Here is a 115,343-nt window from a genome sequence, read left to right on the forward strand (position 1 = left end):
TTCTGGCTGAAAGATTGGTCGCTCAGATCACGGCTTTACAACGTGAACTGGCCACCTTGGTGTTACGGCGTAAAAATCAGCCCAAAGTGATGGGTGAGGTGGATATCTATCATAAACTTGCAGAACATCAGGACTATGAACGCCGTCTGGTGAGTATGATCCAAGATCGCGAAAGTCTGTTAGGTGCCCAAACAACCCTCGCGGCACAGAAAAAATTGCAGCAGGAAGTGGCAGCGATAGAAGGCAGATTATTACGTTGCAGGCAGGCATTAACACGAATTGAGCGCAGTATTGCGCGTAAAGAAAACAATTTTTGAAGATTTATCACATTAATTTAATGATTCTCCCCCACTGCAACATAAGTTTATTATACTTTGCTACAGATTATTCTCAGTACTTCCTAACCTAAGGTTGGGAAGTACGACACTTTGACACATGAAAACGTTGGATATATGCCACTGGAAAATGCCTCGCCAGAACTGCAACTGGCGGTAGATTTGATTTATCTGCTCGAATGCAACGAGATAGACCCGGTCACAGCGCTGGCTGCACTGGACATTGTCAGAAAGGATTACCAGCAGAAGATACTGCAATCACGCCGGGCGAAACCGTATTTATCTGCCGACCCGTAGGCCTCTGCCAGACTACGAGGCGGTTTGAGTATCACTCTCTGGATCTGGTCTCAGCCCACGTTTCACTTCTTGCACTTCATTACCCTGGCGGTTATGTAAATAAACTTCCAATTGGTTAAACGCAATATTAATACCATTCTCTCGGCACAAACGATCAATGGCTCGGTTCAGCTCATCCACCGTGTAACTGCGGTCACGCAATTCCCGCACATACAGACGCAGCTCATGATCCAGAGTACTGGGGCCAAAACTCAGGAAGAATACGGCAGGCTCAGGATCCGTCATAACCAGTGGGTTTTCTTGCGCCGCTTGCAACAGCACCGCTTTAACCTTATCCAGGTCAGAACCATAAGCTACCCCGACCTTAATCAGTACTCGAGTAATCGTATCTGATAGAGACCAGTTGATCAGCCTCTCGGTGACAAACGCTTTATTGGGAATAATCACTTCCTTGCGATCAAAATCGACAATAGTCGTCGCACGGATGCGGATCTTGCTAACTGAGCCAGAGAAGGTACCGATGGTGATGGTGTCACCAATACGTACCGGGCGCTCAAACAGAATAATCAAGCCAGAAACAAAGTTGGCAAATATTTCCTGTAAACCAAAACCCAACCCCACCGAAAGTGCCGCCACCAGCCATTGTAACTTGTCCCATGATACACCTAACGACCCCAAAGCAGTGATGGTACCCACCGCCGTAATCAGATAGGTCAGCATCGTGGTAATCGCATAAGAGGTGCCGGTTCGTAGTTGTAGCCGTGATAGCACCAGCACTTCCAACAAACCGGGTAAATTGCGCGTCATGACATAAGCAACAATCACCGCAATGATAGCCACCATGAAATTCCCCAAGGTCACGGCTTTCGGTATCACGCTACCAGCGACACTACTGGTGTAATGCCACAGACTGATGCTATCGAGATAGGAAATAACGGTTACCAGGTCTGACCAAATCCCATAGAAGGCACTGGCGAAAATCAGAAATAACACCATGGTACTCAGGCGCAGAGATTGCTGGTTGATTTGCTCCAACGCTAAGGGCGTTTCTTCAACCGGTTCAATCCCTTCGGCACCCTCTTTCTCTTTCGCCAGATTCTGGCGGCGCGCGACAGCGCGACGATAAGCCAGACGACGGGCGGCGACGCTCAAACCACGGATCACAGCCTGATAGACGATATTCCACAAGAAGAATAGATACAGGCTGTCAATCCAACGCCCAGCTAATTGCAACGCGGTATAAAAATACCCCATAAACATCAACCCCAGCAGAATGAGTGGGGTCACCGCCAATGCAGTCACTACCAACAATCTTACTGCATGGTTATTTTTTTCACGCCAACTGTTACGGCAAATAGGATACATCAATACCGTTAGCAGGGATAAAGTCAGGATCACCACCACCTGGCCAATAACATCATCAACCAGTTTGGAGGGATTTTTTTCGCCCAGTATGGACCAGAAAATCAGCGGTAATAACGTCAAGCCAAGCTTGATACACTGGCGACGGTAGTGGTTACAAAGGTCAAGTTTGGCATTAAAATGGCGCTGATAAATACCTCCCGGGGCCAAGAGGCGAAAAATCAAGGCAAATACCAGCCATAGCAGCGCGAGCTGTCGTGACAGTGCCCAAATAAAGTCACTAATGCTAATCTCTGCACAATAGAACCAAAACCCGGTACCCAGTATCAAAAGTACCCCAGGCAACACTTGTAATAATGTCAGCGCAATGGCTTTTGGGGTATGGAGTTGGCTGTCACGTTTTAACTGCCCAATATCATTGGTCAGTTTTTTCAAATAGTTATTAATGGCACGATTACGCCAACGCAATAGGCCAATCACTATCACCATAGGGATCAGGAAAACGACTGACTTTTGGGCTCCCAATACCATTTGGTCGGTGTCGAACTTGAAATCCAACCGGGCAAACTGATCTTTTAGCGCCCCCGGCATCGCTTCCAGCCAGGCTAAATCAATCGGCTTATTGCTGTTAACCCAGAAAATCTGTTGGGTAAGGGTATGTTGCATCGCGGTATAGACACTGGTCAGTTGCTGTTGATTAACCTGCAAGGTGATAGCCAGCGACAACTGATTATTAAGTTGTTTATTGAGTTGATCCAGCAACTCACGGCGCATAACAATAATATCGTTTAGCGCATCACTCGCATCACTATCGGCTTTTTCTTTGCTGTTAGCCAACAGTTGGTTGACAAAGTCATCCCCTTTGAACAAAGCATCACGCTGCTGGTTGACTTCAAATTGTTCCAGGCGTAAATCTGCGATATGAGCACTCAAATCTGTCACCAAGGTTTTAGGGGGCAGATTTTGCTGCTGTTGATACAGGATGCGTGACAGTACCAAACTCCCCCGTAATACCTGGATCTGTTCCTTCAGGTTCTGTGCTGATTGCAAGCCGCGATCCAGCCAGTTTTTTACCTGAATATTTTGCTGAAACAGTGTATTACTCTCTTCCGTGGCGGTAATCAGCCGCTGACTGATTTTACGGTTGATATCCAGTTGATTACTAACCAGCTTAATGCTTTGTGTATCTGTGGCATCTTCTGGGGCTTGCGCTTCTTTCGCCGTTTTTTCTGACAGCGTCAACCGCTTGCTATTCACCACTTCCTGCAATATCTGGACCTGATGATCTAAAGCATCAATACGTAACGTGGTGTAATCACGCTGCTTCTGCAAAATATCCTGTAAAGTCGTATTCGCCTCCAACCTTCTGCGTTGTAACTCCAACTCCGCATTAATCAGCGATTGTTCGGTCATCAGCATCACTTGCTGACTGTTACGTAAAGGTTGCTGCCCTGGCGTTTGTGCACTGAGAAGATTGCGTATCTCCTGCAAGCGCTGAGAAGCCGTATACATACTGCTTTGTACACGTTCAGGCTGTGTCTGCAAAGAAACCAGTTGGCTGCTGTAGGTCGAGAGGTTTTGCTGCGCACCCTGGAGGTCATCCAGGGTTTTATACAGGCGTTGCTCCAACTGGCGTAATGAAAGAGGCACCAATTCTGCCCGCGTTGCCGCTTCATCATTGGTGGTACTTTTCAGTATGTCGAGATCTTTAAGTATCGACTGTAACTTTGCCGGCGCTTGCTGAAGTTGCTGCTTAAGCTGATTACCTTCCTGCTTGGTACGTTCCAGCGTATCGAGTATTTCTAGCGTGCGGATCAAATCCTGTTGGGAAAGTTTATCCACCTCAGTCAGGTTTTGTTGTTTGTTCAACGCATCAAGTTGGCTCTGGACTTCGCTGCGAGCAGGAATTTCACTCGTTTGCGCGAAAACACCTAGCGGCAAACACAGCGCTATCAGCAATAACAGAAAAGGAACCAGGCCAGGGAAAACAGGCCCCCGGGCGTAACGAAAAGCAACTTGGTAGTAATAGATGATTGGCCTGCGACTCATGGCTTAATGTCATTCAACAATGAAGTCTCAAGATTAGCATGATCACAGGCTGACAATGAATAATAAAAATGTAGCGGGGGATGACCGGTTAAAATTCCAACAGAAATCAGAAGGTCAATACCTTATCAGCAGCCAGGGTCCACTGCCCCAACTCCACCAATGTGCCAATCTCAACACCATCAACCAAGGATAACTGGCTAACCCCGCGCGCATCAGCACAAGTCTTACATAACTTCACCGGTACCTGTTGCGCGGTAAGTATTTCCAGCATTTGTTGCAAATTATACCCTTCACGCGGCTGTTGCCCAGCGATGCCGGCCACAACAGCATCGGACATTAAAAACAGTTTCAGGCACAGCTCAGGTTGCTGCTCTTTTAAGGTAATAGCCAAACGCAGTGCATTAAACAGTGATTCCTGACCGTAAGCTGCACCATTGGCAATCAGTAACAGGGATGACATAGAAGTTCTCCTTATTCAGTTTGTAGGTCTGCCGATAGAGACGATTTTACCCGCAAAGAGGGGCACAGTTGCACCATTTCAAGGAAAACATCCACAAAGGCGCTGGCATCAGCTTTCAGATCAAAACTTTCTGGCAGAAATAGCCAATTTTCCATCAGCCCTGTGATATAGGCACGTAGTACCACCGCAGCTCGGCGCGTATGCAGATCAGCAGGAAGCTGACCACGAGCGATGCTATTATGCAGGACCCGTTCGATACGTTCATAGCTTTCAAGGTAAAGCACCTTACGTGCATCATGCACTGGCACCATTTCACCAATAAACTCACATTTGTGAAAAATGATCTCCATTAAGGCGCGGCGACGACTGTCATCAACTGTCGCAATCAAAACGTAAATCAAAATTTCCTTTAAAATACGTAGTGGATTATCTGGAAACTTTGTTTGATACTCTAACTCTAAATCCCCTATTTTCGAATCTGATTGCTGCCAAATTTCGTTAAATAGGTCTACCTTATTTTTGAAGTGCCAATAAATTGCACCGCGAGTGACCCCTGCCGCAGTAGCAATATCAGTCAAAGAGGTGGCTGAAACGCCGCGCTCAGAAAACTCTCTCACAGCGGCATCCAGGATCTGTAGTCGCGTTTCTTGTGCTTGTTGTTTAGTTTTTCGTGCCATAGCATTGTTTTTTTAAGAGTGTGTGACTTACATACATTCGCGAATGTATGTATTATAGCACCCACAAAATATTAACGCAGCAATGGGTTTTTCAAGCTGTGATCCATTGATCATTTTGAAATCGAACACTTGAGGTTTTTCTATGAACAAAAACAGAGGGTTAATGCCTCTGGCGGCAATTATCATGCTTTCAGGCAGCTTAGTGCTTACAGGATGTGACAACAAAGACGCCCAATCCGCTGGTCAACGCCCAATGCCTTCTGTAGAGGTAGTGACACTGAAAGGAGAGCCGCTCAATATCACAACAGACCTACCTGGCCGTACTGCCGCCTATCGCATTGCCGAAGTTCGCCCTCAGGTCAATGGCATTATTCTGAAGCGCAACTTTGTTGAAGGCAGTGATATCAAAGCAGGTGTTTCACTGTATCAAATTGATCCCGCCACCTATCAGGCTGCCTATGACAGCACCAAGGGGGATCTGGCCAAAGCGCAAGCCGCTGCGGATATCGCCCGCCTGACAGTCAACCGTTATAAACCGTTGCTAGGCACCAATTACATCAGTAAACAGGACTACGATACCGCCATTTCTAACCAGTTACAGGCCAATGCTGCGGTAGTCGCGGCTAAAGCTGCGGTGGAAAGTGCGCGTATTAACCTGGCTTATACCAAGGTGAGCTCGCCGATTTCTGGGCGCATCGGGCTATCTACCGTGACTGAAGGGGCGCTGGTGACCAGTGGTCAGGCTACTGCACTGTCCACCGTACAACAGTTGGATCCCATGTATGTCGATGTCACCCAATCAAGTAACGATTACCTGCGTTTAAAGCAAGAGCTGGCCGACGGCAGCCTGCAACAAGAGAACGGTAAAGCCAAAGTAAGATTACTGTTTGAGAACGGGCAAGCGTATGCTCAAGAAGGCACGCTGGAATTCTCCGACGTCACTGTGGATGAAACCACCGGTTCTATCACCATCCGCGCTATCTTTCCTAACCCCGATAATACACTGTTACCCGGTATGTTTGTGCGAGCCCGCCTGGATGAAGGGGTGCGCAACGATGCCTTACTGGTACCACAACAGGGAGTTACCCGTAACCCACGGGGTGAAGCAACCGCACTGGTTGTTGGGGCGAATAATAAAGTGGAGCAGCGTATCTTGACCGCCGAGCAAGCTATTGGTGATAAATGGCTGGTCACCGCTGGCCTGAAGGCTGGTGACCGCGTGATTGTTACCGGGCTACAAAAGATCAAACCCGGGATTGAGGTGAAAGCACAAGAAGTTGATAGCCAGGCAGCCGCACAACCACAGGCACCCTCTGAACCCGCTAAGAAGTGATAAAAAGGAGCCGGTAACACATGGCTAAGTTCTTTATAGATCGCCCCATTTTTGCCTGGGTCATCGCCATCATTATTATGCTGGCGGGTCTCCTGTCAATCGTGAAGCTACCTATTGCTCAATACCCTACCATTGCGCCGCCCGCAGTGACGATAGCCGCAAACTATCCCGGTGCTGATGCTAAAACCGTGCAGGATAGCGTCACACAGGTTATTGAACAGAATATGAACGGTGTCGATAATCTGCTGTATATGTCCTCCAGCAGTGACTCGGCAGGCAACGTTCAGATTACCTTGACATTCGACTCAGGTGCCGATCCTGATATTGCTCAGGTACAAGTACAAAACAAACTACAACTGGCCATGCCATTGCTGCCACAAGAAGTTCAACAGCAAGGGGTTAGCGTAGAAAAGTCGAGCAGTAGTTTCTTGATGGTAGCGGGCTTTATTTCTGAAGACGGCAGTATGACTCAGGAAGATATCGCAGACTACGTCGGCTCCAATATCAAAGATCCTATCAGTCGTACACCGGGGGTGGGTACTGTTCAGCTCTTTGGTGCTCAGTACGCCATGCGTATCTGGCTAGACCCGAATAAACTGAACAAATTCCAACTGACGCCCAGTGATGTCATTGCGGCAATCAAAGTTCAGAACAACCAGATTGCTGGTGGCCAGCTTGGTGGTACACCTCCGGTAAAAGGCCAGCAGTTAAACGCCTCTATTATTGCCCAAACCCGCCTGAGTTCACCGGAAGAATTCAGCAGAATCCAACTGAAAGTCAATGCAGATGGCTCGCAAGTGCGTCTGAGCGATGTAGCCAAGGTTGAACTGGGGGGAGAAAGCTATAATGTTATTGCTCGTTACAATGGTAAACCTGCATCAGGTATCGGTATTAAGCTGGCCACGGGCGCCAATGCGCTCAATACTGCGGCGGCGGTTAAAGCAGAGCTGGGTAAACTGCAACCGTTCTTCCCTGCCAGCTTGCAGGTTGTTTACCCTTATGACACGACGCCTTTCGTTAAAATATCCATACACGAAGTAGTAAAAACCCTGGTGGAAGCGATCATCCTGGTATTCCTGGTGATGTATCTGTTCCTGCAAAACTTCCGGGCCACGCTGATCCCTACCATCGCCGTGCCCGTAGTGTTGTTGGGAACATTCGCGATTCTGGCTGTTTTTGGTTACTCGATAAACACCCTGACAATGTTTGGTATGGTGTTAGCAATCGGCCTGCTGGTGGATGACGCCATCGTGGTGGTGGAAAACGTTGAGCGGATTATGGCTGAAGAGGGGCTTTCGCCCAAAGAAGCCACCAAGAAATCAATGGAACAGATCCAAGGGGCATTGGTTGGCATCGCCTTGGTGTTGTCTGCGGTATTTATCCCCATGGCTTTCTTCGGTGGGTCAACGGGTGCCATTTATCGCCAATTCTCAATCACCATTGTTTCCGCCATGGTGCTATCGGTCTTGGTGGCATTAATCCTGACCCCGGCACTTTGCGCCACCATGCTTAAACCGATCCCCAAAGGGGATCATGGTATCAACACCGGCTTCTTTGGCTGGTTCAACCGCCTGTTTGAAAAGAGTACCCATCACTATACTGATAGTGTGGCGAATATCCTGCGCAGTACTGGCCGTTACCTGATGGTTTACCTGCTGATCGTCGTGGGTCTGGCTGTGCTGTTTATGCGCCTCCCCTCCTCCTTCCTGCCGGAAGAAGACCAGGGAATGTTGTTAACGATGGTGCAAATGCCTGCGGGAGCCACCCAGGAACGTACACAGAAAGTATTGGAGGAAGTGAACCATTACTTCCTGACCGCAGAAAAAGACAACGTTAACTCGGTATTTACCGTTAACGGTTTCGGTTTCAGCGGCCAGGGGCAGAATACTGGCTTGGCGTTTGTCAGTTTGAAAGATTGGTCTGAACGCAGCGGTGCCGCCAATAAAGTACCTGCTATTGTTGGCCGTGCTATGGGGTCATTTTCTCAGATCAAAGATGGCTTGGTGTTTGCCTTTAACCTGCCGGCGATCATCGAACTGGGTACCGCCAGCGGTTTTGACTTCCAACTGATCGATCAGGCTAACCTAGGTCATGAAAAGCTGACAGAGGCGCGTAACCAGTTACTGGGTATGGCAGCACAGCACCCAGACCTACTGACCGGGATGCGCCCGAATGGTCAGGAGGACACACCGCAATTCAAACTTGATATTGACCAGGAGAAAGCGCAGGCATTAGGGGTTTCCCTGAACGATATCAACAGTACCATCAGTGCGGCGCTGGGCGGCGCTTATGTTAACGATTTTCTCGATCGAGGTCGTGTAAAACGCGTTTATGTACAGGCTGATGCCCCATTCCGTATGTTGCCCGAAGACATTAATAAATGGTATGTCCGCGGTAGCAGTGGTCAGATGGTACCTTTCTCCGCCTTTGCTTCGGCCCATTGGTCATTCGGTTCGCCGCGTCTTGAACGCTATAACGGCCTGCCATCAATGGAAATTATCGGGCAGGCGGTACCTGGGCGAAGTACTGGTGAAGCAATGGATATGATGGAGCAACTCGCGTCCAAACTGCCAAGCGGTATCGGCTATGACTGGACAGGTATGTCCTATCAGGAACGCTTGTCCGGCAGTCAGTCCACCTCACTGTATGTTATCTCACTGATCGTGGTGTTCTTGTGTCTGGCGGCATTGTACGAAAGCTGGTCAATTCCATTCTCGGTGATGCTGGTTGTCCCTCTTGGGGTGATAGGTGCACTCTTGGCCACCAGCTTTCGTGGGCTGGAAAATGATGTCTATTTCAAGGTTGGCTTACTGACGACCATCGGGCTCTCCGCGAAGAACGCCATATTGATTGTAGAATTTGCTAAAGACCTCATGGATAAAGAAGGTAAGGGGCTAATTGAATCAACGTTGGAAGCGGTACGTATGCGTCTGCGCCCCATCCTGATGACATCATTGGCCTTTATCCTGGGTGTTATGCCACTGGTTGTTAGTAGTGGTGCTGGTTCCGGTGCCCAGAATGCGGTAGGTACCGGGGTAATGGGTGGGATGGTTACCGCAACAGTATTGGCCATCTTCTTTGTTCCGGTGTTCTTTGTGGTGGTTCGCCGCCGTTTCAGTAAAAAGAGCGAAGACCTGGATCATAGCCACCCTATTGACCGTCAATAATCATTTTTGTTGTTCATCCACTGAGGCCGCCCATGCGGTCTCAGTGGATGATAAGACGATGTCCGCGCAACGTTACTCGGCTCTTTCATCAGCTTCGCTCCTTTCGTAGCCGCTGCAAACCACTCTAGTTATTTCAGGTATAGATTAAAGTTCTATTCAAAAAATGTTCACCACATTGAAATAACATTAGTTTTTTTGATATTAGAAAGTTCTGCAATAAAAATCAGCTATGCGTTATAATTATGATTAAATCATTTTCAACACTGGCTTGGATATCTGTAGTCAGGGTTACATTAGCACACAATAACTCGCTACCTAACCAACAATGACCTCAGCACGAGACACATAAACAATAACGGCGAGTAAATTGTAAATTTCCGTAATATCAACAAACCAGATTGCAAGTAATGGTTTATATTTATGGTACCAAGCGATTATTGACCCAGTGTTAAATTTTGCAAAAAATGATGTAGCTTCATGTACTCACAGCGTGTTATCGGCACCGAAATTAAGGCTGACGGGAGGCGATATGGATGAGTATTCAACTAAGCAGCATGATATTGCTCAGCTTAAATTCCTGTGTGAGAGCTTGTATGATCAGGGCATTGCCACCTTGGGGGACAGTCAGCGTGGCTGGGTTAACGATCCAACATCTAGCGACAATCTTCAGCTTAATGACTTGATTGAGCATATTGCTTCTTTTGTAATAAGTTTTAAAATTAAATACATGGATGAAAATGATTTATCAGCATTGGTTGAAGAGTATCTGGATGATACCTATACCGTGTTCAGCAGCTTTAGTATTAATAATGCTGACCTGCATCGCTGGCAGGAAACCAAAATGCGAACTTTCAGAATGCTCTCAGGAGAAAGCATTTGTACCACGATAAAAACTTAGGGATAATTCACCTCGATTATTTGTGTTATTTTTAAGATTAAAGGTTACCATGACAAAAATTGACTATCTGATGCGCTTACGTAAATGCACGACCATTGACACTCTCGAACGTGTCATTGAAAAGAATAAATATGAACTCTCTAACAACGAGTTGGAACTGTTTTACTCTGCTGCAGACCACCGCCTTGCCGAACTGACCATGAACAAGTTGTACGATAAAATCCCCGTTGCCGTTTGGAAGTTCGTAAGATAATCATTTTAAAGCATAATAAACTGCTGGCTTTCTGATTGCAGGAACCGGAACAAACTCCGTGAATGGATTTCGATATACTCGTCATCCTTCAAGTAGCCTGGGTGTTGGCTGTGTTAGCTCGCACCAGTCACATAGTTGCCTATGCTCCTAGCAACTATTGAACTTGCCACCTAGATGCAACTCGAATTATTTCGAGCGTATATTGTTCCTGCAAATTGAATCGGCGCGAATTATTTTGGGGATAAGCTGGAAGTAGACAGTAGATATGATGCAGCCTGTCAAGGCTCAAATTGGTGGGGGCCCTGCCAGCTACATCCCGGCACACACGTCACTCGCTGCGGCTGCTTCCTTCCGGACCTGACCGAGTTCACAAGTTAGTGTTGCGGGAGAACCAACAGGGCCCCCATTGACGACTTCATTCACTATGACAGTTTCACTGCCATTGACTACGAAGCGGTGGGCATTATCGGTGATGGCCCATTAAATAGCAAGCCATCCACTGACCAACCGCTGTTTTCTTACCCATTCCGGTTATGGCACACTTGCCTCCTGGATACCTACGCCCGCTACCATGGGATTGACTGTAATCTCAATGAGCAGGGAGAGAACAGGAACAACAGCAATGACCACAGAACGTGCCTCTTTCAGTCAGCGAGTATTTCATATCGTCGCGGCTATTCCTTACGGTAAAGTCACCACCTATGGTGCAGTCGCGCAATTGGCTGGTTCACCACGTGCAGCTCGTCAGGTCGGTGGGGTGTTATGCCGTTTGCCTGAAGGCAGTACCCTACCCTGGCACCGGGTAGTGAACCGCTATGGGCAAATTTCATTACAGGATGACGACTTTCAACGCCAAAAACAGGCACTGCTTGCCGAGGGAGTCATTTTTGGTCCCAGCCATACTATTGATTTGCAGCACTATGGTTGGCGCTGGTAGGTATCTTTCAGTTCGACCATAATAGGACAGGTGACGGCGGTATCCCAATATTCAGTGCACTTACCAACCATCAAGAGGATCACTACATTATGAGCCAGGCGCTGCAAAATCTCCTTGCCCTGCTGGATCTGGAGAAAATTGAAGAAGGCTTATTTCGCGGCCAAAGTGAAGATCTGGGGTTGCGTCAGGTCTTTGGCGGTCAGGTAGTGGGTCAAGCCCTCTACGCCGCCAAGCAAACCGTTGCGGTAGAACGCAGCGTTCACTCCTTTCATAGTTACTTTCTGCGCCCGGGAGACAGCAGCAAGCCGATCATTTATGACGTGGAAAACCTGCGCGACGGTAACAGTTTTAGCGCACGCCGCATCAGTGCCATTCAACATGGCAAACCTATTTTCTATATGACCGCTTCTTTCCAAAGTGGCGAACAAGGCTTTGAGCACCAGAACGCTATGCCGGACGTGCCACCACCGGAAGGGTTAATGTCGGAATCGGACATCGCACAGAAGTTGGCCTATATGTTGCCAGAAAAAGTTCGTGAAAAATTTGTCGCCCCAAAACCGATTGAAATGCGCCCGGTAAAATTCCATAACCCACTCAAGGGCAGTATAGAAGAGCCCACCCGCCAGGTCTGGTTCCGTGCCAATGGCACAATGCCAGATGACTTGCGTATCCATCAATATCTGCTTGGCTATGCTTCTGACTTCAATTTTTTACCCACAGCACTGCAGCCCCATGGTATTGGCTTCCTTGAGCCAGGTATGCAGATTGCCACTATTGATCACTCAATGTGGTTCCACCGCCCATTCCGCATGGACGATTGGTTGCTCTATGTGGTGGATAGCCCTTCCGCCTCCGGTGCCCGTGGCTTTGTTCGTGGTCAATTCTATACTCGTGATGGTGTGCTGGTTGCCAGCACAGTACAAGAAGGTGTGCTGCGCCAGCATGATGCCTAAATAACGATGGGTGCCTCAGGCACCCATCGTCAATCCAACAGCGTAGTCCAATTTACTGGTTATAAGCATTTTCGCCATGGCTGTTAACATCTAATCCTTCACGCTCTTGTTCTTCTGGTACCCGCAGCCCAACAGCTATATCCGCGACTTTAAAAGCAATAAAGGCAGCAATACTTGACCACACTAACGTCACAATAACACTCAACAGCTGTATCCATATTTGGTGGCCCATGGTCACACCGGGTGCATAGCCGGTTCCCCCCAGTGATGAAGCGGTAAACACGCCAGTCAGCAAACACCCGACAATGCCACAAACGCCATGAACACCAAATACATCACAGGTATCGTCCACTTTCAGCCATTTCTTCAGCGTCACTACCCCCCACAAACCAGATACACCGGCTACCAGGCCAATAATCAATGCACCACCAATACCCACAGTCCCCGCTGCCGGGGTAACCGCAACCAAACCGGCAATACAGCCAGAACAGGCACCTAATAGTGAGGGCTTACCTCGCAGTATCCACTCGGCAAAGGTCCAAGAGAGAATCGCCCCTGCCGTTGCTATCATGGTGTTGAGAAATGCCAGCGCCGCAACACCGTTAGCCGCGCCAGCTGAACCTGCATTAAAACCAAACCAACCGATGTACAGAATAGAAGCGCCAGTAAATACCATGGGTAAGTTATGTGGCTTGAACGCCTCTTTGCCAAAACCAGCCCGTTTACCCAGCAGGTAAGCGCCCACCAACCCGGCACTGGCCGCATTGATATGCACCACCGTGCCGCCAGCAAAATCCAGTGCACCATCCGTTGCCAGTAATCCGCCCCCCCATACCATATGGGCTATTGGCAAGTAGGAAATCGTGAACCAGATGGCAGAGAAAATGATCACAGCGGAAAAGCGAATACGCTCAGCAAACCCACCAACCACCAGCGCCACCGTAATACAGGCAAAAGAAGCCTGAAAAGCAACGTGGATCAATTGGCTGAATGTACCGGTCACACTGTCCAAGCCAATACCTCTGAGCATCAGCGTCTGAAAACCACCAAAGAAGGCGTTACCTTCACTGAACGCCAGCGTGTAGCCAAAAATGACCCATAACACGCACACCAAAGCGAAAGTCACGGTAACTTGTGTCAACAGTGAAAGTACATTCTTGCCACGCAGTAAACCGCCATAAAACAGCGCAATACCGGGCAACGTCATAAATAGCACTAACGCGGTACAAATCATCATAAACGCGTTATCAGCCTTGTCTGCTATCGCCGGTGCTGCCAGAGCCCAGGAAGGGGTCAGCGTTATCGCACTTAGGCCTAACACGGATAAAAGTCTTTTCATAATCACCCCATCCCCATTCAATTGACTAACCCGGTCATTACAGTGCAGATTCGTCTGTCTCACCCGTGCGGATACGAATAACACGTTGCAATTCAGTAACAAAAATTTTGCCATCGCCAATTTTGCCGGTGTAGGCCGCTTGGCTAATCACATCCACCACTTCGTCGAGCTGGTCATCCGCAATGGCAATGTCAATTTTGACTTTAGGTAAGAAGTTGACGCTATATTCTGCTCCCCGATAAAGCTCAGCGTGACCTTTCTGGCGTCCAAACCCTTTAACTTCAGTCACAGTCATCCCCTGAACGCCTATAGATGATAAGGCTTCACGCACGTCCTCTAGTTTGAACGGTTTAATCACCACAGTAACCAGCTTCATATTGTCTCTCCACATGTCAGGTTCAGAAACAGCGCTTGGTACTCATCGGATAAAGCAAGGGGCATGCCATATCTTTAAGCGGCAGATAAAAGGGTGATTAGGGAAGCTTATTAATAGAAAAAGAAAACAAACAGACGTGCAGCGCGCAACAGCCTGAGTCATCGCTAACTGATTTGCACTCTATTGGTGCAGCACGCCTAGATAAAGTGCATATGCAAACCCACAATGGCTACCACAGATAGCCTCTCTTGGGGGAGCTCAATAGAGGAATCTATGCGGGTTGCGTCTCTTCACGAATCGCGGCTTCCAGCTCCTTACCCACCAACTGTAACTGATACATCTGGTAATAACGCCCCCGCTGCGCCAACAATTGTTGGTGATTCCCCTGCTCTACCTTATGACCTCGATGCAAGACCACAATAGAATCCGCTTCCACAATCGTTGAAAGACGATGGGCAATCACCACCAGTGTTGTCTTCTGGCGAATCAGGCGCAAGGCACGCTGGATCGCCTGTTCTGTTCCTGAGTCGATATTCGCCGTTGCTTCATCGAGGATCAGGATCTGAGGGGGATGTACCAACACGCGGGCGATAGCCAATAGTTGTTTTTGGCCAACAGACAAATTGTTACCCTGCTCCCCCAAACAGGTATGGATACCCTGAGGAAAAGTGCGTACCAGCTCGTCCAGTTGTACGGTTTCCAGTGCCTGCCAAACGGCTTCTTCACTGATATCACGACCCAATGTCACATTGGCCATCATCGTTTCCGCCATGACTACCGGATCTTGTTGTACCATCGCGATACCTTGCCGCAAGACAGGGTGTGAAAGATCAGATAAAAGTCGACCATCCAGACGGATTTCACCTTCATTTGGCGGGTAATAGCCCATCAGCAGATTTGCCAGAGTACTCTTACCACTGCCAGTATGCCCCACCAACGCAAGAAAACCGCGCGAGGGCACCTGCAGCGAGATATGGTGCAATACCTTCTCTTGATGATGGTAAGCGAAACTCAGGTCCTTGATGTCAATACTGCCATTTAATAAAGGACGATCATCGTTGCCATAACGTTGTTGGCTACCATCCATCAATTCAAAAATACGTTCTCCCGCCACCAGGGCTTGCTGTAACATCGATTGTTGGGTAGTCAGCTCAATTAAGGGTTCATTCAGACGACCAAGATAGTTGATAAAAGCATACAGCACCCCAACGCTAATCACCCCTTCACCACTAAAACCAAACAACATCAGTAAGCCGCAAAGTATCAGTGCAGAAAACAGGCTGAGCAAAGGGCGCAGTAAGAAACCATCCAACCGTAGCGTCTGCATACGCGCCATATAATGAGAGTGACTGGCAGCACTCATACGCTCACCAAAACGACGCTGCTGGCGGAACTGTTGGATCACCCCCATGCCACCAATGACTTCATTAAATCCATCATTAATATCCGCCAAATAGCTACGTACACGGCGGACAATCGGGGTGCTGTAATATTGGTAAATTACCATCACGACCATCACCGCTGGGAAGATGCAGACCGCCACTAACGCCATACGCCAATCAAGGCTGAACATTGCCACCAGCATGGCACCAATCAACGCAGCACTTTTCAACACTGTGGAGACCACCGTCACGTAGAGATCTTTAATCACTTCGGTATCATTGGTGACTCGCGAGATCAACTGCCCAACCGGTTGGGTATCAAAGGTGCTCAACGGCTGGCGCAGTGCCGCATCCATTACTTCGGTACGTAATCGTTGCACTACCCCCACCGCCGCCTGATTAAACAACAAAGACTGGAAATAATGTAATACTGCAGCCAATAGTTGCAGCAGAATATAAGCAAGCGCCAAACCACTGACCATCATCACCGGTAGCTGGTTCCTGGCAACATAGTTATCGATAAAATAGCTGACCAACACCGGGCCAGTGACCTCTGCCGCCGCCGCAATCCACAACATCAACACGGCCAGCCCCAGCGGTTTACGGTAAGGGGAACCGTAAGCCAGCAAGCGTTTGAGGGTTGGCCATAAATTTTGTCGCTTATTCATCGGCCAATGCCTCCCGCGCATTTTCTGGGACTTCATCCAATGCGGCTTCCAATTGCTGATAACGGAACATATCGCGATACCAGCCTGGCTCTGCCACTAAAGCACTGTGTTGCCCACGCTGCGCCACCGAGCCATGTTGCATGACTAGAATTTCCCCCGCCTCAGTCAGGGCTGAAAGGCGGTGCGCACTAATAACCAAGGTGCGATGTTGCCCCCACTGGCGGAGATTATGCAGAATTTGATGCTCTGTGCGCCCATCTACCGCCGACAGGGCATCATCCAGGATCAGGATTTCCGCATCCAGCAATAAGGCTCTGGCAATGGAGATACGCTGCTTCTGCCCCCCGGAAAGCATGACACCCCGCTCACCTACCTCGGTTTCGTATCCCTGTGGCAGGCGTAGAATATCGTCATGGACATAAGCCAATCGTGCGGCTTGTTCAATCTGCTCTCGAGTGGCTGAAGGGTTCCCCAAGGCGATGTTGTTCGCCACACTGTCAGAGAACAGAAAGGGCGTTTGGCTGACGATGGCCAAACGAGAACGCCAAGCATCAAGCTTGATCTCGGTCAGTGGCAAACCGTGGTAACTGATAAACCCATCATCAATATCAAATTGGCGTTGAATCAGTGCCAATAGGGTCGATTTACCGGAGCCCGTCGGTCCACACAACCCTAACATCTGCCCTGGTTGCAATTGAAGTACTACATTATGCAGTGCCAGCTTGCTGTTGCCCGGGTAATGAAACTCGTTGATATCCACCACCAAGCTACCGCGCCCGGCTGGCAAATCCTGGTCACCATCCGTTACTGCGGGCACTTCATCCAGTAAGCGACGAATGCGGCTATAGGCGGCACTACCGCGCTCAACAATATTGAACATCCAGGCGAGTGCCAGCATCGGCCAAATCATTAAGCCAAGATACATCACAAAGCTGGTCAATTGGCCTAATGTGAGTGTCCCATTCACCACCATCCAACTGCCACCACTGATCGCCAGCAGGTTAGCCGCAGCTATAGCGCCATAAATCGTCGGATCAAAACGAGCATCAATACGGGCAACATACATGTTCTTCGCCCCCGTTTGGGCTGCCACCTCAGCAAATTGATTGGATTGATGATCTTCCAGGCCAAATGCCTTGATCATGCGAATGCTGGTCATGTTTTCCTGCGCCTGATCATTCAGGCTGGAAAAGGCTTCCTGCGCAGACTTAAAGCGCTGGTGCAATTGTTCACCATAGTATTTGATGGCGACCGCCATGATAGGCATCGGTATTAATGACAGCAGGGTCAATTGCCAACTGATTTGAGTACTCATGACAATCAAAACCGCCAACCCCATCACCAATGAGTCCACCAGCGTCAACACCCCTTCCCCTGCGGCAAAGACCACACGGTCCACATCATTAGTGGCCAATGCCATCAAATCGCCGGTACGGTAGCGCAGATAAAATGCCGGATTTTGCTGACTGAGTTGACGATAAAAATTTCCGCGGAGTTCAATCGCCAGTTGGTAGGAGGCACCAAATAGCAGTACCCGCCACACATAGCGCAGTAGATAAACGATAATCGCGACCCCGCACATTAGTGCCAGCCAGGACATCAACGTGTGAGTAGACATCTGTTGATGGGTGACACCATCGACAATAATGCCGACCAACTTCGGTGGCAGCAGTTGCAATAAAGCAATGATCACCAGCAGCAGCACTGCCCCCAGGTAGCGACGCCACTCACGGCGGAAATACCAGCCGATTTGAGCAAATAATCTCACGCAGTTTTATCCAGATGGCTTTCCAGCAAATAATAAATACCGCCCGGTGGTTTTACCCTACAGGGCTATGCTCCTAGGGGCTCCAGCGTTTGCCGCCTATAAGCAACTCGAATTATTTTGGGTATAAGACGGCTTACTCCGGTACCGGTAGCGCTGTAGTATACTTGATTTTTTCCATAGCAAAGCTGGAAGTCACATCAATTAACCCAGGAACCCCCGTCACCAGGCGTTTATAGAAGTTGTCATAACTTTTCATATCCGCAACTTCAACCTGCATCAGGTAATCGTATTCCCCCGCCATACGGTAAAACGCCAGTACCTCGGGCATATCAGTGGTCAGTGCGACAAATTTTTGATACCACTCGCTGCTATGTTGCTGCGTTTTTATCTGTACAAATGCCGTTAACCCAAGCCCAAGCTTTTCATTATCCAACAAGGCTACCCGCCCACGAATATACCCTTCATCCTCCAACCTTTTCAGCCGTTTCCAGCAAGGTGTCGACGTCAGATTGACCGCCTCAGCTAAAACCTGCAACGGTTGGGTACAGTCTTGTTGCAACATGGATAACAACTTACGGTCTATTTTATCCAACATATCGTCATTCAGTAGAAAAAATTTCTCCCATTAGGCGATTTTAAAGGGAAAATAGCAACTTTTTTCCCTCTATAAACCGTTATGCTACGCCATAAATATGCCCCCATACTACGTACAGAGACCAGACGATGAAAAATAATTGGGTAAAATATGCTATCGGTGAAATTGAAGCGGATTTCCAGCGTTCTGCGGATACCCACTTGATACGCCTTAACCTGCCAGAATTTCCGGGTATCTACCTTTATCTAAAAGATGAAAGTACTCACCCCACAGGCAGTTTAAAGCATCGCCTGGCACGTTCACTGTTTCTCTATGGCCTGTGCAATGGCTGGATCACTGAAAACACCCCCATTATCGAAGCGTCTTCCGGCAGTACCGCAGTATCAGAGGCCTACTTTGCCCGCCTGCTTGGTCTACCATTTATTGCCGTGATGCCCTCCTGCACCGCTCGCCGTAAAGTAGAACAGATCACCTTTTACGGTGGCCGCTGCCATTTTGTTGATCACTCTGCGCAAATTTATGCCACCTCAGAAGCATTGGCTAAAGAGTTGAACGGCCATTATATGGATCAATTCACCTTTGCTGAACGTGCAACCGACTGGCGGGGAAACAACAATATTGCAGACAGTATCTTTCGCCAGATGGCGCGTGAACCGCATCCGATACCGAAACATATTGTGATGAGTGCTGGCACTGGCGGTACCTCCGCCACATTGGGTCGTTATCTGCGCTATCAAGGACATAATACACAACTAACGGTCGTCGACCCCGAGAACTCGGTATTTTATGACTGGTTCCAACAAGGGGATAACACGATTACTGGCCACTGTGGTAGCCGGATTGAAGGCATTGGTCGGCCACGCGCCGAACCGTCGTTTATCCCTTCGGTGATCGATAGGATGTTACGAGTGCCAGACGCCGCCAGTATCGCCACTATCCATTGGTTGGAAAATATACTGGGCCGTAAAGTAGGGGCCTCTACCGGAACCAACGTCTGGGGAGCCTTGCAGTTAGCCAAACAAATGCGCGAAGCCGGTGAGCAAGGCGCTATCGTCACCCTGTTATGTGACAGTGGTGAACGTTATCTGGATACTTATTACAACCCTGAATGGGTTAGCAGCAATATCGGTGATTTAACTCCCTGGCAGTTACAGTTAGCCCACCTTTAAGAACGGCATTGCCTATCAATCACCCTAGATATATCCCAGACTACAAAAAAGCCGGGTAACCTGCCCGGCTGGCTGTAAAAACCTCATTATTCGGGGGAATCAGTGAGGGGTGGTAAACCCAGCCAATGTTGTAAATAGTGGGCCACAGCCTGTTGCTCGCAGCGACCAATAACCGGAAGATGAGGCAATTGAGACTTCAACTGTGGCAACGCATTGCCCATCACCACACCATGCCCGACACTGTCCAACATCTCTTTGTCGTTCATCGCATCACCAAAGGCGATGCAATCAGCCAGGCTCACCCCTAGATGTTGACTCAGTTTCGCCAATGCAGCCCCTTTATTACAGCCTTTTGGCAATACTTCCAAGCTGTCGGCGGCGGAAAGGCAGAGATCAACCGATGAGCCAAAATGCCGTTGTAACTCCACTTGTAATTCGAACAATGATTCAGGTGAGGCACAGAAACACACTTTGCTATTGCCCTGTGTGGGTAGCTGTTGTAATTCAGTCAGTTGAAACTGGAAACCACTCAGGTGATGTGCCGCCAACATTTCCGGCACTGCATATTCAGTAAACCACCCTTCGTCGCGGAATACATGGATACTGGCAGGGGTTACCCAGGGGGTACGCAATACTTCTTCTGCGATTTCAGCCGATAAGTTGATCGCCTCCAGTTGTTGCCCCTGATGATTATAGATACGAGTACCGTTACCGCTGATCAAGTATCCTTGTAAACCCAGTTGCGCCATGATTGGCTGAACATCAAGATTGTGCCGCCCGGTAGCAAAGGTGACGACCATCTCCCTTTCAATCAATTGATTCAATACCGCTAGGGTTTCCGGACCAACCTGATGATCCGGGGTCAATAAAGTACCATCCATATCGAAAGCCGCCAGCCGATACATGAAAACCTCGTTAATGTGAGTATCACTACAATCGCTGTAGTATGAAGTGGTATTTACGGAAGTAATAGTGAACAATTTGAAAAAAGAGTTCCTGATTTATACCCAAAATAGTTCCAGAAGGTAGATTCTATGAAACGCGCTGTCGTCGTTTTTAGCGGTGGACAAGACTCCACGACCTGCTTAATTCAGGCATTGCAACAGTATGATGAAGTTCACTGCATTACATTTGATTATGGCCAGCGTCACCACGTTGAAATTGACATTGCCGCCACCTTATCTAAAACCTTGGGTGCCAAGGCTCACAAAGTATTAGATGCCACATTGCTCAACGAGTTAGCTATCAGTAGCCTGACTCGCGACAGTATTCCCGTCCCCAGCTATAACAGTTCGCTGCAAAGTCCCATACCCAACACCTTTGTTCCTGGGCGCAATATTTTATTCCTGACCTTGGCCGCTATTTACGCTTACCAAGTGGAAGCAGAAGCGGTGATCTGCGGGGTTTGTGAGACTGACTTTTCAGGCTACCCAGATTGCCGTGATGAGTTTATTAAAGCGCTGAATCAAGCCATCGTCTTGGGCATTGCCCGTAATATTCGCTTCGAAACCCCGCTGATGTGGCTAGACAAAGCTGAAACCTGGGCTCTGGCAGATTATTACCAACAGTTAGCACTTATTCGCCACCAAACGCTCACCTGTTATAACGGTATTCAGGGTGATGGTTGTGGTGAATGTGCTGCCTGCCATCTACGTGCCAAAGGTTTACAGCACTATCTGCAGGATAAAGCCGGGGTGATGGCCAGCATGAAACAAAAAACGGGTCTGCTTTAGCAGCATAAGTTATTAACAAAAGAAAAGATTAACAGAATAAAAGCGGCTGCAATGGCCCTCTACCATGCAGCCGCTGACGGCATCACATTTTCAGCCGATTACGATTTCTTTCCACTAATGAAGGGCCGATGCCCGGCACCTCTTGTAGTTGTTCAACCTGAGTAAAGGGCCCGTTCTGTTCCCGATAACGGATGATCGCTTCCGCCTTTTTCAAGCCGACGCCATTTAATGCGCGCGCCAACTCCTCGGCATCAGCCTGATTAATGCTGACCTTGAGTTCCTCTTCAACCGGTGCAGTGGTGCCACTGGTTGATTTCGGTGTTGTTGCTACCGAAGCTGAGGCGGGTTGCCCAGAGGCCGGTTTTTCTGCCGCGATAGCTGAAGTGCCCATCAGGCTAAACAGTGCCGCCACGACCAACTGTTTGATGAACAACTGTTTTACGGCCAAATTAAAACGGGTGATTATTTGATGCTTGCTTAATTGCATGCTGTATCCTCCTTGTGTTTAACAGCAAGGCTACCTTGCCGCAGCAGCAAATAATCAGCAAATAGCAAAAGTTAACTATGGAAAAGGCCGCGAAAGCGGCCTTAAAACATTACAGGTTGTTGCAAAGAAATGCGTTGCTTGTCGCCACTCGCACAATAGATGAGTACGTGGAGGGTGCCCTGCTATCGCGTCAATTTTTATGCGACAAAGGACACCGACCTGATTAGCAACAATGAGATTAAGGCTGCGACTGCTCAGCCGCCCCCAGCTCGATCGAGGCTTGCTTACGCAAACTCGCCAACAAGGAGTCGAAGACTACACTGCTAGTCCCTTGCTCCATCCGGCTGATAAACACTTTCATCTCATCCGCTGACAACGTACCTGGTCTTACTGCATCCAGAGCAATCAATACTACGTTATCCTGATGATCCTGTGACATACCGTAAACGGCTTTGCCATCCTGCGGATGAGGCAATGAGAATACCGTTTCTACCAGTTGGTTACCCTGCGATGCACGTACCATTTTCTGTACGCTGCCAAAGCTCAGACCAGCGGCTTTCATCGCCTCTTCGCCCTTACCCTGTTTCAGCTCAACCAGCAATTTTTCTGCCTGCAGTTTTGCCGCTTGCAACGCTTTATTGCGCTTGACCATGGCAACAATGTCATCTTTCACTTTCTCGAGCGGTTTAATCGATTCAGGCTGGTGGGCAGCAACCCGCACCACTACCGCGCGATCACCGTCTATGGTGATGACATCAGAGTTACTGCCCGGAGTGCCATTTTCACCAATCAACGAACCACCGAAGATAGCTTGCACCACTGACTTGGAATTCAACTCCGCAGGAGGATTGTCACGGGTAAACCAATCAGTATGTGTCGCTTTGATACCTGCCGCTTCTTCTGCAGAAGCCAAGGATTCGTTATCGTTGCTCGCCGCTTCGCTCACTTTCTGTTGCAATGCAAAGAAAGCATCCACCGCTTTTTCCAGCTTCACCTGTTTGGCAAGAGCATCGTGCACCTCGCTCAATGGTTTGACCTTTGAGGCTTTAATGTCATCCAAACGAACAATCAGGTAACCGACAGACGATTTTACCACGCCGGACAATTGCCCTTTCTCCGTCAGGTTTGCCTGTTTCAGCTCATCTGGCATCGAACCCGGTTCCATCCAATCCATCTGGCCACCGTTACGGCTAGAGACAATATCGGTCGATTTTTCCTTTGCCAGGGTGGCAAAATCAGCGCCTTTTTTCAGCTCGTCCAACACGGTATTCGCTTCCTCTGCCGTTTTCAGTTGGATAATGCTGAATTTTTTACGTTCTGGTTGGCCGAAGTTACTCTGGTGCTTGTCGTAATAAGCCGTGATATCGGCCTCAGTCACCGTTACTTTATCCTGCATGGCAGTGGCATCCAGCAAGATATAGCTCACTTTTACCTGCTCGGGGGCAGTAAAGCTGTTCTTGTTCTGCTCGTAGTAGGCTTTCAACTCCTCGTCGCTGACTGTCTGCTGAGCCTGAATGGCTTTCAGATCAATGGTCGCCAGGCGAACATCGCGCTCTTGCAGCATCAGCGCAACCATCGACTGAGCTTCACTTGGCAACACAATATCAGAACCGCCAAAGCCCTGGATCATCTGCTGATTGATTAACTGTTGGCGCATAGATTGTGCGTAATTTTCCGGGGTATAACCGGACTGGTTAATCAAAGCCAGGTACTTGCTGTTATCGAACTGACCATTGGTCTGGAAATAAGGCTCTTTACGAATGCCCTCTTTCACCTGTTCGTCACTGACAGTCAGACCTAATTTCTTGGCATACTGATCAAGCAGCGTTTTATCGACCAACTGCATCAATACCTGGTGACGTAGCTGACGCATATAACCCTCATTGCTCGCTAACTCAGAGAACTGATCCCCCAGTTGCTGTTGCATACGGTTACGTTCACTTTGGAAAGCTTGTTCCAGTTGGCCGCGTTCAATCACCTGGCTATTTACTTTTGCTGCATAATCGCTGGAACCGCCGATCAGGTAGTTACCCACCCCTGTCAAAACAAATGACAAAATGATCAGGCCCAGGATGATTTTTAGCACGACGTGATTAGCCGCCGCGCGTAAATTGTCCATCATAGTGTGACAACACTCCGCTGTGGTGTATACCCGTCGTCAATGAAACTGCAAAAGTGTTGGCTTTTCACCCAAGTCACTTGGTTAGCCAAGTTTCTGGGGCTCCGCCGCCTACCTGCAACTTCATTGAGTATGGATATAGATTAACAACCCTTGTGCAGGCGCGTTCCCTGCAACAAAAATAAAAAAGCGCATCAACTGATGCGCCTTATATCTTACCTTACCAATACCGCTACGTCAGGTGATTGTTTTACTGAACTCAATAGCCGGTGGACACGGTAATCAGTTTACTGCATCTTTCAGCGCTTTCCCTGCACGGAAAGCAGGAACTTTGGCTGCCGCAATTTTAATCTCTTTGCCAGTTTGCGGGTTACGGCCAGTACGAGCTGAACGCTCACGCACGGTGAAAGAACCGAATCCTACCAAAGCTACATCATCCCCTTCTTTCAAGGATTCAGTAACAGATACAATGATTGCATCTAAAGCACGGCCAGCGGCCGCTTTGGAAATATTTGCACCAGCAGCAATTTTGTCGATCAATTGTGACTTATTCACTCTATCATCCCCTCTAGAATTCAAACGTCGCACCGAAGAATCCCTACGGTTACGACAGCGCAGCTTTTATATCAATCCCATCGAACCTTGGCAAGCCATCAATACATCCACCCATCATCAATAAAACTGCGGCGGTGTTGGCGCAAACGCTGTTCAAAACGCGATGCGTTTTATCCGGCAACTTCATTGAACTTGAGTAGACTGGCAAAACACGGCCCAACGATGTTCTAACTTAGCGGCACATAAAAATGCTGGCAAGTGAGAAATGCCTTGCCAGCATAAGTTTTCTCAATGGTTTTTGCTATCCGTCACTATTTTGCCGCAACAGGTTGCATACCGAAAGCCGGATTCTGCAATGCAATGCTGAAAACCTCATCGATTTTCTGTACTGGATGGATCTCCAGATCAGCGATCACGTTATCTGGGATCTCTTCCAGATCACGCTTGTTCTCATAAGGGATCAGCACGATTTTAATCCCACCACGATGTGCCGCCAGCAGTTTCTCTTTCAGACCACCGATCGGCAACACCTGACCCCGCAACGTGATTTCGCCGGTCATTGCCACATCGGCACGAACTGGGTTACCCGTTAAACAAGACACCAGCGCGGTACACATGGCAATACCGGCACTCGGGCCATCTTTCGGCGTTGCCCCTTCCGGTACATGAACGTGAATATCGCGCTTTTCATAAAAGTCGGCATTAATACCCAACTTCTCTGCACGTGCGCGTACTACGGTCAATGCAGCCTGAATAGACTCTTGCATTACCTCCCCCAAGGAACCGGTATAAGTCAGTTTGCCTTTACCGGGGACACAGGCAGTTTCAATCGTCAGCAGATCACCACCGACCTCAGTCCACGCCAACCCCGTCACCTGACCAACACGGTTCTCGGTATCTGCACGGCCATAATCAACCCGCTGCACACCGAGATACTCCTTCAGGTTTTCACCATTAATTTCAATATGCTTAAGCTTTTTGTCCATCAACAGCGATTTCACTGCTTTACGACACAGCTTGGAGATTTCACGCTCCAGACTACGCACCCCAGCTTCGCGGGTGTAATAGCGGATAATGCCGATGATAGCGCTGTCATCAACCGTCAACTCCCCTTTCTTAAGCGCATTACGCTCAATCTGCTTGGGCAACAGATGCTGCTTGGCGATGTTCAGCTTTTCATCTTCGGTATAACCGGAAAGACGAATCACTTCCATGCGATCAAGCAGTGGTGCTGGGATATTCATCGAGTTTGACGTTGCAACAAACATCACATCAGACAAATCGTAATCCACTTCCAGATAGTGATCGTTAAACGCCACATTCTGTTCCGGATCCAACACCTCCAACAAGGCAGAGGCCGGATCGCCACGCATGTCCGATGACATTTTATCAATCTCATCAAGCAGGAATAGCGGGTTTTTCACCCCGACCTTGGCCATTTTCTGGATCAGTTTACCCGGCATGGAACCGATATAAGTCCGGCGGTGACCACGGATCTCCGCTTCATCACGTACCCCGCCCAGAGCCATACGCACATATTCACGCCCCGTGGCACGCGCTATAGATTGGCCCAGTGACGTTTTACCCACACCAGGAGGCCCAACCAGACAAAGGATCGGCCCCTTGATTTTGCTGACCCGGCTTTGAACCGCGAGATATTCAAGAATGCGATCTTTAACGCGCTCCAGACCATAATGGTCGGTATCCAGTATTTCCTGCGCTTTGACCAGATCTTTTTTCACTTTACTGCGCGCATTCCAGGGTACTTGCAACATCCAATCAATATAGCCACGGACGACAGTCGCTTCCGCAGACATCGGCGACATCATTTTCAGCTTCTGCAGTTCCGCTTCTGTTTTCTCACGCGCTTCTTTCGGCATTTTCGCCGCTTCTATCTTGCGCTTGAGTGCTTCGTGTTCATCTGGCGTATCATCCATCTCGCCCAGCTCTTTCTGAATGGCCTTCATTTGCTCATTCAGATAGTACTCCCGCTGGCTCTTTTCCATCTGTTTCTTGACGCGATTACGGATGCGTTTCTCGACCTGTAACAGATCAATTTCCGACTCCATCATCGCCATCAGATACTCTAGGCGCTCACTGATATCTGACATTTCCAGCACCGACTGTTTGTCATTCAGCTTCAGTGGCATATGCGCAGCAATAGTATCCGCCAGACGGTCAGCATCATCGATGCTGTTCAATGATGTCAGCACCTCCGGTGGAATTTTTTTGTTCAGCTTGATATAGCCTTCAAACTGATTAATTGCAGTACGCGTCAAAACTTCTTGTTCGCGCTCATCAATCGGCGGTGATACAAGATATTCTGCTTGTGCTGCAAAGTGTTCTCCGCTATCGGAAAGCGTGGTAATACGCGCACGCTGTAGGCCCTCCACCAGCACTTTAACTGTGCCATCCGGCAACTTCAGCATCTGTAAAATCGACGCTACTGTCCCCACAGAGAACAAATCATTAATGCCAGGTTCATCCGTCGAAGCCTCTTTCTGTGCCACCAGCATGATCTTTTTGTCGTGATCCATCGCGGCTTCGAGGCACCGAATCGATTTTTCCCTGCCAACAAATAACGGGATCACCATATGCGGATATACCACCACATCGCGCAATGGTAAAACGGGGATTTCAATGCGTTCGGAACGCTCAAGGTTCATAGAGCTCTCTCTTAGGTTATTTTCCGCCAGGATTAGGAATCTCATGAGACGCAAGCATCAAACGTGTCACAAAACCTGAATCAAGAGTATATGGGGATGATCTTCATACATTCAACGGCAGAATGCAGAGAAAAAAAATGGGGGACAGAATCCCCCATTTTACCATTAACTCGCTGACTTGGCTGAGCAATTATTCGCCAGAAGCTTGTGCTTCCGGTTTGCCATAAATCAACAACGGCTTGGATTGACCATCAATGACTGATTCGTCAATCACCACTTTATCCACGCTTTCCAACGAAGGAAGGTCATACATGGTATCCAGCAATGCCCCTTCAACGATGGAGCGCAGACCACGAGCACCGGTCTTACGCGTCATGGCTTTCTTGGCAATGGCCGTCAACGCCTCCTCACGGAATTCCAGCTCTACCCCTTCAAGGTTGAACAGCGCCTGATACTGCTTGGTCAGGGCGTTTTTCGGCTCTTTAAGGATCTGAATAAGGGCTTCTTCATTCAGCTCGCTGAGTGTCGCTACCACCGGTAAGCGACCAATAAATTCCGGAATCAGACCAAATTTGATCAAATCCTCCGGCTCAACCTGCAATAGCAGTTCACTTTCCGTGGCTTTTTCTGTCTCACCCTTCACGGTGGCACCGAAACCGATACCAGAACTGGTATTTACCCGCTGACCAATCACTTTGTCCAGACCCGCAAAGGCACCACCACAGATAAACAGGATCTTCGAGGTATCAACCTGTAAAAACTCCTGCTGCGGATGCTTACGCCCACCTTGCGGCGGTACTGCAGCAATGGTGCCCTCGATCAGTTTCAGCAATGCCTGCTGTACACCTTCCCCTGAAACGTCGCGGGTAATGGATGGGTTGTCTGATTTACGTGAAATTTTGTCGATTTCATCGATATAGACAATACCACGCTGGGCTTTCTGTACGTCGTAGTCACATTTCTGTAGCAGCTTCTGGATAATGTTCTCGACATCTTCCCCCACGTAGCCCGCTTCAGTCAGTGTCGTCGCATCAGCCATGGTGAAAGGGACATCCAGCAAACGAGCCAACGTTTCCGCCAATAAGGTTTTGCCGCTGCCCGTCGGGCCAATCAACAGAATATTACTTTTTCCCAATTCTATACCGTCACTGACATCGCTGTTACGCAGGCGTTTGTAGTGGTTATAAACGGCTACAGCCAATACTTTTTTTGCCGGTTCCTGGCCAATAACATAATCGTCCAGATGGTGACGGATTTCGTGCGGTGTTGGCAATGAGTTGCGCTCGCGATGCGGGGCAACCTCTTTAATCTCTTCGCGAATAATGTCGTTACACAAATCAACACATTCATCGCAGATATACACTGACGGGCCAGCAATCAACTTACGCACTTCGTGTTGGCTTTTGCCACAGAAAGAGCAGTACAGTAGTTTGCCTGAACCATCTTTGCGCTTATCTGTCATGAGTCAAACCTCTTCTTTTGTCTTTGCCCCGCAGGGTTCCACGGCGGCAGCATCCCCAAACATTATATTGGCAATGCCGATAATGCAATTTATAGCAAGCTATGCACACTATAGCTTATACCCATCGTCATTCAAGTTGGCTGCAACCGGAATAAACCAGTGTATATACCCTTCATAATTCAAGTTGCTTGGGTGTTAGCTGCAATTACTCGCCTCCGCCATGAGGCTCGCCCCTATCGGGGCCACTGTAAACAGCGTTCAAATCCGCTCCTGGCTGATTTGTCTGTCACCCCAGTCACATAGTTATCTATGCTCCTGGGGATGCAATCGCTAGCCGCCTACCAGCAAATCGAATTATTTTGGTATTACACTTAGGGGTTAACTGCGGTGGGTCAAAATATCGTCAACCAGGCCATAGTCTTTCGCCTCTTGTGCCGTCATAAAGCGATCACGTTCGGTGTCAGCTTCAATCTGCTCCAGTGTTTTTCCACTATGCTGGGCCAGCAGTGTATTCATCCGTTCTTTCACTTTCAGAATTTCACGCGCATGGATTTCAATATCTGTCGCTTGGCCCTGATAGCCGCCCAACGGCTGGTGGATCATGACCTTGGAATTTGGCAGGCAGAAACGCTTACCTTTGGTCCCCGCAGTCAGCAGGAATGACCCCATGGAACAAGCCTGCCCCATACAAATGGTGCTGACATCCGGCTTAATAAACTGCATGGTATCATAGATGGACATACCTGCCGTAATCACCCCGCCCGGCGAGTTGATGTACAGAAAAATGTCTTTCTCTGGGCTTTCTGCTTCAAGGAACAGCATCTGTGCCACGATCAGATTCGCCATATAGTCTTCAACCTGACCCGTCAGGAAAATAATGCGCTCTTTCAGCAGGCGGGAATAGATATCGTAAGAACGCTCGCCGCGGGAAGTCTGCTCTACCACCATTGGCACCAGTGCCATGTTAGGTACAAATTGATCTCGTTCGCCACTGTATGACATTACCGTCTCCTAATAGAAATTGCCTTGGCGCTATTGTCTGTCGATTCTACTTTAGAACAGCCTTCATGACTATGCTCAAGCTATACTCAAACTATTGACAAACTGCACACCTATTTTTCGATATCACAACCTGCTTATTGTCACTCTTGTTCTGAAATAAATCGTTCTGAGATAAATCGTGCTGCGATAAATAGCTCTGAGATATATTGTTCTAAGATAATCAGTTAGGCAGCAAAAAAAAAAGCCCGTAACCAAGGCTACAGGCTCTTTCAAGGAACCAACGATAACTCCCCGCCTTCATACTACACCTTCACACTACAGCATAGCTGGCGACAGTTGCTCGGTTGTTTGACCAGAATCAGTCACGGTGAACTCAAACAGTGTTTGAGCCACCTCTCTGGTCTGAAACCTGCATTAGCCCTGTTGAGGCTGGTTCATCAGTTCGGTGAACGTTGTCGCTTTTTCAGTGACTTTTGCTTTAGCCAGCAAGCATTCAACGGCTTGCTCTTCCAAAGCAACGTTACGCATATTATTCATCAGTTCTTTGTTCTGGCTATAGAACTCAATCACTTCACTTGGATCTTCGTAGGCGGAAGCCATTTCTTCGATCAAGGCTTTAACGCGGTCTTCGTCAGCTTTCAATTCGTGCTGGCTGATCACTTCACCCAACAGCAAACCGACAACCACACGGCGTTTAGCTTGCTCAGCAAACAGTTCACGTGGTAATTCCAACGCTTGCTTCTCATTGCCACCGAAACGCTGGGCAGCCTGGCGACGCAGAACGTCAACTTCACCATCAATCAGGGCTGCTGGCACGTCGATTTCATTAGCCTTCACCAGGCCATCAATCGCCTGAGACTTGATACGATTACGCACCGCACCTTTCAGTTCGCGCTCCATGTTTTTACGCACTTCAGCACGCAAACCCTCGAGAGAACCATCAGCAACACCAAAACGCTGGATAAACTCTTCAGTCAGTTCCGGTAGTTCACGAACTTCGACTTTCTTCAGCACAATGGCGAATTTAGCCGCTTTACCTTTCAGATTTTCAGCATGGTAATCTTCAGGGAAATTGACGTCGATGACAAACTCGTCACCCGCTTTGTGACCCACCAGACCTTCTTCAAAACCTGGGATCATGCGGCCCTGGCCCATCGCCAGAACGAAATCGGCGGCTTTGCCACCTTCAAACACTTCACCATCAATGGAACCAGTAAAGTCAACAGTCGCACGATCTTCCGCTGTCACTGCGGCATCCGTTGCTTTCCAGCTTGCTTGCTGCTTACGCAGGGTTTCCAGCATGGTATCAACATCTGCGTCGTTAACTTCAACAACAGGTTTTTCAACCTCGATGCTTTCCAGACCTTTCAACTCAACTTCTGGATAGACTTCAAACTCAACGGCGAAAGCGAAATCTACGCCTTCTTGATATTCACCGGGTACGTAGTTAGGTGCGCCAGCCGGGTTAATTTTTTCTTTGATGATCGCGTCAACAAAGTTACGTTGCATCAAATCGCCCAGCACATCCTGACGAACAGAAGCACCATAACGTTGTTCAACAATATTCAACGGCACTTTGCCTTTACGGAAACCGTCGATACGCACGTTTTTCGCCGCATTGATCAGCTCTTTCTTAACCGCCTGATTGATAACATCAGCGGGAACAGTAATAGAGAGACGGCGCCCAAGGCCTTGAGTGGTTTCTACTGAAACTTGCATCTTGTTACCTCAAAAAAATCAAAGTGCTCGGTCAACTCCGTTGCAAGAACCAGGACGGCTAGATTAAAAACCGAGTTCCCTGATATCAAGAGCGTCCCGAAACCATTCCGGAAAAATAAGACGCGACATTATAGCGGCGCAAACGTAGCTAGTCGAGGATAGCGAGCAGATACGCGCATGTTAATATTCATACGTCTTCAGGTTTTCACCTCGATAGCCCAAAAAATTCTCGTTGCCAGCCAAAACACCGCGCGGGTTGTCTCCCGATCGCCGCCTGACTGGCCTTGCTTGAACTTGGGGCTATTTTTATGCCAAACCGCCCCCACCACCACGGCAAGGAGGTGAAGTGAGTACCTTATCTTCTAAGGCTTCCCACTCTTTAGGGGTATAGGTATGGAGCGCCAGCGCATGGACGCCATTCGCCAACTCATCTGCCAACAAAGTATAAATGGCGCGATGGCGTGCCAATATACGCTCACCGGCAAAACGATCGCTGACTACCACTACATTGAAATGGCTTTCTGACCCCGGTAAGACATGGTGGCGATAACTTTCATCAACGACCTCCAGGTACTCCGGCGCCAATGCCGTGTTCAACTTAGTTTCTATTTGTTGCTTACGTAACATACAACCTCCACACCCTGGCAAGCCGCCCTAGCAACTCAATATACCTATCGTTATCCAAGCTGCAAAGAGGACGGCATCGTTCTAACAGAGGATTTACTTATCTCATCACGGTATAGCGTCAGCCTGAAGGCCAACATCAACTTGAATTAACTACACGATAAAAATTTACCTTACAACGACGTTCAATACTTCCCCCTGCTGTCGGCAATGTTATGATGGCGGCAATTTGTTGTTGGCTATACTCTTCATTTTTCAGGTTACAGGGGTATGGGCTACGCAAATTCCGCTGAGCTTATAGTGCCGCGGTTTGAACAATGACGAGTATAAAATTAGGATTGATGAGACAGTCAATATGTTAAAAAAACTTTATGTTCCTTTATTGGCCGTATTAATGCTCGCTGGATGCGCCACCAGTAACAATACGCTAAATATTACCCCAACCATGGTGCTGCCACAGCAGGATCCCACCCTGCAAGGCGTCACAGTCAGCATTAATGGTGCTGACCAACGCGCTGATCAAGCATTGGCTAAAGTCAATCGCGATGGTCAGTTGGTCACCCTCACGCCTTCTCGCGATCTGCGTTTCCTGCTGCAAGAAGTGCTGGAAAAACAGATGACCGCCCGTGGCTATATGGTTGGCCCAGATGGCGCGGTTGATCTGCAGATCATTGTGAATACGCTGTTTGCCGATGTTTCTGAAGGTAACTTGCGTTATAACATTACCGCCAAAGCGGATATCTCAATCATCGCCCAGGCGAAGAATGGCAGCAAACAGGTAAAAAACTACCGCGCGACTTATAATGTTCAGGGGGCTTTCGTCGCCTCCAACGACAAGATTACCAAGACGGTCAATACGGTATTGGGCGATGTCATTGCCGATATGGCAAAAGACACCAGTATCAATGATTTTATCAAGCAAAACGCACGTTAATCCGTTTTACCCTGGAGCATTCAGGTTGCAAACATGACCATGTGTCTGCAACCTGGTGTATAAGAGGCAAAACGCTTTGTGCTACCCAGGCAACTGGGTGGCACAACCAAGGACCTCATGGCAAAACAGTATCTCAATCTATTTACCCAGCGTAACTCCATCATTCTTCTGGTTCTGGGCTTTGCCTCTGGCCTGCCGTTGGCCCTCACCTCGGGGACACTGCAAGCCTGGATGACCGTCGAAAATATCGATCTGAAGACCATCGGTTTCTTCTCACTGGTGGGGCAAGCCTATGTATTCAAGTTTCTTTGGTCACCGTTTATGGACCGCTACACCCCGCCATTGTTTGGGCGGCGACGCGGCTGGTTGTTAATCAGCCAGATTTTGCTGGTAGTGGCCATTGTCAGCATGGGGTTTATGAACCCGACGCAACATTTGTGGTGGCTGGCGGCCTTAGCCGTATTAGTGGCTTTCTGTTCTGCATCACAGGATATTGTTTTTGATGCTTATAAGACTGACCTCTTACCAGCGAATGAACGAGGGTCTGGAGCCGCAATTTCTGTGCTGGGTTATCGCTTGGCGATGCTGGTTTCTGGTGGATTGGCCCTGTGGCTGGCAGACCGCTATTTAGGTTGGCAACACACATACTGGTTAATGGCCGCGCTGATGCTGTTCGGCATTGTGGCCACACTAATGGCACCCGAGCCGGACGACAGTATCCCGGCACCGCGCACCATGGAACAAGCGGTAGTCGCCCCCTTACGTGACTTCTTCGGCCGTAATAATGCCTGGCTGATCCTGCTGCTGATTGTGATGTATAAAATGGGGGATGCCTTTGCCGGTAGCCTGAGTACCACTTTTCTGATCCGTGGTGTCGGGTTTGATGCGGGTGAAGTCGGGCTGGTCAACAAAACCCTTGGCCTGTTCGCCACCATTGTTGGTGCCTTGCTCGGTGGGGTGTTAATGCAACGCCTGAGCCTGTTCCAGGCCTTGATGCTGTTTGGTATACTGCAAGCGGTTTCCAACATCGGCTATTGGTTGTTAGCCATCACCGATAAAAACATCCTCTCCATGGGCAGTGCTATTTTTCTTGAGAACCTGTGTGGTGGTATGGGTACCGCTGCGTTTGTCGCCCTACTGATGACATTGTGTAATAAATCGTTCTCTGCTACCCAATTTGCCCTGTTGTCAGCACTCTCGGCGGTTGGCCGCGTCTATGTCGGCCCCATTGCAGGTTGGTTTGTTGAACTTCATGGCTGGCCGCTATTCTACCTGTTCTCTATTGTGGCAGCGCTACCCGGTTTACTACTGTTGCTCATTTGCCGACAAACCCTGGAATACACTCAACGTACCGATGACTTTATGCCACGAACACTGTTCAATGGCACTTATCGCTGGGCGTTACGTCTGCTCGGTGTGGGCTGTTCGTTACTGGGTTTATGGCTAATATTGCTGATTTTCAATGCGCTGGGGTTAAGCCAGTGGCCTGATATAGCAACCGTATTCCTACGCAGTGGCGCGCTACTCAGCCTGGTGGGGATTATCATGGGTAGCCTGTTAGACTATCTGGCATTGCGTCGCACGCCATTGACTTGACTGTTTTTTGTTCAGTTAAAGCACATCAAAAAGAATAAATTTATTTTATGAGACGAAAAGTGTAGCAACTCGGAATATTTTTACCTGAGTTGTGCACTTGGGAATAAAATAAATACCACAATAAATAGTTACTTATTTAACATTAAATAAACATTTATTTTCTACTTAACCTCAAGCTCCTCCTCCAAGTTGTTCTCTATTCCCTTGGTTTTCCTTAAGATAGTGCCGTTTTTCGCTATTTGACTCGCCAATATATTGTTGCTATTGGCAAATTTCCACACAATGTAATAGATGTGACCCTCTTAACAGAAAGCGGCAGCAAAGCACTGACGATCCCTTAAGTATATTTACAGTACTGTAACCTTCCCGTAAAATGCCCGGCACACATGAAACGACAATTGAACCTTGGTAATTGGGGTCGTTAGATGAGACTTAAGAAATACAGCAAAAGTATTGGGATATTATCCTTAATCGCCACCACATTGATGTTGAGTGGTTGTGATACGGTTCTAATGGATCCCAAGGGAGCAATCGGTGTCGAACAACGGACACTGATCCTGACTGCGATTGGCTTAATGTTAATCGTGGTCGTTCCCGTGATTTTTATGACGATAATCTTCGCCTGGAAGTATCGCGCTTCCAACCAATCGGCTAAATACACGCCGAACTGGTCGCACTCCAACAAGATTGAAGCGGTCGTCTGGACTATTCCCATCATTATCATCCTGATTCTTGGGACCATTACCTGGAAAACCACTCACTCCCTGGACCCATACAAGCCGATTGTTACCGACAAGAAGCCAATGACCATTGAAGTGATATCGTTGGACTGGAAATGGTTGTTTATCTATCCAGAACAAGGGATTGCCACTGTTAATGAAATCGCTTTCCCGAAAGATGTCCCGGTGGAATTTAAAGTTTCCTCGGACTCGGTCATGAACTCGTTCTTCATTCCTCAGTTGGGCGGGCAGATTTATGCCATGCCTGGGATGCAAACCAAACTGCACTTGATTGGCAACACCGCGGGCAAATACGATGGTATTTCCAGCAGCTACAGCGGTCATGGTTTCTCCGGCATGAAGTTTACCGCCATTGTCACCCCTACCGAGGGCGAGTTTAACCAGTGGGTTGCCAAGGTGAAAGCCTCGCCTAAAAACCTCGATACCATCGGTGACTTCAATAAGCTGGCGGAACAAAGTGAAAACCATCCGGTGACGTATTTCTCCAGTGTCAAACCTAATTTGTTCCAAGAAACCATTGCCAAATTCATGGGCCATATGCATATGCCTGCAGGTAGCGCAAACAGTGAACATAAAGGGATGACTATGAGCCAGGACATGGGCGAGCATACTCATCACGCCGGAGCTGAGGAATAATCTGATGTTGGGAAAATTAACACTTAACGCACTACCGTTCCATGAACCCATTGTGATGGTTACCGTTGCGGCAATTGTCATTGGTGGGCTGGCACTGCTGGCACTGATCACCTATCTCGGCAAGTGGACCTGGCTATGGCGCGAATGGCTGACGTCAGTTGACCATAAAAAAATCGGTATCATGTACATCATCGTAGCACTGGTGATGCTGGTACGTGGTTTTGCTGATGCGGTGATGATGCGTGGCCAACAGGCGCTTGCTTCTGCGGGTGAAGCAGGTTTTCTACCGGCGCATCACTATGACCAGATTTTTACCGCCCACGGCGTGATCATGATCTTCTTCGTCGCGATGCCGCTGGTGATCGGGTTAATAAACCTGGTGGTGCCACTACAAATCGGTGCCCGTGATGTAGCCTATCCATTCCTCAACTCCCTGAGCTTCTGGTTGTTTCTTGTCGGGGTAGTATTGGTTGATATCTCTCTCGCCGTTGGGGAATTTGCACAAACCGGCTGGTTGGCTTACCCCCCTCTTTCCGGTATAGAGTACAGTCCCGGCGTCGGGGTTGATTACTGGATCTGGAGTTTGCAAATATCAGGCGTCGGTACCCTGCTGACTGGGGTGAACTTCTTCGCAACGATCATCAAAATGCGTGCCCCTGGTATGTCACTGATGAAGATGCCAGTGTTCACTTGGACTGCATTGTGCGCCAACATCCTGATTATTATCTCATTCCCGATCCTGACCGTCACTATCGCGCTGTTAACCCTGGACCGCTACCTGGGCACCCATTTCTTCACTAATGATATGGGTGGCAACATGATGATGTACATCAACCTGATTTGGGCCTGGGGCCATCCAGAGGTGTATATCCTGGTTCTGCCAGTGTTTGGTGTCTTCTCGGAAGTGACCGCCACCTTCTCAAGAAAACGGTTGTTCGGCTATACCTCTCTGGTCTGGGCAACAGTGGTGATTACACTACTGTCATTTATTGTCTGGCTGCACCACTTCTTTACCATGGGCAGTGGCGCCAACGTTAATGCCTTCTTTGGTATCGCCACGATGATCATTTCCATCCCGACCGGGGTGAAAATTTTCAACTGGCTGTTCACCATGTATCAGGGACGCATTCAGTACACCTCCCCCATGCTGTGGACCGTCGGTTTTATCGTCACCTTCTCCATTGGTGGGATGACCGGTGTACTGTTGGCGGTACCCGGTGCCAACTTTGTGCTGCACAACAGTCTGTTCCTGATTGCCCACTTCCATAATGTGATCATTGGTGGTGTGGTGTTTGGCTGCTTCGCCGGTCTGACCTACTGGTTCCCCAAAGCCTTCGGTTTCCGCTTGAATGAAACCTGGGGGATCCGCGCATTCTGGTTCTGGATCATCGGCTTCTTTATTGCGTTCATGCCACTTTATGTCTTGGGCTTTATGGGCATGACTCGCCGCCTGAGCCAGAATATCAACCCTGAGTTCCACTCAATGCTGCTGATTGCGGCATGTGGTGCAGTGTTGATTTTCTGTGGTGTGCTATGCCAAATCACGCAAGTGATCGTCAGTATCCGTGATCGTGAGAAGAACCGCGACCTCACTGGCGACCCATGGGATGCTCGTACCTTGGAGTGGTCAACCTCTTCACCGCCACCGTTCTATAACTTTGCCGTGGTACCAGAAATCCATGATCGCGATGCCTTCTGGGACATGAAAGAGAAAGGTGAGGCTTACAAGAAACCCGCCAAGTACGAACCGATTCATATGCCGAGAAATACCAGTGCAGGTGTCGTTATTGCCGCCTTTAGCCTGGTGTTTGGCTTCGCCATGATATGGCATATCTGGTGGATGGCGATTGTTGGCTTTGCAGGCATAATCATTACCTGGATTGCCAAGAGCTTCGATGAAGATGTTGATTACTATGTCCCGGTCGATGAAATCGAGCGCATTGAAAGCCAACACGATGAACAAATCAGCAAAGCAGGCGTAAACCATGTCAACTGATACTCTGACGAACCATCATAACGTTGCCCATGCTGCGCACGGGCACCACGATACAGGGGAAACCAAAGTCTTCGGATTTTGGATCTACCTGATGAGCGACTGTATTTTGTTTGCGAGTTTGTTCGCAACCTATGCAGTCTTGGTAAATGGGACCGCCGGTGGTCCCTCTGGTAAAGATATCTTCGACCTGAATTTTGTTCTGGTTGAAACTTTCTTGCTGCTGTTCAGCTCCATCACCTTTGGCATGGCCATGGTCGGCATGAATAAGGGCAAGGTTAGCAGTGTCAATATCTGGTTACTGCTCACCTTCCTGTTCGGCCTTGGCTTCATGGCAATGGAAATCTATGAATTCCACCATCTGATCTCCCAAGGGTATGGCCCAGACCGCAGTGCGTTCCTCTCCAGCTTCTTTGCACTTGTGGGTACTCATGGTCTGCACGTCACCATCGGTCTGGTGTGGATCATTACTATGATGCTCCACCTCAGCAGACGTGGCCTGACAGCTATCAATAAAACCCGTATGATGTGTCTGAGCCTGTTCTGGCACTTCCTCGATGTGGTCTGGATCTGTGTATTTACCGTTGTCTACCTACTGGGGGTTATGTCATGAGCCATTCATCCCATCAAACCTCACACGGTGGTGCAAGCCATGGCAGCGTGAAGTCATATATGATCGGCTTTATTCTGTCGATCATCCTGACGGTCATTCCATTTGCAATGGTGATGAGTGGCTCCGCTGCTCCGTCCACCATCTTGGCGGTGGTCGTCGGCACGGCGGTGATCCAGGTGATCGTTCACCTGGTTTACTTCCTACATATGAATACCTCTTCAGAAGAGCGTTGGAATCTGGTGGCGTTAGTGTTCACCGCTGTCATTATCGGTATCGTGGTTGTTGGTTCACTTTGGATTATGTACAACCTCAATATCAATATGATGGTCGATTAATAGCAGAGCGGTGTGTGATGATTAAGCAATACCTGCAAGTAACCAAGCCAGGAATTATTTTCGGCAATCTTATCTCGGTGATTGGGGGATTTCTGCTCGCTTCCAAAGGGAGTATCGACTACTCCCTGTTTTTCTCTACCCTGTTAGGGGTGTCATTGGTGGTGGCCTCGGGCTGTGTATTTAACAATTACATCGACCGTGACATCGACAAAAAGATGGAGAGAACCAAAAACCGGGTGTTGGTAAAAGGCCTGATTGCGCCGAATGTCAGCCTGATTTACGCGACCCTGTTGGGTATTGCTGGTTTCACCCTGCTGTATATTGCCGCCAACCCGCTGGCCATGTGGCTGGCGGTGATGGGTTTTGTGGTTTACGTGGGTGTTTATAGCCTCTATATGAAGCGCCATTCAGTCTACGGTACACTGATTGGCAGCCTATCGGGTGCTGCGCCCCCGGTGATTGGCTATTGTGCGGTCACCAACGAGTTTGATGCTGGTGCTTTGATCTTGTTGGCCATATTCAGCCTGTGGCAGATGCCCCACTCTTATGCCATTGCCATCTTCCGGCTGAAAGATTATCAGGCAGCCAATATCCCGGTACTGCCGGTGGTGAAGGGCATTTCCGTTGCCAAGAACCACATCACAGTCTATATCCTGGCGTTTATGGTTGCCACGCTGATGCTGACCTTGGTAGGTTATGCCGGTTACAGATATCTGATTGTGGCTGCGGCGGTGAGCGTATGGTGGTTGGGCATGGCCCTACGTGGTTATAAAGCGGAAAATGACAGTATCTGGGCACGCAAACTGTTTATCTTCTCGATTGTTGCCATTACCTCACTCAGTGTGATGATGTCTATTGACTTCAATGCCAATACTGCACCAGGCGCCTTGTTGACCTATATTGGGTAATGCAGATAGTTGGCAATAATTTCTATCACCATCCATGTCACCAGCCCTTTTAACCCTTATGAAGCTAACGGTTGCCAGTCAGTTGAACCGTTAGCGTCAAGGGTAAGGTATATACCCAATGACCATCAGCCCTGATCGAAAATAATCTGGGGATAACATTAACATCTGTTAAACAACATTCACTTCCCCCTCCCCCGCTACACGCTCTAGAATACACGCATCTAGAATGATGCCACTTTGACCAATTATTCCATCAGGCTTGCTGCTTTAGCTGATCAGATGTGTGAGTTTTATTGAGGTCCCAATGAACGACAATATCATGACCCCCAAAGAACGGCGGGCTACCTGGGGATTAGGAGCGGTGTTTTCACTGCGCATGTTAGGCATGTTTATGGTGCTGCCGGTGCTCACCACCTATGGTATGGCACTGCAGGGTGCCAGTGAGACGTTAATTGGCATCGCCATTGGCATCTATGGCTTGGCACAAGCCCTGTTCCAGATCCCTTTCGGACTGGTTTCTGATCGTATTGGCCGTAAACCGTTGATCGTCGGTGGTCTGCTGATTTTTGCCCTGGGGAGTGTCATCGCGGCGCTCAGTGACTCCATCTGGGGAATTATTCTTGGCCGTGCTTTGCAAGGTTCTGGGGCAATAGCCGCTGCAGTAATGGCGCTGCTATCCGATTTAACCCGCGAACAGAACCGTACCAAAGCAATGGCGTTTATCGGGGTTAGTTTCGGGCTCACCTTTGCTTGCGCGATGGTGGTTGGCCCTATCGTGACTCATGCTTTCGGTTTACAAGCTCTATTCTGGATGATTGCGCTCTTAGCCTTAGCCGGGATCGTCATTACGCTGGCGGTGGTGCCATCCACCCGTGATCACGTATTAAACCGTGAATCCAGCATGGTACGGGGCAGCTTCAGCAAAGTACTGAACAATCCGCGCCTGTTAAAACTCAACTTCGGCATCATGTGCCTGCATATTTTGTTGATGTCGAGCTTTGTCGCCCTGCCGCTGGCGATGCAACAAGCGGGATTAGCGGCCAGTAATCACTGGAAGGTTTACCTGGTGACGATGCTGGTCTCATTTGCCACCATCGTGCCTTTTATCATCTATGCCGAAAAATACCGCCGTATGAAACAGGTATTTATGGGCTGTGTGGCGGTATTATTTTGCGCCGAAGTGGTGCTCTGGCGCTCTGGCCTGCATTTGTGGGCCATCATCGCTGGCATACAGTTATTCTTTATCGCTTTCAATGTGATGGAAGCTATTCTACCTTCGCTGATCAGTAAAGAAGCTCCAGCCGGTTATAAAGGCACTGCAATGGGGGTTTACTCCACCAGTCAATTTATTGGTGTGGCGATTGGCGGCAGTGTCGGGGGGTGGCTATATAGCCTGCAAGGTACCGGGTTGGTGTTTATTGCTGGAGCCGGGCTTGCCGCCATCTGGTTTGTCGTCAGTAGCACCATGAAAGAGCCGCCTTATGTCAGCAGTTTGCGCATTACGCTCTGTGAACTGGCAGTGAAAGATTCGGCCTTGCAACACCGTTTAATGGCGCAACCTGGGGTCACTGAAGCCATCGTGGTACCCGAAGAACGCAGTGCCTATATCAAGGTTGATACCAAACAGACCAACCGGGGCCAATTAGAAGCATTGGTCAATGCATATTGATATCCACCGAAGATAAATTTGGGCCGACCATCCATCGGCCCGATATAACTCAATCGCGGAAGTTTTTAAACTGGAAGGGTTGACCAAGGTCGGCACCACGCACCAGTGCCATCACGCCTTGCAGGTCGTCACGGGATTTACCGGTCACCCGCACTTCGTCACCCTGAATTTGCACCTGCACCTTCAGCTTGCTGTCTTTGATTAGCTTGACGATTTTTTTCGCCAGGCTGGTTTCAATACCTTGCTTAAGCTTGGCTTCAACGCTGTAGGTTTTGCCGCTATGCGTCAGCTCGTCCGGGATCTCCAGCGCACCTCCATCAATACTGCGCTTACTCAGTTTCTCACGCAAAATATCCAGCAATTGTTGCACCTGAAAATCGGACTCGCTGGCCACTTTAATGCTTTCATTCTTTTCATTCAGCTCAAAACTGGCTGGTACGTTACGAAAATCCCAACGGGTGCTGAGATCGCGGCTGGCGTTCTCAACCGCATTACGCACTTCCTGCATATCTATTTCGGAAACGATGTCGAAAGATGGCATATATCCTCCACCAAAATGGGTAACCTATGATTTTGATGCCCTGAATCATACCTGCTTTGTTACAGTAGATAAAATGTTACAGTAGGCAAAATTTCGATGTCAGTACTGAGCCTGAGGTTTATAATCGCACTCATTCAAGCTGCAGCCAGAAAACAGTTTAAACTCATTTGACGCCAAGGAGATAGAATGAAAATAACCATTCTTGGTTGCGGTGCCCTCGGGCAACTCTGGCTCGCCAGACTCTATCAACAAGGTCACGATGTACAGGGGTGGTTACGGGTACCCTCGCCATTTTGTGCAGTCAATATTATTGAGCCAGGCGGTACTTCATTTAACCATAATTTACCCACTAACGATCCTGAACATTTATCGCAAAGTGAGCTGCTGCTGGTCACGCTTAAAGCTTGGCAGATTTCTGGCGCGTTAACCCTGCTACTCCCCAAGCTCAACCCACATTGTGCTATTTTACTGTTACATAATGGCTTGGGTACTGTTGATGAATTACCGCCGCACAGCCAACCGGTGTTGCAAGGGACCACGACCCATGCGGCTCGCCATGATGGTAATGCCATTATCCATGTTGCCAATGGGATCACCCATATCGGCCCGGCAACATCACAAGCCGCCCATCTGAGTCATTTAGCAGAAGTACTGCATCAGGCATTGCCCGATGTCGCTTGGCATAACCATATCGCCGCTGCCTGCTGGCGCAAATTGGCCGTGAACTGTGTCATCAACCCACTCACCGTGCTGTATAACTGCCACAATGGCGATCTGCAACGCTATCCCCAACAGATAGAGCTTATCTGCCACGAAATTGCCGAGGTGATGGAAAGAGAGGGGTACCATACTTCATGTGAAGGTCTGATGCTCTATGTGATGCAAGTGATCGAGAACACAGCGGACAATATCTCTTCTATGCTGCAGGATATCCGTAGCCAACGGCATACCGAGGTCGACTATATCACCGGTTATTTACTGCGTCGTGGCCGCAAGCATGGTATCTCCCTGCCGGAAAATACCCGGTTGTTTGAAATGATTAAACAAAAGGAAAACGAGTATGAGCGTATCGGCGCTGGTCTGTCTGGCTCCTGGTAGTGAAGAAACCGAAGCCGTTACCACCATTGACTTGTTGGTGCGCGCCGGGGTTAGCGTGACCACCGCCAGCGTCGCGGGTGACGGCAACCTAACCATTACCTGTTCCCGTGGGGTAAAACTGCTGGCCGATGCACCGCTGGTGGCCATTGTTGATGACCCTTTTGATGCCATCGTGCTACCGGGTGGCATCAAAGGGGCCGAGTGTTTCCGCGATAGCCCCTTGCTGGTAGAGAAAGTGCGTCAAATGCACCTACAAGGGAAGATTGTAGCGGCTATCTGTGCTGCCCCAGCGTTGGTATTACAACACCATAATCTGTTCCCCATCAGCAATATGACCGGCTTCCCAGGGTTAAAAGAGCAGATCCCACCGGCCAACTGGCTGGAACGGCGCGTGGTGTTTGATGCGCGAGTGAATCTGCTGACCAGCCAAGGGCCTGGCACCTCAATGGAATTTGCTTTAAAGCTGATTGATTTATTGTTGGGCAAGAGCAAAGCGGCAGAGGTAGCAGCACAACTGGTACTGCTACCTGGCATGTACGATTTTAGTGATTGAGTGCCAAACCAGAAGCCCCCTCATTCACTCAGGCTGAGGGAAGGCTAAGGACGATAGACCTTAACGTTGGTATAGCCTTGCTCAAGCAGATAGAGCGCTTGCAGGCGACTCATCACCCCTCGATCACAATAGAGTAGGTAGGTTTTGCTCTGATCAAGCGCAGCAAATTGGCTACTCAACTTATAAAATGGCAGGGTCTTTACCTCTGCCTGGGTGATAGCAAGGGGTTTTTCTTCCTGTTCGTCGGCAGAACGAATATCCAGAATCACCTCATCAGCGGTAAATTCAGCCACCGTCTCCACCTCGGTAACCAGCTGCTGTGTTTCTTCAGCGATAGTGCGAATATCCACATTGCGCGCTTCACGCACCACACGATCGAGAATGGCAAAATCAAAGTTTGCCTCTTCTGCTTCAATCTTGCTTTTCACCGCTTTAACCGTTGGGCTCTTCGAAATCACGCCACAATATTCCGGCATGGTTTTGGCAAAATCCTCGGTACCGATTTCCCGCGCAAGATCAATAATGTGCTCTTTATCATGGGAGATCAGCGGGCGTAAGATCAAGGTATCAGAGACATTGTCAATCAGTCGCAGGTTGGTCAGGGTCTGGCTAGAGACCTGGCCCAGCGCTTCGCCGGTAACCAGTGCCTGCACGCCGTAACGTTCAGCCACCTGAGAAGCAGCGCGCACCATCATACGCTTGAGCACAACGCCCATCTGGCCGTCATCGACTTTTTCTAAAATCTCACCCACTACCGGCTCGAAGTCCACCGCCACAAAACGCACTTTGTGTGAGCTACCAAAGCGCTGCCATAAATAGTAGGCCACCTGCTTGACGCCAATTTCATGGGCCGCGCCCCCGAGATTAAAGAAGCAGTAATGTACACGGCAGCCACGACGCATCAGCATATAGCTTGATACGCCTGAATCAAAACCACCAGAAATCAGTGACAGCACATCTTCCTGCGTACCAATCGGATAACCACCCAGCCCTTCACGGCGTGCCTTAACCAGCATCAGTCGGTCGTCTTCGATCTCCAGATTTACCGTTACCTGTGGATGAGAAAGCTTAACCCGTGCCGTTTCGATATGCTGATTGAGCCCACCGCCAACATAACGTTCCACATCAATCGAACTAAACTCATGCTTACCACGGCGTTTGACACGCACACAAAACGTTTTACCTTCCAGTTGATCGCGATAAGTCGCTAACACCTGTTCAAAGATATTATGCATATCGGTATAAGTGCGATCTTCCACTTCCAGGATATGGTGAATACCGGGAATGCGCATCAACGCATCGGCAATCACCGGGCGTTGGTCCTCATCTTTGGCACGCACTTCGATAAAATCCCAGTGCCGTACCACCGCCAACGTTTCATCATACTGTTTAAGCACATTACGAATGTTAGTCGTCAGGATCTTGATAAAGCGCAAGCGCACAGATTGACTCTTGATAGTGATTTCTGGAAACAATTTAATGATAAACTTCATGGCGGTTTTTGATTGTCTGGTGGTCGTTAGATAATGGAAGAATAATTGCGGTGCGGAGTATATCACTATCTGATTATGCTACGTGCACAAAACCGAAGGTATCCGTCAATATTCCACCACCACGGGAATCAATTTAGCAAAAGAAGCGCCATGATTTACTGAACAAGATCCGCTAGGATAGGCTCTCTGACTCCACGCTTCATATGATGATGTAAAAACGAAATTATGGCTAAAAAACCGATACAATCAGACAGTAAAGAGCAAAACGTCAGCTTTGAGAACGCGTTGAGTGAACTTGAAAGTATTGTCGCACGCCTGGAGTCCGGCGAATTATCACTGGAAGATGCACTCAATGAGTTTGAGCGCGGCATACAACTGGCACGCCAAGGCCAGCAAAAACTGCAGCAGGCAGAGCAACGGGTAGAGATCCTGCTCAATGGTAATAGTGACGATGCTGCACTGGCTCCTTTTAATCCGGACGCTGAGTAATAACGATGTCTGAGTTCCAAGATCAGTTACAAGCTTTACGCCAGCGCAGTGATCGCGCCCTGCTGGCTTACCTTGCTCCCTTACCGCTCAATGAGGGCAACATGGTGGCAGCAATGCGCCACGGTGCATTGCTGGGCGGCAAACGGTTACGGCCATTTCTGGTGTATGCCAGCGGGCAGATGTTTGGCCTGAGCCTGGATAATCTGGATGCCCCCGCCGCCGCCGTGGAATGTATTCATGCCTATTCACTGATCCATGATGACTTACCCGCAATGGATGATGATGACCTCCGCCGAGGCCAACCCACCTGTCATATCAAGTTTGGTGAGGCTAACGCCATCCTGGCGGGTGATGCACTACAAACCCTGGCATTTTCTATTCTGGCAGATGCCCCCATGCCCGATGTATCATTGCATGACAGATTAGCGATGATCTCCGAACTGGCCAGTGCCAGTGGAGTTGCCGGTATGTGTGGCGGTCAGTCGCTGGATCTGGAAGCGGAAGGCAAGCAAATTGATTTATTGGCGCTGGAACAGATCCATCGCCATAAAACTGGTGCTCTCATCCGGGCGGCGGTTCGTCTGGGGGCACTGGCAGCCGGTGAGTCAGGGCGTGCCGCCTTGCCACAACTAGATCGTTATGCGGCCGCAATAGGGCTGGCATTTCAAGTGCAAGATGACATTCTGGATGTGGTAGGAGAAACAGCAAAGATCGGCAAACGCCAAGGCTCCGATCAACAACTTGGAAAGAGTACCTATCCTGCCCTTCTGGGACTTGACAGCGCAAAACTAAAAGCGTGGGATCTCTATCAAGAAGCGTTGACGGCTTTAGAGACTTTGGCCGCAAAAAACTATGACACCGCGCCATTACGTGCGTTAGCCAACTTCATTATTGAACGCGACAATTAACGTATAGCGTGATATACCCTGGCTCTTTCAAGTTGTAAGCAGGTAGTCATTGAGTGAAAAACACGCCTACTTAGCGGCAAATAGCCGCAAAGTGAAACTCGAGGTTGAACATCATCAATCTTCTGGGTTGGATGGCATCAGTCGCTCCCATAGAGAGTGGGCGTTTCATACTATGACAACGTGAATACACTATGACAACGTGAAATAGAAAGGGTAAACATCTCTGATATGAGTATCAAATGCCTATTGATATAACCAAATACCCGACCTTGGCACTAGCGGACACTCCACAAGAGTTGCGCTCCTTGCCAAAAGAAAGTTTGCCAAAACTCTGTGACGAGCTACGGCAATATCTGCTGAACAGCGTTAGCCGTTCCAGTGGTCATTTTGCTTCCGGGCTAGGTACTGTCGAACTGACGGTCGCGCTGCATTACGTTTACAACACGCCGTTTGATCACCTGGTCTGGGATGTAGGCCATCAAGCCTATCCACATAAAATCCTGACAGGTCGCCGTGATCGTATTGCCACTATCCGGCAAAAAAAAGGGCTGCATCCTTTCCCATGGCGCGGGGAAAGCGAATATGATGTGCTCAGTGTCGGCCACTCATCCACCTCAATCAGTGCTGGTCTGGGTTTGGCGGTAGCCGCCGCGCGGGAAGGGAAAGATCGCCGTACCGTCTGCGTGATTGGTGATGGTGCCATCACCGCGGGTATGGCATTTGAAGCCATGAATCACGCCGGGGATATCACCCCAGATATGCTGGTAGTACTCAACGACAATGAAATGTCGATCTCTGAAAACGTTGGAGCCCTGAATAATCATCTGGCACAACTGCTTTCAGGCAAGCTTTACTCCACACTGCGTGAAGGTGGCAAGAAAGTTCTCTCTGGCCTGCCCCCCATCAAAGAACTGCTCAAACGTACCGAAGAACACCTCAAAGGGATGGTGGTCCCTGGCACACTGTTCGAAGAGCTGGGGTTTAATTACATCGGCCCGGTAGATGGACACGATGTTCAAGGGCTGATCGCCACACTGAAGAACATGCGCGATCTGAAAGGGCCACAACTGCTGCATATCATGACCAAAAAAGGCCGTGGCTATGCCCCTGCGGAGAAGGACCCGATCAGTTTCCATGCGGTGCCCAAGTTCGATCCTGCCATCGGCACCTTGCCGAAAAGTGGCGGAGGGCTGCCAACCTATTCGACTATTTTTGGTCAGTGGTTATGCGAAACTGCCGCCGCTGACAGTCAACTGATGGCCATCACCCCCGCTATGCGTGAAGGTTCTGGCATGGTTCAGTTTTCCCGTGACTATCCTCAGCAGTATTTCGATGTCGCCATTGCCGAACAGCACGCGGTGACCTTTGCTGCTGGCTTGGCTATTGGTGGTTATAAGCCGGTGGTGGCGATCTACTCCACGTTTCTGCAACGTGCTTACGACCAGGTCATTCACGATGTGGCGATCCCCAACTTGCCAGTGATGTTTGCCATTGATCGTGGCGGTATAGTCGGTGCTGATGGTCAAACCCACCAAGGCGCATTCGACCTCTCATTCCTGCGTTGTATCCCCAATATGGTGATCATGACGCCAAGTGATGAAAACGAGTGTCGACAAATGTTGTATACCGGTTATCACTATAACGACGGCCCCAGTGCAGTCCGTTACCCGCGTGGTAATGGTACTGGCGCAGTACTGGAACCGCTGGCAAGCCTGCCGATCGGTAAAGGTGTGGTACGCCGCACCGGTGAAAAAATTGCCATCCTCAACTTCGGCACGCTATTACCGGAAGCGGCACAAGCCGCCGCAGCCCTCAATGCTACATTGGTGGATATGCGTTTTGTCAAACCGCTGGACCAACAACTGGTGCTAGAGATGGCCGCCAGTCATACAGCCCTGGTAACATTGGAAGAGAATGCCATTATGGGGGGCGCAGGCAGCGGCGTAAACGAGCTGTTGATGGCAAAACGCCAGCAGGTGCCGGTGCTAAATATTGGCTTACCTGATTATTTCATTCCTCAAGGTAATCAAGATGAGATCCGCAGTGATCTTGGTCTGGATGCTATCGGCATTCAACGCCAGATCGAGGCCTGGTTGGCGTGATGCCCTTGGGTTTGCTCGGTACACAGGAGATTATGAATTATGGAATATCTAAAACTGGGTAATACCGACCTGAACATTTCCCGTATCTGCCTGGGATGTATGACTTATGGTGAACCTTTACGGGGTAGCCACCCATGGACGCTACCGGAAGAGAACAGCCGCCCACTGATCAGACAGGCATTAGATATGGGTATCAACTTCTTTGATACCGCCAATAGTTACTCTGATGGCAGCAGTGAAGAAATTGTTGGCCGAGCCTTGCGTGACTACACCCGCCGCGAAGACGTGGTGATTGCCACCAAAGTCTATAATGCCATGAGCAATCTGGAGCGCGGGCTATCGCGCCCCAAGATTATGCAATCCATTGACGATAGCCTGCGGCGTCTGGGAACCGACTATGTGGATTTACTGCAAATCCACCGTTGGGATTACGAAACACCGATCGAAGAAACGTTGGAAGCACTGCATGACGTGGTGAAAGCCGGTAAAGCACGCTATATCGGGGCATCCTCAATGTATGCCTGGCAATTTGCCAAAGCGCTATACACTGCCGACCGCTATGGCTGGACGCGTTTTGTCAGCATGCAGGATCAATACAATCTAATCCAGCGGGAAGAAGAGCGGGAAATGTACCCGCTATGTGCCGCTGAAGGCATTGCGGTGCTCCCTTGGAGCCCGTTGGCGCGTGGCAGATTAACCCGCCCTTGGGGGGAAACTACCAAACGAATAGATTCCGATCTGTATGGTAAAACCTTGTATGTTGCCACTGAAGAGGTCGATGCCCAGATTGCCGGACATGTGGCCAGCATCGCAGAACAACGCGGCGTTCCACGAGCACAGGTCGCCCTGGCTTGGCTGTTGAGTAAATCTGTGGTGACTGCACCGATTATTGGTGCTTCACGTAGTGAACACCTGTTGGATGCCGTTGCCGCCATTGATCTTAAGCTGACAGTGCAAGAAATTGCCCAATTAGAAACGGCTTATGTACCACATCAGGTGGTCGGTTTTGCATAAGTAGTAGGTTTTGCCTAACCGCCAATCTTGAGTCAGCGAAAGTGACCTGTAGAGGCGCACACTGAGGTGCGCCTTTATCGATAGCGGTTCACTGGAGACGCAGCTTGAATGGCAACAAGGCTATCACCACCATCCGCTCGGCCAATAATACCCCATCAGATAAATCACCACGGCAGCCAGCACACCGGCGATGATATCATCAATCATGATCCCCAAGCCGCCATGCAGATTGCGGTCAAACCAGCGAATCGGCCATGGCTTCCAGATATCAAGAATACGGAACACCACAAACCCGCTAATGACCCATTGCCAGTTGTGGACCGGTAACATCATTAAGGTGATCCACATACCGACAAATTCATCCCAGACGATGCTGCCATGATCATCCACCTGCATATCTTTGGAGGTTTTATGGCACAGATAAATACCGATGCCGCTACTGAATATCAGCACCAATAAATAAAGCGGCCAGGGTAACTGGATCAACAACAACCAGAACGGAATGGCAGCAATCGACCCCATGGTCCCTGGCATAATCGGCGACAATCCACTGCCAAAACCGGTCGCCAGCAGATGCCATGGGTTGCTCATACGTAGCCGGGACTTCGCTTCATCTTTCATGATTTTTACTCAATGCTGAAATGATCGTAGCCGTGCCACGGTAACTCAATCTCTTGATGACCACGATAGAACTTCACCCCATCAGCGGGCGAAACAATCTGGCCGATGCAGGTGTAATCCGCACCTAAATGGCTTAACGCCACTTCTAATGCGCCACGATTGATCTCCGGTACGGTAAAGCACAGCTCGTAGTCTTCTCCGCCTGTCAGTGCCCAACGCAACGCCTGCTCCACCTCGGCATGCTGGGTCATCGCTTGTGACATTGGCAGTTCATCCAGTTCAATGCGCGCCCCACACCTAGAAGCCTTGAGCACATGTTTCAAGTCAGAGATTAAACCATCGGAAATATCGATCGCCGAACTGGCCAGATCACGCAGCGCTTTACCCTGCAACACGCGCGGTGTCGGCCGTAAATGACGTTTCAGCAAATAGTTACGCGCTTCTGGCTCGCTCACCTGCAAGCGTTGTTGCAGAATAGCCAGCCCGGCGGCACTGTCACCCAACATTCCGGTGACATAAATCCAGTCACCGATCTTGGCACCACTGCGTGTTAATGCGCGCCCGGCAGGTACCAGGCCATTGATGGTCAACGTCATGCTGAGTGGGCCACGTGTGGTATCCCCACCAATCAGTTGCATGCCGTAGTAATTGAGTTGTTCGAATAGGCTGTCACTGAACGCTTTCAGCCAGGCTTCATCCACATTAGGGAGTGTCAACGCCAAGGAAAGCCAAGCGGGATCAGCGCCCATTGCCGCCAGGTCGCTCAAATTAACGGCTAACGCTTTGTAACCGAGATCGGCCGGATCTATCTCCGCCAAAAAATGGATGCCTGATACCAAGGTATCGGTACTGATGGCTAAAAGCTGTTTTTCTGCCACTGTCAGGAGTGCGCAGTCATCACCAATGCCCAACTGAACATCCCGGCGCACAGTCTCAGGACGGTTAAAATAACGGGCAATAAGATCGAACTCACCGCATGCCATGCTCTTTCCTCCAAAGAAATCAAGGCCGGTTTCCCGGCCTTAGTCGTTATTTTTTCTTACGGATACTGGGAGCAGCTTTATCCAACACACCATTGACAAACTTGTGACTATCTTCAGCACCAAAGGTTTTCGCCAATTCGATCGCTTCGTTGATAGCCACTTTGTAAGGAACATCCTCACGCATTTTTAGCTCAAACAGCGCAATGCGCAGTACGGCTCTTTCCACCTGGCCCAGCTCTTCGAGTTGGCGAGACAGATAGGGGGCCATCAGCCCATCCAGCATACCCGCATTGACTGCCACACCAGAAAGCAGCTCACGAAAATAGGCGATGTCAACATCTTTGACATCCTGCTCCGTCAGGAACTGATGTTCAACATCGGCAATGTCATTTCTAGACAACTGCCAAGAGTAGATCGCTTGAACAGCGCACTCACGAGCGCGACGACGAGCAGCAGGTTTCACGGAATTCCCCTTAAACTAAATTCAGGCTTTAATCGCCTTGATAACATTAATCATTTCAAGTGCGGTCAGTGCTGCTTCTGCGCCTTTATTACCGGCTTTGGTCCCAGCGCGTTCAATCGCTTGTTCAATACTTTCAGTGGTCAGTACCCCAAAGGCAACCGGGATCTCGGTAGTCAATGAGACATGCCCCAGGCCAGAGCTGGCTTCACCGGCCACATATTCAAAGTGCGCAGTACCACCACGGATCACGGTACCCAGCGCAATCACGGCGTCATATTTGCCAGTATTGGCCAATACACGTGCCGTTAATGGCAATTCGTATGCCCCAGGAACCCAAACAACGGTGATGTTGGCATCATCAACCTGACCCACACGTTTCAGGGCATCAATGGCGCCTTGCAGTAGGCTGTCGTTGATAAAATTGTTAAAACGTGCAATTGCGATCGCCACACGGGCATTAGGAGTGGCAACAACACCTTCAATAACTTTCATGGGCTTTCCTCAAAAATAGGTTCAATACCCCATAGGGGGGCGGATTCTATCATATTCTTTGTCTACCTGCGCGGCGGTTTTTTAAAACACCAGGGAGCAGGGAGATAAAAGTGGTATTCGTTATTTAGCAGTTAGCCGCAAACGCAAGTCTGGCCCGATCTGGCGCACTTCACTGAAAACAAACTCTGGTGCCTCAGACAACTGCACAAGACCGGGTAATTGACACAATCCCCGGCCATTATCACCCAATAACTTGGGTGCCACATACAGTATCAGCTCATCAACCAGCCCGGTTTGCAGTAAGCTCCCCGCCAACTGGGCACCGGCTTCAACCCAAACCGTGTTCACTTGGCGTTTAGCCAGTTGCATCATCATCGCAACCAGATCAATCCCCCGCCCATACGCAGGTAGCAACAATTGTTCTACACCTGCTGGCCAAGATTGAGCATCCGGTTGCAAACGTGCCAACCAAGTGTTCCCAGGCTGCTGTACCACCCGATGTTGTGGTGTGACCCGGTTCTGACTATCTAAAATAACCCGCACAGGTTGCCGCAGATTTTCACGCGGGTAGATTTGGCGAATGTCATCACTCAATTCATCCCAGCGCACTGTCAGTGACGGATCGTCGGCCAATACCGTGGCACTCGTGCTCAGGATGGCTGAACTTTCGGCACGCAAACGCTGTACATCCTGCCGGGATTGCGCTGAGGTGATCCACTGGCTTTCACCGGAGGCCATGGCAGTTCGGCCATCCAAAGAGGCCCCCAGTTTCAACTGCACATAAGGCAAACCGGTACGCATCCGCTTGAGGAAACCGCGATTGACCGCTTCAGCATCCGCCAGCATCACCCCGTGACACACCTCAATACCCGCCTGCTGTAGCTTATGCAGGCCACGCCCGGCGACTTGCGGGTTAGGGTCTTGCATTGCCGCCACCACGCGGCTAACCCCCGCGGCAATCAGCGCATCAGCACAAGGTGGGGTACGACCCTGGTGGCTGCAAGGTTCCAGCGTGACATAAACGGTGGCACCACGCGCCTGTTCACCCGCCATACGTAAGGCATGCACTTCGGCATGTGGCTCACCGGCTCGTAAATGGTAACCTTCACCAACAATCTGACCATCGCGCACAATCACGCAACCGACATTCGGATTAGGTGTAGTGGTAAAACGCCCCTGCCGTGCCAGCTCAAAGGCACGCGCCATGTAAAATTGGTCGTTATGCATAAGCAACCAGCTTAATCCTGCAGTTTGGCGATTTCCTCGCCGAATTCACGAATGTCTTCAAAACTACGGTAAACCGATGCAAAACGGATATAAGCCACTTTATCCAGCTTTTTTAAGGCATCCATCACCAGATTACCCACCATTTTGGTCGGTACTTCGCGCTCACCCGTGGCCCGCAACTGGGATTTGATATGATTTATCGCGTTTTCTACATCGTCTGAGCTGACTGGGCGCTTTTCCAACGCTTTCAGCATCCCACGACGCAATTTATCTTCATTGAACGGTTCACGAACTTCATCACTTTTAATCACCCGCGGCATCACCAGTTCGGCTACTTCAAACGTGGTAAAACGCTCATTGCAGACCAGACATTGGCGACGACGGCGCACCTGAGAACCGTCCCCCACCAGGCGGGAATCAATCACTTTGGTATCAACAGCAGCGCAAAAAGGGCAATGCATAACTCATCCTGATAAGCATTTTATTGTTAAGCACAGTTTACCCCGAACTTGGGTTACAACAAAGCGCACAGGGCATTTGTTGTGAATTGCCTCGAGGGTTGCCCAATAAACATGCCACTACCGAGTCTCTGGAACAGCAACAAACAAAAATGCCAGTCAGGATCCACTGACTGGCATTTAATTCAAGCTTGATATCTAGGGTTATTCAAGCTCCAAGAAGCGGTAGCCTAAATAAACGATGCCACTTGATCACGGTAAAATAGAAGGCTGATCTGCCCCTTCTTTTTCCACTTTCAGTTGCAGCATGTGCTCACGTTTCATCCCCAGTTTCAACGCCAGTGCCGAAGCAACGTAGATAGAGGAGATGGTACCGATAGACACACCAATCAACATGGTTAATGAGAAACCATGTAGCATCGCGCCACCAAAGATGTACAGCATCAGAACCACCATCAATGTCGTAGCGGAAGTCATAATGGTACGACTCAGGGTTTGTGTCAGCGAAACGTTCACGATTTCGTAAGGTGTACCACGGCGGATCTTGCGGAAGTTCTCACGGATACGGTCAGAAACCACAATACTGTCGTTCAGCGAGTAACCGATAACCGACATCAATGAAGCGACGATGGTCAAGTCAATCTCGATATGGAAGAGCGACAATATCCCCATGGTGATAACCACGTCGTGAGCCAGTGCCAGAACCGCACCCAATGCCAGACGCCATTCAAACCGGAACCCAACATAGATCAGGATACAGATCAACGCCACCAACAACGCCATACCACCGGTTTGCGCCAGTTCACTCCCGACACTCGGGCCTACGAACTCAATACGCTTGACCGTCGCATTTTTATCAACGGATGCGTTGATCACGCTGATCACTTTATTACCCAGTTCCTGACCTACGCTACCCTCTACTGGCGGCATACGCACCATAATGTCACGGCTGCTGCCAAAGTTCTGGATAATCGGATCCTTAAACCCGGCTTGTTCCAAGGTATCGCGCAGCAGGTCAAGATTGGCGGGTTGCTCCAGGTTAATTTCAATCACCGTACCACCGGTGAAATCCAGCCCCCAGTTAAAACCGCGTAGCGACATGATAGTGACAGACGCAATCAATAATATTATTGAAATGGCGAAGGCCAGATAATCCCAACGCATAAAGTCATGGACTTTACGGCCGTAGTTAAGTTGTTCAACAGTATAATCCTGTGCCACAACACACTCCTCAAATAGACAGCTTGTTAATGCGCTTGCCGCCGTAAAGCAGGTTGACAATGGCACGGGTACCAACAATGGCAGTAAACATGGACGTTGCCACGCCAATTGCGGTGGTAATTGCAAAGCCTTTGATCGAACCTGTACCCACTGCATACAGAATAATTGCAGTAATCAAGGTGGTGATGTTGGCATCAACAATACTGGAGAACGCGCCTTTATAGCCCTCATGGATGGCCTGTTGAACGGATCGCCCATTCTTCAGTTCCTCCTTGATACGCTCGTTTATCAGTACGTTGGCATCGACCGCTACCGCCAGTGTCAGCACGATACCGGCAATACCCGGCATGGTGAGCGTCGCCCCTGGCAACAGTGACATGATACCGACAATCAGCACCAGGTTAGCCATCAGCGCCGTTGAGGCGATCAGGCCAAACTTGCGATACCAAACCACCATAAACACGATGGAGGCAACCAAGCCCCACAGACAGGCTTCCAGACCCTGGGTAATATTCTGCTGACCCAGTGTCGGACCAATGGTCCGCTCTTCAACAATCTGGATCGGCGCGATCAACGCACCAGCGCGCAACAACAACGACAGTTGACGAGCTTCATTCGGGTTGTCGATACCGGTGATACGGAAACTGTTACCCAGACGCGACTGAATATTGGCCACGTTGATCACTTCTTCCTGCTTCACCAGAATGGCGCGTCCATTGGCATCTCTCTTGCCGCTGTCTTTATACTCGACAAACAGCGTAGCCATAGGTTTACCAATGTTGTCCTTGGTGAAGTTGGACATGATAGTCCCACCTGCGCCGTCCAGGGAGATATTCACCTGTGGGCTACCCATTTCATCGGTACCGGAGGTGGAGTCGGTGATATGGTCACCGGTCAGGATCACCCTTTTGTAAAGTACGATTGGCTGACCATCACGGGTGAATTTGACTTCTGAATCACCCGGCACACGGCCACTTGCCGCAGCAGAGGCATCCACATTGGTGTTCACCAGGCGGAATTCCAGTGTCGCCGTCGCACCTAAAATTTCTTTGGCGCGAGCCGTATCCTGGATCCCCGGCAGTTCAACCACGATGCGGTCGGCTCCCTGGCGCTGTACCAACGGTTCAGCAACACCCAGTTGGTTAACACGGTTACGCAGGATAGTGATGTTCTGTTGCACCGCGTATTCACGAGCCTCAGTCAAACGGGCATCGGTCAAGACGGCTCTCAGTGTGTTGCTGCCATTGGCAGACAACACCAGATCACGCTGACGTGGCGTGATATAGCTGATGGCCTGATCGCGGGTGGCATCATCACGGAAACGGACTTCGACAGCGTTGTTTTCCAACTTGCGAATCGCTGCATAGGGGATGCCCTTCTCACGCAGTTCAGTGCGTAAGGTGTCCATCGTCTGTTCCTGCAACTTGCTCAACGCGGTGTCCATATCGACTTCCATCAAGAAGTGCACACCACCACGTAAGTCCAGCCCCAGTTTCATTGGTTCCGCATTGATTCTAGCGAGCCAGGCAGGTGTTGCTGGAGCCAGGTTCAGCGCCACAACATATTTATCACCCAACTCCGCCATCAGAACTTCACGGGCACGTAACTGGACATCAGTATCTTTAAAGCGAGCCAGGATGGCACCGTTTTCCAGTGCAATCGACTTGCTTACAATATTATCTTTTTCTAATACGTTACGGACTTGATCCAGCGTCGCCTCACTGGCGGCGATACCACGCGCGCCAGTGATTTGTACCGCAGGATCTTCACCGTAAATGTTGGGAAGTGCATAAAGCAGACCGACGAAGATCACCACGATCAGCATCAGATACTTCCACAAAGGATAACGGTTTAGCACGGCAATTCCCTTAGGGAAAACAAAATTATAGAGCCTTCATCGTACCTTTCGGTAGAACGGCCGCAACAAAGTCACGCTTGATCATCACTTCGGTAGTGTCATTAAGCGCAATAGAAATAATACCGGTGTCAGCCACTTTGGTGACGCGGCCAATCAGCCCACCCGTGGTCAGCACTTCATCCCCTTTGCCGATGGACTCCATCAGTTTTTTATGCTCTTTAGCACGTTTTTGCTGCGGACGCAGGATCATAAAATAGAAAATCAGACCAAACACCACCAGCATGATAGGCAGCGAGTACGGGCTTGCCTGGGCCGAGGCTCCAGTGGCTGCAACGGCGTCAGAAATGAAAAAGCTCATTGAAATTCCCTCACTAAGTATTAATTATTAATTCAAACAGTTAAAGGTGGAACCGGCTTACCGATCCGCCTGTAAAAATCCGCAACAAACAGCTCTAATTTACTCTCTTCAATAGCCTGACGTAAACCCGCCATCAAACGTTGGTAGTAACGCAGGTTATGAATCGTGTTCAACCGAGCACCCAGTATTTCGTTGCAACGGTCAAGATGATGCAAGTAGGCACGACTATAATGGCGACAAGTATAACAATCACAATCTTTATCCAGCGTCGATGTATCATCCTTATGCTTGGCATTACGGATTTTCACCACACCGTCAGTGACAAACAGATGACCATTACGGGCATTACGTGTTGGCATCACACAATCGAACATATCGATACCACGACGCACCCCTTCCACCAGATCTTCCGGTTTGCCAACCCCCATCAGATAACGAGGCTTATCCTGCGGAATTTGTGGGCAAACATGTTCAAGAATACGGTGCATATCCTCTTTAGGCTCACCGACTGCTAAACCGCCCACAGCGTACCCATCAAAGCCGATATCCACCAGCCCTTTTACGGAAACATCACGTAAATCTTGGTAAATACCCCCTTGAATAATACCAAATAACGCATTTTTGTTATTCAGCTCATCAAAGCGCTGACGGCTACGCTGCGCCCAACGCAGTGACATCTCCATCGAACGTTTAGCATAGTCCCAATCTGCCGGATAAGGTGTGCATTCGTCAAAAATCATCACAATGTCAGACCCCAGATCATACTGGATCTCCATGGATTTTTCTGGGCTGAGGAACACTTTATCGCCGTTGATAGGGTTACGGAAATAGACGCCTTCTTCTTTAATCTTACGCATTGCCCCGAGGCTAAACACCTGGAAACCACCTGAGTCGGTGAGAATTGGCCCGTGCCACTGCATAAAATCGTGCAAGTCACCATGCAGTTTCATGATTTCTTGCCCTGGACGCAACCATAAATGAAAGGTGTTACCCAACAAGATCTGCGCGCCGGTCTCTTTCACCTCTTCCGGTGTCATACCTTTCACCGTGCCATAGGTACCAACCGGCATAAAAGCGGGCGTTTCTACGACACCTCGGTCAAAGATCAAGCGGCCACGACGAGCGCGCCCATCCGTTGTCTGTAATTCGTACTTCACAAAACCTCCAGCACCAGAGAAACAGTCCAGTGTTGTTAAAACAGAGCCACGCAGGATGCGTAACCCACAAATATAGTCATCACTGTGCCCATTGCCACCGTGTTGGCGGCATTAGCGATTTGCTCAGACGGATTGTTCACCCACCGACAGATTCAGTTTCTGCCTTGGGGTTATGGCTGATAAACATCGCATCACCATAACTGAAGAACCGGTACTGCTCGGCCACCGCCTGTTGGTAGGCATTGATGGTATTACGGTAACCAGCGAATGCCGAAACCAGCATAATCAAGGTTGACTCAGGCAGATGGAAATTGGTCACCAGCGCATCAACCACCTGATAATGGTAGCCCGGATAGATAAAAATACGGGTATCACCAAAGAAAGGCGCAATCACCCCCTGCTGACAAGCCTTGGCCGCACTTTCCAGTGAACGTACTGATGTGGTCCCTACCGCCACCACCCGGTTGCCCCGTGCTTTACACGCCAATACGGCATCGACGACATCCTGCGGCACTTCAGCATATTCGGCGTGCATAATATGATCTTCAATGGTTTCCACCCGTACCGGTTGGAAAGTCCCCGCGCCTACGTGCAACGTGACAAACGCCATGACCACGCCCTTGGCGCGCAATGCAGCAAGCAGTGCTTGGTCAAAGTGCAACCCCGCGGTCGGGGCGGCCACTGCCCCTGGCTTTTCGCTGTACACCGTCTGATAGAGCTCGCGGTCGGCGGCTTCATCTGGGCGATCAATGTAGGGAGGTAACGGCATATGCCCCGCCGCATTAAGGAGGGTAAGCACATCTCGCTCATCATTAAAGCGCAGTTCGAACAGCGTGTCATGACGCGCCACCATCGTTGCTGCGATGCTCTCATCATCCCCCAGTAGCAATTCAGCCCCCGGTTTAGGCGCTTTGGATGCTCGCACATGAGCCAGTACCCGGTGTTCGTCCAAGACGCGTTCCACCAGGACTTCTAGCTTGCCACCACTCACCTTGCGGCCAAAGAGACGAGCCGGGATCACTCGGGTATTGTTAAAGACCAACAGATCACCCGCTTGCAGAATATCCAGCAGGTCGGTAAACACACCATGGGTCAACGCCCCACTCGGCCCATCCAATTGCAGCAAGCGGCAGGCACTACGCTCAGATTGTGGGTAACGAGCAATCAAAGAATCGGGGAGATCAAAAGAAAAATCAGCGACGCGCATGGGTATCCACTTCTTCAAATACAGGCTATCGGTTAAAACAAGCGCTACAGTCTAAAGCCGTGGGCCACAAGCGGCAAGAAATAACAAAAAATTACCTCCCCCGCCCCTTAATACAAGCTGCAGAGGCTACCCGCCTCGCCCCTCTATGGGTGCGTTACGATGCGGCCTCGCAACTTGAATCACGCCGGGGATAATACTGCTTATCCCCCATCATCGGTTAATGCAACACACCGAGCCCAAAGCTGTCATCGGTGATAACAGACAGAATGCCACCATTGGTGATGTAACTACCACTGATGGCACCGGTTGCGGTTATCGTGCCCAGTACCGGTTGGTTATAGTTGAGTACGCCATAGTTACTCCCTTGGAAAACCGTGGTGCCACTCAATTCGCTATCAAACTGTTCACCCTCGGTGGTGGTGACATAATAGTTTCCATCTGCAGCGCCTGTCGCCAAAGGCAGCGCAGAAGGCTGAGGTGCATAGAAACTCATGCCATAAATGGTTGATGAACGGGTCAGAATCAACGGTACCGGTTTGCCATTAACCATACCGCTGATCAGGGAGCCGCTTAATACGCCATCATTAGCGCTAGGAGTGCCGCCGACAAAGTAATCAAAGGCATTATGGCTGCTGTTCCAGGCAATATATCCTTTAGTGCTCGGCGCACAGTTGGCATCGTAGGTGATAAAACCCGGCGTGGCGGAAGCTTGGCAGGTTTGCCAAGTGGCAGCCGAAGAACGCAAGCGAGCAGAGCCACTCTGTAGAGTCGCATGACCATCGCTAACGCTATGCTGAATACCCGTTACATTATAAATATCCGCCAGCGCTTTATAATCACTGCTGATATTCTGGAACGCCAACAATGGCAGGAATGCATTTTCCGCGACTTTGGCTACCCCGCCAGATAACACACCGCCCCCCATAAAGGTAAACTGCGCCCCATTCTCATCACTATTGAAAGTACAACCATTCTGCGTCAACAGCGTGCCACTACGCACCGTACCTGCAGAACGTTGCAAGCTGGCATCGATAGTGATGGTGTAGCTCATGGTGACAGGATCGAAATTGATGGTCAGCTCCTCACCAAAGGTATCACCGCCTTTATAGGTGGTGGCTGCGGTGGGTAGATTGCTACAGGCTTGCGGCGGGAGATTGCCGCTATCGACACAACTGTAGTTAATGGCCGCATCTTGGCTACCGCTCCCCTTAAATTTAGGCCAGGAAGGATATTGGCAAAGGGGTCTGGTTCGCCCGTAGGTTTGTGCGTTGACATCCATCACCCAACGATTACCGGGTGCCACGCCATGCTCAACCCAGTTTTCCAACGCGCTTAATGAATTCCATGCTGGCAGAAAACTGCCCGTTCCATGCCCCATTCCTGGGACGGTATAAAAGCGAACGCCCTGAACGACAGCATCCTGCCCAACGGTATTAATCACTGCCTGATACCAGGAAATGGTGGAGTTTGGACTAATCACTTCGTCTGCAAGGCCATGCAGTAGAATCAGACGGCGTTGCTGACCAAGAAACTCGGAGATATCCGGATTGGTGGCATCGGTTAATGCCGATACTTGCTGAACTCTAGCGGTGTAACTGCCAGGATCTACCGGGTTAAAGGTCAAGGAGTCAAAGGTCGGCTCACGGGTAATAAAATATTTTACCCACTGATCGCCAGTCACATACATATTGGCATCGCCCTTGACCGCCGGATTCGCTGGAACCGGGCGGGTCCCCAAGTTACGCGTAGTAAAGGGACCAGCGACCAAAGTCCCCTCCAGCAGATTGTATCCCCCCGCCACATTGACACCATTGGCTAAGGGATAGTCCAACTGCAACGGCGATTCGATCACCTTAACGGTGGCGATCTGCGCATCAGAGAGGCAGGTATCACCGCTATCTTGTCCGTTAGGGCAACGCAAACTAGTCAGTACCTGCTCACTCCCGGCCCTGCACCCCTCAACATTACTGATAACTTTGTCTAACACGCCGTCCAAGCCATCACAGGCGGTCATCGCGCTCTGTTGTACCAGCAGCGTTTTATTGATATTCAACCAACCGGCACCATTATCGAGATACAACGCGCGGCCTAACGCCACATTGGACAGACGAGTGCCGGTGTAATTGAGTGCCGGCTCGTTGGCAATCACGCCATCATAGTCCTGGGGCCAGCGCTGGATATAGCTCAGTGCATCGCGCCCCCCGGTAGAGGTCCCAAGGAAATAACTGTACTTTGGCAATTGCCCATAACGCTGTTTCAGCAGCAGCAAAGCAACATCATGGGTCTTTTTCAATGTATCACCGCCATAATTGGTCAGCGCTTCATCGTTCATCGCAAAACTGCCATCGGTAATACTGCTGCTCTGATGGCCGGAGTCATCCCCCCAGGTTGCATAACCCTGTGCCAGCGGTGCCGGGTTACTTGGCAAACCAAAACGAACGGTTTCCGTGCCATTAATCAATTTGCCATCAAAACCCCCACCACCAAAATGGATCGCTTTATTGTTCCATTTAGTCGGGAAATTAACGGCAAAATTAATGTTTGTATCCCCACCACTGACAGAAAGAATTTTACCGCGCACCTGGCAATATTCCCCCAAGGTATTTCCAGTCGCATCAGCCAGGATCAGTGAAGCTGAAACCACTTGAGCGCCGCCAGTGGCTAAGGTGAAGGCTGACGCAGGGAAGGTGACACCATTGAGTTGCTCACAGGCCTGTTGTGCCGTAAGAACAACCGGATCAACGGGATCCACCGGTTCGACCGGATCGACCGGGTCTACCGGGTCTACCGGGTCTACCGGATTAACAGGGTCGACGGGGTTAACTGGGTCGATGGGATTAACAGGATCAACAGGATCACTCCCGCCAGAATTCGCACTCTGTGTTGAATCTGGATTACAGCCAGCCAGTAATAGGCAGATTAAACTGGTTAGCAACGGGTATTTTATCTTGGTTGTTATTCTATTATACCAACCTGTAGGTAGAGGCTTCATGGCTTGAATTTCCTTATCTTATTATTGAACCTGTTATACCCATCGCCTTTCGAGATACCGAAAAGTTGACTTTATTATTCTATATCAATAACTTTGCCCTTCGCGGGTGACTGTAAACATCTCAAAATCACTTGGGTATAGCGCAATCGAAATAGGGTTTTCTTTCTGGGACTTGAGTGCCAAAGCAAAATGAATTATCAGCGGTGTAACAGCTGTGAAAAAGTCAGGTTAATCCAAATGCAAAACGATGAGGTTGGCCATAAGCCCCTATTGATGTGAAAGCTGTCGTCATCACGAAAAAAATCCACTTACTAACTAACAATGTTTTAATAACTAACAATGTTTTCATTTTTTTCATATTACATCCCTATAAATAAGCATTGATTTAACATCAATAACTCTTTGTTTACAAAGAACATCTTCATCTTTTCCTACAAAGACATGGAATAATATAGGTGATACTTGCGAATTTGCCAATTTCGAATCAACAGAAATAATAAATAAACGTTAAGGCTGAGCGACGTTGAATAGAACAAAGCTGCAACTCGAATGATTTCGCGTATAATAGCGGTATGAATTTTCTCGCTCATCTCCATTTGGCCCAGCTTGCAGAAAGCTCGCTACTCGGTAACCTGCTCGCCGACTTTGTGCGTGGCAACCCGATGAATCAATACACTCCTGAGGTGGTTGCTGGCATCATGATGCATCGGCGTATCGATGTGTTAACTGATAGTCAACCAGAAGTCAGGGCCTGTTATGACTATTTCAGCCCCTCCTTCCGCCGCGTCGCGCCGATTACACTGGATATCGTCTGGGATCATTTTCTGGCTCGCCATTGGCAACAGTTTGAACCCGACTGCAGTTTGCCCCATTTTGCCCAGCAAGCACGTCATCTGATTGAGCCGCATCTGGCGCAAACGCCGCAACGCTTCCAAAGGCTGAATGACTACCTTTGGCCTGATCGATGGCTGGAGCGCTATGCCGAGCTGCCGTTTATCGCCCAAGTACTGCAAGGCATGGCCAGCCGCCGCCCCAAGCTGCAAGCTCTGGCTGGTTCTTTTGCTGATGTGGAGCACCATTATCATCTGCTTGAAAGCCACTTCTGGCAGTTTTACCCACGCATGGTGCAACAAGCCAAAGACAAAGCATTTTGAGCAGACCTCCCCCCTTAAATTTGGCAAGTTGTAATGAATATACCCTTTACCCCTTGCCCTTTTATCCAAAAAGGTTACCTTAACCTTGCTAAACGCGATCATTGGTTTTGATAGGTTAAAGCTATCTCATTGATTGGTCTTTTACTCTTTCTTCATTAGATAAGGGTCTCTATACTGGCCCTTGCTTTTACATCAACCCTTTGAACAACTATTACAGGAGTAATTATGGTCCTGGTAACTCGTCAAGCCCCTGACTTCACTGCAGCAGCCGTACTTGGCAACGGCGAAATCGTCGGAAACTTCAACCTGAAGAAGCACCTGAACGGCAAACCTGCTGTTCTGTTCTTCTGGCCAATGGACTTCACCTTCGTATGTCCTTCTGAATTGATTGCCTTCGATCACCGTTATGAAGAATTCAAAAAGCGTGGCGTTGAAGTTGTTGGCGTCTCTTTCGACTCTGAATTCGTTCACAACGCATGGCGTAAAACCCCTATCGATAAAGGCGGCATCGGTGAAGTGAAATATGCCATGGTCGCTGACATTAAGCGTGAAATTCAGCAAGCTTACGGCATTGAACACCCAGACGCGGGCGTTGCTCTGCGTGGTTCTTTCCTGATCGACAAAAATGGTATCGTGCGTGCACAGGTTGTCAACGACCTGCCAATCGGCCGTAATATCGATGAAATGCTCCGTACTGTTGATGCACTGCAATTCCACGAAGAGCACGGCGAAGTGTGCCCAGCTCAGTGGGAAAAAGGCAAAGCAGGTATGGGTGCTTCTCCAGATGGCGTAGCAAAATACCTGTCTGAAAACGCAGCCAAGCTGTAATAGCGTTCCAGCAGTATGATAATCGGCCAGCACTGCTGGCCGTTTTTTTATCTTTTCTGTCACCACCACTGAGCAGATTCACTGCTTTACTCACCCGTTTCCTTCGCATTTTTTACGCCGCCCCCCCTCAATTAGCAGCCAAAACCGATGATCACCAAATCCATTCAAACTATTAAAGCTTGAACTATAACGAGTCTTTCAACCATTATGAAAAATCTGTCAGCATAAATAGGGGACGTTATGTTTTTGCAAAAATGGAATAAGCCACTCGCCTTGGTTGCCTTACTGGTCAGCTCTCACCTACATGCTGCGTCCAGTCCAGCCGTGGAAGCGCAACAAGGGATGGTGGTGACATCGCAACATTTGGCCTCTCAAGTGGGCGTGGATATTCTCAAGATGGGGGGCAACGCGGTAGATGCTGCGGTAGCGGTGGGTTACGCACAAGCGGTGGTCAACCCTTGCTGCGGTAATATTGGTGGTGGCGGCTTTATGACGCTACACCTCGCCGATGGTACGGATACCTTTATCAACTTCCGTGAAACCGCCCCTGCTGCGGCCAGTGCCGATATGTATTTAGATGCCAACGGCAAGGTGAAAAAGGATGCCAGCCTGTATGGCTACCTAGCCGCAGGCGTACCAGGCACAGTATTGGGAATGGAAACCGCACGGGAGAAATACGGTAAGCTGAGCCGTGCACAAGTCATGGCCCCCGCCATCAGATTAGCACGTGAAGGGTTTATCCTGACCCGTGCCGATACCGACATTCTCGACACCACAGTTGCACGTTTCAAGCAAGATCCAGAATCGGCTAAAATTTTCCTGCGTCGCGATGGTTCACCACTATTGCCAGGGGATCGTCTGATACAAACGGATCTGGCCAATACCCTGGAAACCATTGCCAAAGAGGGGCCGACTGCTTTCTATCATGGCAAAATTCCACAAGCGGTAGAAGCTGCTGCTAAACGTGGGGGTGGTATCATTACCGCTGCCGATTTTGCCCATTACAAAGTCACCGAAACGACACCGATTACCTGCAGCTATCGCGGTTATAAATTTATCTCCGCACCACCACCCAGTTCTGGTGGCGTGACCTTGTGCGAAATTCTTAATATTGTTGAAGGTTATGATCTGAAGAGTATGGGGTTTAATTCTGCGGCGGCGATCCACACCATGAGCGAAGCCATGCGCCATGCCTATATGGATCGTAATACCTATCTGGGTGATCCCGAATTCATCAAAAACCCAATTGACCGTCTGGCCAGTAAAAGCTATGCCAATGAAATCCGTACCCAGATCATCGCCAATCAGGCAACCCCATCGAAAGATGTTCAACCCGGCATAGCGCCACACGAAAAACCGGAAACGACCCATTATTCAATTGTCGACCATGAAGGCAATGCGGTATCGACCACCTATACCGTTAATGGCCGATTTGGTGCAGTGGTGATCGCCCCAGGTACCGGGTTCTTCCTTAACGATGAGATGGATGACTTTACCGTCAAGGTGGGTGAGAAAAATCTTTATGGCCTGGTACAAGGAACCGCCAATGCCATTGCCCCCAATAAGCGTCCACTCTCTTCAATGAGCCCAACCCTGGTGACCAAAGACAATAAAACCTTTATGGTGCTCGGTTCCCCTGGAGGATCACGTATTATCACCATCACGCTGCAAACTGCCTTGAACATCATTGATCATGGTATGGCACCGCAGGAAGCGGTAGATGCACCAAGGATTCACCATCAATGGCTACCGGATGAAGTCTATTACGAGCAGCGCGGGCTCTCTGCCGACACGCTGAACGTCCTCAAGGGCATGGGCTACAAGATGGTTGAACAAACACCATGGGGGGCTGCAGAACTGATCCAGGTGGGCTTGCCGGGGGCGGCGGGGGTTCGCTCCACTGACTCCGGCAATGACTCAGCGGTCTCTGGCAAGGTACGCGTCGGTTATGTCTACGGCGCCAATGATGCACGCCGACCCGCTGGAGCTGCCATCGGATATTGATTAATCTGTCGTTTACCCGCCCCCTGTGTGGCGGGTAAACGGTTATCAGCTTCAGCCCGGCAACCGCCATATATTGGCCGATTCAGCCGCTAGCTTCAGTTGCAAGCCTGTGCCAAGCGCACTTAACTCCCCTTCCCCCTCTAACTGTTGCCATTGCCCCTTTAGCAACAAAGGATTATAAGGCAGCATCACGTCACCTGCGTCACTTCGCTGTAAAGCGATCAGCACCCGCTCCTGTTGGTAACACCGCACAAACACCAGCGTTTCACCCTGCGCATAGAGTACCTGGCAAGCACCGCGCCGTAATGCTTTGCTCTGCTTACGCAATGCTATCAAACGGCTAAACAACGCCAGCAAGGGCTGGTCCCATTGGTTTTCATCCCAGGGGAATGGCTTACGACAGAAAGGATCATTCCCGCCATCCAGACCTATTTCATCGCCATAATATAAACAAGGCACGCCAATCCAGCTAAGCAGCCACACCGCCGCCATTTGCATACGGCGCGGGTTATTGTCCAGCAGTGTCAGAAAACGAGCGGTATCATGGCTATCCAACTGGTTAAATTGAATCAGTTGGCAATTATGTGATAATCCGGCACGGTAACTTTCCATCCATTGCGCGCAAGCCGCCGCATCAAGTTGTATTGGATGATAGGCAACATCTACCCCCGCCAAAAAGGCGCGTACCGGTAAAGCGAACCCCATGTAATTCATCGCGGCATCTTCCACCCCGGCATGCAGCCAACGGCGTGCGTCGCCAAAATGTTCGCCTAATACATAGGCATCCGGGTTTTCCTGTTTGATCGCCTGATAAATCCCGCCCACATGGTGCAAATTAGCTTCTGCGCCACCGTTCTCCCCTAACATATGCACCACATCCAGTCGCCAGCCATCAATACTGTAGGGTGGCCGTAACCAATGGCGCACCACACTGTCTTGCGCCTGATAAATGGCCTGCACGACCTGAGGTTCTGCGAAGTTGAGTTTTGGCAGCGTGCTATTCCCCTTCCAGCTCAGCACATTACCGTCCGGGTAGAAGTTAAACCAACCGCGATAGGGGGAATCTGTATTGTGGCATGCCCCTTCCTTACCCTGCTGATAACGGTCAAACCAGGGATGTGAGTCGCCAATATGGTTGAATACCCCATCCAACACCAGTTTAACGCCGATATTACTCGTCATTGCCCGCAAGCGCAGTAACGCCGGATTACCCCCCAGGTAAGGGTCAACCTGGTAATAATCTTCGGTGTCATATTTATGGACACTGGGCGAGGTAAAAATCGGGTTCAAATAGAGTGCCGTGATACCCAGTTGCTGCAAATAGGGCAGTTTCTGGCAGATACCCTCTAAATCCCCGCCGTAAAAGGTAGAGGCGGCGAATTTATCCACCAACGGCTGCTGCCACTCACTGCGCACTACATCGCAACCTGCAGCATGGTGTCGATAACTTCCCGTCTTAATGCCATGTTCACCACCACTGCTGGCAAAGCGGTCAGGAAATATTTGATAAAATATCTGATCCGCCACCCAGGATGGCGTGGTGTCGGGTTCATCTACCGCAAACTGAGCTAATTGTCCTGGCGGTGTCAACGACCAACCTTCCGGGCCAAACCACTGCTGGCGGTCAGCCCACAGTAATTTGAAACAATAGCGCCGTACCGCTTCCCCTTCATCTAGCGGTAAACTGGCCTGATAGCGCCACAGTCCTTCTTCTGGCTGCGCTTTCATTATCAGTAACCACTCTTCATTATCGGGCTCAACACGCAGGAATGCCCGTTCGGGCAAGTCATCTCCCTGCAACCACAACGTAATCTGCAAACGTTGTTTTTTTCTTGTCATGAATGGTGGAACGGGTTGATGCCAGGCATTGAGCATGACTTTTCTCTCCTGATATACCAAATAGAAGCAACGGTATTACACTCTGTGGGACACCATGACACGCTCAATAGCATTTCCCCTCCTCTCTGGATAATAAACTTTGGGGCTGAGTGAAGGGGAGGAGAACCCGAGCGGGGGATTGAAGGCAAAGTAACAAGAGATTGCCCCCATGGCGAGGGCAAACATTAGCGGGGATTCTACCTGAAATGATTCGCGTATCCCCACCGCACAGCCAACCGCAGGGCGGCGGGGATACCGATTAATACCGAAGGAAAAGAGCCTTAATCAATCCTGCTGAGCGGCCTGCTTCAGCTGTTTCTTCTGGTACTTAATCATCGCAAAGTAGCCCAGCAGTAACACCGCTACCCACACCAAGCCGGCATACAGTGAAACACGTGTTGCCGGGAAGTAGCCAATCAGGCCGATAACAAAGACCAGAAAGAGAATGGCAATCACTGAAGTCACTACGCCACCACGCAGAGGGAAGGCCAGTTTGCTGACCTGCTCTTTGCTCAAACTACGGCGGAAAGCGATTTGTGAAATCAGGATCATGATCCACACCCACACGGTAGCAAAGGTTGCCAATGAAGCAATCACCAGGAATACGTTTTCCGGTATGATGTAGTTGAGATACACCGCAACCAGCAGTGCCGCCATCATGACCACCACCGTCACCCAAGGGATACCATTCTTGGAGATCTTGCTGAATATTTGCGGTGCATGACCTTGCTCTGCCAGACCGTGCATCATCCGCCCCACCCCAAACACATTACTGTTAATGGCGGACAATGATGCGGTGATCACCACAAAGTTGAGGATCCCCGCCGCAATGGTGATCCCTATATGTTGGAAGGTCAATACAAATGGGCTGCCATTAACGCCGACCTGATTCCATGGGTAGATGGACATAATGACAAACAGTGTCCCGACGTAGAATACCAGAATACGCCAAGGCACCGAGTTGATAGCTTTAGGGATCGAGACTTTCGGATCTTTGGCCTCACCAGCGGTGATACCGATAATCTCAATGCCGCCATAGGCAAATATCACCAATTGCAGCGACAAGATCATACCGATAAAGCCATTACTGAAGAAGCCTCCGTTGGTCCACAGATTGTGTATCCCGGTCGGTTGCCCGCCATTACCGATACCCCAGACAATGATACCGATACCAGCGACGATCATGACAATAATGGTGGCCACTTTGAAGAACGAGAACCAGAACTCCAGCTCGCCAAACACCTTAACACTCAACAGATTGATGGCACCGATAATCAGTACGATGCTCAACACCCAGATCCAGTGTGGTACTTCGGGGAACCAGACGCCCATATAGATGCCGAATGCCGTTACATCCGCAATGGCAACAATCAAGATCTCAAAACAGTAAGTCCAACCAGTGATATAACCCGCCATCGGGCCGAGATAATCCTGAGCATAACGAGAGAAGGAGCTGGCCTGCGGATTATTGACCGACATTTCCCCCAGTGCACGCATGATGATAAAGGCGACGATACCCCCGAGCAAATAGGCGAGCAACACACTAGGCCCCGCCATTTTGATCGCCTCTGCCGAACCGTAAAACAGACCGGTACCAATGGCAGAACCCAGCGCCATAAATCGTATATGGCGCGTACTAAGACCCCGTTTCAGCTTATTGCCCGGTGTTAAAGTGGATGATTGTTGTTGCATGAAAATGACCAGTCCTTGTTTAACATAAAAAACACGGACAAGTCCGTGTCCTATCTTTATACCCTTCGTCCTTCAAGCTGCATGAGTGTTAGCTGCGGTTACTCGCCTCATCCATGAGACCTCGCCCCCTACGGGGCCGCCTACCAGCAACTCGAATTATTTGGGATATAGATCATCAATTTAAGAGTGAACTGCTACTTGGTTACGAGCGAAAACGCGATCATAAATGGCAACCAGCAACAGCATCAACAACGAAGGAGGCAACCATGCCAACCCCTGCGCTGCCAGCGGCAAGTGATGAATCCATTCAGGCATCAAATCCACAAAAGGGGATGTCTTCACCGCATCTAGAATACCAAACAACAAGCTGACTAACATCACTGGCGCGATAATACGCGTAGCACTATTCCACCAACGCAGAGTAAAACTCAACACCACCAGCACAATACAAGGGGGATAAATCGCCGTCAGCACCGGTATAGAGAGCTGGATCAGATGGCTCAAGCCAAGATTGGAAACCAGCATCGAGAACAGACCCAGGATAAATACCAGTTTTTTATAAGATAACGGTAAATATTGTGCGAAAAACTCAGCACAAGCACAGGTCAGGCCAACCGCAGTCACCATACAGGCAATGAAGATCAATGCCGCCAGGAAGAAACTGCCCATGGTACCGAATGTATTTTGTACATAGGCATGCAAAATCACCGCACCATTGGTGGCCTCTGGCACCAGAACACCACTACCGGACCCCAACTTGAACAGACTCAGATAGACCAATGTCAATCCCACGCCAGCAATCAGACCCGCCAGGATGGTATAACGCGTCAACAATCCTCGATCTGTTACCCCACGGGAACGTGCGGCATTGACGATGACAATACCAAACACCATCGCCCCCAAGGTATCCATGGTCAGGTAGCCATTTATAAAGCCAGAAGAGAACGGCACACTCTGATAAGCCTCAACCGCTGGGATAGGTGCCCCCGCAGGCCAGAGCAGCGCAGCGATGCCCAGCATCGCCAGGGCAACAATTTTCACCGGTGCCAGAATATGGCCAACAGTATCGAGCAAACGCCCCGGATATAAAGAGATGCCAATCACCAGCACAAAATAGACTAGGCTATAGATAAATAGTGGCAGGGCACCACCACCGGTCAACGGAGCCATTCCCACTTCAAATGAAACGGTCGCCGTACGTGGCGTAGCGAACAGAGGCCCCACGGTGAGATAACAGACCGTCGCCAGCAGTAATCCTGCATGACGCCCTATTGGTGCGCTAAGGGTATCAACCCCCCCGCCAACACGAGCCAGTGCAATCACGGTGACTACCGGTAACCCCACCGCTGTCACCAGAAAACCGATTGCTGCAGTCCAAACATGTTCACCGGACTGTAGACCGACCATCGGTGGGAAGATAATGTTTCCTGCCCCGACGAATAAAGCAAAAGTCATAAAACCTAATGCCAGGATATCTTTTGACGCTAAGCGATGGCTCATAGGAGATTGCGCTGCCTGTTAAATGGAATAAATGATTGATTCTTAAAGATGAAGAGTAAGGGGAGGTTTACTCCAACAACGCAGGCTTAGTTAAACGTTTATACCCGTCTTCATGCAAGTTGCAGCAGCTTCTATCGATTATCAGCTATCTACAGACGAAGCTATTTAGAGGATATGGCCCTGAAAGGCAAGATGAAGAATAAAAAGCGGAACTTTCTACCAGAAATAGTTTTACAGGTAGTTGATAATGTCATTTTTTTCGTAATAAACACCATATGATTTGCTTAATTTTTAAACAAGTAACGCACAAAATGTGACAAATAAAGTTACAATTTACATTAAAAAACCGCTATTGATGTCTTAAGCGCGCAAGTTGCGCTTTTTTTGCCAATAACAGAATAGATGATGAGCTGAGAATTTCAATGTACCGGTGGGCTCAGGCTCACCCACTGTATCTGGATAAATAGCACAATCGCAGCGGTACTACTCGCCCATTTTCACCTTATTGTCGATGGATGTGGCTGGCACAATGAGTCGTTTAGGCAACGTAAAGATAAAGCGCGTACCTATGCCCGGGTCACTCAAAATCTCCAAGCGTGAATCATGATGACTCAGAGCATGTTTAACAATGGCCAACCCCAAACCACTGCCACCGGTCTGCTGTGAACGTGATTTATCAACGCGGTAGAAGCGTTCGGTCAAACGCGGAATATGTTCTGCAGCGATACCCGGCCCATTATCACTGACCTGGAACTGAGCACCCAGTGGCGTCTGCTGCCAACTTATCTCGATATGGGTGCCCTTTGGCGTGTGATTCACTGCGTTATACACCAGGTTCGATACGGCACTGTGTAGTTGATCTTCGTTACCAAATACCTGCAAATCTTCATTCACCCGGAAGCTAATCTGGTGATTCCCCGCACTCAGGGAATGCGCCTCTCGTTGCAATACACCCAGGATACGTGGAATATCCACCTTTTGGTTCATCGCGATACTTGGCGCAGTTTCAATACGTGACAACGTAAGCAACTGCTTCACCAAGCCATCCATGCGTTTGGTCTGTTCTTGCATGGTACTCAATGCTTTATCGCGCACTGAGCCCTCAAGGGCTTCGTCACTCATCATCTCCAAATAGCCCTGCAACACCGTTAACGGTGTGCGCAACTCATGGCTGACATTGGCAAAAAAATTACGCCGGGCCCCTTCCAACTGACGCTTCTGGGTGACATCACGGGCCACCATCAACAATTGCCCTTCGGAATAAGGCATAACGCGGAACTCAACAAAGCGCTCGTTATTCAAGTGCAATGTCAGAGGTTTCAAGAACGACTGCTGTTGCAGATATTGACTAAATTCGGGATAACGTATCAGGTTCAGAATATGTTGACCGTTATCTTCCGGCCAGCGGAAACCCAGCAAGTGCTGCGCCAGGCCGTTACACCAAAAAATATTACCTTCTATGGTGGTCATCACCACCGCATCGGGTAACGACTCCGCACCACTACGAAAACGTTTGATCAAGATGGCCAGTTCACGGCGGCGATGGCGGTTACGCTGCTGCATTTTATACAAACCATAAAACAGCGGTTCCCAGCTCCCATGTCCCGGGGGCGGCGTCATACTACGATCAACCCACAACCAGTGGGAAAGTTTCAGTTGGTTATAGAAATTCCAGGCGAGGGCTACCAACACCGATGCCAATAACAACCAAGACAAATAACCAAAAATCAACCCAAGCAATAAAGCAGGGAAGCAAAAAAGGGCCAGTTCCAGCAGCAGTCTCGTCCAGGATAAGCGTTCTAGCACAATAGTGTTTTCTCCAGCACAGGGCTGTCAGTAGCGCGTTGAAAAACGGTAGCCAGTACCGCGAACAGTTTGCACCATTCTATCATGACCACTGCTCTCCAGCGCCTTACGCAACCGGCGGATATGGACATCAACAGTACGGTCTTCAACATAAACATTAGTGCCCCAAACGTTATTCAACAACTGCTCGCGGCTGTAAACACGTTCGGGGTGGGTCATAAAGAAGTGCAGCAGCTTGAACTCAGTCGGCCCCATATCCAGTGCTAGCTCTTCAGCCATCACCCGATGTGAGGAAGGATCCAGGCTTAACCCCTGCATTTCAATCAATTCCTCTACGGCCATCGGTGAAATACGGCGCATCACCGCTTTGATCCGGGCCACCAACTCCTTGGGCGAGAAAGGCTTGATGATATAGTCATCGGCGCCCACTTCCAACCCTCGAACCCGATCTTCTTCTTCTCCGCGTGCGGTCAGCATCATCACCGGAATATCCCGTGTCATCGCCTCACGCTTCATATACTTGATAAACTGTATTCCGGATCCGCCAGGCAACATCCAGTCCAGTAACACCAGATCAGGAAACGGCTCAGACAGGCTCTTTACGGCGCTGTCATAATCCTCAGCTTCCAATGGTTGATAACCATTCTGTTCCAACACAAAGCACACCATTTCACGGATCGGCGCTTCGTCTTCTACCACCAGTATACGTATTGCCATCGTCAACCCTGCCAATGTGTTAGCGGCCTATTACACTCTGCCTGGTCATTATGCGTCAGTTTTATGACAGTTATATGAATAAAACCGCCCCGGGATGACGCTTGGCAGTGAGATTGTTTCAATCCTAGACAAAATACTTCGAGTTGCTTAACAAAACGCCATCCATCTTGTTCAGCGTTTGCCCCCTGCCTGCATCTTGATGGAACTTGGGTATATACTCTGGTGCTATCATCGTTGTCAGCCTGGAAGATTCATGCGCCTGATCCATACCTCTGACTGGCATTTAGGCCAGTACTTTTTCACCAAGAGCCGCGCCGCCGAGCATCAATCATTTCTGTGTTGGCTGGTTGAGCAGGTGCAACAGCATCAGGTCGATGCGCTAATTGTTGCCGGTGATCTGTTTGATACCGGCTCCCCACCTAGCTACGCACGGGAACTGTATAACCGTTTTGTGGTGCAACTACAACACACCGGTTGCCAGTTGGTGGTACTCGGTGGCAATCATGACTCAGTGGCCACACTCAATGAATCACGGGAACTGCTCTCTTGCCTGAACACCACAGTAATTGCCAATGCGCAAGCTGAAGTTGATCAACAAATTCGAGTGCTCAACCAGCGTGATGGCCAGCCAGGGGCGGTGCTCTGCGCGGTGCCTTTCTTGCGCCCTCGCGATTTAGTCACCAGCCAGGCGGGTGAATCGGGCAACCAGAAACAGCAGGTTTTACAACAAGCTATCGCCAATCATTACCATGAGCTGTATCAGTTGGCCTGTGCACGGCGCGATGCCCTGGGCCTACCCTTGCCGATTATTGCCAGCGGCCATCTGACGACCGTGGGGGTCACCACCTCAGATTCAGTGCGTGATATTTATATCGGTACGCTGGATGCCTTCCCTGCTCAGTTATTCCCCCCCGCCGACTACATTGCGCTGGGCCATATTCATCGTTCGCAATGTGTCGCTAAAACCCAGCATATCCGTTACAGCGGTTCGCCAATCCCGCTCAGTTTTGATGAATTGGGTAGCGCCAAGAGCGTATTGATGGTTGATTTCGCCGCCGGTGAACTACAGCAAGTCACGCCGCTGGAGGTACCTGTTTTCCAGCCGATGCAGTTGATCAAGGGTGATTTGCCACAAATCGAGACGCAATTACAGCAATTTGCCCACTATGAGGGGACATTACCGGTGTGGCTGGATATCGAAGTTGCTACGCAGGATTATCTCAGTGATATCCAGCGCCGCATTCAACAGTTAGCGGAAGATCTGCCGGTTGAAGTGGTGTTATTACGACGTGGTAAACAGCAACGGCAACAGGCGATTGACCGGCAAGAGAGAGAGACCTTGAATGAATTGAGTGTCGAAGAGGTGTTCCAGCGGCGATTAGCCCTGGAAACAGACCTGGACGAAGCACGCCAACAGCAGATGCGCCAACTGTTTCAGCACGTGGTGAATGACTTGCATCATCCTGAGGAGCCCTGCGCATGAAAATCCTGAGCTTAAGGCTGAAAAACCTCAATTCGCTGCAAGGTGAATGGAAAATTGACTTCACCACTGAACCTTTCGCCAGCAATGGTCTGTTTGCCATCACCGGCCCCACCGGTGCGGGTAAAACCACGTTACTGGACGCTATCTGCCTGGCGTTATATCACCAGACGCCGCGTCTGGAGGTCAGCGCCAGCCAGAATGAACTGATGACTCGGCACACCGCTGAGTCACTGGCAGAGGTGGAGTTTGAAGTAAAAGGGATCGGTTATCGTGCCTTCTGGAGCCAACGTCGAGCGAAAAACTCACCGGATGGCAGCCTGCAGGCGCCTAAAGTCGAACTGGCGCTACGAGAGAATGGCAAAATTTTGGCGGATAAAATTTCCGATAAAAAAGAGCTGATTGCCTCCATTACTGGGCTGGATTTTGGCCGTTTCACCAAATCGATGATGTTGTCTCAGGGGCAATTCGCCGCGTTTCTCAATGCCAAACCTAACGAACGTGCCGAGTTACTGGAAGAACTGACCGGCAGCGAAATTTATGGGCAACTTTCGGCCCGGGTGTTTGAACAACATAAACAGGCAAAAATCGAGCTGGATGTATTGCATCAGCAAGCTAACGGCATTGAACTGCTCAATGAGGAGCTACGCCAGACGCTGGAAAATCAACTCATCCAACTCAATAGTGAAGAGCAAGGTTTAAACCAACAGACGCAACGGCTACAACATCAGTTGAACTGGCTACAGCAGTGGCAAACCACGGCGCAACAAGTGCAACACCACCAGCAACAACTGACTGGGGTACAACAGGACTATCAGCAAGCAGAACCGCAATTACAGCAGTTGGCCCGCAGTGAACCCGCAGAAAAATTACGCCCACGGCTTGATGAACGCCAGCGTTGCCAGCAAGAGACGCGGTCTTTGCAACAACAAGCCGAACAATTGGCGCAGCAACAACAACAGCAACTCACTGCCTTGACCCCATTACAGCAACAATCCGATCAAGCGCAGGCGGCAAAGCAAACGCAAACGGCATACCAGCAACAACAGCAAACCTTGATTGCTGAAAAAGTAGCGCCATTAGACCAGCAGATAGCCCAACTGAAACACCAGTTGGCCGAGGCAACAAGACAAGGTGACGATCAGCAAAAGCTCAGTCAGGAGCAACAAAAAACGCTGGAAAAACTGACCCTAAGACGAGCCGAACTCACCACCTGGGCGGCACAATATCAGCACAAGCAAGCCTCACTGAATACGGTACTGGAGCAGCAGTTACCACAGCAAGCCGCACTTGAAGCCCAATTACCGTTAGAAAAACTGCGGGCCCGTCAGGCCGAACTGAATGGGCAGCGGCCTATTCGCCAACAGTTGTCCCATCTGGCGGTATTGTTTCAACAAAATCAGCAACACCTTGAGCAACAGCAGTTGGAGTTTACCCAGCGGCAACAACAGTTGATGGAGGTGGAACGTCAACTTGAGGTGACTCGCCAACAGTACCAACAGCAAAAGGCCCATTTGTTGGCGGTGGAGAAAAACCTTGAGTTTGAAAAACGTATCGTCAGCCTGGAAGCCGAACGAGCACGTTTGATCACTGATGCCCCTTGCCCCTTGTGTGGCTCGACACAGCACCCGGCAATCAAGCAGTACCAGGCGCTGAAACCGAGCGAGACGGAACAACAAGCCACTGAATTACGCGCAAAAACCGACGAGTTACATACCTTGGGCACCAAACTGCGCACGCAAAGTGAAAGCCTGAAACAGCAGCAACAACAGCTGCAAACCGCCGTTAACCAAGGGTTACAGCAACAGGAACAACTGATCAAAAACGGGCAACAGATTAGCGCCCCCTTGGCTTGCAATTTTACACTGCAAGACCACACGCAGTTATCAACCTGGTTAACCGCTTGCGACAGTGAAGAACAGGCTAATCAACAGTTACTGCAACAACATGAGCAAATCACGCGCGCGATACAACAAACCAAAGAGGAATTAACCACCCTGCAAAACCAGCACTTTGGTTCTCAGCAGGAAGCGGTACTCTTGAATGAACGTTTTGAGCGGCTAACGCAACAGCAAGCTGAAACTCAACAGCAATTAGCCAAGTGGCAACATTATTGTCAGACCAGTGAGCAACAACTGACTAGCCTCACCGCTGAACGCATCGCGCTGTTTGGCGAACAGTCGGTGGCCGAGGTAACTGAACAACTGAGACTCGCACAAAACCGGGTGGAAAATGCCTGCCAGCAAGCCACAGAACAGTTGCAGCAAGCCTTGGTACTGCGGGATCGTCTGGCGGGTCAACAACTGGCATTACAACAGCAGCAACAACATCATCATGGGCGGCTACAGCAGGCCGAGCAACAATGGCAGCTCGCATTGGCTAACAGTGACTTTGCCGACGAAGCGTCATTCAACGCCGCCTTACTTGGTGATGAACAGCGCCAGCAGTTGCAACAATATAAAGAACAGTTACAACAACGCCAGTTGCAAGCCACCACCCTGTTAGCTCAGGCGATACAAATGCAAGAACAGCAGCGCCAAAATCAACCCAGTGGTTTGGATGAGCGACTCACCAGTACCGAGCAACTGGCTACTGCGCTGAATGGCGTAGCGGAACAGTTAAAACTATTGCAGCAGCGCCAAGGGGAGGTCCGTAACCAATTGGGCAGCGATGCCGAACGTCGTCTTCATCAGCAATCATTGTTAACCCAGATTACCCACTGCCAACAGCAACATGACGACTGGAGTTTGCTCAATCAACTCATTGGTTCCAAAGAGGGGGACAAGTTCCGCAAGTTCGCCCAAGGCTTGACCCTTGACCACTTGGTTTATCTGGCCAATATCCAGCTTGCCCGTTTGCATGGCCGCTACCTGCTACAACGTAAAACGACGGATACGCTGGAGTTGCAGGTTGTCGATACCTGGCAAGCGGACGCTCTGCGTGATACTCGTACCCTTTCCGGTGGGGAAAGCTTTCTGGTCAGCCTGGCATTAGCCTTGGCGCTATCAGACTTGGTGAGCCACAAAACCAGTATCGATTCACTGTTCCTGGATGAAGGTTTCGGTACCTTGGATGCAGAAACATTAGATACCGCCTTGGATGCGCTAGACAACCTTAACGCCACGGGTAAAACCATCGGTGTCATCAGTCATATTGAAGCCATGAAAGAGCGCATTCCCGTGCAAATTAAGGTAAAGAAAATCAATGGATTGGGGTTAAGCCGTTTAGATGCCCAGTACCGTGTTGAATCACCTTAGTGGCCATAGTGTGATCACTGCGACAGTACATAGTGAAAAGCATTGAGCGACAAATGAAAATCGTTATCATGTCTGAAATAACAGGATTGTTACTGTGAATACAGGCAAAACCTGACTTTCGGGAGTTCTTCCGGGGTCAGGTTTTTTTGTTTTTAGCAGACAAGGAACCGCCATGAACATCGCCAAGATCCTCAATAACAACGTGGTAATTACGCTAAACGAGCGCCAGGAAGAGACGGTCGTTATGGGGCGTGGCATCGGCTTTAAAAAGAAAAGTGGCGATCCGGTGGATGAAAGCCTGATCGAAAAGGTGTTCACTCTCAATAGTGGTGAAATCGGTGAACGCTACAAAGAACTGTTGGCAGAAATCCCATTAACCTGCATCACTACGGCGGATAAAATCATCACCCTCGCCCGCGAACGCTTAGCGGGTAAATTGCACAATATTGTATACATTACATTGACTGACCACATCCATTTCGCCTTGCAACGCCATGCACAGGGTCTGGCTATCAAGAACGTCTTGTTATGGGAAATAAAGAAACTCTATTCAAACGAATTTGCTGTTGGGCTGGAGGCTTTAAATATCATTACTCAGCGATTGGCGGTCACCTTACCGGAGGACGAAGCCGGTTTTATTGCCTTGCACTTGGTCAATGCCCAGTTAAATGACGAAATGCACAATACTCTGCATATCACCCGGGTGATGCAGGAGATCCTCAATATCGTCAAATACCATTTCCGCTTTGACTATAATGAGGAAACCCTGAGTTACCACCGCTTTCTCACTCATTTGAAATTCTTTGCCCAACGTTTGTTAGGTAAAAATTACGTCGACAGCCATGATGATTCGCTCTATCAGGTGGTCAAGGATAAATATGGCGAATCCTTCGCCTGCGTTGGCAAAATAAGCCAATATATCGCTCAACACTATCAGCACTCGTTAACCCATGAGGAGATGATGTTTTTGACCATCCATATTGAGCGGGTGCGCAGTGAGAATGCCCCAATCGCCAAGAGGTAAACAACAACCGGGCTAGAGTGGCCACAACCATGCCGCCCCCCTTACACCGCTGGAATCCCCGTGCATCGCTTGGCGAACCGGGGTTTGACACTCCCCGCCAAATACCCAGGATTTCAGTTGTGGCGGTACAGTCTGATACAAACGCGCGATATTGCTCATTCCCCCGCCGAGTACGATCACATCAGGGTCAAAGAGGTTGATCACATGAGCTAATGATTTTGCTAGCCGTAACTCGTAACGCTGTATGGCCAACAACGCCAATTTATCCTGCTGCGCCACCAATGCCATAATCTCATCGCCTTTCAGCCGATGGCCACTCAGCCGTGCGTAATCTGTGGCAAACCCGGTGCCGGAAATAAAAGTTTCAATACACCCTTGTTTGCCACAGTAGCAAGGCACTTCAGCACGAAAACGCAGTTCATCATCATCCAGCCAAGGGAGAGGATTATGGCCCCATTCACCGGAAATCCCATTTCCCCCGGCATGTACCTGGCCGTTAATAGCCACACCGGCACCACACCCAGTACCAATGATCACCGCAAAAACAGTTGATTTACCGGCAGCGGCCCCATCGGTGGCTTCAGATACCGCCAGACAGTTGGCATCGTTAGCCAACCGCACTTCGCGCTGTAGCAGAGTGGACAGGTCTTTATCCAGCGGTTTACCATTTAACCAGGTTGAGTTGGCATTTTTCACTAAACCGGTAAACGGCGACAGTGTCCCTGGAATACCCACCCCGACGGTCCCGGATTGCGCGGTTTTTTCTTCTGCCAACCTCACCAAGCCAGTAATCGCCTGCAATGTCTGCTGATAATCATCACGAGGTGTCGCAATGCGGTGACGGAATAGTTCTTGCCCGTCGTTCGCCAGTGCTATCACCTCAATTTTAGTCCCTCCCAGATCGATACCAATACGCACTATGACTCTCCTCAATATTCGACGATGGCAAACTTAGGCCCAGTGTGATCCATAACCCTGTCACTCGATGCTGATTATAGACTCAAGTTGATTCACGTTGCAGGGGCTCTAGGTGCCTACGTTACCCCATCTATCTGCGCCTCACTCCGAATTGATCCTCTTACCCGTGAGTTGCGAGCTGAATCACCACGCGACAGGCGATTTTTCAGCATCAATTCGTTATTATGCCGCTCTGCTTTTGACGAATCAGCGTGCGCGCTACCCATATTTATACTCAAGTTGCAGCGATGGGTACCCATGCACACCTAGCCAGGAAGAACATTATGCTATGGTTTAAAAATTTGATGGTTTACCGCTTGAGCCGTGACGTTGCACTCAATGCTGACGAGATGGAAAAACAGCTTGGCAACTTTAGCTTCACTCCCTGTGGCAGCCAGGATATGGCAAAAACTGGCTGGGTTTCGCCGATGGGGTCTCATAGTGATGCACTGACACATTCGGTGAATGGCCAAATCATGATCTCTGTGCGTAAAGAAGAGAAGATCCTGCCCTCTCCGGTGATCAAACAGGAATTACAGGCGAAGATTGAAAAACTGGAAGGTGAGCAACACCGTAAGTTGAAAAAAACCGAGAAAGATTCGCTGAAAGACGAAGTGTTACACAGCTTATTACCCCGTGCCTTCAGCCGTTTTAACCAAACCAATATGTGGATCGATACGGTTAACAGCCTGATTATTGTCGATGCCGCTAGTGCCAAGCGTGCCGAAGACTCGCTGGCGTTATTGCGCAAAAGTCTTGGTTCACTGCCGGTAGTGCCATTAACCATGGAAAGCCCGATTGAACTGACACTAACCGAATGGGTACGTTCGGGTGAACTGCCTGCCGGTTTTAATATTCAGGATGAAGCCGAACTGAAAGCCATTCTGGAAGAAGGTGGCGTGATCCGTTGCAAAAAACAGAACCTGGTCAGTGATGAGATAGCCGTACATATTGAAGCCGGTAAACTGGTCACTAAGCTGGCCGTAGACTGGCAAGAACGCATTCAACTGATCCTGGCGGATGATGGCTCATTCAAGCGTCTGAAATTTGCCGACACCTTACGTGACCAGAACGATGATATTGATCGTGATGATTTTGCCCAGCGTTTCGATGCTGACTTTATCCTAATGACCAGTGAGCTGGCGGCGTTGATCAGCAATACTATTGAGGCCCTGGGGGGAGAGGCTCAGCGCTAAGGCACAATTTGAATTACAGGCTTATGGGCGCGCCTGCGCGCCCAATATTCCCTTCACCAATGACGCTGCAGGGGTGTTAACTGCAGCTTAAACGAGCGATTATTTGCTCAGGTAACGGCACAAATAGGCTGTAGTATCAGCAACCTGCAAATTGAATTCACTGTGGTCCGGGACAAAGAACTTTTCACCGGAAGTAAACACTTGCCAATCAGGCGCGCCTGGTACTAACACTCTTAATGCACCAGAAATAACGGTCATCTCTTCCGGCTGTGCGGTACTGAAGGTGTACTCTCCCTTCTCCATTACCCCAACGCTGGTACGACCAATGCTGTTACTTTCGAAACCGATAGACTTCACTTTTCCAGCAAAATATTCATTTACTTTCAGCATGACTGACCCCGCGTAATCATATTGGTTGAATCCCCATATTGAGGTATTAAGCCAGGGTCTGTCACTGGTTTTTCATGGGAAATGCGATCATTTACCCAAGTTGATGCAAGTTGCCACTAAAAGACCCGTGGCGTGATGCAAATAAACTGACAACAGTAGGCGATGCTCAGCGGAAGCACCGCAGGTTGATGCGGTATATAAACGGGGAGTTATTGAATGGCTTGATGCTGCAAAACGGCCAGGATCTGCGCAATAACCTGTTGTGGGTTGGCACTGGCATCCATAACATAATCGGCCACTTCCTGATAAAGCGCTTCACGTGCTGCCAGCACTTCCTGCATCTCTTCAGCAATGGGACGCCCAGTCAATGTGGGGCGCTGTCCTTCTTGCGGATACTCTTCCAGCCGCTGGGCCAGCACGTTGGCTGGGGCACGCAGATAAATCACTATGCCATGCTGACGCATAAAACGCCGATTCTCTTCAGCCAGAATCGCCCCGCCGCCAGTGGCAACAATGGTTGACGGTTGTTTCAGCGCTTGCAGTGCCAACGTTTCACGACGACGGAAACCGGGCCACCCCTCCTGCGCCACCATTTCCGCAATACTCATTTGCGCAGTTTGCTGCATAAACAGATCGGTATCAACAAACTGGTAACCCAGAGCCTGCGCCAAAGCACGACCAACCGTGGTTTTACCTGCTCCGCGAGCGCCTACCATAAAAATGGTTTGTGTCATGACGGGTTGTCCCTTATGCAGTAACTGAGTACATGGCATGGCCTGCACAGCAAGAGGCTGGCGGCCCGAACATCAATAATGCTGCAGCATCATACCGCCCTCGCGCCGTATTTCAATCTTTACGGTGCTGTATACCCGTCATCATCCAAGCTGTGGGGTGATAATGCTATTTTTTCACCGGGTGATCGCGGCGATACAACGTCCAGCTCTCTATTTCCTGCCCATTTGGCAAGGTACAGGTGGAATACTGGCCTTGAGGGTTCTGCTTGGCATTCAACTTACCGCCGATCTGGATACAATAAACATCTGCCGGGTTTGCCATGCCGACATTTTTATCCACTTGCGGTGGTAATGGGGCCTCACGATTGCTCGGCACAGGGTTCACCTGCTCGGGATGATTTGATGTGGTACACCCAGACAGTAAAACAGCACCAGCAAACAGAGAAAGCATCAGGAACTTTTGCATTGATATTCGCCTGTATTTTAAGCGTTCAAATAGTATAGAAGCAGCAAAATAGTTTGCTGTTTAGAGAGAAAATCAGAACTGCCAGCGTAACCAGCCGAAGAGAACATTACCATTATTGTAGGTGCCGGGAATATAGGTGGCCTGGAAGGTAATTTGCTGATAACCGATAGAGGCCAATGGTAACGGAGCAGGAATCGGAATATAACTCCAATTATCGCGCGCCGTCACACTGGCGGTAAACCCGAGACCTAAGCGAAAATCCTCTCCCGCCACCGGGCGCCAGATTTTCTCATAGGCATAACCGCCAATCGGTTCCCATTTATTGAACGAGTCCTTAAATGCCATAAAGTAAATAGCGTGCCAGTCGCCATCTTGATCAAAACGGGAAATGCCGTAGCCCGCCCCCCAAGGACGTTCATTGTAAGAGTCAAGTTTTTCCTGGTCGTAAGTCCAACGGTTATGCCAGGTAATGACGGGCAGATAAAACTCTTTATTCGGTGAATTGTTCCAGGTTTCCGCTACATTGCTGGTAAAGCGCCCCCGCCAGCCAGACTCTGGTTGAGCTTCCCTATTGCTATTTTCGGAACTAACCTCGGCATAAGAAGGTAGTGCAGAAAACATCAATACCAAACTAGAGGCTAAAAGGGTCTTGCCAAAAAACATTATGAAATCCCTGTCATAACAAAGCTGGGGATTTTACTGAATTCAGTATGAGCAAATCAAGCGGTTTCAAGTTGCGGGGGTTGGTACCTTTTCTTCCCCGCAACTTGAATAAAATTAACGCTAAAACATCAGCTTAAATCAACATCCTTGCTGCCAAAAAGCCAAGTTAAAATAAAACCGGCGATGTAAGAGATGAACAGACCAGCAATATAAACCATCATGCCGGCAAAAATGCCTTTCGCTGACGTCATCAAGGGGATAGACACCAGACCCGATGGGCCAAATACCGTATTCAACCCCACCGGCAGCCCCATCCAGGCAACCAGACCAATAAAGAACCCGCCAACCGCACCACCTAAACAAGCGGTAACAAACGGCTTCAAACGCGGCAACGTCACCCCATAAATCAGAGGTTCGCCAATCCCTAACAGCCCAGGGAAGATGGCCCCTTTAATCTGGGTGCGCAACAAGGAACCTTTCGGTGAACGGAAGAACAGTGCCAATGAAGCCCCAACCTGCCCTGCCCCTGCCATCGCCAGGATTGGAAACAGTGAGTTAAAGCCCTGTGCATCCATTAACGCGAAATAAACCGGTACAAAGCCTTGATGGATACCAAAAACAACCGCGATCAAGAAAAGACCCGCCAGGATGGCCGTTCCAAACGGGTTACCGTTCAGGTGCATAAACAACCAGGACATACCTTTGAACAGTTCACCACCGATCGGCATGATGACCACAAAAGTAATCGCACCCGTAATCAGTAAGGTAATGGTTGAAGTCAGGATCATATCCAGATTATCGGGAATAAACCGGCGTACCTGCCGTTCAATCCACGCCCCCATGATACAGGCCAGCAACACACCAATAATATTGCCGCGAGGATCAATGGTTAGCCCAAAAAAATCACTCATGCCGGCATAGTAGCCAACCGTACCTTCCGGCACGTAGCGCAAAATAAACAGTGAAGCGATGATCGCCCCATTGACGCCAGTACCACCAAAGGCTTTTTGCGTGTTAAAGCCAATCAGAATGCTCAGGAAAGTAAACAGACCGATGCTAAACACCTTCATGTAAGCCATCAGCCCTTTTAACCAGGCTGCTGGGGCGACTCCCTCTACCACCAACGTTTGCTGTAACAGCGTGGAGATCCCCAATAACAGGCCTGCGGCGATAAACCCCGGGATCAGTGGTGTAAAGATAGTGGCAAATTTGGTCAGGAAATTATGTACTGCGCTATTTTGCTTAGACTTCATCTGCTGCTTTTTCTGACTGGCCAGCGCTTGTAAGTCAAGCTGTGGCTCACTGTCAGACGCTTGCTGTGGTGCATCCGCCAGCAGGGCATTCATCATCTCACTTGCGGTCTGCGCTTTACCCGGGCCGAGGATGATCTGCAATTGGTCATCACCATTCACTACCCCCATCACTCCGGGTATTTTTTTGAGTTCCTCTAGCTGGATATACTCACGATCTTTTAACGTTAGACGCAGTCTGGTCATGCAGTTACCGCAGATAACGATATTTTTACTGCCCCCCGTCAAGTGTAAAATCTGCTCTATCATAGAAACGGTTATTTTAGCCATGTTATGCCTGTATCCCTTGCAGCGTTTTACGAATAAACCCTTTGTTTTTACTCAGCATCTCCCCTGCTTGTTGCGCAGATAGCCCACCCAGGACCATCACAATCGCAGTTTTACAGTGGCGATGACATTCATTGAGTGCTTTTTCAGCCTCTTCAGGGCTACACTCCGTGGCTTCAACCACAATGTTGACCTGGCGTTGAACCAGCTTGGCGTTAGTGGCTTCAACATCAACCATCAGGTTACTATATACTTTGCCACTACGGATCATCGCACCCGTAGTGATCATATTAAGGATCAACTTCTGAGCCGTTCCCGCTTTCATGCGTGAGGAGCCGGTGACCACTTCCGGGCCAACCACGGGTTCAATCGCGATATCGGCTGCTTTGCTCATTTCACTGTTTTGATTACAGGAGATAGCAACAACGGTGGCGCCAACGCTACGAGCATAAGCCATTGCCCCTAACACATAGGGTGTACGGCCACTCGCTGCAATGCCAACCAATACGTCACGGGCATTGAAATCAAGATTGCATAAATCCTGCTTGCCCAATTCCGGGTTGTCTTCCGCATTCTCAACGGCTTGCAAAATGGCCGTATGACCACCAGCAATCAGGCCGATAACCAGCTCACGTGGCGTGCCATAGGTTGGTGGGCATTCACTCGCATCCAGAATCCCCAAGCGCCCTGAGGTGCCAGCTCCACAGTAAATCAGTCTGCCACCGTTAGCGAAAGCGTCCACCACCCGATCAACTACTGTAGCAACCTCTGGCAATACCGCTTCCACTGCAAGAGGGACTTTTTGATCCTCTTTGTTGATCACCGCCAACATATCGAGCGTCGGCAGGGTATCAATTTCAGCGCTGGCTGGGTTGCGGCTTTCTGTCATCATCTTGCTTAAATTAATCTTCATGGTGCTTCCATCTGTGTCGGTTTTCCGCCATGGTAAGGAATTATTTATTCTTAAAATGTGATAGAGGTCACGGTAAATCGATTCCTTTTTAGCCAGACATAAGGAATAAATTGCTAATATAAATGGGGGTATAAAGAGTGACAAAAATAACATTCCAAGTAAATTCAGTTAACTATACAAATGGAATAGTTATAGCCAACATAGGAATAATCTATACCCAATTTTTCCAAACTATCACTGCACGCAGTCTATAGCGGCAACTTGCATAAATTAAAGTGTTTATACACACAGGGGAGTATTTTCAATGTCCGTGCTAACCCAAATCACCTGGTTATTACCAGAACTTGCTGAAAATCAAAAAAAAATTGCAAAATATATTTTAGATAACCCTGAATCGATACTGAATATCTCTTCTTCTCGCTTTGCTGAAGCAGCCGGAGTCAGCCAGTCTGCCATCGTAAAATTCAGCCAAAAAATCGGCATGAAGGGCTTCCCGGCACTGAAGATTGCCATCAGTGAAGAACTGGGTAGAAATAACCTCTTCAAATCTTATCCACACCAGGCTTTGCATAACACCATCTCATCGGAAGATTCACTGATGGTGATGGCGCAAAAACTCGCCCATGAAAAAACCATGGCTATCCTGGAAACAACCAAAAGAATTAATTTCTCTGTTTTTCATAAAGTTATCGATATTATCAATAACGCTAATCGTGTACAGATTGTCGGGATTTGGGGGTCAGGGCTGACAGCAAAAGATCTCAGTTACAAATTGCAGAAGATAGGTATTCTCAGCCTTGCAGAAGCCGACCTTCATGTGCAACTTGCCACGGCCCAGGCCCTGACGCCAAAAGATGTACAAATTGTTCTGTCGTTCAGTGGTAAAAGAAAAGAGATGCGCCTCGCCGCCACCATGGCAAAAGAGAAAGGGGCAAAGGTCATCGTTATCACCGGTGACCCATCGACTTCGTTGGCCAAGATAGCCAATTATGTGCTGGAAAGTGTCTCGGATGAAAATGAGTGGCGCAGTTCTTCTATCTCTTCCCGGACAGCGCAGAATACGCTGACCGATTTAATCTTCCTCGCCTTGATGCAACGGCGTAAAGAACTTGCCAAACCGCTGGTGCGCAATGCCAGTATGACCATCAATAAGCTGGAGGGTTAAATCCCCCCACGGTTGTCTGGTTAAGCTGAGTGAGTACCCGCTACATGGTGTTCAATTGAAAGGCGGAAACCCTGTGCTACGCTTATACCCAAGTCATTAAAACGATACTTGAAATTGCAGAACGTAGAACAATCGCTGTTCCTCCCCACCAACAGCACAGTAAGGATAAAAAATGAATTTTGAAACTCAGTCAGTTGGCAATGTCTTGGTGGTCTCGCCCTTGAGCCGGCGACTAGATGCCTCCCTGTCAATGCAATTTAAAGAAGAGATACAAGCCATGATCGTACAGGGGAGCAATCGTATTTTACTCGATTTTAGTCAGGTCGATTTTATTGATAGTAGTTGCTTAGGGGCATTGGTCTCTCTATTGAAAACCTTGCAGGGTAAGGGCCAACTCGCCATTTGCTCATTGAACAGTAATATTCAAGGCATGTTCAAATTAACCCGGATGGATAAGATATTTACTATCGGAGTTGATCAGCAGACTACATTACAACAAATGTCCCAGCAGTAGATTAATACTAAAGGAAGACTCATTATGAAAGCCATGATCCTTGCCGCAGGAAAAGGAACCAGAGCCAGACCATTGACCACTGTGCTGCCCAAACCGATGATCCCATTAATTCGCAAACCGATTATGGAATCCATTGTTGAGCATTTAAAAAAGCATGGCTTTAATCAGTTAATGGTCAATACCAGCTATCTGTCTGGTGATATAGAAAATTATTTCCGCGATGGTCATGCCTGGGGCGTGGAAATGGGCTACTCCTATGAAGGGGTGATGGAAGGCAATACCTTTGTCGATAATGTGCTGGGTTCAGCGGGTGGCATGAAGCACATCCAGAATTTTTCAGGCTTTTTTGATGATACGTTTGTCGTGGTGTGTGGCGATGCATTAATTGATGTGGATTTCGGTAAGGTGTTGGCTTTCCACCGTGCCAGAAAAAGCGTTGCGACGCTGATTATGCGCCCAGTTCCTGTCGATCAGGTCAGTAAATACGGTATTGTGGTCACCGATGAGCAAGGGCGTGTCAGTAAGTTTCAGGAAAAGCCTAAAGCGCAAGATGCGTTGTCAAATAACGCCAATACCGGCATTTATGTTTTTGAGCCTGAGATCTTTGACTATATTCCTGATGGTGTTGAATACGATATCGGTAGTCAGTTGTTCCCTAAACTGGCTGAAATGGGGGTTCCTTTCTACGGTATCTCTTTGCCATTCCAATGGGTTGACATTGGCTCGTTGCAGGATTTCTGGCACGTTAACCGGATGATCCTTAATCGGGAATTGCCTGATTATCCGATGCCGGGGATCCAAATCGCGCCGCAAATCTGGTGTGGTTTAAATGTTAACGCTGATTTTTCCACCCTGGATATTGAAGGGCCGGTCTATATTGGCAGCAGTACCGAAATACAACCCGGTGTGACCATTAAAGGGCCGACGATTATTGGTGCAGGTTGCCTATTGGAACAGGGTGCGGTGATTGAACAAAGCTTTATCGCCGACTATACCCGGGTAGGGAGTATTGCTCATTTGAATCAGCAGATGATTTTTGCTGGTAAAGTCATTTCGCCGGACGGTATCGCTATCGATTTATCCGAAGCGGGTTTGAACTGGCTGATCGATGATAAACGGCGTACCGATATTGTCACCGCAGAGAAATCATTATTTAACGAGTTACTCTCTGCATTCTAACCGCACTTACCGAGCGAAACAGCGGGGCAGACCGGTGAGTCTGCCCTTATTACAGAATGCGTTGGTTGGGGATCGCTATTCGGTTATTGTAACTTTGCCAACATCTCTTTCGTTACCAGCACAATGCCGTTTTCAGAACGATAAAATCGGCGGCTATCCTCCTCGGCATTTTCACCGATCACCATTCCTTCTGGGATCTGGCTCGCCCTGTCAATAACACAGCGACGTAACCGGCAAGAGCGCCCGACATTAACATCCGGCAACAGGACACAAGAATCCAGTGAGCAGAACGAGTTAACCCTAACCCGCGAGAACAAGACCGAATTCACCACGGTTGAACCGGAAATAATACAACCTCCGGAAACCAGCGTATTCATCGTCATGCCATAACTTCCAGAGTGGTCTTGCACAAACTTGGCAGGCGGCAAGGGTTCGGCATAAGTGCGTATTGGCCAGTTGCGGTCATACATATCCAGTTCAGGGGTCACTACCGCTTGGTCCAGATTCGCGCGCCAGTAGGAATCCAAGGTGCCGACATCACGCCAATAATCAGGTGCGCCAGGGGCTGAAGAGACACAGGAGAGTGAGAAAGGATGTGCCCAGACCTGACCTTTGGCCGTGATCTTCGGCAAAATATCCTTGCCGAAATCATGACTGCTGTCGTTATCGAGATGATCATTTTCCAATAGTTGGAAAAGAAAATCCGCGTTAAATATGTAGATCCCCATACTGGCCAGGCTGCGGTCCGGTTTACCCGGTAGTGTTGGCGGCACTTCGGGTTTCTCCCAGAATGCTTTTACCCGCAAATCTTCAGCTACTTCCATCACCCCAAAGGCGGTTGCATCCTGCTTGGAGACCTCAAGGCAAGCAACAGTACAAGGGGCTTCACTCAATACGTGCTCCAGTAACATGCGCGAGTAATCCATCTTGTAAATATGATCACCCGCTAAAACCACGATGTACTCAGCACGATAACGCCGGACAATATCCAGATTCTGAAAAATAGCGTCAGCGGTACCGCTGTACCAGTGATCAATCCCTGCCCGCTGTTGAGCCGGTAACAAGTCAACAAACTCATTCATCTCACCATTGAGAAATGACCAGCCATGCTGAATATGTTGCAACAAGGTATGAGATTGATATTGCGTAATCACACCAATACGGCGCATCCCCGAGTTGAGACAGTTGGAAAGAGCAAAATCAATAATGCGGTATTTTCCCCCAAAGTGTACCGCAGGCTTAGCCCGAACTGACGTCAGGTCTTTAAGCCGGGTACCTCGTCCTCCTGCCAGCACCAGCGCTACCGCTTTGTTCGGGAGTTGCCTTGCCAGCATGGCTTTGTGCCTGTCGTCTAACATGTGCATTTCAAACTCCTTATTTTTGCCAATACCATTTGCATCACCGCCAATGTCCGCACATCACCCCAATCCAGTTAGCGGTAAAAAAATACTCACTAGCACTGATTATCAATCAGATTACTTAATGATATTGCGAGTCTTATCAAAATTAACCCAATACCTAAGTATTTTTTATGAAATACCACCACTAGTGCTTGAATTCTAATCACTCTTTTTTCGGGATAAGTGAATCATTTTGATAGCCATGGTGGTACAAGTGGGTGGGGATGGGATAGCAAATATGAAAACGCCCACGGCCAAATAAGGGCCATGGGCGTCGGTACGGTTTGCAGGTTAGAAGGCCAAGCTACCTCACGGCCTACTGCATTTCGGGCTTATTTTACTGGACGAGCCTCGATAACCAGTGTTTCCAGTGGTTTCAGTGTCACCACTACCGGTTTAATGTAATTGGCAGGGAGTGTCACATTGCTACCGTAGACCGTTTTTAACATGAAACGGCTGGTTTCCCCTTGAGGTATTTCAAAACTCTTGGTGAGATCCAGATAGTAGACCTGTTCCTTATCGGATGGATTACGCAGGCCAAAGATCGCCTTTTTGTTACTCCATGATGCCCAACCGTATGGCTCCAACAAAGTCGGGTTGCCACCTATCCAGTGGGTATCCACCAACACATCGCTGTTAGCCCGCGACCATTTCGCTGCTGTGGCCAACGTATCCCATTTGACGCTGTTGAGCATGGATGGCGTGATATACATCTCCTGCAACTGGGTTCCTGTGGCAAAGTAGCTCCACACCTGGTCTGCAAAATCATGGTCAGCTTGGACTTTCTCTAAACCATAGTAGGCGTTTTCCGCACTGACAATGCCGTGATACATCAGTGAATTAAGCGGGAAAAGAGGGCCTTTTTGCACAATAGAGCGGTAAGTTTCAGCATCACGGTAGGTGATCCATTGCTGTACCGCTGAGCCTTGACCATACAGGTTGATATCATCCCCCTGACGCCAAATTGAATCCGCGTAAAACAACCACGAGGGGCTGGCATTGGTGCCCGTCGTCAGGTTGATAAACAGATCTTTATTTACCTCCCGCATGTTTTTAATCAGCTCGATAGAAGCATCAAAGTCGGAAGCAAATTGACTGCCTGGAATATAGGAATTGGCATTACCCATACCGTCCAGCTTAAATGAGGTAATATGCTCATCTTTGATGAGGTTACCTATCTGCTGGTTGAAGTTATGGAAATAATTCGGCCCAGAGAGGGCAAACTTGCCATCAACGGTTTCAAAACCATTCTCTTTAGCATGGGAAACCCGCACATCAAGCGGTTTGTTATAGCCACCCCAGGGTGAAAGCCACAAGCCAACCGAAGTGTGCCAATCATCTGCTTTCGCTTTTATCGCCCCAAAACCCTGTTTAAACGCCGGGCCAAATAACCACTTACCCGTCAGGTCATCCCAACCATCATCCAGCAGAAAACCATCCAGTTTTACACCCCGCTTTTTGATCAACTCATCGCCATAACTCTCTATTCGGCTAAGCACATCCTGCTCGGTATAGGGGGTAAAAAAGCCAATATCCATCCAACTGTTGTAGTGCAGATAAGGTTGGTACGGACGAGGACGCATAGCATTAATGAACTGATTCACACTACGGCGTAGTTGGTTTTGCTCCTCGAAAGTGCCGAAGTAGAGGGTATAACTGACGGGTGCATCGGGTTTGATGGGGGTTTTTAATTCAACGTTAAAATTCGTGGTGGCTTCATAGGCAAAAGTATTGACGATAGGCTTGCTCGGCATCATAAAAAAGCTGTCGGCAATAATGGGGGAACTGTTAATTGCCCCATCAACATAAGGTGCTTGTGACTGTCCCTTGGTGGGAAAGAAGGTAATTTTTGCCACATCACGGGGTTGACCTTTGGCCTGCAAGGTATAGTCGATACTGGCATATTTCCCTTTCAGAACATTTAACACCACGCTGACAGCAAAATCGGGATGGTCAAAGTCTACCTGAATGGCATCCTCCTTCAGATGAACCTTTTTGATCTTAAAGTCAGCGGCATGGATCACTTGATCATTAGGCAGGGTAAGAAAAAAGAGCTCCTTCGGCGCCAGTTTATGACGGGACACGGTATCCGTTACCGACACCGCAGCGTTACTGTCATCAAACAAAATGGCGATATTATTGTTATTCAGTGGGTACTGTGTAGCTAAAGAGACATTGCTGGCAAGCAGCAGCAATAACACGCTTTTTATCACTGGTTTCATCAAAGGATCCTTTTTTCTTCTTGCTTCTGATTATGTTGTTCTGGTTATGCCCAAATGAAGACCTGCTTCATCCATCAATCAATGGCAGTGAATACTCAAGAGACATTGGCAGTTTGCCGAACCAGCTTGTCAGCCGAACCACAAACTGTGATTTTGCTACGAACCACCTCTTTCATCGCATCCATCCCAACACGCATGTAATAGCGTGGATCATTGCCTTGCGGGTTATCGATAAACCACGCTTTCACTGCGCCAGCGAAAGCAATTTTGAGTTCAGTGGCCACATTGACCTTACAAACTCCCAGTTGAATCGCCCGTCGCACCAAGGCGTCAGGGACATCACTAGCACCATGAAGCACCAACGGAATAGAGACCATTTCACGAATTTCCGCCAGACGTTTAAAGTCAATATTCAAGCGTTGGGTGTAAAGGCCATGGGCGGTGCCAATCGCTACAGCCAAGCTATCAACACCGGTTAAAGTGACAAAGCGGCTGGCTTCTTGCGGGTCAGTCAAAAACGTACTTTCGGCGTCAACGCTCATATCGTCTTCCACCCCACCCAAGCGGCCTAATTCAGCTTCAACACTGCAATCATAGCGATGGCAAAACTCCACAACCGAACTCACCAGATTAACGTTCTCAGTAAATGGAAAGTGACTGCCATCAATCATCGCACTACGAACGCCCGCCTTAACTTTGTTGTTGATATCAGCCAAAGATTCGTGGTGGTCAAGGTGCAGCGCCAGCGGCATATCGTAGCTTTCCGAGTAGGCTTCACACAGTGCGTAAATTTCACTAAACGCAATATGTTTGAAGGTACCCGGCGTGCCCGCCAGGATCACCGGTGATTGCATCTCTTGGCAGACGTCGAGGATCGCCTGGATGGTTTCCGCATTGTGAATATTGAACGCAGGCACCGCATAACCTCTGGCCTGAGCGTCTTGCAGCAGATATTTGGTAGAAATAATGCTCATGGGATGATCCTCTTAGCCTTTCCAGGGATGAATAACTACACCTTGCACCACACGGTTTACCGTACCGCTGGCGGAAGGAGTATCCGGGGTAATCCCCGCTTTAATGGATTCGGTCAGTGCAAAGATTTGGGCATAGATCAGGAAGCAGAATGCCTGCTCAATGTCGAGAAAATCGCGGGATGCAGGCAATAGAATAGAGGGGCCAGCGTCAATTTCCGGGCTGGTGGTAGCAGAAATCGCCACTACGCGCATCGCCTGTTGCTCACGGCGCAATTCCGCCAGCAAATCCAGGTCATACTGACGGGTATAAGGATGGTTGGATACCAACACCACGACCAGGGTTTCCTTGTCAACCAATGATTTAGGACCATGGCGGAAGCCCGTAGGTGAATCGTAAAATGCAGCCAGTTTACCGGCTGTCAACTCCAACACCTTCAGTGCCGCTTCGCGCGCGACCCCCTGTAGGCCACCACTCCCCAGGTAGACGATGCGTTTAAATGGCAGATCGCCAAATATCATCTCACTGAAATCCCCTTGGGAATCGATAATCTGTTCACTACGCGCCGCCACATCGTTGAAAGTGCGGCTATTGATCACATCAGCGGCAAATACCGCCAAACAGCTCACCATCATGGTAGTGATACTGCTGGTCATGGCGAAGCCACGATCATGAGTTTGGGCTGGCATCAGTAACGCCAATGCATTATCACTTTCAGTGGCGCTTTGATACAGGCTTCCCGCTTCGTTGCAGGTAATCACCAGATGGTGACAGTTGCGCACAATCTGGTTAGCCAGGTCGACGGCGGCAACGCTTTCAGGGCTGTTCCCTGAACGGGCGAAAGAGACCAACAATGTAGGTTGGTCAGCGTACAGATAATCGGCAGGGTTGCTCACCAGGTCCGTCGTGGGTATCGCAACCACGTTGTTACCGGTATGACGGGCCAACCAAGGGGCTATCATATCACCGATAAACGCCGAGGTTCCGGCGCCCGTCAGCACAATTTTCAGTGCCTGATTCTGCAACAGCGGCACCAGAAAAGCATCGATAGCACCACGTAAACTGTCGATATTTTTTAACGATTGTAACCAACACGCGGGTTGTTGACGGATCTCTTTTTCGGTCCAGCTCGAGGTGTTAGCTGCGTAGGTTTTACTCATCAGTCGGTCCTTAGTCAGGCATATTCAATGGGGTAGCACGAAGCAAAGTGTAATCATCGCAAAGTGCAATCATCTTTCATTTCGTTTTGTTTGATTCACTGAGTACACCCCTAGAAGCTACACAAAACGAAATGCAAGATCAACCACAAAAAGAAAGAAAACAAAACATAAAGATAAATTAACAACTCCGTTATCTTTCTTTTCCGCTAGTCTGTTATTAAAAAATCAACAAAATCATGATTAGAAAACAAAAAGAAAGCCCCATGCGACAGCGTGTCACCGAACAGCATGGAGCAAACGAAAGTACTAAAGGGGAACGGCCACGCCATTAAGCCAAATATTTTGTAACCGAAGCCGACTATCAAGGGCTATAACGCTGGCATGCTTGCCGGGAGAGATCGAGCCTATCCGGTCATCCAGGCCCAATAGGCGCGCTGGATGTAGCGAAGCCATGCGGATGGCATCTTCTGCCGACACACCCACCTGATCGACCAGATTGCGCACGGCAGCATCCAGCGCCAAGGTACTGCCTGCCAAACTGCCAGAAGCAGTTCGCACCACACCATCACGCATCGTGACTTGATAACCACAGATAGCGTAATCACCATCTGGCATTCCGGCGGCACGCATCGCATCGGTAATCAAGATAATGCGGTTTTTGGCACAGCGGCAGGTGATGTCCATCACTGCCGGATGAAGATGATGACCATCGGCAATCAGCTCCAACCAGGCCTGTTTGTCAGTCAAACCCGCCCCAACCATGCCGGGGTCGCGGTGGTGCAGGCCACTCATGCCATTAAAGCAGTGCACCAGTCCGTCGGCGCCAGCAGAAAAGGCACTCATGGTTTGGTCATAAGTGGCCGCGCTATGGCCAAGCATGACGCGAATACCACGGCTTTTCAGGTGTTTGATTGCCGCCAGCGCCCCCGGTTTTTCTGCCGCCAAGGCAACCACTCGTAAGGTGTTATGTGAAATATCGATTAACCGATCCAGTTCGGTGATATCCAGTTCACGAAATAACTCCGCTGGATGAGCTCCCCGGTTGTGCGGTGTGAAGTAAGGCCCTTCAAGATAGCTGCCCAATATCACCGCACCGGCATTATCGCTGTGCCGATAATGAGCAATACGTCGCAGTATGTTTTCTATCTCTACCAATGGTGCGGTTACTGTGGTTGGTAACCAATAACCGACACCTTCACTCGCTTTGTATAACGCCAGTTTATCCAGTACACCGGGCTTATCATCCATGACATCAAGGCCTGCGCCCCCATGCACGTGAAGATCGATATAAGCGGGACACAACAACTCGGCATCCCGCCGCGTGACATTGATGGGGATGGGCTCAATGGTGGTAATAATACCGCCTTCGATACGCAGTTGATGGTCGTCCAACCAGCCGTGATCAGTCAGGACTCTTCTGGCTCGCAGCAGCACACTCATATCCCCTCTTCGACCGCTTCTGCTGTACGTTGGCGAGCCATTTCATCCACCAAGCTGGTTAAACCACGGTGCCCACACTCCAGTGCCATTTCACGAAACGCTTTACTGCTCAGCCCGTCTCGCTCCAGCGCCATCTCTAACAACAGTTGTAGATTGATGCCAGTCAGCACTTCACGCCCAGGTTTCTGCATCGCCAGGGTTGAAGCCACACGAAACGGGGTACCGCCCAGTAAATCAGTTAAAAAGATCACCCCATCGCTCTCATCAAGCTGGGCTAGTGCCTCTTCAAACTGGCGGGTCAGCAGTGCCGTGGTTGAGCTTTCTGGAAAATCGATGGCGATAATCTGTGGCTGCTCACCGAGGATCTGATTCATCGCCTTTTCCAAGCCACTGGCAAACCCGCCGTGACCGCTCAGAATAATACTTAACATCTTCTCTCCTCTCTTTTCAGGGCGTTACAGGAAGTGGGCAAACTTGCCGACAATCGCCAACAGCACCGTGATGCCAATCAGTTGTAGCGGACTCCAACCACGACGCACCAGGGCGTACATCATCAGGGTGTAGACCAGTGGCAAAAAGGCGGGCATCAGCTTGTCGATCACATCAGCCTGCAGTTTCACGACGGCATCCCCAGCTTTAATTTCCAGCGTGGTGGACAGACGCACATAAGTGGCTACCAGCGCGCCAATCACGGTCATCCCGATGATGGAGGCAGCGTGACCCACTTTCCGGGTGTTGGCTTTAATCAGCGGGATCGCCGCCACCCCTTTGCGATATGCATAATGAGCAAGGCCGAAACGCAACCCGAGATGGACAACGTTAAACATCACCAAGAACACCACCGCACCCAGGATTGAACCTTGCAGTGCCAGGCTGGCACCAATACCGCCACAAATTGGCAGCAGGGTAAGCCAGAACATGGCGTCACCAATCCCACCAAGGGGTGCCCCTACAGCAATTTTGGTACTCTGGATACTGTTCACATCCTGCTTGGAACGCTCCATCGCCAGGATAATGCCAATCACGAAGGTGACCAGGAATGGGTGGGTATTGAAGAACCCCATGTGGCCTTTCATGGACCGAGCCAGGTCACGTTGGTTGGTATGGATCTTTTTCAGCGCCGGAAGCAAGCCATACAGCCAGCCACAAGCCTGCATACGTTCATAGTTGAACGAGGCCTGCAACAACATGGAACGCCAAGCGACACGGTTGATATCCTGCTTGGTTAATTCCACGCCAATGGTTTGATCTTCATAGATATCGTCTTTACCGCCACTGTTCAGGGATTGTTGTTCGCTGGCTTGTGACAAAGTTTGAGTATTAGATACCATCTTCGAATTCCTCTTTCTGAATACGGGAAGGTTGCGCGGGAGCCGGGTCCTTACGCATTAACTCCATCAGAGCCATGGCAAGTGCCGCAGCGGCAATCGCCAGCACTGGCAAATTCAGCCAGGCAGCCCCGACAAAGCCGAGAATGAAATAGGGGATATAGGCATTTTTCATCATGATCTTCAGCAGTACGGCAAAACCAATGGCTGGCATGATGCCACCTGCAACACCGAGGCCTTCGATCAGGCGCTCCGGCAGTACGTCAATTGCCGTCTTGGCGTGTTCAGCACCGAAGTAAATCGGCATAAAGGCGCACAGGAAGTAAAAAATACCCAGCGCCAGGAGCGCCAAGTAGTTGATGCGCTCAATCCCTTTGGTATCGGCACTGGCCGCCATGCGATCAGCCCGTGACATCACCCCCGACATAATAGAGAACAGGAAGGTAATGCCCATCTGCACGGCAACCGCAAATGGCACCGCCACCCCGACGGCAACTTCCGGTTTTACCCCAGTGGTGATGGCAAAGGCGGTACCCACAATGGTACCGATAATCACGTTCGGCGGTTGTGCACCCGCCAGCGGTGCTAGCCCCATCCACACCAGTTCCAAGGTTCCCCCGGTCAGAATACCGGTATGCAAGTCGCCCAAAATCAGGCCAACCAAGGGCCCCAAGACCACCGGACGGTGCATATGCGTCAAACCATTGAACATATCCAAGCCGGCAATAAAGGCCAGGACACCTAGCGCTACTGCTTGTAATAAGCTGATTTCCATAACAGATACCTCAGAGAAGTTTGTAAAGATCCTGAGCCGGCTCAGTGGGAACGCCCTGGACAAAACACCCTACGCCAGCCTCTTTCAGGCCGTTGAACGCAGCAATGTCCTGCTCATCTACCGAAACGGTTTTGGCGATTTGCTGTTTGCCGTCGGCGTAGTGCATATTGCCGACGTTGATACGTGGTATCGGCACATTGCCGTTGACCAACGTGAGGAAATCTTGCGGGTTTTTACACACAAGCAAAATTTTCTGGCGGTCGGCGGCACGATGAATGTTGTCAATTACCTTCTGCAGCGACCAGAAACGCACGGCAATCCCTTCGGCAAGCACCATCTCCATCAGGTTTTGCTGCACGCTATCTTCCGCAACCTCATCGTTGGCGACGAGCACCAGATTAGCCCCGGCAAACCCGACCCACTGCACCCCCACCTGACCATGGATCAGGCGCTCATCAATACGGCTTAATACAATGTTTGGCATCTTTTTTCCTTATTATCATTGTGTTAAATCTATGCTTAGTTACTCATACAGGCAGCTTGATACTGGCGCAGCACATCCTGAATATGATCGATAATCAGCTCATGTGGCGTTGGGCTAAGCAGCCCCTCACGAACCCTTGCATACTGCAATGGCAGGTACTGGCTAATCAGTGGTAGCGGGATAGCCTCATTTGCCAGGTTGTTGATCAGCCGGGTATAAGCCCCTTCAATATCCTGATCAGGCCAGTAGTAACGTACGCGGTCAGAGTAGCTGTAGTTCCGAGCCAGACGTAACGTGCCCTGGTCACCGTGATAGTGCTGAAGCCAGTATTGAGGGTGGTCCAGCATCACATGTTCTAAAACATCACGCAGACCCGAGCATTGATGGGCCGGGCGCAGTTCCTGTTCGATCGCTGCCAGTGAAAACAGCGCTTCACGTAGTGCAAAAGTGAGTGCTGGCCCCACTTTCAGAATCGCAAAGTGGTGTTGCACCAGTTGTTGCAAGGCCTGTGGGGTTTGGTAATCGGTGGAGTGAGCTTCAAACACCATGGTGCTTGAGGACTCAATCATCTGGCTCAACGCCAGTGCGTTCCGTGGCTGAAAATCAATCACCTGTGTATGATCAAACTCAACACCCGGTTGTACCACTAGCCCTATAATACGTGGCCATAAATCATTGAGCCCCTGTTGTTCAAAGGCATGGTGATGGGCTTCCAGCGTGGCTCTTGCAGCTTGTGGTGTCGTCACCGCCAAGGTACTCAAGGTTTCATGGGCCCCACCCGGCACCGGAACTTCGGTACCAATGATGTACACCAGGTCAGACTCGCCAAACTGCTCAATACAGGTTTGTTCGGCAATTGCCGCTAACCTGGCAGCGCGCTCGGCAACAATGGCGTCGGTTAACGGCACCGGGTCATCAGCGCAGGACATGCTGCAATCGAGATGGATTTTTTTGAACCCGGCGGCGACATAGCTCTGGATCAGCACCTCGGCCTTGGCCATGGCGTCACTGGCGTTTTGCTGCTGCCAGCGGTTGGGGCCGAGATGGTCTCCACCCAGGATCAACCGTTCGACAGGGAAATGCTGTTTATCTGCCAGTTGTTGAACGAAATGGCAAAAATCAGCGGGCGTCATTCCGGTATAGCCACCATATTGATCAACCTGGTTTGAAGTAGCTTCAATCAGCAATAGGGAGTCAGTGACCTTAGCATGTTGTATCGCAGCTTCGAGCACTAATGGATGAGCGGAACAGACTGCAAAAATGCCGTAACGAGGGTCTTGCTTATGATTGGCCACAAACTCGGTTAAATGTTTCACTTTCTTCTCCGCATGAGTTTATTCGTGCTTTGTCTTTCGATTTGTGTCGCCGGATAGTGCTTTATCGATAAATAAAAATAAATAGAAAGACAGTGAAATTGAGATCTGTTTCACAAAAGATACACAACGAAAGATAAAAAGTAAAGAAGTTGAAAGTATCTGCTTCTGCTTGGCTTGCTTTCCACTAAAAGAAAGGTATTAATAGAGAAACGAAATGAAGAGAAATGAAAAAAAGGACTTTATGAAGATGAACAACAGCGAACCTATCCCAGATAAACGCATCATTGGTACCAGTGAAAGGCGCGAGCAGATCATTCAACGTTTACGCCAACAAGGTAGCGTTCAGGTTAATGATTTATCAGCTTATTTCTCTGTTTCCACAGTGACGATCCGTAACGACCTGGCCTTTCTGGAAAAACAGGGGATCGCAGTACGTGCCTATGGTGGTGCTCTGGTATGTGAACCATTGAATCCGGCATCAGAGCCTTCAGTAGAGGATAAAAGCACCCTGAATACTTCACTGAAACGGAGTATCGCCCGTGTCGCCGCAGACCTGATTAAACCGGGTCACCGCGTGATACTCGACTCAGGCACCACCACCTATGAGATCGCTCGCCTTATGCGCCAGCATCAAGAAGTGATCGTCATGACCAATGGCATGAACGTTGCCAATGCGTTGTTGGAAGCCAAGGGGGTTGAGCTGTTAATGACGGGGGGGCATTTGCGCCGTCAATCCCAGTCATTTTATGGCGAACAGGCCGACCAGTCTTTACAGAACTACCATTTCGATATGTTATTTTTAGGGGTTGATGCCATCGATCTGGAACGTGGAGTGAGCACTCACAACGAAGATGAAGCGCGTATCAATCGTCGTATGTGCGAAGTGGCAGAACGTATCATCGTCGTCACCGACTCCAGCAAGTTTAATCGTTCCAGCCTGCATAAAATCATTGATACCCAACGTATCCATATGGTGATCACCGACAGTGAGATTGCGCCAGAAAGCCTTGAAGGGTTGCGTAGAAGCGGCGTTCAAGTGGTGCTGGTGGGCAATTAAAGTCGGGGCTGTAGACAAAGGGACGCTGCTGGCCCCTCTGGTCATTGGAATGATGGGCAATGATGTTGTCTCTCATCTCATGCCCAGCAAACGATGATTTAATAGAGAGAAGGTGAACCTGCTGGGCGGGTTTTGAAACGGCGGTGCAGCCACAAATATTGTTCTGGGGCGCGCATAATCTCCTTTTCTACCACTTTATTCATATACGTTGCCGCCGCCACATCATCAGTGAGTGGGTAGCCTTCCAGTTCAGGTTGAATAAGCAGGTCATAACCTAAGGCATTGGGGCGACGAATCAAAACAACTGGTACCAGTGCCGGTTTAGCCATACGCACCAGCATAAAGGTGCCATTGGTGGTGGCCGCCTGCTCCACGGCAAACAGTGGGGCAAATACACTGCCGCGCGGGCCATAGTCCTGATCAGGGGCAAACCATACTGCTTCACCACTTTTCAAGCATTGCACCATGCCCCGCAGATCCTTACGATCTAACATCGACTTGTTGGAACGCAAGCGGCCTTTGGTCTGCGCCCACTCCATGGCTTTGTTATTGTGTGGGCGATACATCGCCATCATCGGCTGACATAACCCCATCGCCCGGCCACCAAGCTCGAGCGACATAAAATGTACGCCAATCATCAGCGCACCACGACCACCCTGCTGCGCCTGATGCAAGTGTTCAAGACCTGAAACGCTGAACCAGCGCTTAACGCGTTTATCTGGCCAGAACCAGGCCATGCCGGTTTCCAGTAATCCCATACCAAGAGATTCAAAGTTACCAATAATTTGCCGTTCACGTTGTGCGCTATCCATATCAGGAAAGCATAATTCCAGATTACGACGGGTGATTGTTACTCGACGCTTCAGAAAACGCATTGATGTGCGCCCCATCCACATGCCGAGTTTATGCATTAACGGATAGGGGAGTTGAACCAGCAGAAACAGCACCAAAAGGCCAAACCAAGTCAGCCAATAGCGTGGATGTAGCAAGGAAAGTTGGAAACTTTGTGAACGCTTCATATCGACTCTTATGCGTTTTAAGCAAACCCCTGTAGCGCATAAAGACTTGACTCTATTGCGTTACAACACTCAGACAACGGGTAATGATGATCGTTTAATGGCTATTGGTCAACTCTGCTGCCAGGTTATTCACTTACCGCAAGATGTGGTTTACTGATTGGAGTAAAGGTGCGGTCATCATCATAGAATGCATCACGACCCAATGTATCGGGCAACATACCGTCTTTTTTATAACAAAGAAAATCTGCCACCAAATCATCAAGCTCTTGCTGACTTAATTGTTGGCTAATTAGTGCTGACTTAATTGTTGGCTAATTAGTGCTGACTTGAATACTCTGATGCTCATTCCGTGAACTCAGTTAAATCCTTGCCAGAGGCATTTTGCAGCAGTTTCTTCCCACTATCCGCAATATCACTTAAACGCTCAGCCGTTGGCCTGAAACGCGCTACGGTATGAACCCTGCCCTGTTTTTCTTCTAATAGATCAATTAGCGCTTCAAACACCTTGGCACTGACCATGTAGCCAGCGGGACGGTTGTTCGACAGCACAGCGACAGGCTCGTCAATGAAGTATTTCGCCGGGTTTTTTCTTAACTCGGTGATGTTGATAGATTTTTCTGCGAGGATACGTTCCATAGAACACCTAAATTTGTGTTTTGTTGAATACATTATAATGTACATAAAAAATACATCAATTATGTGTCTATGAAAAATAACGGTAACGGCTGGATGAAGTTGGTCACTGAGCGTGGCGTGAAATAGCCCACAAATAGATTGTTGAACTTCTTTTGGCGCTGAAAATTGCCTTGGTCGATCATCGGGAGTCGATCACAAAAACGCCCCCTTTCGACACTGAGGGTGGGGCGTTTTCGTTATAATCTTATGCTTTTAACTGAGCGCTGATTTGTTCCAGTGCCTTTGTCGCACATAGTGCGTCCAAATGCCCGCCTGGCGCACCAGCAACACCGACCGCACCAACAACTTCATCCCCTGCTTTCACTGGCACACCACCACCTAACAGCAAGAACCCTGGAATATCTTTCAGGTTATTTGCCGCTGGTGTCTTTTGGCTGTTTTCCATCACTTGCCCGCTTGGGGTTTTAGTCGATAGTGCCGTAAAGGCTTTTTGCTCGCTGGCTTTAACTGTATGCGGGCCGGCATTATCAGCACGTAATACAGTTTTGATGATACCCGCGCGATCAACAACAGTGACCGACACGTTGTAGCCATCAGCCTGACAAGCAGCGAGAGTACGGCTTGCCAAATCGGTGGCCAGCGCCTGAGAGATGTTATGTTCCGTATTCAGACCTGCAGCAGAGGCTTGAGCTATCAAGCCAATGAATAAGGCGGATGTTAGGGCAATAGGCTTGATCATATAAAATCCTTATTGTTAGTGAAGTGATTTCATCACGGTACGGTTATGTTACGGCACTAAATGGTGAAAAAACACTCGGGTGACTACTCGTTTTGCTACGTATAATTACCTAGCCTGTTCACGATATGAGAGCGTTATATGGCCATAGTGTTGAAGTGGTAGACATTGACTAACATGAAAATCATCCAGAGATACATGCATATTTCACCGAGCCTCCAGCCTCGACAGACTTCAGCACGGCAATGATCTGATGCTCAGTAAATCGTGCTTTGCGCATAATACTCTCCTTTTTTGGCAAAAGATGTATGCCAGAAGGTCTATAAATGTGAATAGGCCTAATTTAAGGGATGATTATAGTTGCCACTTTAATCGAGATGCAGTTCCGCGAAACGCTGGGCCAAATAGTCGATCAACAGACGGACAGCAGGTAATAACCCACGTTTTGTGGGGAAGACAACATGGATTAACTCTCTAATAGGAGCCCATTCAGGTACCAACTTGATGAGTGAACCTTCTTTAAGCTGTTGGCTAACGACCATCAATGGTAGTTGCGCAATCCCTACACCGGCCATTGCCGCATCTCTTAGTACCATCCAGTCCATAGTGATAAAACGTGGGGTATGGTACACCACAGCCTGTATGTCATCCTGGTTGTAAAGTGTCCAGCAACTGGCTTGTGGCGATGGCCGGCTGAGACTGGGTAGCCGATTAAGTTCACAGGGTAACAAGGGGACCCCACCATACTGGTGAACCAACTTTGGGCTGGCAACCATCGATTGCCCACAATCGCTTAAAATACGCATAACCAGATTACTGTCCTGCAGCGGTGGTGGGCGCACGTAGATAGACAAGTCCACCCCTTCACTGATCATATCCACTTGCCGACTGGTTACTTCCAATTCTACTGTCAGCAGTGGGTACTGCGCCATAAAGTCAGCCAGCATAACGCCTACATGAGCCTGAACCAACGTCACAGGGCAGGTAATGCGAATCTTGCCACACGGCTCTGCCCTTACCGCCTCAATAGATTGTTGTGCGGCTTCCGCTTCGCTCAACATCACCAAGCAATGCCCATAGTAGGTTTGGCCGATTTCCGTCACAAAGAATTGGCGTGTCGAACGCTTAATCAGACGAACCTGCAACCGCTCTTCCAGCATGGCAAGGCGGCGACTTAGCTTAGAGATAGGGATACCCAATGCCCGGCTAGCTGGCGCTAAACCACCATATTTCACGATTTGTACAAAGTAATAGAGGTCATTCAAATCCTGCATAATATCGTTCATCATTCTAAAAATAGAAAAGTGATAACCAGATTACCATACTACCGAGGGATGAAGTGTGAATCTATACTCTCTTAACAGTCGGCTGACATACCTGTCACCAAGTGCTAACCAAAAAAGGATTTGGGTATTCACAGTACGTTTCAGCATCATTAGATTGGAGATTATTCTCCCGGTAAGGACACTGTTTTCATACTTCACTCGTAGCAAACAAAGTCGCCCTTTCCTGATGCTTGATTACGCTGCTCCCACTTTATTATTTCCGACGGGAACACCTAGGGAAAGTGGGATTATTGTCCCTGGACAGCTGTAATGGGGGAAACTGGTGCGGGAATATGACATAAAAAATGCTATTCCACCCGATGAATATCTGAGACTCTGGTTATCACTAGTTAGTTTAAGCGCATTTACGCTGCTTGAAGGCGGGAACGCCATGTTAGCAATATTGTACGGTACGGTTCTCATAAATGTGCGTGTGATTACCAATAAAACCTTACTTATTTTAATAGTATTTACTTCAATAAAATGTAGTTATGAATTTATTTTGGTGAGTTAAAGATAATCAATCAGTTACTTATTCCTTAGGAGAATGTAATGAGCAAACCTTATATCCGTCTTGATAAAAATGATGCCGCCGTTCTATTTATTGACCATCAGGCGGGATTGATGTCTTTAGTCCATGATATTGAACCCGATAAGTTTATAAATAACGTGTTGGCTCTCGCTGATATGGCCAAGTATTTCAAGTTACCCAGCATTCTTACCACCAGTTTCGAGGTGGGACCGAATGGCCCAATGTTCCCTGAGATTAAAAAACTATTTCCTGACGCCCCTTATATTGCCCGCCCCGGTAATATTAATGCTTGGGATAATGAAGATTTCGTTAATGCCGTTAAAGCAACAGGTAAGAAACAACTGATTATTGCAGGTATCGTCACCGAGGTGTGTGTAACATTCCCGGTATTATCCGCTATAGAAGCAGGATATGACGTGTTTGTGGTCACCGACGCCTCCGGTACTTTCAACGAAATCACCCGCAATGCCGCATGGGATCGCATGTCGCAAGCTGGTGCACAACTGATGTCTTGGTTTGGCGTTGCTTGTGAATTACATCGCGACTGGCGAAATGATATTGAGGGCATAGGAACATTGTTTGCCAACCATATTCCAGACTACAGCAATGTAATGGCCAGCTACAACGCTGCAATAGCTAAAAAATAAACAACGATCTCATGGTTTGAGATCATTACAGACAAACAATACCGAATACCGAATACCGAATACCGGGACAAAAATACTATGACTGTTTCATCGAAAATCGTATCCACCGTCGAAGCATTACAAGCGGTACTTGAAGACAATACCTGCCAGCACATCATTGTACGTGGTGCCCTTTCCAAGCTGCCCTCCATCCGCTTGGCCCCGGGCAAGATACTGAGTGGTGAGAATGAAGAAGCAAAGCTGTTGTTTGCCCAAGGCGTCGATGGCCTGCAACTGACTTGCGACAACCAGGTTACAGGGCTTTATCTGGAAACATCAGTTGATAAACGGGCTATTTTTAACGATACCCAGCTTGATAACTTAGGCCGACTGCAGCTGAGCCAAATTTCTACTATTGGACAAGTGCAAATTCTTGCACAGGACAAAGTCCGCGCTGGGCATGTTGAGGTCGACGGGTTGGATGTGATTGCAGCGGATACCCGTGCGCTAAATGAAAAGCCCAATGGCTATGGGGTTAATGTGACCCAAGGGGCATTCACATTATGGAACACACAGAGCGACCAAAGCGTTATGATCACCGCAAACCTGGTTGGCCTTTCTGCCGGTAGAGCCAACGCACCGGTGTTTGGCAGCGGTATCTTTGTCAGTGGTTCTTTAAACGGGGGCAAACTCAGTGCCCCCCTCCTTGAAACCCGAGCCGTCTACAGCGATGGCAAAATTGCGCCAGGGACGCCAAACCAGATTACCGGTGGTGTCTTCACGGTATATAACGCTTTCGTCGATGTGGTCCGCAACAAAGGCCCAGTAGTGACCTACGGTGTCAACGATATGGTGCTGGATAATTGGGGCAGCGTTGACCTTTGGGAGGCAGAGGCCAAACTGACTTCATATGGCCCTAGCGGCATCGGTTTTGTCAATTTCGGCAATGTGAATGAGCTGTATGTACGTGCCCCGATTGAAACCTTCGGTCAGGGCGCTCGTGGGTTTAACGTCTATGACGGCTGCGTGAATGTCGCCGAGTTCGATCGTATCACCACCCATGCGGATGGTGCCATCGGCATTCAGATCAGCAAACCGATTGGCCGCCTGTGTGTGCACCGGGGCATCGAAACCTTCGGGGGTACCGGTGACTCATTAGTCAAAGGGGTGGTTGTCACCTTATCGGCCATTGCTCTCAGCGTTAAGCCTGGTGGCTCGGTACAAGAAATTGAAATAGATGGTGGCGTGATGGCCCATGGCAAGGACATTAACAAGCTGGAAATTCTTGGGACGGTCAATGCATTACGTATTGGTCATGTCACTACAACCGGCAATTAATTAACCACTGACAAGCCAGCTCTATTTTTGGGGCTGGCTTGCGGCTAGAAAGTGATTTTTTAAAATAATGGAAAGCTCTTATGAATAAAATTACCATCGCCAAAAATGGTCCTTACCTGATTACGGGAAAAACCAAACTCGTTGGAGTGATCAATTCCCCTGGTAAAGATGGTGTTATGCAGCAAAACACCGTTAAAACCTTCGAGACGCAAGATAATTATAGCCTGTGCCGCTGTGGCCACTCAAAGAATAAACCCTTCTGTGACGGCTCACATAGTACCGCCCATTTTGATGGTACAGAAACCGCCAACAAAGCGCCTTATCTTGACCGGGTACAAGTTGAGCAAGGCGATGGGTTTGAGCTTCTGGATGATAACCGCTGTGCCTTTGGGCGTTTTTGCCACAGAAAACATGGTGTTGAGGTCTGGACACTGACCGAAAAATCCAGTAACCCCAGTAATAAAGCAGAGGCTATTATTGGTGCCAGCGCCTGTCCATCTGGGCGTCTGACTGCATTGGTTGATAGCAATCTGGTGGAAGACGAATACGAAGCGGTGATTTGCGTGGTTGAAGATCCAGAAAAAGGTGTCAGCGCAGGCCTCTATGTCCGTGGAGACGTTGCTCTTGATTCAGCAGAAACCGGTGATTACGAACAACGTAATCGTTTAGCGCTTTGCCGCTGCGGTGCTTCCGCTAATAAACCTTTCTGTGATGGCTCTCACGTTAGTATCGGATTTAAAGACAAGAGCTAAAAAGAGATAAGACTCAAATAAAGGCAAACTAAAACGTAGGAATGTTTTTTTGATCGAATGCTCAGTTCTGAACAAACCAAATAACTTTGTTATTCAGATAGAGGTCTTTTATGAAGGATTATTTCACATCGTTACGTACAAGCGCTAGCGTATTAGCCTTGGTCGGTACGCTGGCAGGACCTTTCGCTTCTGCTTCTGCGGCACCACTTGGGAATCTGCCACTCACCGGCGATGCGTCCATGCATGCCGCGCAATTGCAAGTCTATAATGTCATTCATCAGTACCAAAACGCGCTGAACCAGAACGATACCCCAGCCATTGTGAAACTTTTTGCCAAAAATGGCGTAGAGGAGTGGAACAACACGCTCACCGCCTCCACACCCGAGCAAATAGCAAAGATTAACAATGACCTTTTCAAAAAAATGAAAAATTCGGCAGAATTTATTTATGATGCCATTGAGGTTTCCAGTTCCGGTGATATGGCGTTTGTCCGCACGCACGTCCCGCTTGGTCAAATAGCGACAGTACGGGCGACGGGAGAAAAGGTAAAAATCAGTAGTCGTGGCGTGTTTATATTGCGCAAGATCGATGACATCTGGAAGCTGGTTCTGTTCACATTTAATAATGACCCTGTGCAAGGTCAGGGTTAATGAATGTGTGATTGTCGGTATGGTGTTATATGCCGAAAAGCAGTTTAAAGTGGTCGCGGTAATGATCTAAAACTGATTAAGGAAAATATTTAACTGGGGCTTGCGGCGTTATTGAACAAAGTATGAGTAAGCCCCGTTAAACATCGAGATAATCTTGCTTTATAGCAAAATAATTTCTTTGAGTACTTCTTTTGTGCAAGAAAAACCGAATTATGGAACAACGTTATATCGCGGGAAATTATCGTCCTCCCTAGATAAAGCGTTTTTATTAATCAGATAGAGGTTTTTTATGAAACATAATTTCAGATCGTTACGTATAAGCGCTAGCGTATTAGCCTTGGTTGGCACGCTGGCAGGGCCTTTCGCCTCTGCTTCTGCGGCGCCACCTGAGGGTCTGCCGCTCACCGGTGATGCAGCCACGCATGCCAAGCAATTGCAAGTCTATGACGCAGTTCATCAGTACCAAAATGCACTGAATCAGGGTGATACCCAAGCCATTGTGAAGCTTTTTGCCAAGAATGGCGTGGCGGAGTGGGACAACACCCTCACAGCTTCCACGCCTGAGCAAATAGCAAAGATTTATGACGGCCTTTTCAAACAAATCAAAAATTCAGCAGATTATGTTTATGATGTCATCCAGGTTTCTAGTTCCGGTGATATGGCGTATGTCCGCACGCACCACCCTCTAGGCCAAACAGCGACGATACGGGAGACAGGAAAAAAAGTAAAAGTCAGCAGTCGTGAAACGTTCGTACTCCGCAAGGTCGATGGTACCTGGAAGTTGGCTCTGTTCATGTTCAATAATGATATTGAGCAAGGGCAACCCTAAAAATTCTGTTTTCAGGAGACTTCCTCCAATTCAAAGCGCATGTTTTGAAGTCAGAGGTTAATTTAAAGATAAATATGAAAATAGCGAGATATTTTATTAAGTAAATATTTTCGCTGTCTATATAGGAGATATCATGAAATATCATTTCACTTTTTTACGTAGACATGCCATTGCACTCAGTCTATTTAGCACATTGGCAGGCGTTTCTCTGTCACCTGCCTTGGCGGCACCGGCGAGTACCATACCATACACCGGTGATGCAGCCATGCATGCTGCGCAATTGCAGGTCTATGAGGTTATTAATCAGTATCAGAATGCACTGAATAAAGGGGATACCCAGGCTATTCTGAAGCTGTACGCCAAAGATGGCGTTGCCGAGTGGGAAAATACACAAACGGCTTCAACACCAGAACAGCTTAAAAAAGATTACGACGGTCTTTTTAAGGTTACTAAAACCTCCGCTGATTTTATCTATGATGCCATTGAGGTTTCCGGTGATATGGCATTTGTCCGTACTCATCACCCAGTAGGTCAAACTGCAGTAGTCAAAGGTAAAAAAGTGGAAGATCATAGTCGAGAGTTATTCATCTTGCGTAAGATTGATGGCGATTGGAAAATCGCTTTATATACGTTCAGCACAGACCCTGTACAGGGTCAGGGTTGATTAAATTTAAGTAGATTAAGTCGGTTGACGAACCCCTTATTTTAACGGGGTTCGTTTTTTTAGCGACCAAAGGTGGCGACCGCGATATGTTTATAGAACAACCCGTTTATAGCAGTCACAGGCGTAAACCGCTCTCTATATTAAGACGGGTTTGATGTCGATAACATGAGATACAAAAAAAACCATTAAGCAGGCAAAAAAACCTGTAATTTATAAATTACCAATATTATACACCACCTGAACACCTCCCAATTAAAACAATAAAAATCAATCTATTAACAAAAAATAAATATTTAATATGAAACATTAAAAGCATGCCGTTTTTAAGTGCGTTGCAGGAAATGGGAAGATGGGAAAACATCGAAATGGTACAACGCTATGCGCATCTTACGCCAAATCACTTAACCCAACATGCCATGCAAATTGACTAATTCCTGGCGGGGAATGGCACAAATATGGCACAAAGTGAATTTGCTGGATTGGCGAAGATCGTGTGAAACCTCGCTGTGAATGGTGCCGATAATAGGAGTCGAACCTACGACCTTCGCATTACGAATGCGCTGCTCTACCAACTGAGCTATATCGGCATTGAATCTGACACACCAATGTATGCCGGAATGCGTTGAATAAACTATGCAAAAGCAGATGATGAGTCAATAGCTAACTCACCATCTTCTGTATTACACACCGCCATTGCACCTACAATTAACCACCAAGATATACCCTTCCTACTTCAAATTGCTTGGGTGTTAGCTGTAGTTACTCGCCTCATCCATGAGGCTCGACCCTATCGGGGCCGCTGCAAGAAGCGTTCAAATCCGCTCCAGGCGGATTTGTCTGTCACCCCAGTCACATAGTTATCTATGCTCCTGGGTATTCCATCGCTGGCTGTCTACAAGCAACTCGAAGTATTTTGGGTATAGGTTATCAATTAGCTAGCTACGCACTAAATCGTCGCCGTAACCAATCCATTTGTAAGTGGTTAAGGCATCTAGCCCCATCGGGCCACGGGCATGCAGTTTTTGGGTGCTGACCGCCACTTCTGCCCCCAGACCAAACTGACCACCATCGGTAAAGCGCGTGCTGGCATTGACGTAAACGGCAGCGGAATCAACCGCTCGCACAAAGTATTCAGCATGACTTAATGAACGGGTCAGAATTGCGTCTGAATGGTTGGTGCCGTGGATACGGATATGCTCAATGGCCTGATCGATATCGTCCACCAGCGCGACATTCAGATCCAAGGAAAGCCATTCGTCGTCGTAATCTTCTGCCGCAACGGGGACGACCTTCGCAGGCCCCGCCTGTAACAGCGGCATGGCATTATCACTGGCGTGCAATGTTACCCCTGCGGTCGCCATACGGGCGCTCAGCGCGGGCAAAAAGCTCGCAGCAATGGCGCGGTTAACCAGTAAGGTTTCTAGTGAGTTGCAAGCACTGGGGCGCTGGGCTTTGGCATTTTCAATCACGGTCAAAGCTTTGTCATAATCGACGTTGTCATCCACATAGATATGACACACGCCAATCCCCCCGGTGATAACCGGAATGGTCGATTGCTCGCGGCACAATTTATGCAGCCCCGGGCCACCCCGTGGGATCAACATATCGATATAGCGATCCAGACGCAGTAATTGATTCACCCATTCACGATCTGGGCTTTCAATCGCCTGTACTGCCGCTGGCGGCAAATGGCATTCTGCCAAGGCCAGCTGGATCACTTTCACCATAGCCTGGTTGGTATGGTGGGTCTCTTTCCCCCCACGCAAAATCACCGCGTTACCGGTTTTCAGGCATAGGCTGGCTACATCAATGGTCACGTTAGGGCGGGCTTCATAAATGACACCGATAACACCCAGTGGCACACGGCGGCGCTCCAGTTTTAAGCCGCTATCCAACAAGCTGCCATCCAAAATATGACCAACGGGATCACTCAAGCGACATACTTGACGCACATCATCAGCGATGGCAGTCAAACGGGCTGGCGTCAGTAACAGGCGATCCTGCAGAGCATCACTCATCCCGGCAGCGCGCGCTTGCACCATATCTTGTTCATTTGCCTGTAGGATAGCGGCACTATTCGCTTCCAACATGTCGGCCATCACTGCCAACACCTGGTTTTTTTGCGCGGTACTCAGCGCTGCTAATTGCCAGGATGCCTGTTTGGCTGCTTTACCCATCTGCTCGAGCATGTTCACCTCTTAACTAACAATCATATCGTCACGATGGACTGCCACAGGGCCATATTCGTAACCCAAGATCTCGTTGATTTGCTGTGAATGATGCCCAGCGATCATGCGCATCGCATCACTATTATAACGGCTGACCCCATGAGCCAGGTCGCGCCCCGCCAGGTTACGAATACGGATCACCTCGCCACGTGAGAAGTCACCTTTAACCTCACAGATCCCCTTTGGCAGTAATGAGCTACCACGGGCCATCATCGCTTCCGCTGCGCCATCATCAATAGTGACCTCACCCGCAGGAGGGGCACCAAAAATCCAGCGTTTACGGTTCTCCAATGGGGTTTGCAGGGCATGAAAGCGCGTGCCTACCGGGTTGCCGGCTATCACATCAGCCACGACACCGGGTTTGCTACCTGCAGCAATGATCACATCAATACCGGCACGACATGCAACATCTGCCGCTTGTAACTTGGTGCCCATGCCCCCTGTTCCCAACCCGGAAACACTGTCACCGGCGATGGCACGTAATGCATCATCAATGCCATGTACTTCACGGATCAGTTCCGCCGACGGGTTATTACGCGGATCGGCGGTGTACAAGCCTTGCTGATCGGTCAGCAGTAACAACTTATCGGCACCAGCCAGAATGGCAGCCAAAGCCGACAGATTATCGTTATCACCCACCTTGATTTCCGCCGTCGCTACTGCGTCGTTTTCGTTAATGACCGGCACAATGCGGTTATCGAGCAATGCGCTCATGGTGTCACGGGCATTGAGGAACCGTTCACGATCTTCTAAATCAGCACGCGTCAGTAACATCTGGCCGATATGGATGCCATAGATAGAGAACAGTTGTTCCCATAACTGAATCAGGCGGCTCTGCCCTACTGCGGCCAACAACTGTTTGGAGGCAATGGTTGCCGGTAGTTCTGGGTAGCCCAAGTGTTCGCGCCCTGCGGCAATGGCCCCAGAAGTCACAATAACAATCCGGTGCCCAGCAGCATGTTGCTGCGCGCATTGGCGCACCAGTTCAACAATATGAGCACGATTAAGGCGCAGTGAACCACCCGTCAGTACGCTAGTACCCAATTTCACAACCAATGTCTGGCTGCTATTCATAATATTTCTGCCATTGGAGTAAGAAGGAAACGCAAAAGACGTTGTAGCAGGAGATGGGCGTTATGCCAACAGGCATAACGCAATTTCAGCGTAAATATCCTCAGCACCATTCCTCAGCACTATTCCATTTGTCGCCAGCTTGGCGGCAAATGGAATACGCTTATACATAACACTAGAACAGGTTAAGCCGAATGTTAGATGGGTTGCTCGTTACCATCATCAGCAGGAACCAAGAGCAACTCCATACTGGTCAACAATTCCCCCAAACGACGATGGAAGTCGCGTAGCGTGGTTTCCAGTTTTTCGCTAACTTCAGTATCTTTAATTTTCTCCGCTTGCCAATCACCTGCTTTATCAAATAAACCGATGTGATAGTTATAGATAAAACGGCATCCCTCTGCTTGCAGCTCAACCCACCAGCCCCAAAATTCACGGTTTTCCGGCGCGGGTTTAACATTGGTGCAAACCGCTAAGCAATCAAAGAAAAAACAGTCATTCTCGCACTGTTCTTCTCGCAAATAGGGCCCCAGACTGGCGAAGCGTTTCATTAGCCGGCTTTTAGGATGGCCACTTGGTAATGTCATTCTTTAACCTCCTCAATATATCCCCCACCCTGATTCAGGGTGCGGGGGATATTGGCGA

The 115,343-nt window shown here is 49.3% G+C and carries 101 protein-coding genes, 1 tRNA gene, 1 other RNA gene and 1 pseudogene (1 of these 104 only partly in view); 42 read left to right on the forward strand and 62 right to left on the reverse strand.

Annotation, left to right across the window (positions count from 1 at the left end):
• Together priC and rsmS are read left to right on the forward strand one after the other, a co-directional pair.
• Positions 1-317, forward strand: the 3' portion of a protein-coding gene (gene priC, locus IO95_RS02120) for a primosomal replication protein PriC (protein WP_023491030.1). The gene continues 220 nt to the left of window position 1, outside the view; only the last 317 of its 537 coding nucleotides appear in the window; its start codon lies off the left edge, out of view; it ends in the stop codon at positions 315-317.
• 135 nt (positions 318-452) lie between these two features.
• Positions 453-632 carry a pleiotropic regulatory protein RsmS gene (gene rsmS, locus IO95_RS02125; RefSeq protein WP_037383619.1) on the forward strand — a complete coding sequence of 60 codons (180 nt, stop codon included), beginning with the start codon at positions 453-455 and terminating at the stop codon, positions 630-632.
• A 12-nt stretch (positions 633-644) separates the two neighbouring features.
• On the opposite strand, the gene mscK is transcribed toward rsmS, so the two are convergent.
• The 3 genes from mscK to acrR form a co-directional block, all read right to left on the reverse strand.
• Positions 645-4,043, reverse strand: a complete 3,399-nt coding sequence (gene mscK, locus IO95_RS02130; RefSeq protein ID WP_023491034.1) for a mechanosensitive channel MscK — start codon at positions 4,041-4,043, stop codon at positions 645-647.
• 106 nt (positions 4,044-4,149) lie between these two features.
• Complete coding sequence (locus IO95_RS02135) at positions 4,150-4,503, reverse strand: DsrE/DsrF/TusD sulfur relay family protein (protein WP_023491036.1); 354 nt, start codon at positions 4,501-4,503, stop codon at positions 4,150-4,152.
• 11 nt (positions 4,504-4,514) lie between these two features.
• Positions 4,515-5,180: a multidrug efflux transporter transcriptional repressor AcrR gene (acrR, locus tag IO95_RS02140; RefSeq protein WP_023491037.1), complete on the reverse strand. Its 666-nt coding sequence runs from the start codon at positions 5,178-5,180 to the stop codon at positions 4,515-4,517.
• Between the two features lie 142 nt (positions 5,181-5,322).
• Here acrR and IO95_RS02145 point away from each other — a divergent pair, with 142 nt between their 5' ends.
• The 4 genes from IO95_RS02145 to IO95_RS02160 all read left to right on the forward strand — a co-directional run bounded on the left by IO95_RS02145 (position 5,323) and on the right by IO95_RS02160 (position 10,831).
• Positions 5,323-6,513 carry an efflux RND transporter periplasmic adaptor subunit gene (locus tag IO95_RS02145; protein ID WP_023491038.1) on the forward strand — a complete coding sequence of 397 codons (1,191 nt, stop codon included), beginning with the start codon at positions 5,323-5,325 and terminating at the stop codon, positions 6,511-6,513.
• A 20-nt stretch (positions 6,514-6,533) separates the two neighbouring features.
• On the forward strand, positions 6,534-9,680 hold the full coding sequence (locus IO95_RS02150; RefSeq protein ID WP_023491039.1) for a multidrug efflux RND transporter permease subunit AcrB: 3,147 nt from the start codon (positions 6,534-6,536) through the stop codon (positions 9,678-9,680).
• Positions 9,681-10,209: 529 nt separating this feature from the next.
• On the forward strand, positions 10,210-10,578 hold the full coding sequence (gene tomB / locus IO95_RS02155; RefSeq protein WP_023488989.1) for an Hha toxicity modulator TomB: 369 nt from the start codon (positions 10,210-10,212) through the stop codon (positions 10,576-10,578).
• Between the two features lie 49 nt (positions 10,579-10,627).
• Entirely contained in the window at positions 10,628-10,831 is a 204-nt protein-coding gene (locus IO95_RS02160) for an HHA domain-containing protein (protein WP_023488988.1), read from the forward strand.
• 300 nt (positions 10,832-11,131) lie between these two features.
• On the opposite strand, the gene ffs is transcribed toward IO95_RS02160, so the two are convergent.
• An RNA gene (gene ffs, locus IO95_RS23800) (signal recognition particle sRNA small type) lies at positions 11,132-11,228 on the reverse strand.
• A 225-nt stretch (positions 11,229-11,453) separates the two neighbouring features.
• Between ffs and IO95_RS02165 the strand changes: the two genes are divergently transcribed.
• Positions 11,454-11,768: an MGMT family protein gene (locus IO95_RS02165; protein WP_023488987.1), complete on the forward strand. Its 315-nt coding sequence runs from the start codon at positions 11,454-11,456 to the stop codon at positions 11,766-11,768.
• An 89-nt stretch (positions 11,769-11,857) separates the two neighbouring features.
• Entirely contained in the window at positions 11,858-12,721 is an 864-nt protein-coding gene (gene tesB, locus IO95_RS02170) for an acyl-CoA thioesterase II (RefSeq protein ID WP_023488986.1), read from the forward strand.
• Positions 12,722-12,773: 52 nt separating this feature from the next.
• On the opposite strand, the gene amtB is transcribed toward tesB, so the two are convergent.
• The 5 genes from amtB to IO95_RS02195 form a co-directional block, all read right to left on the reverse strand.
• Positions 12,774-14,060, reverse strand: a complete 1,287-nt coding sequence (gene amtB / locus IO95_RS02175) for an ammonium transporter AmtB (protein ID WP_023488985.1) — start codon at positions 14,058-14,060, stop codon at positions 12,774-12,776.
• A 37-nt stretch (positions 14,061-14,097) separates the two neighbouring features.
• Positions 14,098-14,436 (reverse strand): P-II family nitrogen regulator, encoded by a 339-nt coding sequence (gene glnK, locus IO95_RS02180; RefSeq protein WP_023488984.1) that lies wholly within the window; start codon positions 14,434-14,436, stop codon positions 14,098-14,100.
• A 271-nt stretch (positions 14,437-14,707) separates the two neighbouring features.
• Entirely contained in the window at positions 14,708-16,486 is a 1,779-nt protein-coding gene (locus IO95_RS02185) for a SmdB family multidrug efflux ABC transporter permease/ATP-binding protein (protein WP_023488983.1), read from the reverse strand.
• Positions 16,479-18,254: a SmdA family multidrug ABC transporter permease/ATP-binding protein gene (locus IO95_RS02190; protein WP_023488982.1), complete on the reverse strand. Its 1,776-nt coding sequence runs from the start codon at positions 18,252-18,254 to the stop codon at positions 16,479-16,481. Before IO95_RS02190 ends, IO95_RS02185 begins: the two co-directional genes overlap by 8 nt.
• 133 nt (positions 18,255-18,387) lie before the next feature.
• Positions 18,388-18,849, reverse strand: coding sequence for an Lrp/AsnC family transcriptional regulator (locus tag IO95_RS02195; RefSeq protein ID WP_023488981.1), 462 nt, complete (start codon positions 18,847-18,849; stop codon positions 18,388-18,390).
• 128 nt (positions 18,850-18,977) lie between these two features.
• Between IO95_RS02195 and IO95_RS02200 the strand changes: the two genes are divergently transcribed.
• A complete protein-coding gene (locus tag IO95_RS02200) occupies positions 18,978-20,018 on the forward strand; it encodes a PLP-dependent cysteine synthase family protein (protein ID WP_023488980.1) in 1,041 nt (346 codons plus the stop codon).
• Positions 20,019-20,104: 86 nt separating this feature from the next.
• Here the strand turns inward: IO95_RS02200 and cof are convergent, their stop codons facing one another.
• Complete coding sequence (gene cof / locus IO95_RS02205; protein WP_023488979.1) at positions 20,105-20,923, reverse strand: HMP-PP phosphatase; 819 nt, start codon at positions 20,921-20,923, stop codon at positions 20,105-20,107.
• A 129-nt stretch (positions 20,924-21,052) separates the two neighbouring features.
• Here cof and queC point away from each other — a divergent pair, with 129 nt between their 5' ends.
• Positions 21,053-21,751 carry a 7-cyano-7-deazaguanine synthase QueC gene (queC, locus tag IO95_RS02210; RefSeq protein ID WP_023488978.1) on the forward strand — a complete coding sequence of 233 codons (699 nt, stop codon included), beginning with the start codon at positions 21,053-21,055 and terminating at the stop codon, positions 21,749-21,751.
• A gap of 82 nt (positions 21,752-21,833) precedes the next feature.
• Here queC and IO95_RS02215 read toward each other — a convergent pair whose 3' ends face one another.
• The 8 genes from IO95_RS02215 to bolA all read right to left on the reverse strand — a co-directional run bounded on the left by IO95_RS02215 (position 21,834) and on the right by bolA (position 32,388).
• Entirely contained in the window at positions 21,834-22,238 is a 405-nt protein-coding gene (locus tag IO95_RS02215) for a ComEA family DNA-binding protein (RefSeq protein WP_023488977.1), read from the reverse strand.
• Positions 22,239-22,476: 238 nt separating this feature from the next.
• Entirely contained in the window at positions 22,477-24,360 is a 1,884-nt protein-coding gene (gene ppiD, locus IO95_RS02220) for a peptidylprolyl isomerase (protein WP_023488976.1), read from the reverse strand.
• A gap of 279 nt (positions 24,361-24,639) precedes the next feature.
• Complete coding sequence (hupB, locus tag IO95_RS02225; protein ID WP_023488975.1) at positions 24,640-24,912, reverse strand: nucleoid-associated protein HU-beta; 273 nt, start codon at positions 24,910-24,912, stop codon at positions 24,640-24,642.
• Between the two features lie 311 nt (positions 24,913-25,223).
• Entirely contained in the window at positions 25,224-27,578 is a 2,355-nt protein-coding gene (gene lon / locus IO95_RS02230; RefSeq protein ID WP_023488974.1) for an endopeptidase La, read from the reverse strand.
• A 190-nt stretch (positions 27,579-27,768) separates the two neighbouring features.
• Positions 27,769-29,040, reverse strand: a complete 1,272-nt coding sequence (gene clpX / locus IO95_RS02235; protein WP_023488973.1) for an ATP-dependent protease ATP-binding subunit ClpX — start codon at positions 29,038-29,040, stop codon at positions 27,769-27,771.
• A 378-nt stretch (positions 29,041-29,418) separates the two neighbouring features.
• Entirely contained in the window at positions 29,419-30,042 is a 624-nt protein-coding gene (gene clpP / locus IO95_RS02240; protein ID WP_023488972.1) for an ATP-dependent Clp endopeptidase proteolytic subunit ClpP, read from the reverse strand.
• Positions 30,043-30,456: 414 nt separating this feature from the next.
• Positions 30,457-31,761 (reverse strand): trigger factor, encoded by a 1,305-nt coding sequence (tig, locus tag IO95_RS02245; RefSeq protein ID WP_023488934.1) that lies wholly within the window; start codon positions 31,759-31,761, stop codon positions 30,457-30,459.
• Positions 31,762-32,067: 306 nt separating this feature from the next.
• The gene (gene bolA, locus IO95_RS02250) at positions 32,068-32,388 is read right to left on the reverse strand and encodes a transcriptional regulator BolA (protein WP_023488933.1); all 321 of its coding nucleotides are present in this window, start codon (positions 32,386-32,388) and stop codon (positions 32,068-32,070) included.
• Between the two features lie 352 nt (positions 32,389-32,740).
• Here bolA and IO95_RS02255 point away from each other — a divergent pair, with 352 nt between their 5' ends.
• The 8 genes from IO95_RS02255 (at position 32,741) to IO95_RS02290 (ending at position 41,809) form a co-directional block, all read left to right on the forward strand.
• Positions 32,741-33,319, forward strand: coding sequence for a lipoprotein (locus tag IO95_RS02255; protein ID WP_023488932.1), 579 nt, complete (start codon positions 32,741-32,743; stop codon positions 33,317-33,319).
• A gap of 117 nt (positions 33,320-33,436) precedes the next feature.
• The gene (gene ampG, locus IO95_RS02260) at positions 33,437-34,915 is read left to right on the forward strand and encodes a muropeptide MFS transporter AmpG (protein ID WP_037383626.1); all 1,479 of its coding nucleotides are present in this window, start codon (positions 33,437-33,439) and stop codon (positions 34,913-34,915) included.
• A gap of 425 nt (positions 34,916-35,340) precedes the next feature.
• Complete coding sequence (gene cyoA, locus IO95_RS02265) at positions 35,341-36,291, forward strand: cytochrome o ubiquinol oxidase subunit II (protein ID WP_037383629.1); 951 nt, start codon at positions 35,341-35,343, stop codon at positions 36,289-36,291.
• A gap of 4 nt (positions 36,292-36,295) precedes the next feature.
• Positions 36,296-38,287: a cytochrome o ubiquinol oxidase subunit I gene (gene cyoB / locus IO95_RS02270; protein WP_023490612.1), complete on the forward strand. Its 1,992-nt coding sequence runs from the start codon at positions 36,296-36,298 to the stop codon at positions 38,285-38,287.
• A complete protein-coding gene (locus IO95_RS02275) occupies positions 38,277-38,897 on the forward strand; it encodes a cytochrome o ubiquinol oxidase subunit III (protein ID WP_023490613.1) in 621 nt (206 codons plus the stop codon). Before cyoB ends, IO95_RS02275 begins: the two co-directional genes overlap by 11 nt.
• Positions 38,894-39,232 carry a cytochrome o ubiquinol oxidase subunit IV gene (locus IO95_RS02280; RefSeq protein ID WP_023490614.1) on the forward strand — a complete coding sequence of 113 codons (339 nt, stop codon included), beginning with the start codon at positions 38,894-38,896 and terminating at the stop codon, positions 39,230-39,232. The genes IO95_RS02275 and IO95_RS02280 overlap by 4 nt, the downstream gene beginning before the upstream one ends.
• A 17-nt stretch (positions 39,233-39,249) precedes the next feature.
• Positions 39,250-40,140: a heme o synthase gene (cyoE, locus tag IO95_RS02285; protein WP_023489514.1), complete on the forward strand. Its 891-nt coding sequence runs from the start codon at positions 39,250-39,252 to the stop codon at positions 40,138-40,140.
• 304 nt (positions 40,141-40,444) lie between these two features.
• Entirely contained in the window at positions 40,445-41,809 is a 1,365-nt protein-coding gene (locus IO95_RS02290; RefSeq protein ID WP_023489513.1) for an MFS transporter, read from the forward strand.
• Positions 41,810-41,858: 49 nt separating this feature from the next.
• On the opposite strand, the gene IO95_RS02295 is transcribed toward IO95_RS02290, so the two are convergent.
• Positions 41,859-42,350 carry a YajQ family cyclic di-GMP-binding protein gene (locus tag IO95_RS02295; protein WP_023489512.1) on the reverse strand — a complete coding sequence of 164 codons (492 nt, stop codon included), beginning with the start codon at positions 42,348-42,350 and terminating at the stop codon, positions 41,859-41,861.
• A gap of 186 nt (positions 42,351-42,536) precedes the next feature.
• Between IO95_RS02295 and panE the strand changes: the two genes are divergently transcribed.
• Both panE and yajL read left to right on the forward strand, forming a co-directional pair.
• A complete protein-coding gene (gene panE, locus IO95_RS02300; protein ID WP_023489511.1) occupies positions 42,537-43,448 on the forward strand; it encodes a 2-dehydropantoate 2-reductase in 912 nt (303 codons plus the stop codon).
• Positions 43,411-44,001 (forward strand): protein deglycase YajL, encoded by a 591-nt coding sequence (gene yajL / locus IO95_RS02305; RefSeq protein ID WP_023489510.1) that lies wholly within the window; start codon positions 43,411-43,413, stop codon positions 43,999-44,001. Before panE ends, yajL begins: the two co-directional genes overlap by 38 nt.
• A gap of 44 nt (positions 44,002-44,045) precedes the next feature.
• Here yajL and thiI read toward each other — a convergent pair whose 3' ends face one another.
• A complete protein-coding gene (gene thiI, locus IO95_RS02310) occupies positions 44,046-45,494 on the reverse strand; it encodes a tRNA uracil 4-sulfurtransferase ThiI (protein WP_023489509.1) in 1,449 nt (482 codons plus the stop codon).
• Positions 45,495-45,719: 225 nt separating this feature from the next.
• On the opposite strand from thiI, the gene xseB reads away from it, so the two are divergent.
• The 4 genes from xseB (at position 45,720) to IO95_RS02330 (ending at position 50,007) form a co-directional block, all read left to right on the forward strand.
• Positions 45,720-45,983: an exodeoxyribonuclease VII small subunit gene (gene xseB, locus IO95_RS02315; RefSeq protein ID WP_023489508.1), complete on the forward strand. Its 264-nt coding sequence runs from the start codon at positions 45,720-45,722 to the stop codon at positions 45,981-45,983.
• 5 nt (positions 45,984-45,988) lie between these two features.
• Positions 45,989-46,891 carry a (2E,6E)-farnesyl diphosphate synthase gene (gene ispA, locus IO95_RS02320; protein WP_023489507.1) on the forward strand — a complete coding sequence of 301 codons (903 nt, stop codon included), beginning with the start codon at positions 45,989-45,991 and terminating at the stop codon, positions 46,889-46,891.
• A gap of 239 nt (positions 46,892-47,130) precedes the next feature.
• Positions 47,131-48,993, forward strand: coding sequence for a 1-deoxy-D-xylulose-5-phosphate synthase (gene dxs, locus IO95_RS02325; protein WP_023489506.1), 1,863 nt, complete (start codon positions 47,131-47,133; stop codon positions 48,991-48,993).
• A gap of 39 nt (positions 48,994-49,032) precedes the next feature.
• The gene (locus IO95_RS02330) at positions 49,033-50,007 is read left to right on the forward strand and encodes an aldo/keto reductase (protein WP_023489505.1); all 975 of its coding nucleotides are present in this window, start codon (positions 49,033-49,035) and stop codon (positions 50,005-50,007) included.
• A 123-nt stretch (positions 50,008-50,130) separates the two neighbouring features.
• Here the strand turns inward: IO95_RS02330 and pgpA are convergent, their stop codons facing one another.
• The 12 genes from pgpA to IO95_RS23400 all read right to left on the reverse strand — a co-directional run bounded on the left by pgpA (position 50,131) and on the right by IO95_RS23400 (position 63,044).
• Entirely contained in the window at positions 50,131-50,628 is a 498-nt protein-coding gene (gene pgpA / locus IO95_RS02335; RefSeq protein ID WP_023489504.1) for a phosphatidylglycerophosphatase A, read from the reverse strand.
• A gap of 5 nt (positions 50,629-50,633) precedes the next feature.
• The gene (gene thiL / locus IO95_RS02340) at positions 50,634-51,611 is read right to left on the reverse strand and encodes a thiamine-phosphate kinase (RefSeq protein ID WP_023489503.1); all 978 of its coding nucleotides are present in this window, start codon (positions 51,609-51,611) and stop codon (positions 50,634-50,636) included.
• A 46-nt stretch (positions 51,612-51,657) separates the two neighbouring features.
• Positions 51,658-52,074: a transcription antitermination factor NusB gene (gene nusB, locus IO95_RS02345; protein ID WP_023489502.1), complete on the reverse strand. Its 417-nt coding sequence runs from the start codon at positions 52,072-52,074 to the stop codon at positions 51,658-51,660.
• Positions 52,075-52,095: 21 nt separating this feature from the next.
• Entirely contained in the window at positions 52,096-52,566 is a 471-nt protein-coding gene (gene ribE, locus IO95_RS02350; protein ID WP_023489501.1) for a 6,7-dimethyl-8-ribityllumazine synthase, read from the reverse strand.
• Positions 52,567-52,686: 120 nt separating this feature from the next.
• Positions 52,687-53,793 carry a bifunctional diaminohydroxyphosphoribosylaminopyrimidine deaminase/5-amino-6-(5-phosphoribosylamino)uracil reductase RibD gene (gene ribD / locus IO95_RS02355; RefSeq protein WP_023489500.1) on the reverse strand — a complete coding sequence of 369 codons (1,107 nt, stop codon included), beginning with the start codon at positions 53,791-53,793 and terminating at the stop codon, positions 52,687-52,689.
• Positions 53,794-53,804: 11 nt separating this feature from the next.
• Positions 53,805-54,254 (reverse strand): transcriptional regulator NrdR, encoded by a 450-nt coding sequence (gene nrdR, locus IO95_RS02360; protein ID WP_021180191.1) that lies wholly within the window; start codon positions 54,252-54,254, stop codon positions 53,805-53,807.
• A 249-nt stretch (positions 54,255-54,503) separates the two neighbouring features.
• Positions 54,504-55,472 carry a protein translocase subunit SecF gene (gene secF / locus IO95_RS02365; protein WP_023489499.1) on the reverse strand — a complete coding sequence of 323 codons (969 nt, stop codon included), beginning with the start codon at positions 55,470-55,472 and terminating at the stop codon, positions 54,504-54,506.
• A 10-nt stretch (positions 55,473-55,482) separates the two neighbouring features.
• Positions 55,483-57,330 carry a protein translocase subunit SecD gene (secD, locus tag IO95_RS02370; protein WP_072011637.1) on the reverse strand — a complete coding sequence of 616 codons (1,848 nt, stop codon included), beginning with the start codon at positions 57,328-57,330 and terminating at the stop codon, positions 55,483-55,485.
• 25 nt (positions 57,331-57,355) lie between these two features.
• Entirely contained in the window at positions 57,356-57,688 is a 333-nt protein-coding gene (gene yajC / locus IO95_RS02375) for a preprotein translocase subunit YajC (protein WP_023489497.1), read from the reverse strand.
• A 32-nt stretch (positions 57,689-57,720) separates the two neighbouring features.
• Positions 57,721-58,845 (reverse strand): tRNA guanosine(34) transglycosylase Tgt, encoded by a 1,125-nt coding sequence (gene tgt / locus IO95_RS02380; RefSeq protein ID WP_023489496.1) that lies wholly within the window; start codon positions 58,843-58,845, stop codon positions 57,721-57,723.
• 136 nt (positions 58,846-58,981) lie between these two features.
• Positions 58,982-60,052, reverse strand: a complete 1,071-nt coding sequence (queA, locus tag IO95_RS02385; RefSeq protein ID WP_023489495.1) for a tRNA preQ1(34) S-adenosylmethionine ribosyltransferase-isomerase QueA — start codon at positions 60,050-60,052, stop codon at positions 58,982-58,984.
• A gap of 217 nt (positions 60,053-60,269) precedes the next feature.
• A complete protein-coding gene (locus tag IO95_RS23400; RefSeq protein ID WP_023489494.1) occupies positions 60,270-63,044 on the reverse strand; it encodes a tannase/feruloyl esterase family alpha/beta hydrolase in 2,775 nt (924 codons plus the stop codon).
• A gap of 572 nt (positions 63,045-63,616) precedes the next feature.
• On the opposite strand from IO95_RS23400, the gene IO95_RS02395 reads away from it, so the two are divergent.
• From IO95_RS02395 to ggt, 3 genes are all read left to right on the forward strand, one after another.
• Entirely contained in the window at positions 63,617-64,198 is a 582-nt protein-coding gene (locus tag IO95_RS02395; protein WP_023489492.1) for an ACP phosphodiesterase, read from the forward strand.
• A gap of 225 nt (positions 64,199-64,423) precedes the next feature.
• Positions 64,424-65,026, forward strand: coding sequence for a peroxiredoxin C (locus tag IO95_RS02400; RefSeq protein ID WP_023489491.1), 603 nt, complete (start codon positions 64,424-64,426; stop codon positions 65,024-65,026).
• A 240-nt stretch (positions 65,027-65,266) separates the two neighbouring features.
• Complete coding sequence (gene ggt, locus IO95_RS02405; protein WP_023489490.1) at positions 65,267-67,030, forward strand: gamma-glutamyltransferase; 1,764 nt, start codon at positions 65,267-65,269, stop codon at positions 67,028-67,030.
• Positions 67,031-67,081: 51 nt separating this feature from the next.
• Here the strand turns inward: ggt and malZ are convergent, their stop codons facing one another.
• From malZ to phoB, 5 genes are all read right to left on the reverse strand, one after another.
• Positions 67,082-68,905 (reverse strand): maltodextrin glucosidase, encoded by a 1,824-nt coding sequence (malZ, locus tag IO95_RS02410; RefSeq protein WP_023489489.1) that lies wholly within the window; start codon positions 68,903-68,905, stop codon positions 67,082-67,084.
• Between the two features lie 288 nt (positions 68,906-69,193).
• Entirely contained in the window at positions 69,194-70,600 is a 1,407-nt protein-coding gene (gene proY, locus IO95_RS02415; RefSeq protein WP_023489488.1) for a proline-specific permease ProY, read from the reverse strand.
• A gap of 180 nt (positions 70,601-70,780) precedes the next feature.
• Positions 70,781-72,100: a branched-chain amino acid transport system II carrier protein gene (brnQ, locus tag IO95_RS02420; protein WP_023489487.1), complete on the reverse strand. Its 1,320-nt coding sequence runs from the start codon at positions 72,098-72,100 to the stop codon at positions 70,781-70,783.
• 483 nt (positions 72,101-72,583) lie between these two features.
• Positions 72,584-73,906, reverse strand: coding sequence for a phosphate regulon sensor histidine kinase PhoR (gene phoR, locus IO95_RS02425; RefSeq protein ID WP_023489486.1), 1,323 nt, complete (start codon positions 73,904-73,906; stop codon positions 72,584-72,586).
• A gap of 27 nt (positions 73,907-73,933) precedes the next feature.
• Positions 73,934-74,623 (reverse strand): phosphate response regulator transcription factor PhoB, encoded by a 690-nt coding sequence (phoB, locus tag IO95_RS02430; RefSeq protein ID WP_023489485.1) that lies wholly within the window; start codon positions 74,621-74,623, stop codon positions 73,934-73,936.
• A 253-nt stretch (positions 74,624-74,876) separates the two neighbouring features.
• Here phoB and sbcD point away from each other — a divergent pair, with 253 nt between their 5' ends.
• The 3 genes from sbcD to licT all read left to right on the forward strand — a co-directional run bounded on the left by sbcD (position 74,877) and on the right by licT (position 80,384).
• Positions 74,877-76,106, forward strand: coding sequence for an exonuclease subunit SbcD (sbcD, locus tag IO95_RS02435; RefSeq protein WP_023489484.1), 1,230 nt, complete (start codon positions 74,877-74,879; stop codon positions 76,104-76,106).
• On the forward strand, positions 76,103-79,360 hold the full coding sequence (gene sbcC, locus IO95_RS02440) for an exonuclease subunit SbcC (RefSeq protein ID WP_023489483.1): 3,258 nt from the start codon (positions 76,103-76,105) through the stop codon (positions 79,358-79,360). The genes sbcD and sbcC overlap by 4 nt, the downstream gene beginning before the upstream one ends.
• 172 nt (positions 79,361-79,532) lie before the next feature.
• On the forward strand, positions 79,533-80,384 hold the full coding sequence (gene licT / locus IO95_RS02445) for a BglG family transcription antiterminator LicT (RefSeq protein ID WP_023489482.1): 852 nt from the start codon (positions 79,533-79,535) through the stop codon (positions 80,382-80,384).
• 12 nt (positions 80,385-80,396) lie between these two features.
• On the opposite strand, the gene mak is transcribed toward licT, so the two are convergent.
• Positions 80,397-81,302, reverse strand: a complete 906-nt coding sequence (gene mak / locus IO95_RS02450; RefSeq protein WP_023489481.1) for a fructokinase — start codon at positions 81,300-81,302, stop codon at positions 80,397-80,399.
• A gap of 323 nt (positions 81,303-81,625) precedes the next feature.
• On the opposite strand from mak, the gene rdgC reads away from it, so the two are divergent.
• Entirely contained in the window at positions 81,626-82,537 is a 912-nt protein-coding gene (gene rdgC, locus IO95_RS02455; RefSeq protein WP_023489479.1) for a recombination-associated protein RdgC, read from the forward strand.
• A gap of 99 nt (positions 82,538-82,636) precedes the next feature.
• On the opposite strand, the gene ppnP is transcribed toward rdgC, so the two are convergent.
• The 6 genes from ppnP to murQ all read right to left on the reverse strand — a co-directional run bounded on the left by ppnP (position 82,637) and on the right by murQ (position 87,280).
• Positions 82,637-82,927, reverse strand: a complete 291-nt coding sequence (gene ppnP / locus IO95_RS02460) for a pyrimidine/purine nucleoside phosphorylase (RefSeq protein ID WP_023489478.1) — start codon at positions 82,925-82,927, stop codon at positions 82,637-82,639.
• Between the two features lie 209 nt (positions 82,928-83,136).
• Positions 83,137-83,661, reverse strand: coding sequence for a shikimate kinase AroL (gene aroL, locus IO95_RS02465; protein ID WP_023489477.1), 525 nt, complete (start codon positions 83,659-83,661; stop codon positions 83,137-83,139).
• Positions 83,662-83,827: 166 nt separating this feature from the next.
• Positions 83,828-84,127 (reverse strand): DUF333 domain-containing protein, encoded by a 300-nt coding sequence (locus IO95_RS02470; RefSeq protein ID WP_023489476.1) that lies wholly within the window; start codon positions 84,125-84,127, stop codon positions 83,828-83,830.
• A 72-nt stretch (positions 84,128-84,199) separates the two neighbouring features.
• Positions 84,200-84,790 (reverse strand): lipid IV(A) palmitoyltransferase PagP, encoded by a 591-nt coding sequence (gene pagP, locus IO95_RS02475; RefSeq protein ID WP_023489475.1) that lies wholly within the window; start codon positions 84,788-84,790, stop codon positions 84,200-84,202.
• A gap of 128 nt (positions 84,791-84,918) precedes the next feature.
• Positions 84,919-86,370, reverse strand: coding sequence for a PTS N-acetylmuramic acid transporter subunit IIBC (murP, locus tag IO95_RS02480; RefSeq protein WP_023489474.1), 1,452 nt, complete (start codon positions 86,368-86,370; stop codon positions 84,919-84,921).
• A gap of 1 nt (position 86,371) precedes the next feature.
• Positions 86,372-87,280 carry an N-acetylmuramic acid 6-phosphate etherase gene (gene murQ, locus IO95_RS02485; protein ID WP_023489473.1) on the reverse strand — a complete coding sequence of 303 codons (909 nt, stop codon included), beginning with the start codon at positions 87,278-87,280 and terminating at the stop codon, positions 86,372-86,374.
• Between the two features lie 304 nt (positions 87,281-87,584).
• Between murQ and IO95_RS02490 the strand changes: the two genes are divergently transcribed.
• The 3 genes from IO95_RS02490 to IO95_RS02500 all read left to right on the forward strand — a co-directional run bounded on the left by IO95_RS02490 (position 87,585) and on the right by IO95_RS02500 (position 90,138).
• Positions 87,585-88,445 (forward strand): SIS domain-containing protein, encoded by an 861-nt coding sequence (locus IO95_RS02490; protein WP_023489472.1) that lies wholly within the window; start codon positions 87,585-87,587, stop codon positions 88,443-88,445.
• Between the two features lie 172 nt (positions 88,446-88,617).
• On the forward strand, positions 88,618-88,959 hold the full coding sequence (locus IO95_RS02495) for an STAS domain-containing protein (protein WP_023489471.1): 342 nt from the start codon (positions 88,618-88,620) through the stop codon (positions 88,957-88,959).
• Positions 88,960-88,983: 24 nt separating this feature from the next.
• A complete protein-coding gene (locus IO95_RS02500) occupies positions 88,984-90,138 on the forward strand; it encodes a sugar phosphate nucleotidyltransferase (RefSeq protein ID WP_023491003.1) in 1,155 nt (384 codons plus the stop codon).
• An 83-nt stretch (positions 90,139-90,221) separates the two neighbouring features.
• Here IO95_RS02500 and glgC read toward each other — a convergent pair whose 3' ends face one another.
• The 10 genes from glgC to kbaZ form a co-directional block, all read right to left on the reverse strand.
• Positions 90,222-91,502, reverse strand: coding sequence for a glucose-1-phosphate adenylyltransferase (gene glgC / locus IO95_RS02505; RefSeq protein ID WP_023491002.1), 1,281 nt, complete (start codon positions 91,500-91,502; stop codon positions 90,222-90,224).
• Positions 91,503-91,870: 368 nt separating this feature from the next.
• A complete protein-coding gene (locus IO95_RS02510) occupies positions 91,871-93,760 on the reverse strand; it encodes an enterotoxin (RefSeq protein ID WP_023491001.1) in 1,890 nt (629 codons plus the stop codon).
• A 95-nt stretch (positions 93,761-93,855) separates the two neighbouring features.
• Positions 93,856-94,734, reverse strand: a complete 879-nt coding sequence (gene kbaY, locus IO95_RS02515; protein WP_023491000.1) for a tagatose-bisphosphate aldolase subunit KbaY — start codon at positions 94,732-94,734, stop codon at positions 93,856-93,858.
• A gap of 12 nt (positions 94,735-94,746) precedes the next feature.
• On the reverse strand, positions 94,747-95,892 hold the full coding sequence (locus tag IO95_RS02520; RefSeq protein WP_023490999.1) for an SIS domain-containing protein: 1,146 nt from the start codon (positions 95,890-95,892) through the stop codon (positions 94,747-94,749).
• Positions 95,893-96,198: 306 nt separating this feature from the next.
• Positions 96,199-97,332 carry an N-acetylglucosamine-6-phosphate deacetylase gene (gene nagA, locus IO95_RS02525; RefSeq protein WP_023490998.1) on the reverse strand — a complete coding sequence of 378 codons (1,134 nt, stop codon included), beginning with the start codon at positions 97,330-97,332 and terminating at the stop codon, positions 96,199-96,201.
• Entirely contained in the window at positions 97,329-97,763 is a 435-nt protein-coding gene (agaF, locus tag IO95_RS02530) for a PTS galactosamine/N-acetylgalactosamine transporter subunit IIA (protein ID WP_023490996.1), read from the reverse strand. The genes nagA and agaF overlap by 4 nt, the downstream gene beginning before the upstream one ends.
• 24 nt (positions 97,764-97,787) lie before the next feature.
• On the reverse strand, positions 97,788-98,663 hold the full coding sequence (gene agaE / locus IO95_RS02535; RefSeq protein WP_023490995.1) for a PTS N-acetylgalactosamine transporter subunit IID: 876 nt from the start codon (positions 98,661-98,663) through the stop codon (positions 97,788-97,790).
• Complete coding sequence (agaW, locus tag IO95_RS02540; RefSeq protein WP_023490994.1) at positions 98,653-99,435, reverse strand: PTS N-acetylgalactosamine transporter subunit IIC; 783 nt, start codon at positions 99,433-99,435, stop codon at positions 98,653-98,655. The genes agaE and agaW overlap by 11 nt, the downstream gene beginning before the upstream one ends.
• A gap of 10 nt (positions 99,436-99,445) precedes the next feature.
• Positions 99,446-99,919, reverse strand: a complete 474-nt coding sequence (agaV, locus tag IO95_RS02545; RefSeq protein WP_023490993.1) for a PTS N-acetylgalactosamine transporter subunit IIB — start codon at positions 99,917-99,919, stop codon at positions 99,446-99,448.
• A 35-nt stretch (positions 99,920-99,954) separates the two neighbouring features.
• Positions 99,955-101,235 (reverse strand): tagatose-bisphosphate aldolase subunit KbaZ, encoded by a 1,281-nt coding sequence (kbaZ, locus tag IO95_RS02550; protein ID WP_023490992.1) that lies wholly within the window; start codon positions 101,233-101,235, stop codon positions 99,955-99,957.
• A gap of 247 nt (positions 101,236-101,482) precedes the next feature.
• On the opposite strand from kbaZ, the gene IO95_RS02555 reads away from it, so the two are divergent.
• Entirely contained in the window at positions 101,483-102,292 is an 810-nt protein-coding gene (locus IO95_RS02555; protein WP_023490991.1) for a DeoR family transcriptional regulator, read from the forward strand.
• A 98-nt stretch (positions 102,293-102,390) separates the two neighbouring features.
• Here the strand turns inward: IO95_RS02555 and lpxP are convergent, their stop codons facing one another.
• From lpxP to IO95_RS02585, 4 genes are all read right to left on the reverse strand, one after another.
• Entirely contained in the window at positions 102,391-103,311 is a 921-nt protein-coding gene (gene lpxP / locus IO95_RS02560) for a kdo(2)-lipid IV(A) palmitoleoyltransferase (RefSeq protein ID WP_023490990.1), read from the reverse strand.
• 342 nt (positions 103,312-103,653) lie between these two features.
• Entirely contained in the window at positions 103,654-103,947 is a 294-nt protein-coding gene (gene yafN / locus IO95_RS02570) for a type I toxin-antitoxin system antitoxin YafN (RefSeq protein ID WP_023490988.1), read from the reverse strand.
• Positions 103,948-104,191: 244 nt separating this feature from the next.
• Positions 104,192-104,686: a heme-binding protein gene (locus IO95_RS02575; RefSeq protein ID WP_023490987.1), complete on the reverse strand. Its 495-nt coding sequence runs from the start codon at positions 104,684-104,686 to the stop codon at positions 104,192-104,194.
• Between the two features lie 365 nt (positions 104,687-105,051).
• Positions 105,052-105,957 carry a LysR substrate-binding domain-containing protein gene (locus IO95_RS02585; RefSeq protein WP_037383688.1) on the reverse strand — a complete coding sequence of 302 codons (906 nt, stop codon included), beginning with the start codon at positions 105,955-105,957 and terminating at the stop codon, positions 105,052-105,054.
• A gap of 603 nt (positions 105,958-106,560) precedes the next feature.
• On the opposite strand from IO95_RS02585, the gene ycaC reads away from it, so the two are divergent.
• The 7 genes and pseudogenes from ycaC to IO95_RS26375 all read left to right on the forward strand — a co-directional run.
• On the forward strand, positions 106,561-107,187 hold the full coding sequence (gene ycaC, locus IO95_RS02590) for an isochorismate family cysteine hydrolase YcaC (RefSeq protein WP_023492767.1): 627 nt from the start codon (positions 106,561-106,563) through the stop codon (positions 107,185-107,187).
• Between the two features lie 78 nt (positions 107,188-107,265).
• Entirely contained in the window at positions 107,266-108,504 is a 1,239-nt protein-coding gene (locus IO95_RS02595) for a hypothetical protein (RefSeq protein WP_023492808.1), read from the forward strand.
• A gap of 80 nt (positions 108,505-108,584) precedes the next feature.
• Positions 108,585-109,256 carry a CDGSH iron-sulfur domain-containing protein gene (locus IO95_RS02600; RefSeq protein ID WP_023492809.1) on the forward strand — a complete coding sequence of 224 codons (672 nt, stop codon included), beginning with the start codon at positions 108,585-108,587 and terminating at the stop codon, positions 109,254-109,256.
• 110 nt (positions 109,257-109,366) lie between these two features.
• A complete protein-coding gene (locus tag IO95_RS02605; protein WP_023492810.1) occupies positions 109,367-109,906 on the forward strand; it encodes a DUF4440 domain-containing protein in 540 nt (179 codons plus the stop codon).
• A gap of 289 nt (positions 109,907-110,195) precedes the next feature.
• The gene (locus tag IO95_RS02610) at positions 110,196-110,735 is read left to right on the forward strand and encodes an SgcJ/EcaC family oxidoreductase (RefSeq protein ID WP_023492811.1); all 540 of its coding nucleotides are present in this window, start codon (positions 110,196-110,198) and stop codon (positions 110,733-110,735) included.
• A gap of 133 nt (positions 110,736-110,868) precedes the next feature.
• Positions 110,869-111,399 (forward strand): DUF4440 domain-containing protein, encoded by a 531-nt coding sequence (locus IO95_RS02615; RefSeq protein WP_037383651.1) that lies wholly within the window; start codon positions 110,869-110,871, stop codon positions 111,397-111,399.
• Between the two features lie 323 nt (positions 111,400-111,722).
• A pseudogene (locus tag IO95_RS26375) lies at positions 111,723-111,896 on the forward strand (integrase); the annotation flags it as partial.
• 14 nt (positions 111,897-111,910) lie between these two features.
• Here the strand turns inward: IO95_RS26375 and IO95_RS02620 are convergent.
• The 4 genes from IO95_RS02620 to crl all read right to left on the reverse strand — a co-directional run bounded on the left by IO95_RS02620 (position 111,911) and on the right by crl (position 115,285).
• Positions 111,911-111,986 (reverse strand) — tRNA-Thr (locus tag IO95_RS02620).
• A gap of 348 nt (positions 111,987-112,334) precedes the next feature.
• Positions 112,335-113,588, reverse strand: coding sequence for a glutamate-5-semialdehyde dehydrogenase (proA, locus tag IO95_RS02625; RefSeq protein WP_023490770.1), 1,254 nt, complete (start codon positions 113,586-113,588; stop codon positions 112,335-112,337).
• A gap of 9 nt (positions 113,589-113,597) precedes the next feature.
• Positions 113,598-114,701 (reverse strand): glutamate 5-kinase, encoded by a 1,104-nt coding sequence (proB, locus tag IO95_RS02630; RefSeq protein WP_023490771.1) that lies wholly within the window; start codon positions 114,699-114,701, stop codon positions 113,598-113,600.
• Positions 114,702-114,895: 194 nt separating this feature from the next.
• The gene (gene crl / locus IO95_RS02635; RefSeq protein ID WP_023490772.1) at positions 114,896-115,285 is read right to left on the reverse strand and encodes a sigma factor-binding protein Crl; all 390 of its coding nucleotides are present in this window, start codon (positions 115,283-115,285) and stop codon (positions 114,896-114,898) included.
• Positions 115,286-115,343 lie beyond the last annotated feature (58 nt).

The sequence above is a fragment of the Serratia sp. DD3 genome, assembly GCF_000496755.2.

What these genes read in the sequence shown, in the direction of transcription:
- IO95_RS02495 (WP_023489471.1), top strand. Translation starts at nt 88,618, where the DNA reads ATGAATTTTGAAACTCAGTCAGTTGGCAATGTCTTGGTGGTCTCGCCC.
- IO95_RS02145 (WP_023491038.1), top strand. Translation starts at nt 5,323, where the DNA reads ATGAACAAAAACAGAGGGTTAATGCCTCTGGCGGCAATTATCATGCTT.
- queA (WP_023489495.1), bottom strand. Translation starts at nt 60,052, where the DNA reads ATGCGCGTCGCTGATTTTTCTTTTGATCTCCCCGATTCTTTGATTGCT.
- IO95_RS02295 (WP_023489512.1), bottom strand. Translation starts at nt 42,350, where the DNA reads ATGCCATCTTTCGACATCGTTTCCGAAATAGATATGCAGGAAGTGCGT.
- yajC (WP_023489497.1), bottom strand. Translation starts at nt 57,688, where the DNA reads ATGAGCTTTTTCATTTCTGACGCCGTTGCAGCCACTGGAGCCTCGGCC.
- aroL (WP_023489477.1), bottom strand. Translation starts at nt 83,661, where the DNA reads ATGACACAAACCATTTTTATGGTAGGCGCTCGCGGAGCAGGTAAAACC.
- licT (WP_023489482.1), top strand. Translation starts at nt 79,533, where the DNA reads ATGAACATCGCCAAGATCCTCAATAACAACGTGGTAATTACGCTAAAC.
- clpP (WP_023488972.1), bottom strand. Translation starts at nt 30,042, where the DNA reads ATGTCATACAGTGGCGAACGAGATCAATTTGTACCTAACATGGCACTG.
- IO95_RS02150 (WP_023491039.1), top strand. Translation starts at nt 6,534, where the DNA reads ATGGCTAAGTTCTTTATAGATCGCCCCATTTTTGCCTGGGTCATCGCC.
- IO95_RS02610 (WP_023492811.1), top strand. Translation starts at nt 110,196, where the DNA reads ATGAAACATAATTTCAGATCGTTACGTATAAGCGCTAGCGTATTAGCC.
- panE (WP_023489511.1), top strand. Translation starts at nt 42,537, where the DNA reads ATGAAAATAACCATTCTTGGTTGCGGTGCCCTCGGGCAACTCTGGCTC.
- dxs (WP_023489506.1), top strand. Translation starts at nt 47,131, where the DNA reads ATGCCTATTGATATAACCAAATACCCGACCTTGGCACTAGCGGACACT.
- IO95_RS02575 (WP_023490987.1), bottom strand. Translation starts at nt 104,686, where the DNA reads ATGATCAAGCCTATTGCCCTAACATCCGCCTTATTCATTGGCTTGATA.
- ppnP (WP_023489478.1), bottom strand. Translation starts at nt 82,927, where the DNA reads ATGCTGAAAGTAAATGAATATTTTGCTGGAAAAGTGAAGTCTATCGGT.
- pagP (WP_023489475.1), bottom strand. Translation starts at nt 84,790, where the DNA reads ATGTTTTTTGGCAAGACCCTTTTAGCCTCTAGTTTGGTATTGATGTTT.
- tig (WP_023488934.1), bottom strand. Translation starts at nt 31,761, where the DNA reads ATGCAAGTTTCAGTAGAAACCACTCAAGGCCTTGGGCGCCGTCTCTCT.
- IO95_RS02160 (WP_023488988.1), top strand. Translation starts at nt 10,628, where the DNA reads ATGACAAAAATTGACTATCTGATGCGCTTACGTAAATGCACGACCATT.
- IO95_RS02255 (WP_023488932.1), top strand. Translation starts at nt 32,741, where the DNA reads ATGTTAAAAAAACTTTATGTTCCTTTATTGGCCGTATTAATGCTCGCT.
- IO95_RS02585 (WP_037383688.1), bottom strand. Translation starts at nt 105,957, where the DNA reads ATGCAGGATTTGAATGACCTCTATTACTTTGTACAAATCGTGAAATAT.
- IO95_RS02195 (WP_023488981.1), bottom strand. Translation starts at nt 18,849, where the DNA reads ATGTTGGATAAAATAGACCGTAAGTTGTTATCCATGTTGCAACAAGAC.
- pgpA (WP_023489504.1), bottom strand. Translation starts at nt 50,628, where the DNA reads ATGAAAGATGAAGCGAAGTCCCGGCTACGTATGAGCAACCCATGGCAT.
- IO95_RS02280 (WP_023490614.1), top strand. Translation starts at nt 38,894, where the DNA reads ATGAGCCATTCATCCCATCAAACCTCACACGGTGGTGCAAGCCATGGC.
- clpX (WP_023488973.1), bottom strand. Translation starts at nt 29,040, where the DNA reads ATGACAGATAAGCGCAAAGATGGTTCAGGCAAACTACTGTACTGCTCT.
- thiL (WP_023489503.1), bottom strand. Translation starts at nt 51,611, where the DNA reads ATGGCATGCGGTGAGTTCGATCTTATTGCCCGTTATTTTAACCGTCCT.
- IO95_RS02470 (WP_023489476.1), bottom strand. Translation starts at nt 84,127, where the DNA reads ATGCAAAAGTTCCTGATGCTTTCTCTGTTTGCTGGTGCTGTTTTACTG.
- sbcC (WP_023489483.1), top strand. Translation starts at nt 76,103, where the DNA reads ATGAAAATCCTGAGCTTAAGGCTGAAAAACCTCAATTCGCTGCAAGGT.
- rsmS (WP_037383619.1), top strand. Translation starts at nt 453, where the DNA reads ATGCCACTGGAAAATGCCTCGCCAGAACTGCAACTGGCGGTAGATTTG.
- glnK (WP_023488984.1), bottom strand. Translation starts at nt 14,436, where the DNA reads ATGAAGCTGGTTACTGTGGTGATTAAACCGTTCAAACTAGAGGACGTG.
- rdgC (WP_023489479.1), top strand. Translation starts at nt 81,626, where the DNA reads ATGCTATGGTTTAAAAATTTGATGGTTTACCGCTTGAGCCGTGACGTT.
- agaE (WP_023490995.1), bottom strand. Translation starts at nt 98,663, where the DNA reads ATGGTATCTAATACTCAAACTTTGTCACAAGCCAGCGAACAACAATCC.
- IO95_RS02555 (WP_023490991.1), top strand. Translation starts at nt 101,483, where the DNA reads ATGAACAACAGCGAACCTATCCCAGATAAACGCATCATTGGTACCAGT.
- IO95_RS02400 (WP_023489491.1), top strand. Translation starts at nt 64,424, where the DNA reads ATGGTCCTGGTAACTCGTCAAGCCCCTGACTTCACTGCAGCAGCCGTA.
- ispA (WP_023489507.1), top strand. Translation starts at nt 45,989, where the DNA reads ATGTCTGAGTTCCAAGATCAGTTACAAGCTTTACGCCAGCGCAGTGAT.
- IO95_RS02605 (WP_023492810.1), top strand. Translation starts at nt 109,367, where the DNA reads ATGAAGGATTATTTCACATCGTTACGTACAAGCGCTAGCGTATTAGCC.
- amtB (WP_023488985.1), bottom strand. Translation starts at nt 14,060, where the DNA reads ATGAAAAGACTTTTATCCGTGTTAGGCCTAAGTGCGATAACGCTGACC.
- ribD (WP_023489500.1), bottom strand. Translation starts at nt 53,793, where the DNA reads ATGCATAACGACCAATTTTACATGGCGCGTGCCTTTGAGCTGGCACGG.
- IO95_RS02510 (WP_023491001.1), bottom strand. Translation starts at nt 93,760, where the DNA reads ATGAAACCAGTGATAAAAAGCGTGTTATTGCTGCTGCTTGCCAGCAAT.
- xseB (WP_023489508.1), top strand. Translation starts at nt 45,720, where the DNA reads ATGGCTAAAAAACCGATACAATCAGACAGTAAAGAGCAAAACGTCAGC.
- cof (WP_023488979.1), bottom strand. Translation starts at nt 20,923, where the DNA reads ATGTATCGGCTGGCGGCTTTCGATATGGATGGTACTTTATTGACCCCG.
- ribE (WP_023489501.1), bottom strand. Translation starts at nt 52,566, where the DNA reads ATGAAAGTTATTGAAGGTGTTGTTGCCACTCCTAATGCCCGTGTGGCG.
- IO95_RS02600 (WP_023492809.1), top strand. Translation starts at nt 108,585, where the DNA reads ATGAATAAAATTACCATCGCCAAAAATGGTCCTTACCTGATTACGGGA.
- queC (WP_023488978.1), top strand. Translation starts at nt 21,053, where the DNA reads ATGAAACGCGCTGTCGTCGTTTTTAGCGGTGGACAAGACTCCACGACC.
- tesB (WP_023488986.1), top strand. Translation starts at nt 11,858, where the DNA reads ATGAGCCAGGCGCTGCAAAATCTCCTTGCCCTGCTGGATCTGGAGAAA.
- IO95_RS23400 (WP_023489494.1), bottom strand. Translation starts at nt 63,044, where the DNA reads ATGAAGCCTCTACCTACAGGTTGGTATAATAGAATAACAACCAAGATA.
- IO95_RS02135 (WP_023491036.1), bottom strand. Translation starts at nt 4,503, where the DNA reads ATGTCATCCCTGTTACTGATTGCCAATGGTGCAGCTTACGGTCAGGAA.
- ampG (WP_037383626.1), top strand. Translation starts at nt 33,437, where the DNA reads ATGGCAAAACAGTATCTCAATCTATTTACCCAGCGTAACTCCATCATT.
- IO95_RS02275 (WP_023490613.1), top strand. Translation starts at nt 38,277, where the DNA reads ATGTCAACTGATACTCTGACGAACCATCATAACGTTGCCCATGCTGCG.
- murP (WP_023489474.1), bottom strand. Translation starts at nt 86,370, where the DNA reads ATGGCTAAAATAACCGTTTCTATGATAGAGCAGATTTTACACTTGACG.
- ppiD (WP_023488976.1), bottom strand. Translation starts at nt 24,360, where the DNA reads ATGATGGACAATTTACGCGCGGCGGCTAATCACGTCGTGCTAAAAATC.
- nagA (WP_023490998.1), bottom strand. Translation starts at nt 97,332, where the DNA reads ATGAGTGTGCTGCTGCGAGCCAGAAGAGTCCTGACTGATCACGGCTGG.
- IO95_RS02165 (WP_023488987.1), top strand. Translation starts at nt 11,454, where the DNA reads ATGACCACAGAACGTGCCTCTTTCAGTCAGCGAGTATTTCATATCGTC.
- lon (WP_023488974.1), bottom strand. Translation starts at nt 27,578, where the DNA reads ATGAACCTTGAGCGTTCCGAACGCATTGAAATCCCCGTTTTACCATTG.
- cyoE (WP_023489514.1), top strand. Translation starts at nt 39,250, where the DNA reads ATGATTAAGCAATACCTGCAAGTAACCAAGCCAGGAATTATTTTCGGC.
- proY (WP_023489488.1), bottom strand. Translation starts at nt 70,600, where the DNA reads ATGCAACAACAATCATCCACTTTAACACCGGGCAATAAGCTGAAACGG.
- IO95_RS02615 (WP_037383651.1), top strand. Translation starts at nt 110,869, where the DNA reads ATGAAATATCATTTCACTTTTTTACGTAGACATGCCATTGCACTCAGT.
- sbcD (WP_023489484.1), top strand. Translation starts at nt 74,877, where the DNA reads ATGCGCCTGATCCATACCTCTGACTGGCATTTAGGCCAGTACTTTTTC.
- agaW (WP_023490994.1), bottom strand. Translation starts at nt 99,435, where the DNA reads ATGGAAATCAGCTTATTACAAGCAGTAGCGCTAGGTGTCCTGGCCTTT.
- IO95_RS02520 (WP_023490999.1), bottom strand. Translation starts at nt 95,892, where the DNA reads ATGAGTAAAACCTACGCAGCTAACACCTCGAGCTGGACCGAAAAAGAG.
- yafN (WP_023490988.1), bottom strand. Translation starts at nt 103,947, where the DNA reads ATGGAACGTATCCTCGCAGAAAAATCTATCAACATCACCGAGTTAAGA.
- ggt (WP_023489490.1), top strand. Translation starts at nt 65,267, where the DNA reads ATGTTTTTGCAAAAATGGAATAAGCCACTCGCCTTGGTTGCCTTACTG.
- proB (WP_023490771.1), bottom strand. Translation starts at nt 114,701, where the DNA reads ATGAATAGCAGCCAGACATTGGTTGTGAAATTGGGTACTAGCGTACTG.
- bolA (WP_023488933.1), bottom strand. Translation starts at nt 32,388, where the DNA reads ATGTTACGTAAGCAACAAATAGAAACTAAGTTGAACACGGCATTGGCG.
- murQ (WP_023489473.1), bottom strand. Translation starts at nt 87,280, where the DNA reads ATGAAGATTAATTTAAGCAAGATGATGACAGAAAGCCGCAACCCAGCC.
- proA (WP_023490770.1), bottom strand. Translation starts at nt 113,588, where the DNA reads ATGCTCGAGCAGATGGGTAAAGCAGCCAAACAGGCATCCTGGCAATTA.
- lpxP (WP_023490990.1), bottom strand. Translation starts at nt 103,311, where the DNA reads ATGAAGCGTTCACAAAGTTTCCAACTTTCCTTGCTACATCCACGCTAT.
- malZ (WP_023489489.1), bottom strand. Translation starts at nt 68,905, where the DNA reads ATGCTCAATGCCTGGCATCAACCCGTTCCACCATTCATGACAAGAAAA.
- thiI (WP_023489509.1), bottom strand. Translation starts at nt 45,494, where the DNA reads ATGAAGTTTATCATTAAATTGTTTCCAGAAATCACTATCAAGAGTCAA.
- phoB (WP_023489485.1), bottom strand. Translation starts at nt 74,623, where the DNA reads ATGGCAATACGTATACTGGTGGTAGAAGACGAAGCGCCGATCCGTGAA.
- kbaY (WP_023491000.1), bottom strand. Translation starts at nt 94,734, where the DNA reads ATGAGCATTATTTCTACCAAATATCTGCTGCAAGACGCTCAGGCCAGA.
- IO95_RS02290 (WP_023489513.1), top strand. Translation starts at nt 40,445, where the DNA reads ATGAACGACAATATCATGACCCCCAAAGAACGGCGGGCTACCTGGGGA.
- cyoB (WP_023490612.1), top strand. Translation starts at nt 36,296, where the DNA reads ATGTTGGGAAAATTAACACTTAACGCACTACCGTTCCATGAACCCATT.
- IO95_RS02500 (WP_023491003.1), top strand. Translation starts at nt 88,984, where the DNA reads ATGAAAGCCATGATCCTTGCCGCAGGAAAAGGAACCAGAGCCAGACCA.
- agaF (WP_023490996.1), bottom strand. Translation starts at nt 97,763, where the DNA reads ATGTTAAGTATTATTCTGAGCGGTCACGGCGGGTTTGCCAGTGGCTTG.
- IO95_RS02395 (WP_023489492.1), top strand. Translation starts at nt 63,617, where the DNA reads ATGAATTTTCTCGCTCATCTCCATTTGGCCCAGCTTGCAGAAAGCTCG.
- IO95_RS02490 (WP_023489472.1), top strand. Translation starts at nt 87,585, where the DNA reads ATGTCCGTGCTAACCCAAATCACCTGGTTATTACCAGAACTTGCTGAA.
- ycaC (WP_023492767.1), top strand. Translation starts at nt 106,561, where the DNA reads ATGAGCAAACCTTATATCCGTCTTGATAAAAATGATGCCGCCGTTCTA.
- tomB (WP_023488989.1), top strand. Translation starts at nt 10,210, where the DNA reads ATGGATGAGTATTCAACTAAGCAGCATGATATTGCTCAGCTTAAATTC.
- yajL (WP_023489510.1), top strand. Translation starts at nt 43,411, where the DNA reads ATGAGCGTATCGGCGCTGGTCTGTCTGGCTCCTGGTAGTGAAGAAACC.
- IO95_RS02595 (WP_023492808.1), top strand. Translation starts at nt 107,266, where the DNA reads ATGACTGTTTCATCGAAAATCGTATCCACCGTCGAAGCATTACAAGCG.
- IO95_RS02200 (WP_023488980.1), top strand. Translation starts at nt 18,978, where the DNA reads ATGAAAAATAATTGGGTAAAATATGCTATCGGTGAAATTGAAGCGGAT.
- mscK (WP_023491034.1), bottom strand. Translation starts at nt 4,043, where the DNA reads ATGAGTCGCAGGCCAATCATCTATTACTACCAAGTTGCTTTTCGTTAC.
- brnQ (WP_023489487.1), bottom strand. Translation starts at nt 72,100, where the DNA reads ATGAGCCATCGCTTAGCGTCAAAAGATATCCTGGCATTAGGTTTTATG.
- crl (WP_023490772.1), bottom strand. Translation starts at nt 115,285, where the DNA reads ATGACATTACCAAGTGGCCATCCTAAAAGCCGGCTAATGAAACGCTTC.
- nrdR (WP_021180191.1), bottom strand. Translation starts at nt 54,254, where the DNA reads ATGCATTGCCCTTTTTGCGCTGCTGTTGATACCAAAGTGATTGATTCC.
- IO95_RS02215 (WP_023488977.1), bottom strand. Translation starts at nt 22,238, where the DNA reads ATGCAATTAAGCAAGCATCAAATAATCACCCGTTTTAATTTGGCCGTA.
- glgC (WP_023491002.1), bottom strand. Translation starts at nt 91,502, where the DNA reads ATGCACATGTTAGACGACAGGCACAAAGCCATGCTGGCAAGGCAACTC.
- acrR (WP_023491037.1), bottom strand. Translation starts at nt 5,180, where the DNA reads ATGGCACGAAAAACTAAACAACAAGCACAAGAAACGCGACTACAGATC.
- agaV (WP_023490993.1), bottom strand. Translation starts at nt 99,919, where the DNA reads ATGCCAAACATTGTATTAAGCCGTATTGATGAGCGCCTGATCCATGGT.
- IO95_RS02185 (WP_023488983.1), bottom strand. Translation starts at nt 16,486, where the DNA reads ATGAATAAGCGACAAAATTTATGGCCAACCCTCAAACGCTTGCTGGCT.
- IO95_RS02330 (WP_023489505.1), top strand. Translation starts at nt 49,033, where the DNA reads ATGGAATATCTAAAACTGGGTAATACCGACCTGAACATTTCCCGTATC.
- cyoA (WP_037383629.1), top strand. Translation starts at nt 35,341, where the DNA reads ATGAGACTTAAGAAATACAGCAAAAGTATTGGGATATTATCCTTAATC.